This window comes from Bosea vestrisii (assembly GCF_030144325.1).
Classification (GTDB): Bacteria; Pseudomonadota; Alphaproteobacteria; order Rhizobiales; family Beijerinckiaceae; genus Allobosea; species Allobosea vestrisii_A.
This window is the reverse complement of sequence record NZ_CP126307.1, coordinates 958,216-1,072,061: the sequence shown is the minus strand read 5'-3', so window position 1 is coordinate 1,072,061 and position 113,846 is coordinate 958,216. Positions and strand designations below refer to the sequence as shown.

The following is a 113,846-nucleotide window of genomic DNA, read 5'->3' as shown; positions in this document are numbered from 1 at the left end:
CTGGCCGAAATTCCTGCGCGGCTGCCTGCATTATCGCGAGGCCTGGAGCGGCAGCGTCCGGGCGCTGCCGTGTTCGACCGTGAGTATAGCGAAGGCGACCGGCAGGCCGCCGCGCCTCAGAGCGCCGGCCGATCGCTCTCGCCGAGATCCCAATAGAGCCCGGCCATCAGGCCGAGCGCCTCGCGCGGGATTGCGACCGGGACATGCTCGTTGGGGGCGTGCTGCGAGCAGCCGGGATAGGAATGCGGCACCCAGATCGTGCGCATGCCGACGATGTCCGCGAAGATATCGTTGGGCAGCCCGCCGCCGAGATTGGGCAGCAAAGCGGGCTTCTTGTTGGTGCTCTTCTGGAGCGAGGCCAGCGCCCATTCGACCCACGGATCATCGGGATCGAGCCGCGTCGCGTTGAAGACCGCATCGCGCGCCTTGGTGATCTCGACCATACCGAAGCCATGGCGGTCGAAATGGCGGCGCAATGCCGGCATGACGTCGTCGGGATCGATGCCGACGACGAAGCGCAGGGCGCAGCGGGCCCAGGCACTCGGCGGCACGGCGTTGACCGGGGTCTCCGGTACGCCGGACTTCATCGCCAGCACGTCGAAGGAGCACCAGCCGAAGACCTGCTCGGCCGGCGACAGGCCGGGCTCGCCCCATTCGCGATCGATGGTCGGGCCGTCGGGCCCGCCGTCGATCTCGCAATCTGCGAGGGCCTTGCGCACGGCCGCCGGTAGTTCCTTCGGTACCCATTCATGGATGCGGATCTGGCCGGTCGGCGAGGTGATCGAGGCGATGGCATGTGCGAGCTGGATCGCCGGGTCGGACAGGATGCCGCCCCAGTTGCCGGAATGGTGGCCGCCCTCGCGAGCGTTGATGGTGAGATCGAAGGTCACGCCGCCGCGGGCGCCCAGGAAGATGGTCGGGCGCTCTGCATTGAGGCGCGGCCCGTCGGAGGCGATCAGCACGTCCGACTTGAACAGCTCCTTCTGCTCGGTGCAGAGCTCGCGCAATCCGGGCGAGCCGCATTCCTCGCCCATCTCGATCAGGTATTTGACGTTGAAGCCGAGTGTGCCGCCGCGCGTCTCAAGCACGGATTTCAGCGCGCTGATGTTGATCAGGTGCTGACCCTTGTTGTCGACGACGCCGCGGCCATACCAGCGGTCACCGCGCTCGGTGAGGGTCCAGGGCGAAAGGCCTTCGGCCCATTGCGCGTCGAGCCCGCGAATGACGTCGCCATGGCCGTAGCCGAAGATAGTCGGCAGGCCTTCGCCCTCGATGCGCTGCGCGAAGAGGAAGGGGCCCTTGGCCTTGGGATGGTTCAGCGTCTGGCAGGAGAAGCCGAGGCTCTCCAGCAGCGGCTGCATTTCCGTCTCCAGATACTCGGTCAGCACCGGGGCACGCTCGGGATTCTGGCTCTCGGTCGGCATGGCGATCAGCCGCGACAGGTCGCTCTTGAAGCTGCCGGAGTCGAAATAGTCGAGCGCATGGGAGATGGCCTTGGCGCGAGTCATGGGGTGTTCTCCATCTGGATTCGAGTAGCCTGACTCTCAGCCCTCATCCTGAGGAGCAATCTGTAGGATCGCGTCTCGAAGGATGCTCCAGGAGGTTCCGGAACCTCCTGGAGCATCCTTCGAGACGCCGCTGCGCGGCTCCTCAGGATGAGGGCTGTGGGTAAGAGCCGGCCGGAGTGCATCAGTTGCGCTTTTCGGGCGAGATCACGTCGCGCAGACCGTCGCCGGCGAGGTTAATCGCGAAGATCAGCAAGGCGAGCGCCGTGCCGGGCAAAGCGATCAGCCAGAATGAGAAGAACATGTAGGCCTTGGCTTCCGAGACCATCAGGCCCCAGGACGGCAGCGGCGGCTGTACCCCGAGGCCGAGGAAGGAGAGGGCGGCTTCGAGAAGGATGGCGCTCGCCGCTTCCAACGTCGCCACCACGATCAGATGTGGGGCGATGTTGGGCAGGACCTCGCGCAGGATGATGCGCGTCGTGCTCGCGCCGGAGGCCTGCGCCGCCGTGATGTAGTCGAGCGAGCGGACCTGCTGCGTCGCGCTGCGCATCACCACGGCGAAGCGGTCCCATTTCAGCAGGCCGAGCACCAGGATGACGATCCAGAGCGAGGAGCCGATGATGGCGACGACGGCGAGCGCCACCAGGATCACCGGCATGGCGAGGCGCGTCGTCACCATGAAGGTCACGGCCATGTCGATGCGACCACCGAAATAGCCGGCGAGCAGGCCCATGGTCGTGCCGATCAGTCCGGCGATGGCGACGACGCTGATGCCGATGATCAGCGAGATGCGGGCGCCGTAGAGCAGGCGCGAGAGATAGTCACGCCCGAGCGGGTCGGTGCCGAGCGGGTGGAGCCAGTTGCCCTTGTCGTACCAGAACGGCGGGACATTCCGCGCCGTCAGGTTCTGCAGATAGGGATCGTGCGGTACCAGCAGCGGGGCGAGCAGAGCGAGCACCACGAACAGCAGCAGCAGCCCGAAGCCGAACAGGAAGGATTTCTGGGCCAGCGCCCGACGCAGCAGGCGGCGCCCACCGGTGACGTCGCTCGCAGCTAGGGGGAGGGAGGTCGCGTCGCTCATGTCAGGATACCCGGATGCGCGGATCGAGCCAGGCATTGGCGATGTCGGCCAGCAGCGTCAGCAGGACGTAGACGACCGAGAGCAGCAGGACGATGACCTGCATGACCGGGAAATCCTTGTAGGTGATGCTCTGATAGGCGAGGTAGCCGAGCCCATCGAGCGCGAAGATCGTCTCGATCACCACCGAGCCGCCTAGCAGGAAGCCGAGCTGCACAGCCGTCAGCGCCACGACCGGCACGGCGGCGTTGCGCAGCGCATGGGTGATGACGACGGCATAGGGAGAGAGGCCCTTGGCGCGGGCGGTGCGGATATAATCGGCCGAGAGCACCTCGATCATGCCGGCGCGGATCAATCGCATGAAGGCCGGCGCCGTATAGTAGCCGAGCGCGATCGTCGGCATGACGTAGTGCAGCCAGCTGCCTGAGCCGGAGACCGGCAGCCAGCGCAGGGTGATCGAGAACAGCATCACCAGGATCAGCGCGAAGAAGAAGTTCGGCATCGCCTGGCCGAAGACGGCGATGGCGAGGGCCAGCCGATCGATCCAGCTGTTGGAATAGATCGCGGCGAGCACGCCGAGCGGGATCGAGATCGCCAGCGCGAAGGCGAGCGATGAGACACCGAGGATCAGCGTCACCGGCAGCTTGGCGAAGACCAGCGTGGCGACGTCGGTCTTGAAATAGATCGAGGTGCCGAAATCGCCAGAGAGCGTCTTCAGCAGCCAGTCGAGATACTGGACGACGAGCGGCCGGTCGAGCCCGTAGGTCTTGCGGATGACGTCGAGATCGGCCTGCTGCGCGCCCTCGCCGGCGATCGCGACCGCGATGTCGCCGGACAGGCGCAGCAGGAAGAAGGCGATGGCCGAGACCGCGAGCGCGACGAGCAGCGCCAGGCCGAGCCGTTTGACGATGAAGCCTAACACAAGGTGCGTCCGGGGCTGGTCATGATGCAGAGTTTCCAGCGATCCCATTGTCGAGCGAGGAACCGCGACGCGAACCCCTCCCCCTTGTGGGGAGGGGGCAGGGGTGGGGGCGAGTGACTGGGTGAGCGGTCGAACGCTCGGGCGGCGGGCTTCGGCTTTAGTACGACAAGCGAATGTCGCATCCTGGCTTTCCGCCCCCACCCCTAGCCCCTCCCCACGAGGGGGAGGGGAACGCGCCTCTGCGTCACTTCCAGCCCATCTCCCAGAAGCGGACGAGCTCGTCCGGATAGGCCTTGAAGTTCAGGTCCTTGTTGGCGACGTAGTAGACCGGCAGCGAATAGAGCGGCACGGCATAGGCCTTGTCGGCGATGATCTTCAGGCCGGCCTTGTAGGCCTCCTTGCGCACTGCCGGATCGACCGAGTTGTTGCCCTTCTCCAGCAGGTCGCGCACGGCGGCGTCGCGGGTGATGTCCTCGCTGCGGAAGGCGAAGTAGTTCGGCGTCGCGGCCGAGACGTCATTGACCGAGAACGAGCCCCAGGTCTGGTGCGTCAGCATCGCCTTGTTGGTGGCGATCTGCTCGCGCATCGCGGCGTATTGCAGGAAGCGCAGATTGGTCTTGATGCCGACGGCCTGGAGATAGCCGATCAGCGCCTCGGTCTGGTTGCGCTCGCGATAAGCGACGATGTCCATGGTCAGGCTGGGATGGCCGGCTTCAGCCAGCAGCGCCTTGGCCTTGGCCGGGTCGTAAGCGTAGCGCGCCGCGCCCTCGTCGGTGCAGCCGAACTGCGAGGGGAAGCAGATCGTGTTGATGACGCGCGAGCCAGTGCCGACGATGTTCTTGACCATCGCCTCGCGGTCGATGGCGTGGATGATCGCCTTGCGGACGCGCTCGTCCTTGAGGGCGGGAGCGGGCGTGCCATCCTGGATGTTCATCTGCATGAAGACGATGCGCATGGTCTCGCCGGAGACGACCTGCAGCGTCGGGACCGTCTGCAACTGGTCGGCCTGGTCCTTCGGAACGTGCATGATCAGGTCGGCGCCGCCCGAGAGCATCTCGGCCATCTGGGTCTGGCGATCGGGGATGAAGCGGATCTCGAACTTGCCGACCTTGGGCTGCGGCTTCGGCGAATCCTTGAAATAGTCCTTGTTCAGCTCGAGCGAGATCGACTTGCCCGGGACGTAGTTCGTGACCTTGTAGGGGCCGGAGCCGACTGGCTTCTCGTTCTGGCCCTTGGGCCCGACCTTCTCGTAATACTCGTTCGGGTGGATCACGACCGGGCCGGCGAGATACTCGATCGCGGCCGGGAAGATCTCCTTGGTCGTGAGCCGGACCTTGTACTTGTCGAGCTTCTCGGCCTTGGCGATCCAGTTGACGTTGCCCTGGGTGACGACCTTGTTCTCGGTCTTGGAGATGAAGTTCAGCGTGTAGACGACGTCGTCGGCGTCGAACTCCTCGCCATTGTGGAACTTCACGCCCTGGCGCAGCTCGAACTCGATGGTCTTGTCGTCGACCTGCTTCCAGCTCTTGGCGAGCTGGCCCTTGTACTCGTTGGTGGCCGGATCGCGGTAGATGAGCGTGTCCCAGACATTGGCGCCGATGATCACGCCGATGCGGACATTGTTGAAGAACGGATCGACGCTTTCCGGCGCCTGATCATAGGCGAAGCGGACGGTGTTGGCCGCCTTCTGGGCCAAGGCTGGCGTCGCAAGAGCGGTCGCAGCCAAAATGGTAGCGGCCAGGGCCGTTGAGGCCTTGTCGAAGAAGCGCATGTTTTCCCCTCGCAGCGTTGTCGCTTGTCTCGTTCGGCGGGCAGCACGAAGCCACCGTCACGCCGACGACACAAACTCTGCACAGCTTCGTGCTTGCCGCCATAAGAATGAATCGAAAGGATCGTTGCCGAGACGGCAAGGGGCGGCTACTGCACGCTCATGCAGACCCCGGCCTTGCGGTATTTCCTGTCGGTAGTGCGGACCGGCTCGGTCAGCGCCGCGGCGCAGCGCCTGCGCGTCGCGGCCTCGGCGGTCAGCCGCCAGATCGCCAATCTCGAGAAGGAACTGGACGCCGCCCTGTTCGAGCGGCGCTCGCATGGCATGATCCTGACCCAGGCGGGTCAGACGCTGGCGGCCTATGCCCAGCGGCTTGAGCTGGAGAGCGAGCAGGTCGTCAGCGAGATCCGCGAATTGCGCGGCGCCAGCAAGGGCCTGATCAGGCTCGGCGTTACCGAGGGCTTCGCGGTGAGCTTCATCCCCGAGGTGATCTATGCCTTCCGCGAGGAGCATCCGGACGTCGCCTTCGACGTCAAGGTGATGTCGCCGCAGGTCGTCACCGAGCATGTCCGCACCGGCACGATCGATCTCGGGCTGACCTTCGTGCTGCAGCAGGAGCGCGGTGTCACCATCAACTGGCAATGCGCGGCACGGACCTACGCCTTCGTCGCGCCGCACCACCCGCTGGCGGCAAAGGAATCGATCAGGATCGAGGACATCTTCGTCCATCCGGTCGGGGTGCTCGACACCGAGGCGACGGTGCGCAAGATCGTCGACATCTATTTCTCGGCGCGCGGGCTGACCGTCGACGCCGTCCTGACCTCGACCAATGTCGCGAGCCTGCGCCATTTCTGCAAACTCGGCGGCGCGGTGATGTTCGCAAGCTCGATCACCTTCGGCGCCTCGATCCGCGACGGCTCGGTCGTGGCGCTGCCGTTGAGAGATGGCGACCTGCCGCCGCGCAGCCTGCAGATCCAGACCATGTCGGGCCGGGCGCTGCCCAAGGTGGTGACCAATTTCCTCGGCGTGCTGATCGAGGAATTGCAGCGCGCCGATGTGCTGGCGGCGATGGCGACCGAGCCGGCCGCGGCGTCCGAGGTCCGGCAGGCATGAGCGTTCCAATGAAGGTCGCTGCGCCCGAGATCATGGTGCCGCATCCGCACCAGCTCGTGGCACGCGATGCGATCCTGGCGGCGCGTGCTGCCGGCAAGCCCGGCTTCCTGCTTGGCGACCTGACCGGGCTCGGCAAGACGCTCTCGGCCTGGCTCGCGATCTCGGCGATGCCGGAGCAGGAAGTTCTGGTGATCTGCCCGAAAGGCGCGATCCCGCAATGGCGGCGTACCATCGCCCATGCCGGCTTGCCGGCGAAAAAGTTGACCTTGATGAATTTCGAGCGGACCAAGTCGCTGCTCGCGCCGCCGCCGGCCAGCAGCAAGCGCTCGACCCGGGCGAAGAACAACGAGCTCGCCAAGCACGGCACGCCGAAGCGGGTCTGGCCGCTGGTCGTGATCGACGAGGCCCACCGCATCCGCAACCCGAACTCGCAGCAGGGGCTGGTCTGCCGGCAGATGGCCGCGGCGGCTGAGTTCACGATCTATATGAGCGCGACGGCCGGGCAGGCACCGCATGAACTGTCCTATCTCGCGAGATTGCTCAGCGATGCGACGGGCGCGCCCGGCGCCGATCTCGACGGCTTCCGGGCACTGATGAAACGCCTGAAGATGGGCCGGGCCAAGGGGCGCTGGAAGAACTGGAGCTGGGAGCCGAACGAGAGCGACCGGAAGGTGATGGCGGACCTGCTCTATCGCGGTGCCAATGCCATCGGGCTCAGGCGCCGGCCGGAGGAGATCGCCGGCTGGCCGGAGGTTCAGCGCGAGCTTGCGCCGGTTGCGCTCGATGCTGCCGAGCGCAAGCTCTACGACGCGACCTGGCGCGAGTTCCGGCGCGAGCTCGGTCTTGCCGGCGGTTCGACCCGCAAGCCCGCCGGCTGGGCCGCTGATCTGCGCTTCCGCCAGAAGGCGAGCCTGCTGCGCACCGCCGGCACGGCCGAGTTCTGCCAGGACCTGCTCGAAAATGACGAGCAGGTCGCGATCTCCGTCGCTTTCCTGGAGACCGGCGCGATGCTGGTCGAGAAGCTCTCGGGCAAGGGCTGGCGCGTGGGTTCCATCACCGGCGAGTACTCAGGCGAGGCCAACGAGGCGACGCGCATCGCCTTCCAGACCGGCAAGCTCGACGCCGTCATCTTCACCGTGACCGAGTCGATCTCGCTGCATAAGGCTGAGATGCCCGGCGGCGAGCGCGAACGGGCGCTCGTCGTCCATGATCTGCGCCACAGCGCGATCCAGCTGCAGCAGATCGAGGGCCGCTGCCATCGCGACGGCCAGCATGCGACGATCTTCTACACCTATGCCGAGGACACGGTGGAGGAGAAGGTCGCCGCGACCGTGCTCGCCCGCATGGCGGCGATGGAGGGGCTTGCCGGCGACGAGACGGCGCTGCTCGACGCGATAGCCGGAGAGGTCGAGCGGGCGGCGCTGGCAAGGGAAGCGGCGTAGACACTGCCCTTTCCGTCATGGTCGGGCTTGTCCCGACCATCCACGTCTTACTTCGGGCAAGGCGGTGTTCAAGACGTGGATGCTCGCCACAAGGGCGAGCATGACGGCGAAGCTCAATTCGTCTGCGAGCGCGGCGGCTCGTCGGGCTTGCGCTCGCCGACCCGCTTGGCCTCGTCGACGACGCGCTCGGTCGCGCCGACCGCCTTGTACCAGAGGTCGCGCGTGTAGGCGCCCTGATGGACGATGGCGTCATAGCCGATCGCGATGACTGCGATCACCAGCAGAATGCGAAACATGGGACATCCCCCGTCCGAATTGGTCCTCGGCAGAGAACGCGGCGGAGGAAGGCCGGTTCCGGTTCTTCGCGTTTCACGGGTGCGACGATCGCGCGCCCTGGAACTTCTGGCGGCTGGCTCGCGTTTGGCTCATTATAGAACATATAGTGAACATGGAGGCTGGCTTGGCGCAGCTCACGACGCTCCAGAAGCTGGAGATCCTCAGCGATGCGGCGAAATATGACGCCTCCTGCGCTTCCTCCGGCACGACCAAGCGCGATTCGGTTGGCGGCAAAGGCGTCGGCTCGACCACGAGCTCGGGCATCTGCCACTCCTATGCGCCGGACGGGCGCTGCATCTCGCTGCTGAAGATCCTTTTGACCAATTTCTGCAGCTATGACTGCGTCTTCTGCATCAACCGCAGTTCGAGCAATGTTAGGCGGGCGCGCTTCTCGGTCGAGGAGGTCGTCGCGCTGACGCTGAACTTCTACAAGCGCAACTACATCGAGGGCCTGTTTCTCTCCTCCGGCATCATCCGCTCGCCGGACTACACCATGGGCGAGCTGGTCCGCGTCGCCGAGGCCCTGCGGCTCGATCACGATTTCCGCGGCTATATCCACCTCAAGCTGATCCCGAGCGCGAGCCAGGATTTGATCGACCGCGCGGCGCTGTTCGCCGACCGGGTCTCGATCAATGTCGAACTGCCGAGCGAGACCTCGCTCAAGCGCTTCGCGCCCGAGAAGCAGCCGCTCGATATCCGCAGCGCGATGGGCGGCCTCAAGCTGAAGATCGACGAATCTGTCGCCGAACGCGAGCGCTCGAAGCGGGCGCCGGCCTTCTCGCCGGCTGGGCAGAGCACGCAGATGATCGTCGGCGCCGACGAAGCCAGCGACGCGACCATCCTGCAGCGCAGTGCCCATCTCTACGGCGCCTATGGCCTGCGCCGGGTCTATTATTCCGCGTTCAGCCCCATTCCCGACTCCTCCAAGCAATTGCCTTTGTCGGAGCCGCCCTTGATGCGCGAGCACCGGCTCTACCAGGCCGACTGGCTGACGCGCTTCTACGGCTTCGAGGTCGACGAGATCCTCGATGCGGCGCCGGGCGGCATGCTCGACCTTGCCGTCGATCCCAAGCTCGCCTGGGCCTTGCGCCATCGCGGGCGCTTCCCGGTCGATGTCAACCGCGCCGACCGCGAGATGCTGCTGCGGGTGCCGGGGCTTGGTACCCGCAGCGTCGATCGCATCCTCGCCATGCGCCGGTTCCGGAGTCTGAGGCTGGAGGATGTCGGGCGGCTGGTGCGTTCTTTGCGCGTGCTCAGGCAGTTCATCGTCACCACGGACTGGCGGCCGGGCGCCGCGCTCGACGGCGACAGGCTGAAGGCGCAACTGGCGCCAAAGCCGCAGCAACTGGCGCTGCTCTGATGTTCGTCGCGCGCCTTGCTCATCCCACCGATTTCGAGGGCTGGCGCAGCTTTTGCCCGACGCTTCGCGCAAGCGTCCGCAGCGCCTTCGGCGATCGACTGGCGCATCGGCGACGGTGAGACCGGCCTGTTCGGCGAAGACGTGGTCGCGGGTGGCGAGGGCAGGGCCTTGAGTGTGCCACGCGCCTTTATCGCGCTGGCGCAGCAGGTGATCTGCCACAGCGATCCCGCGCGCTTCGACCTGCTCTATCGCCTGCTCTGGCGATTGCAGGAGGAACGCGAATTGCTCCAGATCGCCTCCGACCACGACGTCCACCGCGCCGAGGCGCTGGCGCGTTCGATCCGGCGCGACATGCACAAGATGACTGCCTTCGTGCGCTTCCGCGAGGTTGATGACGGGGAGGGCGGCGAGGCCTTCGTCGCCTGGTTCGAGCCCGAGCACCATATCCTGGAGAGGGTCGCGCCCTTCTTCGTCGAGCGCTTCACCACGATGCACTGGACGATCCTGACCCCGAGGGGGACGCTGCTCTGGGACGGGCGCGAGCTTCGGCTCGGCAAGGCGGCGACGCGGGCGCAGGCGCCGACCAGCGACGCGATGGAGGAATGGTGGCGGACCTATTACGCCAGCATCTTCAATCCGGCCCGGCTGAAGCCCAAGGCGATGAAGGCGGAGATGCCGGTGAAATACTGGCGGAACCTGCCGGAGGCCGAACTGATTTCTCCCCTGATCGCCGACGCCGCCAGGCGAACGCAGGAGATGATCATGAGCGCTCCGACCTCACCGCAGAGGCGACGGCCCGCGACGGCTGCGTCCGATCCGGCCGTTTCCGACCTTTCTGCGATCGAGAGCTGGGAGGAGGCTGCTTCCGCTGCGCGCTCCTGCCGGCGCTGCGATCTCTGGTGCGATGCGACGCAGACCGTCTTCGGCGAAGGCCCACGTAGCGCGCGGGTCGCCTTCGTCGGGGAGCAGCCGGGCGATCAGGAGGACCTCGCCGGCAAGCCCTTTATCGGCCCGGCGGGCAAGGTTTTCGACCGCGCCATGGCCGATGCCGGGCTCGACCGCAGCCGTGCCTACGTCACCAATGCCGTGAAGCACTTCAAATTTCAGCTGCGCGGCAAGCGGCGTATCCACGAGAAGCCGAATGCGGGCGAGGTCAAGGCCTGCCGCTTCTGGCTCGATCTTGAGCTCGGCTTCGTCAAGCCGCAATTGGTGGTGGCGCTGGGTGCGACCGCGCTCAAGGCGCTGAGCGGCCATGCCGGTTCGCTCACCGCGGCACGCGGGCGCGAACTCGCCCTGCCGGATGGGACGCCATTGCTGGCGACCGTCCACCCATCCTATCTGCTGCGCCTGCCAGAAGAGGAGGCGAAGGAAGCCGAGACCAGGCGCTTCATCGCCGATCTCAAGCAGATCGGCAGCCTTGTGCCGGGCTTGCGCTTGCCGAAGGCGGCTTGACCGTCACTGGCTCGCAGTGTCCGCTGCCGCCGTTCGCGATAGGCAGGCCAATGTTCGACGATCTCAACGGCAAGCGCATCCTGGTGACGGGCGCATCCTCGGGGCTTGGCGCGCATTTCGCCCGGCTGCTTGCGGGCAAAGGCGCGCTGGTCGCCGCCGCGGCGCGCCGGACCGAGCGGCTTCAGGAACTGGCGCGTGAATGCGCGGGATTGCCCGGCCGGGTCGTGCCGCTCGCGCTCGATGTGAGCTCAGTCGCAGCGATCGAGGCGGGCATCGGCGAGGCCGCCGGGCTGCTCGGCGGGCTCGACGTGCTGGTCAACAATGCCGGGGTCGGCGAGACGGAAGCTGCACTTTCGGTCAGCGAGGCGCAATGGGATCATCAGCTCGACGTCAATCTGAAGGGCTGCTTCTTCGCGGCGCAGGCGGCGGCGAAGATCATGGCCGAGCAGGCGGGAGGCGGCGCGATCGTCAACATCGCCTCGATCCTGGGCGAGCGTGTCGCCGGTCGGGTCGCGCCCTATGCGATCTCCAAGGCGGGCTTGATCCAGATGACCAAGGCGCTGGCCCTGGAATGGGCGCGGCATAGCATCAGGGTCAACGCACTGGCGCCGGGCTACATCGTCACCGACATCAACCGCGAGTTCTTCGCGAGCGAGGCAGGCGAGGCGCTGAAGAAGCGCATTCCGATGCGCCGACCCGGCGAACTCGACGATCTCGACGGGCCCCTCTTGCTGCTCTGCTCGAATGCCGGGCGCTACATGACCGGCGCGGTCGTCGCGGTCGATGGCGGGCATCTGGTCAGCGGGCTGTAGGAATCCGATCGCGCTCTTCCGTCATTGCGAGCGAAGCGAAGCAATCTAGAGGCGAAAGAGCTGTACGGCCTCCCGGATTGCTTCGTCGCTTCGTTCCTCGCAATGACGAGTAACCTTCTTCAAGCGCCCGGCAGCAGGTCCTTCAGCCGGATCAGCGCGATCTTCTCGACCTCCGCGAGCGCCGTCTCGAACTCCTGCTCAGGCGTGCTCTTCAGCCGCTCCTCGAAGGAGGCGAGGATCGCGTCCTTGCTCAAGCCCTTCACCGCCAGGATGAAGGGGATACCGAATCTGGCCTTGTAGGCCTCGTTCAGCGCGGTGAAGCGGGCGCGATCGTCCGAGGTCAGCCGGTCGAGCCCGGCCGAGCCCTGCTCATTGGCCGATTCCGGCGTCAGCTCGCCGGCGGCGGCGATCTTGCCGGCGAGGTCGGGATGGGCGTCGATCAGCGCCTTCTGCCGCTCGCGCGAGGCCTTGCGCATCACGGCGACCATCGCCTGATGCAGGCCTTCGGCATCGTCCTGCTTGGCCGAGAGGCCGGCGGCATGCGTCTCCTCAGCGATCCAGGGCGAGTGCTCCCAGACGCGGCCATAGACTTCGGTGAACAGCGCCTGCGGCAGGCGCGATGGCCTGTAGCCGCCGGCCGGCGGCTGCGTCCTCACCCAATGGCGGGCGATGTCGAGCCGGGTCGCGACCCAGACCTTGTCGTGGCTCTGGACATAATCGAGGAAGCGGGCGAGCGCGGCGGCGCGGCCGGGCCGGCCGACGAGCCGGCAATGCAGGCCGATCGACATCATCTTCGGCGCGGTCTCACCCTCGGCATAGAGCGTGTCGAACGAGTCCTTCAGGTAGGCGAAGAACTGCTCGCCGCTGTTGAAGCCCTGCGGCGTCGCGAAGCGCATGTCGTTGGCGTCGAGCGTATAGGGCACGGCAAGCTGCGGGCCGTGCGGGCCTTCGAGCCAGTAGGGCAATTCATCGGCATAGACGTCGGCGGTGTAGAGGAAGCCGCCTTCCTCCATGGTCAGGGGGATGGTGTTCTGCGAGGTGCGGCCCTGGTAGCAGCCGAGCGGGCGCTCCCCGGCGATCTCGCTCTGGATGCGGATCGCCTCGGCGATGTGGGCGCGCTCGGTCTCGGCCGGGAGGTCGCGATAATCGATCCATTTCAGGCCGTGAGTGGCGATCTCCCAGCCGGCCTCCTGCATCGAGGCGACGATCTCCGGATAGCGCTGCAGCGCCGAGGCGACGGCGAAGACCGTGACCGGCAGCTTGCGCTCAGTGAACATGCGCCAGAGCCGCCAATAGCCGGCGCGCGAGCCGTATTCGTAGATCGACTCCATGTTCATGTGGCGCTGGCCCGGCCAAGGCGCCGCGCCGACGATCTCGGAAAGGAAAGCCTCCGAGGCGGCATCGCCATGCAGGATGCAGTTCTCGCCGCCTTCCTCGTAGTTCACCACGAACTGCACGGCGATGCGGGCCTCACCGGGCCAGTGCGGATGCGGCGGGGTGCGGCCATAGCCGACGAGGTCGCGCGGGTAGGGGGAGGTGTTCATCGATCGATTCAAGTCCATGCGGCGGTGATTCAAGCGCGGCTTGCAAGCCGTTGGCGACAGAGTCGTTTTTCAGCTGCCGCGATAGGTCGAGTAGCTCCAGGGCGAAGCGAGCAGGGGGACGTGATAATGCCCCTGCGGCTCGGCGATGGCGAAGCGGATCGGCACGAGATCGAGAAAGGCAGGCTCGGGCAGTTTCGTGCCGAGATGGCGGAAATAGTCGCCGATCGCGAAGGTCAGCTCATAGCTGCCGACCGGCAGCGTGCCGGTGAGCAGTGGTGCATCGGTGCGGCCATCGGCATTGGTGACGGTGTCGACCACCCGCTCGCGGCTGCCATCCGGCAGCAGTGCATCGAGCGCGATCGCGACGCCAGCGGCCGGCTTGCCGCGGACCGTATCGAGCACATGCGTCGACAGGCGCCCCATGCCTTAAAACCTCTCGTTGAAGCCGCGCCGCGCGGCCGGAATGCCGCTTGCCTTCCAAGGCTGCGAACCTAGTCTTGAAGGCGATGCAAGTTCCATCCCGGATTCGGCCCTGTCAATTCGCTCGCATGCGGCTCTGCCTGGAGCAGGTCCGTGCTTGAGGCCTATCTGATGGAATGGGGCAGTCAGCTGCTGCGCTGGCTGCACGTCATCGCGGCGATCGCCTGGATCGGCTCGTCCTTCTTCTTCATCCATCTCGACGCCTCGCTCCGGGCAGCGCCCGACGCGCCCAGGACCGAGGCCGGCCAGCCGACGCAGTTCCTCGCCTGGCAGGTCCATGGCGGCGGATTCTATGCGATGCGCAAATACCTGGTCGCGCCGGAGGTGCTGCCGAAGGAGCTGACCTGGCACAAATGGCAGGCCTACTGGACCTGGATCTCCGGCTTCTTCCTGCTGGTCTGGGTCTATTACGCCCAGTCGGAGCTTTATCTGATCGACCCGGCGGTGATGGCGCTGTCACCGGTCGCGGCGGGCGCGATCGGCATCGCGGCGTTGGCCGGCGGCTGGTTGTTCTACGACCTGCTTTGCCGGTCGCCGCTCGGCAAGAACGACGTCGTGCTCGGCCTGCTCGGCTTCGGCTATGTCATCGCGGCGAGCTGGGCCTTCGCCTCGGTCTTCTCGGGACGCGGCGCGCTGATCCATACCGGCGCGTTGATGGCAACGATCATGTCGGCCAACGTCTTCTTCGTGATCATGCCGGGCCAGCGCAAGACCATCGCTGCGATGGTCGCCGGCGAGGTGCCCGATCCGAAATACGGCAAGCAGGCCAAGCAGCGCTCGCTGCACAACAATTACATCACCCTCCCGGTGCTGTTCCTGATGCTGGCGAACCACTACCCGGTGACCTACGCCAATTCGGCGGTGATCCCGGTGCTGGTCGCGCTGATCATCGTCGCCGGTGCGCTGATCCGGCATTTCTACAATGTCCGCCATGCCGACCATGCCAAATCGCCGTGGTGGACCTGGGCGGTGGCGGCGCTGGCGCTCTGGCTCGCCTTCTGGGTGGCGATGGCATCCTCGCCCGGTGGGCGTGAACGGCTCGGTCTGAAGCCACTCGACCCGGTGAAACCGGTGATGCTTGCCGGCCTCGTGCCGCCTTCGCCCGAGGTCGCAAACATCGTCACCGGGCGCTGTGCCATGTGCCATGCGCCAGAGCCGTCCTGGCCCGGCATCGGGATCGCGCCCAAGGGCGTCTATCTGCACGAGCCCGAGCTGATCGCCCGCCAGCGCCGCGCTATCGGCGTGCAGGCGGTGCTGACCCACGCCATGCCGCCGAACAACCTCTCCGGCATGACTGCAGACGAGCGGCGAGTGCTCGCCGCCTGGGTGGCGCAGAAGCGCTGAAGCCGCGCTGCCGGCAGCGGCATGGTGACGCTACCGGGCCACAGTCTGGCGCCTGATCCGCGCCGTTCAGTTTCATTCAGTTTCGGTTCATCGCGGAACCATCATCGTCGACCGTGATCACATCGGCGTGATCGGCGCGTGATCATGCGCGATCGGGAGCGCCAGGGGGCCTTGGGGGTCCAGTTGAAAGCGGTTTGGAGATCGGGCTCCAGCTACTGGCTGGCGGCCGCGCTGTTCTGTTGCGCCTGGGTGGCGCTGTGCTGGCCCTGGCTGTCGGGGGGGTGACGATTCCGTTCGACGCCAAGGCGCATTTCCAGGCGCAGATCCAGTTCCTGGCGCAGGCGCTGCATTCCGGGCAATCGCCGTTCTGGACGCACAACGTCTTCGCCGGCTCGCCCCAGGTCGCCGACCCGCAATCGCTGATCTTCTCGCCCGCGATCTTGCTGGCGCTGTTCAATCCTTCGCCGAGCTTCCGCGCGGTCGATGCCTATGTGCTGGCGCATCTGCTGGTCGGCGGGCTCGCCATGCTGATGTTCTTCCGCGATCGCGGCTGGCATCCGGCCGGCGCGCTGCTGGCGGCACTGGTCTTCGCCTTCGGCGCCTCGGCCGCCTGGCGCGTCCAGCATGTCGGACAGATCGCGAGCTTCGCCTTCTTCGGCCTCGCCTTCTGGATGACGGCGCGGATGCTGCAGCGCGCCTCGCTGCGTTACGGCCTGCTCGCGGGCTTCGCTGCCGGCATGATGGTGCTCGAGCCGGACCAGGTGGCGCTGCTCGGCGCCTATATCCTGATCGGCATGGTCGTGGCGTACTGGCTCTCGGAGGGCTGGGCCGGCTTCCGCGCCAGCATCGCGCCGATCGCGGCCGCTTGCTTTGCCGGCATCGTCACCATCGCCGTGCCGCTGCTCTGGACCTGGCTCTTCGCCGAGGCGACGACGCGGCCGGCTATCGATCTCGTCGAGGCGGGCAGGGGGTCGCTGCACCCCGCCTCGCTGCTGACCGCCTTCGTCGGCGACCTGTTCGGCGCGCGCGATCCGGCTGTCGATTTCTGGGGGCCGTACAGTCCGCAATGGGACGCCAAGGAGCTGTTTCTGTCGCAGAACATGGGGCAGGTCTATGTCGGGGCGCTGCCGTTCCTGCTGCTGATCGTGCCGGGCCTGTCGCGCGGCTGGCTCTGGGACAAGGCGATCCGGCCTTTCACCATCCTGTTCGTGCTGATGGTGCTGTTCGCGCTCGGGCGTTACACGCCCTTCTTCCACCTAGCCTACGACTATCTGCCGGGCGTCAAAGTCTTTCGCCGGCCGGCCGATGCGACCTTCCTGATCGGCGGGCTCGGGGCGGTGCTCTCGGGCTATCTGCTGCACCGTATCCTCAGCGAGGAGAAGCCCGGTCCGATCTGGCGCGATCTCGGCATCGGCGCCGTGGTGATCGCAGCGCTCATCGGGCTGGCGCTGCTGGTCTCGAAACAGGCGGGCCATCTCGGCGACGCTTTCTTGCCGAGCGCGACGGCGGCGGCCTGGTTCGCGACGGCACTGGCGCTCCTCGTCGTGCTGACACGCTGGCGCGGCGCTGCGGCTCCCCCTGGTCGCGAGCCTGATCGTGACCGGCGTCGTCGCCGCCGACCTTGCCGCCAATAACGGCCCGAACGAGTCGACGGCGCTCGCGCCGGAACTCTACGACGTGCTGCGGCCGGAGACCAAGAACGAGACCGTCGCCGTGCTGAAGATGCTCACGGTGCAGCCGCCGGATTCGCCGCGGCGTGACCGGGTCGAGCTGCTCGGCATGGGCTTCGAATGGCCCAATGCCGGCATGATCCACGGCTTCGACCATACGCTGGGCTACAACCCGCTGCGGCTCGCCGATTTCTCCGATGCGGTCGGCACGCGCGATTCGATCGCGGCGCCGAGCGAGCGCGTGTTCACGCCGCTGTTCCCATCCTATCGCTGCCGCCTCGCCGACTTCCTCGGCCTGCGCTACATCGCGACGCGGGTGCCGATCGGCGAGGTCGATCGCTCGCTGCGTGCGGGCGATCTCAAGCTCGTCGCCTATACCAAGGACGGCTACATCTACGAGAATCCGCGGGCACTGCCGCGCGCCATGTTCGTCGGCGGCTGGCAGCTCGCCGATTTCGAGGGGATGAAGTCGGCCGGGCAATGGCCGGAGGCCGATCCGCAGCGGGTCGTCCTGCTCGAGCAGGAGCCCGAGCCCGGCGTGCCGGAAGGACCGGTCGCGACCAATGCCGAGGTCAAGCTCAAGCGCTACCGCAATACGGTGGTCGAGATCGAAGTCACGACCGCCCAGCCCGGTTTCGTCGTGCTGAACGACATCTGGCATCCCTGGTGGCGGGCTGAGCTCGACGGGCAGGAGGTCGAGATCCTCAAGGCCAATGTCCTGTTCCGGGCGGTGCAGGTCCCGGCCGGCACGCATAAGGTCCGCTTCAGCTTCCACCCGCTCGACGGCGCGCTCGCCGAATTGCGGGACCGCGTGACGCCGCCGGAGGAAGAGGGCGTGGTCGCCGAGGCGCCGACGCATAGCGGTCCATCGGGTTCGCTGGCGACACGGCTTCAGCCTGTTCTGCCCGAGCCGGTTGCGCGCCCGGCGCGCGATCTGGCCGCGCATGACATGCAGACATCGTCGGTCATGTCGGTGGTGCGGTAGGGACAGGTCGCGACCTCCCTTCTCCCCTTGCGGGAGAAGGTGGCCCGAAGGGCCGGATGAGGGGTCGCTCAGGTCTGGAAAGTTTCGAGAAATGTCGCGTCGGGCCAACGATCAGCGTCGCACGACCCCTCACCCTAACCCTCTCCCGCAAGGGGAGAGGGGATAGGTCACACCCTCTCAAGCCACGCCGAGCTTCTTCTGCAAAGCGGTCGACGAGGTCGTGTACTGGAAGGTCAGCCGCTTCTCCGGATAGACGTAGCGGTGGACTTTCTGGGCGGCGAGTGCTGCCTCGTGGAAGCCCGACAGGATCAGCTTCAGCTTGCCCGGATAGGTGTTGATGTCGCCGATGGCGAAGATGCCGGGCACATTGGTCTCGAACTTCTCGGTGTCGGCCGGGATCAGGTTCTCGTGGAGGTTCAGGCCCCAGTCGGCGATCGGTCCGAGCTTCATCGTCAGGCCGAAGAAGGGCAGCATCGTATTGCAGGCGACCTCGAACTCGGCGCCGGCATTGTCGCGGCAGACTGCCCCCTGCAGATCGTTGCCTTCGCCCTTGAGCCCCAGCACCTGGCCGAGCTTCAGATCCATTGCGCCGGAGGCGACGAGGGCGCGCATCTGCTCGACCGAGTGGGGAGCGGCGCGGAAATCGTCGCGCCGGTGCATCAGCGTCACACGCTTGGCGATCGGCTGCAGGCTCAGTGTCCAGTCGAGCGCCGAATCGCCACCGCCGACGATCAGGATCTCGCGGCCGCGGAAGGCCTCCATCTTGCGTACGGCATAGTGCACGCCGCCGCCGTCATGGCGGCCCTCATAAGCCTCGATGCCGGGGATCGGCGGCTTCTTCGGCTGGAACGAGCCGCCACCGGCCGCGATCAGGATCGCTTTCGTTTCGAAAACCGTGTCGGCATCGGTACGCAGGCGGAAGCGCGGCGCTTCCGCGGTACCGAGCACCTCGACCTGCTCGATCATCTGGTTGAGATGGAAAGTCGCGCCGAATGGCTTGATCTGCTCCATCAGATTGTCGACCAGCCCCTGGCCGGTGACGAGCGGGAAGCCGGGAATGTCGTAGATCGGCTTCTCCGGATAGAGCTCGGCGCATTGGCCGCCGACCTTGGGCAGGATGTCGACGAGATGGGCCTTGATGTCGAGGAGGCCGAGCTCGAACACGGCGAACAGGCCGCACGGGCCGGCGCCGATGATCAGCACGTCGGTCTGGACGGTTTCGCCCTCGATGGCGGTGGCGATGTTCATGGTCGCAGTTCCTAAAGACGGCTTCAAGGGCCGCCGGTCACGCACCCGTTGCCGGAAATCCGCCGGCCTTGCAATGCGACATGGCGCAGGGCCGGACCGGCAGGGTCGCATGCGACGATAGCAGAGTTCAGCCGCCGGTTTCAGCCACCAGTCCGGCTGCGGCGATGCCGGCGAGCGCCGCCGCCTCGTCATTGTCGGAGGTGTCGCCGGAAATGCCGACGACGCCGATGAGGTCGCCATCGGCATTGCGAACCAGCGCCCCACCGGGGACAGGCACCACCGGCCCGCCGACCGAGAGCGCGACGCCGTTGATGAAGTGCGGGCGCTCGAGCGCCATCTTGTTGAGGGTGCGCGGGCCGACGCCGAGCGCGATCGCGCCATTGGCCTTGCCGAGCGCGATCTCGCCGCGCTTCAGACTGGTGCCGTCCTGCGCGAGGAAGAATTTCTGCGCGCCGCGCGCGTCCAGCACCGCGATGGCGAGCGGCTTCAGGGCATTGTCGCGCGCATATTTCAGGGCGCCGTCGATGATCACGCTGGCCTGTTCGAGGGTGAGTGCGGTCATGGCTGGCCTTTCACGGTATCGATGACGGGCGTTCTTTGGTTCGGCCCCGTTCTGCCAGTGCCGACGACGCGAGGGAAGGGCGACGACGCGGTTTCGTCTTGCAGTTGTCGTTCCGAATGGGCTTGATGGATTGCCCGTCCGGGAACGTGTTCCGCAAGGTGACGCCACTTTTGCGACCAGAACATGCTCCAAGGCTGTCGGGTTGCGTGAAGTCCTAGCGTTCGACCAATCCTGGTCGAACGGAAGGCGCGCCAGGAGAGCATGCTATGGGTCTGTTCAGTTTCATCAAGGAAGCCGGCGCCAAGATCTTCGGGTCGAGCTCCGCCAATGCGGCGACGGCAGATCAGTTGCAGAAGGAACTGGCCGGCCACGGCCTGCCGTCCGACGTCAAGATCGACGTTACGGGTGACAAGGTGAAGGTCTCCGGCAAGGCGCTGAGCACCGAGGAGGCCGAGAAGATCATCCTGGCGATCGGCAACACCGCCGGCGTCGGTTCGGTCGAATCGGAGCTGATCGTCAACAAGGAAGCGGCTGCCGCGGTGTTCTACACGGTGAAGAAGGGCGACACGCTCTGGAAGATCGCCGAGGAGAATTACGGCAAGGGCAAGGGCGCCAAGTACACAGAGATCGTCAAGGCCAACACGCCGCCGGTGAAGGATCCCGATCTGATCCAGCCGGGCTGGGTGCTGCGTATTCCGCCGCTGGCCTGATCACGCTCGCGAGAGCGGCCCGCCGGGCAAGTTCCGTCGGGCTTGCGAATTAGTTACGAATGAAACTATAAGGCCGGGAAGGCGTGAGACTTCCGGCCAGTTTGCATCGGGGCCGGTTTGATCCATCTTGCGTCTTCGCGAGACGGGCCAGCCGGCCTTTTGCTGGCAAGGCCCGCGGCAGGGTGAACGCAACAACGCAGAATTCCCGGGGAGGGGACCCAAATGAGCTTTGATCGCCGCAAGTTCCTGACGCTCGCCGGCTCGGCCGTGGCCGCTCCCGCGGTGCTGCGCGCCAGCCGCGCCAATGCGCAGGAAGTGACGCTGCGCATGCACCACTTCCTGCCGCCAGTGGCCAACGGACACTCCAAGTTCCTGAAGCCCTGGGCCGACAAGGTCGGGGCCGAATCGAACGGCCGGATCAAGATCGACATCTTCCCGTCGATGCAGCTCGGCGGCACCCCGCCCCAGCTCTACGATCAGGCACGCGACGGCGTCGTCGACATCGTCTGGACGCTGCCCGGCAACACGCCCGGCCGCTTCACCGGCATCGAGGCGTTCGAGCTGCCCTTCGTGGCGAACAAGCGGGCGCTGGTGAATTCGCTGGCCCTGACCGACTATGCCAGCGAGCACCTCAAGGACGAGTTCAAGGACATCCATCCGATCTGCTTCTGGGCGCATGACCACGGCCTGATCCACGCCAACAAGCCGGTGAAGACGATGGAGGACCTGAAGGGTCTGAAGCTGCGCTTCCCGACCCGGCTCGCCGGCGAAGCGCTGCGCGCGCTCGGCGTCAACGCCATCGGCATGCCGATCCCGCAGGTGCCGGAATCGCTGGCGCAGCGCGTGATCGACGGCTGTGTCGTGCCCTGGGAGGTCGTGCCCTCGATCAAGGTGCAGGAATTGGTCAAGAACCACACCGAGATCCCGGGTTCGCCGACCTTCTATGTCGCGACCTTCGTGCTCGCGATGAACAAGGCGAAGTACGAGGGGCTTGCGCCCGATCTCAAGGCGATCCTCGACAAGAACTCGGGCGCCGTGGCGTCGGCCATGGCCGGCAAGGTCTGGGACGAGCAGGCGATCGTCGTTTCCGAGATGGTCAAGAAGCGCGGCAACAGCATCACCACCATCGACGAAGCGGAAGCGGCGCGCTGGCGCAAGACGACCGAGCCGGTGATCGAGGGCTGGCTCAAGACCGCCAAGGACAAGGGCCTCGATGGCGAGAAGCTGCTCGCTGCCGCCCGCGCTGCGCTGACCAAGCACCAGAACGCTGCCTGATCGCCGCGATGACCGGGGACATGGGGGAAAGGCCGCCATCGCGCATCGACGCGGTGGCGGAGGCGGTCGCGCTCATCGGTGGAGTGCTGCTGATCGCGCTCGCGACCATGGTCGTGGTCAGCGTGACCTTGCGCAGCGATCTCGTCGGCGCGGCCGGTGTGCCGGGCGATTTCGAGCTGGTGCAGATGGCGACGGCTGTCGCCGCCTTCTGCTTCCTGCCGCTCTGCCAATTGAAGCGCGGCAACATCTTCGTCGACACCTTTACGCTGAAGCTGCCGCAGCGCTGGCGCGACGGGCTCGATGCGCTCTGGGACGTGGTCTACGGCCTCGCCATGGCGCTGATCGCCTGGCGGCTCGGCGTCGGGGCGCGCTCGGCGCTCGCCAGTGGCGAGAACACCATGGTGCTGCAGCTGCCGAGCTATCTGCCGATCGCGCTCTGCGCGGTGCTCGCCGGCTTCGTCGCGCTTGCGGCCTTCGTCAGCGCCAGCCGCCTGCTGAGGCAGCCCCAATGAGCGGTTTTTCCCTCGCGACCGCCGGCTTTGCCGTCATGCTGGCGCTGATGGCGCTGCGCCTGCCGATCGGCCTCGCCATGCTGGTCGTCGGCAGCGCCGGCTATATCCAGCTCAACGGGCTCGAGCCCTTCCTCAACTATATCCGCACCACGCCCTACCAGATCTTCGCCAATTACACTCTGTCGGTGATCCCGCTCTTCGTGCTGATGGGCGCCTTCGCCGAGCGCTCGGGGCTGGCGGGTGACCTGTTCAAGGCGGCCTCGGCCTTTGTCGGCCATCGCCGCGGCGGCCTCGGCATGGCGATGATCGGCGCCTGCACCGGCTTCGGCGCGATCTGCGGCTCCTCGGTGGCGACCACCGCGACCTTCGCCCGTGCCGCGCTGCCGCAATTGCGCAGCTACCGCTACGATCCCGGCTTCGCCTGCGGCGTCACCGCCGTCGGCGGCACGCTCGGCATCCTGATCCCGCCCTCGGTCATCCTCGTCGTCTATGCGATCTCGACCGAGCAGAACATCGCCAAGCTGTTCCAGGCGGCGCTGATCCCGGGGCTGATGGCCGCGGCGTTCTACTGCATCACCATCGCCATCATGACCCGGCTCGACGGCACGCTCGGCCCGGCGCATGCGCGCACGCCCTGGCGCGAGCGCTGGCCGCTGCTCGTCGGAGTCATCCCGGCGATGGCGGTCGCGGTGATCGTGGTCGGCGGCATCTATGGTGGCATCTTCACCCCGACCGAGGGAGCCTCGGTCGGCGCCTTCATCATGCTGGCGATCGGCCTGTTCCGACGCACGCTCGGCCTCGCGGAGATCAAGCAGGCGATCCTGCAGACGGCCGAGACCTCGGCCATGATCTTCGCGATCCTGCTCGGGGCGGAGGTGTTCAACGCGTTCCTGGCGCTGACGCAGGTGCCGACGGCGGCGGCCGAGATGATCGCGGCGTCCGGCTGGGCGCCTTACACCGTGCTGGTCGGCCTTCTGCTGTTCTACATCGTGCTCGGCGGCGTGATGGACGAGCTCGCCATGATCCTTCTGACGCTGCCGGTGTTCTTCCCGATCGTGACCGCGCTCGATTTCGGCATGCCGAGCGACGACATCGCGATCTGGTTCGGCATCCTCGTCCTGGTCGTGGTCGGCATCGGCATGACCTGCCCGCCGATCGGGCTCAATGTCTTCGTCGTCGCCTCGCTGGCGCGCGACGTGCCGGTGACGCGGATCTATCGCGGCGTGCTGCCCTTTGTCGCCGCCGACGTGATACGGCTTTGTATCCTCGTGGCATTTCCGGCGATCGCACTCTATCTGGTTAAGCTCCTGAACTGAGCGACACCCGAGAGCGACAGCATGATCGTAAACGACCTCGACATCGACGCCGTCAAGGCAGGGCTCGCCGACGGCTCGATCCTGATCGTCGACGTGCGCGAGCCGCATGAGTTCGCGGCGGGGCGCATTCCCGGCTCGGTCTCGCGGCCACTCTCGCAGTTCGATCCCGCCGACCTGCCGGACGAGCCCGGCAAGCGCATCGTTCTCTCCTGCGCCGCCGGCGTGCGTTCGCTGCGGGCGCTGGAATTTGCGCAGGCGGCCGGGCTCGACATCGACAGCCACTATATCGGCGGCTTCAAGGATTGGGCGATGCGCGGCGAGCCGGTGGAATACTGAAATGTCGCCTTTTGGTTGCGGTTCGGGGCTCCAGCGCCGATAAGACGACGCGGCCTGAAATCCGGCCGTGGTCGATCCAAGGTGCACTGATGAAGGCCTCCCGCCTGCTGAGCCTCTCCCTCGCAGCCCTGCTTTGCACTGCTTCCGCAATTCCGCTCGCCTTCGCACAAGCGGCTCCGCAGACCGCAGCGAAGCGGCCGGCGCAGGATCCGGAGCTGCAGGCTGCGATCGCTAAGTCGAACGCCTATACCTCGCTCGCCAACCGGACGCTCAGGGCGATCGAATCCTGGGATCGCTACAAGAGCTGGGTCGATTTGAAGAAGGGCCCGACCGGCAAGGAGCGCTACATCGATTACGGGCTCTACAGTCTCTATGACGTCAAGGACGAGATCGCCAAGGCCGAGGCGGCGACGGGCCAGGCGCCGGCCCAGCCGGAGCTCGACGGCGCGGTCAAGCGCTTCATCGCTGCCTATCAGGAGCTGGCGCCGCTGATCACCCGGGCCGAGCGCTATTACGAGCGCAAGGACTATCGCGGCGACAATGTCGCCGAGGGCCGGGAGCTGCACGCCAAGATGGTGCCGGCGGCGGAGGCTTTCCTGCGCGAGCGAGCCCAGTTCGACGTGCAGCTCAACGCCTACAAGAAGGGCATCGACGCCCGCGAGCTTGCGGCGATCGAGGCGAGCGAAGGCCGCCTTGCCCGCTGGCAGCTGCGCAACATCATGATCAACGCCCGCGCCGTGATGGATTTGATGCCGAGCAATGAGCGACCGATCGTCGATCTCGCCGCCTTCGACACGGCGCTGGCCGGCTATTCCGGGGCGATCAAGGAGATGGACCGCTTCAAGGACAACAACCCGTCCGGCGTGCCGATGATCGATTCCTCGGCGAGCACCTGGCTCGGCTCGCTGCGCGATTTCCGCGAGAAGCTCGGCAAGTCGAAGGGCGATGTCCGCAAGGGCGCGGCGAACGATGCCAACCGGATCGTCTCCAGCTACAATATGATGGTGAGCATGGCGGACAGCGCCGCGCGCATGATCCGCTGAGTTTTCAAGGTCCGCCTGCCTGCGCTCGGCGCATCCCGGTCCCTATATGTGGACCGGGGTGACGGCGCGGCGATCCTGCGCCAGTCTTTCTCATTCGAGTGATCCGAAGGAAGTTTGCCGATGCGTCCGATGAAGTTCGGGATGGGCCAGCCGGTGCGGCGGGTCGAGGATCAGCGTCTGACCACCGGCACCGGCCGCTATACCGACGACACCGCGGTCGAAGGCGCACTGCACGCTTATGTTCTGCGCTCGCCGCATGCGCACGCGACCTTCAAGATTATCGACAAGGAGACGGCCAGGAAGCGCAAGGGCGTCAAGCTGATCCTGACCGGAGAGGACGTCGCCCATCTCGGCGACATCCCCTGCAAGGGGCTGATCAAGGACATTTCCGGCGAGGACGTGAAACCGAATCCGGTGCCGGTGCTGCCCACCGATACGGTGCGGCATGTCGGCGAAGCCATCGCCTTCATCGTCGCCGAGACGCTCGACCAGGCGCGCGACGCCGCCGAGGCGATCGAGATCGAGTTCGAGACGCTACCGTCGATCACCGGCATCGCCGAGGCGCTCGACGGGACGGCGCCGCAGGTCTGGCCGGACCGGGCCGGCAATGTCGCCTTCGAGGCGGAGCAGGGCAACGCCAGGAAGACCGAAGACGCCTTCGCCAAGGCTGATCGCACGGTCTCGGTCACCATCGTCAACAACCGTCTCGCCTCCAACTACATGGAGACGCGTGCCTGTATCGCCGAGTACGACAAGGCGACCAGGCGCTGGACCCTGACGCTCGGCAGTCAGGGCAGCCATGGCACGCGCGAGATCCTCGCCGACTACATCCTCAAGGTCGATCAGTCCCGCATCCGGGTGATCACGCCGGATGTCGGCGGCGGCTTCGGCACCAAGATCTTCATGTACCGCGAATACCCGCTGACCATGGTGGCGGCCGAGATGCTGAAGCGGCCGGTGCGCTGGGTCGCCGATCGCACCGAGCACTTCCTTGCCGACACCCATGGCCGCGCCAATCTCAGCACCGCGACGATGGCGCTCGACAAGCGCGGCAAGTTCATCGGCCTCAAGGTCGATCTCGCCGCCGATATGGGCGCCTATCTCTCGCAATATGGGCCCTTCATCCCCTGGGTCGGCACGACGATGACGCCGGGCTGCTACAACATCCCGGCCGTGCATGTCCGCTTCCGCGGCGTCTTCACCAACACCACGCCGGTGGATGCCTATCGCGGCGCCGGGCGGCCCGAGGCGGCCTATCTGATCGAGCGGCTGGTCGATGCGATCGCACGCGAGACCGGCAAGACGCCGGATGCGGTGCGGGCGCAGAACTTCGTCAAGCCGAGCGAGATGCCGCACAGAACGCAGACCGGCCCGGTCTACGATTCCGGCGAGTTCGAGGGTCATATGCGCCGCGCCATGGAGGTGGCGGACTGGTCGGGCTTCAAGAGCCGCCTGAAAACCTCGCAGAAGGCCGGCAAGATCCGCGGCATCGGGCTCGCCTGCTATATCGAGGCCTGCGGCGGTGGCGGGCCGGAGAGTTCGACCGTGATCCTGGAGAAGGACGGCACCGTCACCGTGCTGATCGGCACCCAGTCGAACGGGCAGGGCCACGAGACCGCCTATTCGCAACTCGTCTCGCAGCATCTCGATATCCCGATGGACCGCATCAAGGTCATCCAGGGCGACACCGACCGGGTCGCGACCGGCGCCGGCACGGGCGGATCGCGCTCGATCCCCGTCGGTGGCGCGGCGCTGAACGCGGCGACCGGCATCCTTGCCGACAATCTCAAGAGCCTCGCCTCTGATGCGCTCGAAGCCAGTCCCGGCGATCTCGAGATCGTCGACGGCGCCGTACGCATCGTCGGCACCGACAAGAAGCTCGATCTCCAGGCGATCGCCAATCTGCCGGGCGCCAAGGCCGAGCAGCTCAGCGTCCACCAGAGCTGGACTCCGCCGGAGGCGACCTATCCGAACGGCACCCATGTGGTTGAATTGGAAGTCGACCCTGCCACCGGCGGCACCGAGATTCAGAACTATGTCGTGGTCGACGATTTCGGCGTGACGCTGAACCCGATCATGCTGCAGGGCCAGGTCCATGGCGGCGCGGCGCAGGGCATCGGCCAGGCGCTGATGGAGGAGATCCGCTTCGACGATTCCGGCCAGATGCTGACTGCGACCTTCATGGACTACGCCCTGCCGCGTGCGATCGACATCCCGAACTTCCATTTCGAGACCCGCAACGTGCCTTGCGTCACCAATGCCCTCGGCGTGAAGGGCGCAGGCGAGGCCGGCGCGATCGGCGCCTGTCCGGCGGTGATGAACGCCATGGTCGATGCGCTCAGCCGCGCCGCCGGCATCAAGGCGATCGACATGCCGGCGACCCCGGCCAAGGTGTTTGGGGCGCTGAAGGAAGCGGGGTATCCGCTTTAATGCAAGGCGCTGATTGCGTTTCTGCAATGATATTCACGACAATGCGACTTGGCGCTGTCGTGACCCTGCGCTGATCTGGAAGAGTTCAAAACAGCGCCTGTTCAGGCGCATGTCTTCCGGAGGACTCCCGCGCATGCTTCGTTCTGCTTTCGTCGCCCTCGGTCTCGCCGTCGGTGTCTCCGCCGTTCTGGCCCAGGCCAACCCGATCTCCGAGCGGCGCGACACGATGAAGGGCGTCGGCGCCGCGACGCGCGATGGCGCGGCGATCGCCAAGGGCGAGGCGCCGTTCGATGCAGCGAAGGTGCAGGCGATCTTCAAGACCTATGGCGATGCCGCCAAGAAGATGCCCGGCCTCTATCCGGACACCGCCAAGACTGGCGGCGAGACCACGGCGGCGCCGAAGATCTGGGAGGACCAGGTGGGCTTCAAGGCCGCCTTCGCCAAGTTCGAGGCCGATGCCGGCAAGGGTGCTGCCGTGACTGATCTCGCTGGCTTCCGCACCGCCTTCGGCGACGCCACCAAGAATTGCGGCGGCTGCCACGAGACCTATCGCATCAAGAAGTGACCGGCGGCCGCCGCCGCCAGATTTGACCTGCAGATTTGACCTGATCGAAGGAGCGGGCTTCCTTAGAGCCCGTTCCGATCGGCTTGCGCTGCAAGCTGATCGGAAAAACGGTCTCTAACTCAAAGTGAGAGACGGATTCACCGATCAGATTGATCCAATCTGATCGGATCCGACTCTAAGAGGCCCGCTCCTTTCGTGTCGGCGGCATCCGGAGCGAACCGTGTCGCGACACGGGCGTTGTTTGCCAGAGACAACTTGACGAGGAATCGATGCGCCGCCTGCTGATCACGCTTCTGGTCTTCATCGCTCTCGGCGCTGCCGGCTTCTTCGTCTTCACCGATCCACGGGTGGTCTCGCCTGGTCCCGAGGTCGGCACGCTGCCGGCACCCGACATCGAGAACGGCAAGCTGCTGTTCGCGGCTGGTGGCTGCGCCTCCTGCCATGCCACGCCGGGGCAGGAGGACAAGACGCGGCTCGGCGGCGGGCTGGTGCTGGGCTCGCCCTTCGGCAAGTTCCATGTGCCGAACATCTCGCCGCATACGCGCGACGGCATCGGCAACTGGGGCACGGCCGACTTCATCCAGGCGATGACGGCTGGCGTCTCGCCCTCGGGCCAGCACTATTATCCGGCTTTCCCCTACACCTCATATCGGTTGATGCCGCCCAAGGCCGTCGCCGATCTCCTCGCCTATATCCGGACGCTGCCGTCGGTCGAGGGCAGGGCGCCTGCGCATGAGCTCGGCTTCCCTTACAATATCCGCCGCGCCGTCGGCGCCTGGAAGCTGCTGTTCTTCGACGGAACGCCCTTCAAGGCCGATCCGGCCAAGAGCGAGGAGTGGAACCGCGGCGCCTATCTGGTGAACGGTCCGGGCCATTGCGCCGAATGCCATTCCAGCCGCAACCAGTTCGGCGCCATCGTCCAGGCGACGCGCTTTGCCGGCGGTCCCGACCCCGAGGGCAAGGGCTGGGTGCCGAACATCACCCAGGCCGAGGACGGCCTCGGCAAATGGTCGAAGGCCGAGATCGCCGAATTGCTCAAGAGCGGCTTCACGCCAAGCTTCGACAGCGTCGGCGGTTTGATGGCGGCGGTGGTGCGCAACATGGCGCAGCTATCGGATGCCGACCGGCTGGCGATGGCCGAATACCTGAAGTCGCTGCCGGCGGTGCAGGGACCACCACGACCGCCGAAGGCGGCCGGTGGCTAAGGAGACGAAGCTGGGGCTGCTAGCGGCCCTCAGTCCATCACTGCCGCTTTGAGGATGCAGACCATCAAGGCTGTGCCCGGCTGGCCGCTGACGCAGCGGACGACATGCTGGCGGTCACAGCGGTAGCGCAGGGTCTCGCCGGCCTTGGCGCGCTGGGTGATGCCGCCGACCTCGACCTCGAATTCACCGGCGCTGACCGAGAGCGATTCGATCGAGCCGCGCTGGTGGCCTTCTGAATCGAGCTCGCCGCCCGGCTCGGCGCTGACCTCGTACCATTGCAGCCATTCGACGGTCTTGATCCAGCCGATGATGGCGAGGCGCAGCTTGCCGTCCTCGGAGACCAGGATCGGTGTGTCAGATCGGGCGATCTTCTCGATGAAAGCCTCTTCCTCATTGGTCGAGAGGACGCGCTCGATCGAGACGTCGAGTGCCTGCGACAGCCGCCAGATCGTCGCCAGGGTCGGATTGGTCTCGTTGCGCTCGATCTGGCTGATGATCGACTTGGCGACGCCGGACTGTTCGGCGAGCTCCGAGAGCGAGAGATTATAGGCCTTGCGCAGGCGCTGGATCGTCTTGCCGAGCTGGCCCGAAATCACCTGCGCGCCGGATGCGAGCTCGCGGCCGCCACGTTCCTTGGTTTCGATGCCCATTGCGCTCTTGCCTGCCGCCGCCCGCTATCCGTTTGGGAAAGAGAACGATTGTTTGTCTTAGCGGACAATGCCTCGGATCGCTCCAAGCGGCAAGTCGAGCGGGTTCAGACCGAGCGGGACGGGCCGACCTCGCGGGTTTCCTTCTTGAGCAGGCCGAGCTGCTGTTCGCGCAGGATGACGTAGATGCCCGACGCGATCACGATCAGCGAGCCGATGAGCACGGCCATCACCGGCCATTCGCCGAAGACGAACCAGCCGAGCGCCGTCGCCCAGATCATCGTCGAATATTCGAAGGGCGCGATCAGCGAGGCGTCGCCATAGCGATAGGCCTGGACCAGCAGCATCTGGCCGAGGCCGCCGAGCACGCCGATCGTAACGAGCAGGATGAAGTCTTTCAGGTCGGGCACTGTCCAGCCGAGCGCGAGCGTCAGCAGGCCAAGCAGCGAGGTCAGCGACATGAAATAGAAGACGATGGCGCCGGTCTTCTCGGTATGGGTCAGGAGCCGGACCTCGATCGAGGCGAAGGCCGAGCAGAACGCGCCGGCAAGGGCGAGCAGGGCGCCGATGGCGGGGCCACCCGAGAGCCCATGGCCGAAGGCCTGCGCGCCCATATGCGGCGAGAGCATCAGCAAGACGCCGACGAAGCCCACGGCAACCGCGGTCCAGCGATAGATGCGGACACGCTCCTTCAGGATCAACGCCGCCAGCACCACGACGATCAGCGGCGCGGCGTAGCCGATCGCGACCGCATCAGAGAGCGGCAACAGATGCAGGGCGGCGAAGCCGAGGAACATGCCGGTCGAGCCGATGACGCCGCGCTTGAGATGGCCACGCAGATTGCTCGTCTTGAGCGCCTCGGGGAATTCATGGCGCCAGGCCAGCCAGATCATCAGCGGGATCAGCGCGAAGAACGAGCGGAAGAAGACGAGCTCTCCCGTCGGATAGCGCGAGGCCAGCGTCTTGATGCCGGCCGACATCAGCGTGAACGACAGGGCCGAAAGCAGCTTGAGGCTGATGCCGAGGAGCGGTGACAAGGCTAAAAGGTCGGGCAGGAGGAATGGAAGTCTTATGCAAGACCTCCATTCCTTAGACCACGAGCGTGGACCCGTTCCAAGCCTTGATGTTGCAAAACGGACCGGCGCGGTGCGGGGGGCGATCGACCCCGGCTCAGGTCAGGCGATATTCGAGTATCTCGTCATCACGGTGGTCGAACGTGCCGGTCGAGGACCAGCCGAGATGCCGATAGAAGCCGTAGGAGCGCACGGCTGGGTCGGACGAGCAGCTGAGGAACAGCCTGGCGAAGCCGAGCGCCCTGAGCTCGTCGACGACCAGATTCAGCAGCGTCTTTCCGATGCCCTGTCCCTCGTGTTCCGGCAGCAGCGCCAGCACGACGATCTCGCCGGTCTCACGCTCGCCGAAGCAATAGCCAATGATCTCGCCGCCATCGGTCGCGACATGGCCCGGCAGGCTGCCATCGGCGATGGCGGAGCGCCAACCTTCCGGCGTGACGCCCGCTTCCGCGAGGCGCTCGAGCGAGAAGGCATTCTCCCGCGTCTTCCCGCGCAGGACGACGCAGGCGGGCGTGTCCTCGGGGACGGCTCGTCGATAGGCGATGGTCATCGGCCTCAGTTTGGTTCTGGAGGTGAGAGCCGGGACGCCTGACGCGCCCCGGCCGGCCGGCGTCAGAAGTTCGTCCGGAACGAGCCGCCGTCGATCAGGAAATTCTGGCCGGTGATATAGCCGGCATGGGCGCTGGAAATGAAGGCGCAGAGCTTGCCGAACTCGTCGGGCGTACCGAGGCGGCCGGCCGGGACAGCAGCAAGCCGCCGCTTCGTCGCTTCCTCGATGCTAATGCCCTGCATCTCGGCAACCTTGTTTGTCGCGGTCTTGATCCGGTCCGTGTCGAATACGCCCGGCAGGATGTTGTTGATGGTGACGTTGGCATGGGCGATCTCGCGCGCCACGCCGGCGAGGAAGGCGGTGAGGCCGGCGCGGGCCGCGGAGGAGACATCGAGCCCGGTCAGCGGCGTCAGCACGCTCGCCGAGGTGATGTTGATAATGCGGCCGAAGCGCCGCTCGATCATGCCGTCGACGACGCGCTGCACCAGTTCGAGCGGCGTCGCCATGTTCTGCGCGACGCCTTCGAGCAGGCCCTCGCGCGTCACCTCACGGAAGGGCTTCGGTGGCGGGCCGCCATTGTTGTTGACGAGGATGTCGGGATTCGGCGCAGCGCTGAGCAACGCGTCCTGTCCCGCCTTGGTCGAGACATCGGCGGCGACGGCGATCACGGTGGCGCCGGTGCTGGCCCGAATCGCACTAGCGGTTTCCTCCAGCGTCTTGGCGTCGCGGCCGTTGACGACGACGGTGCAGCCAGCCTCGGCCAGCGCCAGTGCGCAACCACGGCCCAGCCCCTTGCTCGAGGCGCAAACGATGGCCGTGCGGCCGGCGATACCCAGATCCATCTTCGTCTCCTGGAAAGGTCTCGTTCCTGTCAGGGGAGGCAAAGCACGGTTTCGCCGCCGCGTCATCAAAGCGTAGTGCAAATCAGACACACGCCGGAGGCATCGCAATAGATAGGCCAGCGAGCATGAGCGACGACAGCGACGCCAAGCAGGTTCGCAGCATCTTCATCTCCGATCTGCATCTCGGCACGCGCGGAGCGCAGGCTGATCTCGTGCTGGAGTTCCTGCGCGCCTACGACGCGCCGAAAATCTACCTGGTCGGCGACATCATCGACGGCTGGCGCCTGAAGAGCGGCTGGTATTTCCCGCAGTCACACAACGACGTCGTCCAGAAGCTGCTGCGCAAGGTGCGCAAGGGCTCGACGCTGATCTACGTGACCGGCAACCACGACGACTTCCTGCGCGACTACACCGGCCTGCAATTCGGCGGCATCACGCTGGTCGACGACATCGTCCACGAGACGGCCGACGGCAAGCGCATGCTGGTCATCCATGGCGACCTGTTCGACCTCGTGGTGCGCAACGCCAAATGGCTCGCTCTGCTCGGCGACTGGGCCTACACGGTCGCGCTCGTGCTCAACCACGGCATCAACCGGGTGCGCCGCGTCTTGCGCCTGCCGCACTGGTCGCTCTCGGCCTGGGCCAAGCACAAGGTCAAGAACGCGGTGAACTATATCGGCGAGTTCGAGCAGTGCCTCGCCGACGAGGCGCGCCGGCATAAGGCCGATGGCGTGATCTGTGGGCACATCCACCACGCTGCCCAGCGCGACATCAACGGGCTGACCTATATCAACACAGGCGACTGGGTCGAAAGCTGCACGGCGGTGATCGAGCACGACGACGGCCGCTTCGAGATCATCCGCTGGCCGCAGCACCGGCTGACGGGCGAGAAGCCGGCGCTGCCGGCGCCCATGACACGCGCGACCCCTGTGCCGAGCCTCGTCGAGGCCGCGTGATGCGCGTCCTGATCGCGACGGACGCCTGGCGCCCGCAGATCAATGGCGTGGTGCGCTCGCTGGAACGCATGGTCGAGGCGGCGCCGGAGTTCGGCGTCACCCCGCACATGCTGACGCCCGAAGGCTTCTGGCAGGTCGGCCTGCCGTCCTATCCCGACATCCGCATCGCGCTGGCGACGCGCCGGCATGTCGCCCGGCGTATCGCCGAGTTCGGCCCGGACCATATCCATATCGCGACCGAAGGGCCGATCGGCTGGCTGACGCGGGCCGTCTGCCTCGCCCAGAAACGCACCTTCACCACGAGTTACCACACCCGCTTTCCGCAATATGTCGCGGCACGCTGGCCCATTCCGGAAAGCTGGAGCTATCGTTTCCTGCGCCGCTTCCACGGGCCGGCAGCCGGGGTGATGGTCTCGACAGCGACCGTCGAGGCGGAGCTGCGCGCCAATGGTTTCGAGCACATTCTGCGCTGGGGGCGGGGGGTCGACCTCTCCCTGTTCCATCCGCGGGCCGAGAGCGTGCTCGACCTCCCACGGCCGATCTTCCTCAGCGTCGGCCGGGTCGCGGTCGAGAAGAACCTCGAAGCCTTCCTGTCGCTGCGCCTGCCGGGCAGCAAGGTCGTGGTCGGCGACGGGCCTGCTCGTGGCGACCTCAAGCGCGCCTTCCCGGATGCGCATTTCCTGGGCGCGCGCGAGGGCGAGGACCTCGCTGCGATCTATGCCTCCTCCGACGTCTTCGTCTTCCCGAGCCTGACCGACACCTTCGGCATCGTCCTGCTGGAGGCGGCGGCGAGCGGGCTTCCCGTCGCAGCCTTCCCGGTGCAGGGGCCGAGCGATGTCTTCGCCGGCAGCCAGGCGGCGGTGCTGCATGAGGATCTGCGCAGTGCCGCACTCGCGGCGCTCCGTCTGCCGCGCGAGGCGGGGCTTGAACTCGCCGCCCATCATAGCTGGCGCAGCAGTGCCGAGCAGTTCTACGGCCATATGCGCCGGGCGATGCAGGCTGCAGCGGCCGGCACGCCGGTCCGCACCGAGCTGGCGCCGACTACGCTGTCGGTGCGGCTCGAGCCGAGCGAGCGGAAAGAGTTCGCGTAGGTCAGGCGCGCAGCCTCAGAGCCTGCGTGAACGGGCATGGCGCGGCAAAGCGGGCTGCGGTGCGCTTGCCGGCTTGAGTTCGCTGCGGAAATCATCGCGGCGCTGGTGCACGGAAGCGATGACGAGGCCCATCGGCACGCCGAGGCCGACCAGCGCCGCTTCCGACAATTGCAGGCTGGCCTCGATGGTCTCCGGCACGGCGTCGTTCACGCCGATCTCATAGAGATGCCTGGCATGCTTGGCGTCGCGGGCGCGGGCGACGATGACGAGATCGGGCCGCATGCTGCGCGCAGCTGTTACGACATCGTCGACGGCGCGGGTATTGTCGATCGTGACGATCAAGGCAGTCGCTTCCTCGACGCCGCAGAGCCGCAGGAAATCCGGCTTGGTGGCGTTGCCATAGAAGGCTGGTCGCCCGGCACGGCGCTGCGTCGCTACCAGCGCGGCGTCAGCATCGATGGTGATATAGGGCACCTTGTGCTGTTCGAGCATCTCGCCCACGAGCCGGCCGACGCGGCCGAGGCCGACGACGATGGCGCGTGGCGCGCGGTCATCCGGCGGCAGGATGCTCGCCTCCGCTGGGAGATTCGCCACCCGGAACGAAGCGGGCCGACAGCGTCCGCGCCATGCGGGCGGCGAGCGGCAGGAAGATCATGGTCAGCGAGACCGCGGCGAGCACGAGCGCGGCGGCATGCTGGTCGACCAGCTTGGCGGCGACGGAGGCGGTCAGCAGCACGAAGGCGAACTCGCCGCCGGGGCCAATCATGATCGCGGTTTCGAGCGCGGTCGACCGCGACAGCTTGAAGTAGCGGGCAAACAGGAAGGTGATCGCCACCTTGGCGAGAAAGAGCCCGGCGGCGATGCTCAGGATCGCAACCGGCTGAGCGGCGAGCGCTGCCGGGTTCACGCTCATGCCGACGGTCAGGAAGAAGACGCCGATCAGCAGCGATTTGAACGGCTCGATCGTCACTTCGATGGCGCGGCGATACTCGGTCTCGGCCAGCAGCAGCCCGGCGATGAAGGCACCCAGCCCCATGGAGAGCCCGGCCCCGGCCGCGATCAGCCCCGTGCCGAGTGCGACCAGGAGGGTCGCCGCCATGAAGCTTTCGGATGAATCGGTTGAGGCGACCAGGCGGAACAGCGGGCGCATGGCGACGCGGCCGATGACGACGATGGCGGCGATGGCAGCGGCCGCCTGCAGCAGTGCCTGGGTCAGGCCCGCGAGCAGCGAGCCATGCTCCTGCGCGCCGAGCACGCTGACCAGGAAGAGCAGCGGAATCACCGCGAGGTCCTGGCAGAGCAGGATGGCAAAGCTGGCGCGTCCCGCAGAGGAGGTCATGCGGCGGTGCGCCGAGAGCAGCTCGACCACCATCGCGGTCGAGGACAGTGCGAGCGCCGTGCCGATCAGCAGGGCCGCGGCCGCGGGCTGGCCGAAAGCATAGGCGATGGCGCTGATCGCGGTTGCCGAGAAGGCGACCTGGCCGAGGCCGAGCCCGAAGACCAGCCGGCGCATGGTCATCAGGCGCTCATAGGAGAGCTCGAGGCCGATGACGAAGAGCAGGAAGGCGACGCCGAGCTCGGCAGGGCCGGCAAGCGCCTCCGCATTCGAGACGGTGATCGCGCCGAGGAAGGGAATCTTGGCGGCGAGGCTGCCGAGACCATAGGGGCCGAGCAGGGCGCCGCAGGCCATGAAGGCGACGACCGAATTGACCCGGAACCGCTTGGCGAAGGGCACGATCACGCCGGCCGTGGCGAGCACGACCACGGCATCGCGATAGGCGGAAGGATCGATCGTCCCGGCCACGTCACCCTCGAAGAATCAAGCGAAGCTGCTGATCTCGAAGCTTTGCTTGGTAAAGCCTTGCAACACAAACCAAATCACGCGCCGGTCTGACGAAAACTTGCCCCGCCGCGGGCTGACCTCTAAGCACGATGCTATTCGCGGCGGCAGCATGGCCGCGGAGCAGCCATATGAAGGGCCTCGCATGCGCTTTACCGGCACCGCCTCCTACGTCGCCACCGAGGACCTGACCGTCGCGGTCAATGCCGCGATCCGGCTGGAGCGGCCGCTCCTGGTCAAGGGTGAGCCCGGCACCGGCAAGACCGTGCTCGCCGAGGAGATCGCCGCCGCGCTCGGCGCGCCGCTGCTCACCTGGCACGTCAAGTCGACCACCAAGGCGCAGCAGGGGCTCTACGAGTACGACGCCGTCAGCCGCCTGCGCGACAGCCAGCTCGGTGATGCCCGCGTCTCCGACATCGGCAACTACATCAAGCGCGGCAAGCTCTGGGAGGCCTTCGTCTCGCCAGTGCGCCCGGTGCTGCTGATCGACGAGATCGACAAGGCCGATATCGAGTTTCCGAACGACCTCCTGCTCGAGCTCGACCGCATGGAATTCCATGTCTACGAGACCGGCGAGACGATCAGGGCGGCGCAGCGGCCGGTGATGATCATCACCTCGAACAACGAGAAGGAGCTGCCGGACGCTTTCCTGCGCCGCTGCTTCTTCCATTACATCCGTTTCCCCGATGCCGAGACGATGCAGAGAATCGTCGAGGTCCATTTCCCGGCATCAAGAAGCGATTGATGGAGGAGGCGCTGCGCCTGTTCTTCGAAGTGCGCGAGGTGCCCGGCATCAAGAAGAAGCCCTCGACCTCCGAGCTGCTCGACTGGCTGAAGCTGCTCGTCGCCGACGATATCGGCCCCGAGGTGCTGCGCGAGCGTGATCCGCGCAAGCTGATCCCGCCGCTGCATGGCGCCTTGCTCAAGAACGAGCAGGATGTCTCGCTGTTCGAGAAGCTCGCCTTCATGGTGCGGCGGGAGAGCCGCTGACCTTCACCCCCGGCACCGCGTCGCAAGGCGGGATCGCGGTGGCGAGATCGACCTTGGGATCGATCTCGCGGACGGCCTCCTTGAGGTCGAAGTCGCGCATCAGCAGGACGTAGTCTTGCGTTTCCGACGTCCTGAGATAGCCGCTCATCGTGATCGGCTTGCCCGAGAGCTCGCCGAGGCGGCAGGCCTTGTCGGCGCCGAGCGCCAGGCTGCCGCGATTGCCGCTGTTCTGCGGGCCGGCGAACATCTCCTCGCGGAAGGCGCCGAGCCGTGCGGCGTCGCTCGGGCTCAACCTGAACACGGTGAAGCGGCGTCCCGGTGAAGCCATGGCCGGCAGCTTTGCCAGCTCGGCCGCGTCGCGTACCTCATCCAGCACGACCTTGCGCTCATGCCGGCCGCCATCCTTCGGGAGAGCGACGAGCGTCATGGTGGCGCCGCCGGGAAGCGTGCGGATATCGGCCGGCAGGCTGATACCGGCGCGCAGCTGCGCGAGATCGGTGGTCTTCATGTCGATCTTCGACAGCTTTGGAAGCGAGGTCAGCGGGATGTGGCCGCAGCCGGCGAGCAGGCCGCAAAGCAGGAGACTGATGGGTAAGGAGACGCGCATTGGACACTCGTTCAAATGACTTTGACATTTATAAATTCATCTATTACTTTAATTTTGTCAATCACGGAGTGAAATGAGATGGCGTCCGTTGCAAACCCGACCCAGGGCCGGCCCGCCATGGCGCGGCTGCGCCGCGTGAGTACGGTCGCGCGCATCCTGTGCATCACGGCGGCTGCGTTGATGGCGTTCGGCGCGGTCTGGCTCTGGCGCGATCCTGAGCAACTCGCCGCCTATGCCCGCAGCACGATCGGGGTCAGCGCTCCGGTCGGTCCGCTCTCGGAACGCGGTTACTGGGCCGCTCTCGCGATCGGCCTCGTACCTGCGGGCCTCTTCATTGCCGCGATGTTGCGGCTCTCAAACCTGTTTGGCCGGTTCGGCCGCGGCCAGGTGCTGGAGGAGGAGAACGCGCAGCGCCTGGTGCGGATCGGCTGGCTCCTGACGGCGATGGGCGTGGCGACGCCGCTGACACGTGCGGCGCAAAGCGTGGCACTGACCTTCGACAACCCGTCAGGCCAGAAGCAGGTGGCGATCACGCTCGATCCCGGCATGTTCGGTGCACTGGCGGCTGGGGCTGCGCTGGTCGCATTCGGGCTGGTGCTCAAGGAGGCGGTCCGGCTCGCGGACGAGAATCAGAGTTTCGTATAGGAGTTGGGCGATGCCGATCATCGTCGAACTGGATGTCATGCTGGCGCGTCGCAAGATGCGTTCGAAGGAACTGGCCCAGCGCATCGGGCTGACCGAGCAGCAGGTCTCGCAGCTGAAGTCCGGCAAGGTCCGTGGCATGCGCTTCGACACGCTCACCCGGATCTGCGCCGTGCTCGACTGTCAGCCCGGGGATCTGTTGCGCTATGAGCCCGGCGCCGAGGACCTTGCGCCCGGCTCCGACGGCGATGATGCGTCGTAATTGTCAGCCGAGTCCGAGCAGCGGGCGCGCCTGCAGCGCCGCGACGAGCGCCGCCGTGGTGATGCCGGCGTAGGCGGTAGAGACCGTACCGAGTGCTACGAGGCCAGTTCTGCTCTGGCGCGTCGCCAGCCAGAGCAGCACACCGACCACCGGGATGATCTGCAAAGCGTGCAGGCCAAGGAAGTGCGCGATGCGCAGGTCTCCGATCGCGAGCGACCAGCCGAAGATGGGAAGCGTCCGGTGATCGACCGGGACGGCGCCGACATAGTGGCCGGTCGGGCTCGAGCCGAGGAGGGCACCACTCAGGAGCCCGAAGACGCAGGTGAGGGCAAGGCCGACGACCAGCGACCAGCGCACGACGTCCGGCATTGGCGCGGCGTCGCGACGGGCGAGCCCATAGGCGAGGAAGCCGGGCGCGATCGTGAACATCACCGCGCCGATGCCCATCAGACTGTAGAGCGCGATGCCGAGCGCGCTGTCGCTGTTGTAGTGCGAAGCTTCGACGCGCGAGGCGCGCCAGGCGATATAGAGCACTTCGAGGACGATCGGCACGATCACCGGCCAGACGATGTAGCGTCCGGCCCAGGAGGCGCGGAAGCGTTCGCCGGCGAGCGGCAGAAACAGCGCCAGCGTCAGCAGGTAGAAAGCGACCGATATCTCGAATTTCAGCGGCTTGATCCAGGTGTCGACGCCCTGGAACTGCCTGACGTCGACCAGCCAGGCGAACAGGGTCGGCACTGCCAGGGCGAACATGGCCAAGGCTGCCGCGGTGAGGCGCGGCTCGAGCTCGAGATCGGGCAGCCAGGACGGCAAGCGGGCCTGGAGGCGGGCGATGCGATCCTCTCGCGCCAGGCGGAAGCAGGCTTCCAGCAGGAGATAGGCGATGAAGCCGAACGGGCCGAACAGGAAGGTCATCAGCAGCACCGGCAGCATCAGCCAGTGCGGGATGCCTTCTGCTTGCGAGCGGCGGAGGATCCAGTTGCCGACGAAGAGGTCGAAGGCGAGATAATGGACCCAGCCGGCGAGCAGCAACGGCTTCGAGGCGAACAGGGCCGCAACCGAATCGAGCGTGGAAAAACTGCCCTTTGCGTCGTGCCAATGGACGGCGATCAGCACCGAATAACCGAGCGAGAGCAGGGCGGGGATGATCCAGCCGGCGAGCGCAGCCGAGATACCGCGCCAGCGCGGCAGCAGGATCAGCGCGAGCCAGCCGAGCATCGCAAGCTGGCCCGCCCGGGTGAAGGCATCGTCCAAGTTGAGAGGCATCATGCACTCCTATCTTGACGCTGTTCAGTTGCGATGCCGTCCTATTGCGATATCTTGACGGCGTCAAGTTTGATTTTGACAAGCGTAGGCAGGGCGTTGCGATGGCGGCAGGCGGCGTGATCAAGCGGGGCGGGTATCATCACGGCGATCTGCGCCAGGCGATGATCGATGCAGCCGAGGCGGTGCTGGCGGAAAAGGGCGTTGGCGGCTTCACTCTGCGCGAATGCGCCCGCCGGGCCGGCGTCTCGCCGGCGGCTCCAGCGCATCATTTCGGCAATCTCGTCGGCCTTCTGACCGCGATCGCCACACTCGGCTTCGACGATCTGTCGGAGACGATGGAGGCGGCTGTCGCGAAAGCCGAGGCGTCCGGCGGCGATCGACTGGCGGCGATCTGCGAGGGCTATCTCGAGGTCGCGCTGACGCGGCCCGGCCGCTTCCGCGTCGTCTTCGGACGGTTAGGCCTGAAGAGCGGCGACGACGATTTGCGCCGTGCCGCGGTCCGGGCCTTCGGCATCCTGGTCCGGGAAACCAAGCTGGCTCTGGGACGGCAGGTCGATGGCGCGGAGGTGCTGACGCGCCTGCCGTCGAGTTATGCCGACGATGCCGATCTCGCCGAAATCCTGTTCGTCTGGTCGATCACCCACGGTTTCTCGACCATGCTGATCGATGGCCAGCTCGCGCCGCTTGAAATGCAGCCGGGCGGACGAGAGCGCCTGCTGACGCTGTATTCGGGCCAACTCATGGACATGCTGCTCGCTGCAATGCGAACGGCGCCTGCCGAACCACTCGCAAATCCCGCCAGCCATGGTTAGATGGCGGCCATGCGCCGCCTGATGCTTCTGCGCCACGCCAAATCGGCCTGGCCCGCCAACACCGCCGACCGCGATCGCCCGCTCGCCATGCGCGGGCGCGAAGCCGCCCCGGTCATGGGCCGCTATCTCGCCGAGGAGCTTTTGCTGCCGGACCTCGTCCTGATCTCGCCGGCCAAGCGCACGGCCGAGACCTGGGAGCTGGTCAAGCCGATGCTGCCGGAAAAGCCGCCGACGCATTACGAGCCACGCATCTACGAGGCCAGGCCGGAACGCCTGCTCAACGTCGTTCAGGAGACCGAGCCCGAAGTCCGCACGCTGCTGATGATCGGCCATAATCCCGGTTTCGAGGAGCTCGCCGCCAAGCTCGCCGGGCATGGCGATCGCTACGCGGCGGCGCGGATGGCGGAGAAGTATCCGACCTGCGGGCTCGCCGTGATCGATTTTTCCATCGAGGACTGGCGCGATCTCGCCCTCCGTGGCGGCCGTCTCGACCGCTTCGTCACGCCGGCCTCGCTCGGCGAAGGCCCCGACGAATGATGCGGACCGCCTAATGGCGTCCGGCTCCTATCTCGACGAGGCGCGCAATGCCGCGCTCGCCTTTGGCGACAGTCTGCTCGGGCTGGCGCGACCGCGACTGCGCATCGGCGTCACCGGCCTGTCGCGCTCGGGCAAGACGGTCTTCACCACCGCGCTGATCCAGAATCTGGTCGAGAGCGCGAAGCTGCCGGTGCTGAAGGCGTCGGCTGAGGGACGGATCGCGCGCGTCAGGCTGGTGCCGCAGCCCGATCCTGAGATTCCACGCTTTCCCTATGAGGCGCATCGCGCCGCGCTTTCAGGCGTAGATCGGCGCTGGCCGGACTCGACGCGGCGGATTTCGGAGCTCAGGCTCGAGATCGACCATGAGCGGGCGCAAGGCTGGTTCAAGGGCCCGGCGACGCTGACGCTCGATATCGTCGACTATCCCGGCGAATGGCTGCTCGACCTCGCGCTGATCGGGCAGGACTATGCCGACTGGTCGGCGCAGGCGGTCGCGGATGCGCGCAAGGCGCATCGGCTCGCGATTGCCGCGCCCTGGCTTGAGGATCTCAGGCAGCGCGATCCGGCCGGACCGGCGGACGAGCTGGCCGCCGAGGCTGCGAGCGATGTCTTCAAGGTCTATCTCGCCGCCTTGCGGGCTGATCCCGAAGCGGTAGCGGTGACGCCGCCCGGCCGTTTCCTGATGCCGGGCGATCTCGAAGGCTCGCCCGCCCTGACCTTCGCGCCGCTCGACTTAAGCCCGGGGGCGCAGCCGCAGGCCGGCACGCTCGCCGCGCTGATGGCTGAACGCTTCGAGGCCTATAAGCGGGTCGTCGTCGGGCCGTTCTTCCGCGAGCATTTCGCCAGGCTCGACCGGCAGATCGTGCTGGTCGATGCGCTGGCGGCGCTCGATGCCGGCCCGGCCGCGCTCGCCGATCTCGAAACTGCGCTCGGACAGGCGTTGTCGGCCTTCGCGGTCGGGCGCAACAGCCTGTTGTCCAGCCTGTTCGCGCCGCGGATCGAGAAGGTCCTGTTCGCCGCGACCAAGGCCGACCATCTCCATCATACCAGCCATGACCGGCTCGCCGGGGTGATGTCGCATCTAGTCGCGCGGGCCACGGCGCGCGCACAAGGGGCGGGCGCCAAGGTCGAGGCGATGGCCTTCGCCGCGATCCGCGCCACGCGCGAAGTCCGTATCCGCGAGGGCCGCGAGGAATTGCCGGCGATCGCCGGCGTGCCCGAGGCGGGCGAGGTCGTCGATGGCGAGGTCTTCGACGGGCAGACGGAGGCTGCGATCTTCCCCGGCGACCTGCCGGAGCGGCCCGAGGCGATCTTCGATCCCGATGCGCCGCGCTGGCATGTGCGGGCGCCGCGCTTCCGGCCGCCGCTGGTCAAGCCGGACGCCGGTGGGCGGCTTGCGCCGCCGCCGCAGATCCGCCTCGACCGGGTGCTCGAATTCCTGATCGGCGATCGGCTGGCGTGAGGGAGGGGCGAGCATGAGCAAGGCACCGCGCGCCATCCGTCTCGATCCGCGGGAGGCATCCTCGGAGGACGCCGTCTTCAGCGGGCGTAGCGATGTCGCTGTTGTGCCGGAGGTCGAGCCGATCGAGCCCGAGGCCCTATCGGTGCCGGTGGCGGCACGCGGTCGCCGCTTCGGCTGGGGCAGCCTGTTCGTCGCGGCGCTGTCGGGCCTGTTGGCTCTGTCTGTCACGGTCTGGGCCGAACAGACGATCCGCTGGCTGCTTGCTCTCAATCCGGCCGTCGGCATCGCGGCGCTGGTCTGCGCCGGCGTTGCGGCGCTGGCGCTGCTCGTCATGCTGCTGCGCGTGCTGCGCGATATCCTGCGCGAGCGGCGGGTCGAGGCGCTGCGCGAGCGCGCCGTTGAGGCGCTGGCCGCGAGCGATCTTGCCAAGGCGCGAGGTGTCGCTGTCGATCTCGACAAGCTCTATGCCGGCCGGCCCGAGACGGCGAAGGGCAGGGCGGAACTCACCGCTCATACGCCGCAATTGCTCGCTGCGCGCGACCTCCTCACCGTCGCCGAGCGCAGCCTGCTCGCGCCGCTCGATGCGCTCGCACAGGCGCAGGTGGCGCAGGCGGCGCGGCGGGTCTCGCTGGTCACCGCGGTGAGCCCACGGGCGCTGGTCGATGTCGTCTTCGTGCTCGTCGCCTGCGCCCGGCTGCTGCGGGCAATCGCCACCGTCTATGCAGGCCGTCCGGGCACTCTCGGCCTGCTCCGGCTGGCGCGGCAGGTGCTCGGCCATCTCGTCGTCACCGGCGGCATTGCGGCGGGCGATGCCGTCATCCAGCAGGTGCTTGGCCAGGGGCTGGCGGCGCGGCTTTCGGCCAAGCTCGGCGAGGGCGTCCTCAACGGCTTGCTGACCGCCCGGATAGGGCTCGCCGCCATCGCGGTTTGCCGCCCGCTGCCCTTCGTCGAGGAGAAGCCGCCGGGACTGTCGGATGTCGCCGGCGATCTGTCCGGCTGGGGCGGCAAGGACCCCTGAGCCTCCGTAGTCATTCCGGGGCGACGCGGAGCGTCGAGCCCGGAATCCAGAGCCGATGTCGGTCCAGGATGGTCTCTCCAAAGCCGGCGGCTTCGTGACGAAGGTCATCGGTTCTGGGTTCCGGGCTCAGGCCTTTCGGCCTGCCCCGGAAAGACGCTGGCGCCCGGCAGAATTTGCCGGCGATGGACGAATCTGCCCGGTCGGAATCGTCTAGAAACCTTTCGAAAACCATCCAAGCCCTTGAAATAGCTTAAGCATGGCTCTGGCACAGGCCGTGCAAAACCAGCCTCGGTTCGACATGCCGCCCATGGGGGGCGCTGTCCGGTCGGATGACCAGGGTGAGGTTGCGATGGGTGTTTTCAGTGCGCTGACGACGGCGGTGACGGGCATGCAGGCCCAGTCCTATGCCCTCGAAAATATCTCCGGCAACATCGCGAACTCGCGCACCGCGGGCTTCAAGCGGGTCGATACCAGCTTCTCGGACCTGGTGCCGGATTCGGCGCTGAATCGGCAGATCGCCGGCTCGGTCGCTTCTTATAGCCGCGCCACCAACACGATCCAGGGCGACCTCAACGCCACCCGCATCGACACTAATGCGGCGATCAACGGCGACGGCTTCTTCGTGGTTGACCAGCGCCAGAGCGGCGTCGGTGCTTCGACCCAGTTCGCCAACACCAATCTCTACACCCGCCGTGGCGATTTCGACTTCGACGCCGACGGCTACCTCGTCAACGGCGCCGGCTACTACCTCAAGGGCCAGAAGATCGATCCCGTCACCGGCCAGATTATCGGCAGCCAGCCCGATGTGCTGCGCATCACCAAGGACCAGTTCCCGGCCAAGGCGACGACCCAGATCGAGTACAGCGCCAACATCCCGGCCTATCCGAAGACGAACAGCGCCGTTTCGACGACACCCGGCTCCGAGCTGCTGAATGCAGGTACGGGCTTCGGCACGAACCCTAGCGTCACGCCGGGCGGTACCGGCACCGTCGTGGGCAGCGACCTCACTCTCTTCCTCAACCGCTCGATTCCCGGCGGCTCGGTCACGGTCTACGATACGCTCGGCAAGGCGACGAGCGTCGAACTGCGCTGGGCCAAGATCTCCAATGCGACGACCACCCCGGCGCCGGGGACGCCCGACACTTGGAATCTGTTCATCGCCGAGAACACCGGCGCGACCGGTGCGGCCGTCGCCTATCGCAACGTCAATACCGACGTCACCTTCGATTCGACCGGCAAGATGACGTTGCCGGCCAACGGCAACATCACGATCCCGCCCATGACGATCGGCGGAAACGCCATCTCGCCCGCCACCGCGCCGATCAGCATCGTCACCAACGGCACCAGCCTGACCCAGAACGGCGACACCAGCGGCCAGATCGATGCCCGCAGCATCCGCCAGAACGGCTACACCGCCGGCACGCTCGACCGGGTCTCGATCTCGAACGAGGGCCAGGTGATCGGCACCTTCAGCAACGGCCAGGTCGTGGCGCTGGCGCAGATCGCGGTCGCCCGCTTCAACGCAGGCAATGCGCTGAAACGGCTCGATGGTGGCGCCTTCGAGGAGACAATCGAGTCGGGAGCTCCGATCGTCGGCCTCGGTACCGCGGCGCTGATCGGCGGCAATGTCGAACAGTCCAACACCGACATCGCCGACGAATTCTCGAAGATGATCGTCACCCAGCAGGCCTATTCGGCCAACACCAAGGTGATCTCCACGGCGCAGGAGATGCTGCGCGACGTCTTCAACATCATCCGCTGAGCGCAGCGCAGCCTGACGGCCCAGAAGGGCCGGGCCAGAACGACAGGAGTTGACGATGGGTCTCAGCACTTCGCTCGGCACCGCCATTTCGGGGCTGAACAGCGCGCAGATCGGCATCGGCGTCGTTTCGCAGAACGTCGCCAATGCCGGTACGCCCGGCTATGTCCGACGCAATGTCTCGAGCGTCGATTCGGTCTCTGGCGGAACGGTCGGGGTCAGCAATCCGAACGTCCAGCGTCTGCTCGACCGCATCGTCCAGCATCAGCTCCTGCAGGAGAGCTCGGGCGCGGCCTATACCTCGACCCGCGCCCAGGTTTTCGCCAATCTCGACCAGCTGTATGGCGCGCCGGGCAGCAAGACGGCGCTGGACTCGATGTACAGCAGCTTCACCAGCTCGCTGCAGGCGCTGCAGAACGACCCGTCCTCCTATACGAACCGCACAGCGGTGCTCGATGCGGCGAGCCAGCTCGCCAGCCGCCTGCGCGGCCTGTCGGAGGGGGTCCAGCAGGAGCGCAGCCAGGCCGAGGCCGGCATCGGCTCGGCGGTCACCCGCGTCAACGAGCTGCTCGACCAACTGACCAACGTCAATGCGCGCATCGTCAATGCCCAGCAGACCTCCGGCACGGCGGATCTGCGCGACCAGCGCGATCGGATCGTCTCCGAGCTGTCGCAATATGTCGAGATCCGCACCGATGAGCGACCGAACGGCTCGCTCAGCATCACCACTGCCTCGGGCACGCAGCTCTTCGACGGCCGGCCGACGGTCAAGTTCGAGTTCGATGCGCGCGCCAATATCGGGCCGCAATCGCAGTGGAGCAGCGATCCCGCGACGCGCGGCGTCGGCACGATCGTCGCCCGAGACCTGAACGGCAACGGCTTCGACGCCATCGCCAACAACACCTTCCGCTCCGGCGAGATCGGCGCGCTGGTCGAGCTGCGCGACAAGACGCTGGTGCAGGCGCAAAAGCAGCTCGACGAGATCGCCGCTCAGCTGTCGAGTGCGCTCTCCGACCGGGAGATCGCCGGCACGGCGGTGACCGCTGGTGCCGCCACGGGCTTCGATGTCGACCTTGCGGGGCTGCAGTCCGGCAATTCGGTGACGCTCGACTACAAGGTCACGCCCGGCGGGCAGACGCAGCGCTTCACCTTCGTCCGTGTCGAGTCGGCGGCATCGCTACCGCTGCCCGCCTCGGCCCAGGGCGATGCCAACAACCGCGTCATCGGCATCGACTTCTCCGGCGGGCCGGCTTCGGTCGCGGCGCAGATGCAGGCGGCTGTCGGCCCCGGCTTCACCGTCTCCAACACCGGCTCGGTGCTGCGCATCGTCGATGACGGCGCCGGCGCGACCCGTGATGTCGTCGGCCTGACCGCGCGGCCGACCCAGACCTCGCTGACCGGGGGCACGGGCGAGCTGCCCTTCTTCGTCGATGGCCGCAACAACGGCGTCTACACCGGCTCCTATGAGGGCGGAGCCCAGTCGGCAGGCTTCGCCTCGCGCATCACCGTCAATCCGGACCTGGTCGCCGATCGCTCCCGCCTGGTCGTCTTCAACACCAGCCCGGCGACGCCGCAGGGCGACACGACCCGGCCCAAATTTCTCTATGACCGCCTGACCTCGAGCCAGCGCAGCTTCACCAACGCCACCGGCTTCGACGGTTCGACAGCGACCTCGACCGGCACGGTGTCGAGCCTCGTCCAGCGCGTCGTCGCCGGCCAGGGCCAGGCGAGCGAGCAGGCCAAGCGCCTCGACGAGGGCCAACAGGTCGCCTTCTCTGCGGTGCAGAGCCGCTTCCTCGAGGACACCAAGGTCAATGTCGACCAGGAAATGTCGACCCTGATCGAACTGCAGAGCGCCTACGCCGCCAACGCACGCGTCATCTCCACGGTCAAGGAGTTGCTCGACGTGCTGATGAGACTGTGAGGAGATAGGTCATGACCATCACCCCCACCGGCACCGGCGCCTATCGCCTCGCCAACCCGAACCAGTTCGTCTCGATGCGCGGCCAGCTCGACGACCTGCAGCGCCAATTGGCGACGCAGAAGAAGTCGGAGACCTTTGCCGGCCTCGGCATGGATCGCGGCGTCAGTCTCGACCTCAACAACAAGCTCTCGACGCTCGACGGCTACCTGACCGGCATCCAGCGTGCCGACGTCAATCTCAAGCTGATGACGAAGGCGGTCGAGAACTTCGCCAAGCTCGCTGGCGAGACACGGGCCGATGCGCGCCCGGACAGCTATGTCGAGACCTCGACCGGCCGCACCTCGCCGCAGGTTCTCGCCGAGGAGAAGTTCAAGCAGACGCTTGATCTCCTGGGCACGCAGGTGAACGGCCGCTACCTGTTCTCCGGCCGGACCAGCGACGTCGAACCGGTCGAAGGCTTCTCGCTGATCATGGATGGCGACGCCACTCGCGCCGGCCTGAAGCAGCTGATCTCCGAGCGCAAGCAGGCCGATCTCGGTGCCGGTGGCCTTGGCCGGCTCGTCACCGGCGGTGCCGGCACGAACGCGACGATCGCCGAGGAGGCAGCTGGACTGCCCTATGGCTTCAAGCTGACCAACGCGTCGAGCAGCACGGCGGCCCTGACCACGGCCTATACGGCCGGGCCGCCGGCGGACATAGCCGTCAACGTGGCGGCGCAGCCGCAGGCGGGCGACACGCTGAAGATCGCGCTGTCTCTCCCGGACGGCACGACCAAAGAGATCACGCTGACGGCGCGGGCGGAAGGCACCACCGGCGCCGCCGCCGACGGCTTCGTCATCGGCGTCGACGCCAACGCCACAGCCACCAATCTGCGCGCATCGATCAACGCGGCACTGTCACGCGAGGCAAACACGTCACTCTCGGCCGCCTCGGCCCAGGTCGCGGCCAAGGACTTCTTCGCCGGCAGCCCGAGCAATCCACCGCTCAGGGTGCCCGGACCGCCCTTCAACACCGCGACGGCCGCGCCGGCGCCGGGCACCGCTGCCAATACGGTGATCTGGTACCAGGGCGACGATGCCGCCGGCTCGGCCAGGGCGACGGCGAGCGTTCAGGTCGATCAGGGCCAGCAGGTGGCGGCCGGTGCCCGTGCCAACGAGGAGGCGTTCCGGACCGGCCTGGCGCAGTTCGCGATCATGGCGGCCGAGACCTTCCCGGCAAGCGATCCGAACTCGAAGCTGCGCTACGAGGCGATGACCGAGCGGGTGCGCAACAATATCGGCTTTCCGACCGGAACACAGGCGCCCTCGGAGATCATCGTCGAACTCGGCTCGGCGCAGACCGCGATGACCCAGGCCAAGGAACGGCACACCGCGACGAAGGACTATCTGAGCACGACGCTCGCGGGGGTCGAGGACATCACCAAGGAGGAGGTGGCGATGCAGATCCTGGCGCTGCAGACCACCCTGCAGGCGAGCTACCAGACCACCTCGATGCTGCAGCAACTGCGCCTGACCAATTATCTCTGAGGCCGCCACGCTCCGCAGGCATGAATGAGAAAACGGCCCGGATCGCTCCGGGCCGTTTTCTCTTATACCAGATATCGTGGCGGGATCAGCGGCCGCGCAGGCCGGCGGCGATCTCGCGATTGATGTTGACGAGGGCAGCGAGTGCTTGCGGCTCCGGCGCTGCTGCGACCTGGAACGTTCGGTTGAAGATGAAGTTGGCCAACCCGAGGATGTTGCGCTTGATCTCGACCGGCAGCGGATTGTCCTCGGCGATCACCGCCGAGACCAGCAGGGTCCAGAGCTTGCGGTTATAGGCCAGGGCTGCGTCGAGCTCGCCGGAGCGAGCAACCCAGTCATCGACGATCATCTGGAGACGGGCGGCCGCCTTGAGCAGTAGGCCGGCTTCGAGTTCGCGCGGCGACTGGACGTTCAGCGCCGCCTTCGAGGCCGCGGCGTAGGCATTAAACCCGCTTTGCATGCTCGAGCAGTTCCGCCTCGTAGGAGATCAGCGTCTTGGCCGCCTTGAGTGCTTTGTAGAGCTCACCGCTTAAAATGCAGTTATTGATTTCCGAAATATGCGGCAAAGCACTTGGCGCCGCCTGCAGGAAGTCGCGCACCAGCTGGAAATAGACCTCGTGCTGCGTCGTCGGGTCGCCAGCCAGGTACATGAGCTGGATCGCGAGGTAGATCTTCTTGGCCGGCGTATCGGCGGTTGCGCCGGTGAGAATGTCCTTCTCGCGCAGGATCGGCGCCTCGCCCTCGATGAAGAAGCGGGTGCGCTGCTCGTCGTTGCGGATGACGACCGAGCCGATGATGATGCGCTCGTTCGGCTTGAGCTCGACCTTGAGGGCCATGGCTGTCCCGCCTTCTGGCTGGAGGAAAGAAGGATCAGCCGAACAGGCGCAGGACGCCCTGGTCGGCCTGGTTGGCGAGGGAGAGGGCGGTCTGCGAGAGCTGCTGGCGGGTGTTCAGCGCGAGCAGGCTGGCGCCTTCCTCGTTCGGATCGGCCAGGACGAGGTTGCCGGCGCCGGTGATCAGGACGTTGGAGAGCTCCTTGGTGAAGTCCTGCCGGGTCTGGGCGACCGAGAGGTTCGAGCCGAGCGTCGAGGCCAGTGACTTCAGCGAGGTCAGCGAGCCGGTCAGGGCGGTGGTCGCCTTCTCCAGATCGGCGTCGTTCTGGAAGTTGATGAAGCCGGCGAGCTGCGTGTTGATGGCGCGCGGAATGCCGAGGTTGTCGGCGGTGATGTTCGAGCCCTGGATGTCGAGCTTGGTCTGGTTCTTGCCGGTCTTCTCGTTGAAGACGATCGAGAGGCGATCGCCCGAGAGCAGGTTGATGCCGTTATAGCTCGAATCCTTGGCGAGATCGTCGATCTTGTTGCGCAGGTCGTTGAACTGATCGATCAGATTCGAGCGGACAGCCGAGGTGATGGCGGCGCCCTTGATCGTGGTCGTGCCGGCGGCGTTGTCGCCGAGCGCGAAGCCGATCGCAACGTTCTCGGACGCTGCGCTTTGTGCGTCGGTGACGGCGGGGATGCCCGCCGCGGCGAATTCCGCCGGCGTCGGGGCGCCTGCGGCAGCCGGGGTGAAGGTCGCCTGGCCGAGGCCGAACTCGACATCCTCCGAGCCGGTGCCCTTGACATTGAGCTGGCCCTTTTCGTCGACGAAGGCGCTCGCAATGCCGGATTTGTTGATCTCGTTGACGAGGTCGCGCACGGTGGTGTTGGCGGCGTTGAAAGACGCCGTGTAGGTGTTCGCGCCCGACTTCACCGAGATGGCGAGCACCTGGGAGTCGCCGGCGGCCGGGGCGGCAATGCCGAGATTGCCTGAATAGGTTGCGGTCGCGCCGTTGGCGACGGCGAGGTTGTCGTCGACCAGCTTTTTGTCGAGGGCGAGATCCTTCAGACTCTTGCTGGTCAGGACCACTTCGGCCTGAGTGGCCAACGCCCCGCCGGCCTTGGTCGGACGGTTCTGAGCCGCGTCGGCTTGAGCCTGCTTCACCGTCGATTGCAGCGACTGCACCAGCTTGGTGATGCCGTCGATGCCCTTGGACGCAGCCTGGATGGTCTGGATGCCGTTCGAGATGCCATCGAGCAGGCCGGTGAGCTGGCTCGAACGATCGTTCAACGAAACCGAGGTGAAGTAGTTCACCGGATTGTCGATCGCCGAGTTGACCTTCCTGCCGGTCGCCAGGCGATTCTGGATCACGCCCTGCTGGGCGGTGGTCTGCTGGAGGGTCAACAGGTTGTTGCGGACGCCGTTCGACAGGATCGTGTTGGCCATTTCAGGTCCCTCAGACAGCGCGGTTTGGCGCTCAACCAGCTTGCTCTGAGCCGACAATCCTTTGTTAAGGCTAATAAACGGTTAATGAGGCGGCTGGGCGCAAACGAAAAGCGGCGGAGCCTTGGCTCCGCCGCTCTTTTGCTTCGTCCCGCGTTCTGCGGGTTGATCCGCTTCTGCGGACCGAAGATCAGCCGAGGAGACGCAGGACGCCCTGGTCGGCCTGGTTGGCGAGGGAGAGCGCCTGCTGCGAGAGCTGCTGACGGGTCTGCAGCGCGAGCAGGGAGGCGGCTTCCTGGTTGAGGTCGGCGTTGACGAGGTTGTCGGCGCCGGTGGTCAGGACGTTCGACAGGTCCTTGGTGAAGTCCTGGCGGGTCTGGACGACCGAGAGGTTGGCGCCGAAGGTCGAGGAGAGCGACTTCAGCGAGGTCAGGGCGCCGGTGAGCGACTTGGTGGCGGCTTCCAGATCGGAGTCGTTCTGGAAGTTGACGCTGCCGGCGAGCTGGGTGTTGCCAGCCTTGGTGATGCCGAGGTTGTCGGAGCTCAGCTGGGTGCCCTGGACATCGAGCTTGGTCTGGTTCTTGCCGGTCTTCTCGTTGAAGACGACCGACAGGCGATCGCCGCCGAGCAGGTTGATGCCGTTGAAGCCGGAATCCTTGGCGAGATCGTCGATCTTGTTGCGCAGATCGTTGAACTGGTCGATCAGGTTGGAGCGAACCGCCGAGGTGACGGTCGGCCCCTTGATCGCAGTCGCCGCAACCGCGTCAGCGGGGAGGAAGTTGATAGCCGCGTTGGCGCCGCCGCCTTGCGCATTCGTGATGGCAGCGCCGCCGTTTGCACCGGCACCGACGCCGAACTCGAGGTCCTCGGAGCCGGTGCCCTTGACGTTGAGCTGGCCCTTCTCGTCGACGAAGGCGGTGGCGATGCCCGACTTGTTGATCTCGTTGACCAGGTCGCGCACCGTCGCGCCTACAGCAGAGAACGAGGCTTCATAGGTGGTCGAGCCCGCCGTCAGCGAAATACCGATATCGGTGTTTGCGACTGCGATGCCGAGGTCACCGGCGCTGGTCGCCGTTGCGGCGTCTACACCGACAGCACCGACAGCACTGTCGGCCAAGCGCTTGTCGAGGGCGATGTCCTTGAGGCTCTTGCTGGTGACGGCGACTTCCGCCTGGGTGGCGAGCGCCCCGCCGGCCTTGGTCGGGCGGTTCTGAGCCGCGTCGGCCTGGGCCTGCTTGATCGTCGACTGCAGCGAGCCGACCAGCTTGGTGATGCCGTCGATGCCCTTGGAGGCAGCCTGGATGGTCTGAATGCCGTTCGAGATGCCGTCGAGCAGGCCGGTGAGCTGGCTCGAACGATCATTCAGCGAAGCGGCAGTGAAGAAGTTGACCGGGCTGTCGATCGCGCTGTTGACCTTCTTGCCGGTGGCAAGGCGGTTCTGGATTTGCGAGGACTGGGCGGAGGTCGACTGCAGCGTCGTCAGGTTGTTGCGGACGCCGGCAGAGAGAGAAACGGCCATGATAGAATACCCTTCTGGTATGGTGCCTTCTGGCGCCGCAACCTTTCTGGCCGCGACCGATGGACCATGCCGCCGATCTCGTAACGAGGCGTAAATCCGAGCCCGCGAATTGCTCGAAATCCGGGCGAAGCCGCGGCATGGTTAACAGGGGTGAAACGGCTGCAGTCGGGAGAGGCCGTGCCTTACACCCCGGATCGACCCTCCGAACGAAACTGCCGCCCGCGAGCGTCGGCGATGCCAAAAGGGGAGAGCTGGCGCGCTCGGGCCTTAAACGGGCTTTGAAATGATGGGAGGAGTTTGGCGCGTGATCTTCAACGCTCCAGAGACGGAAAAAGCGGCGGAGCCTTGGCTCCGCCGCTCTTTTGCTTCGTCCCGCGTTCTGCGGGTTGATCCGCTTCTGCGGACCGAAGATCAGCCGAGGAGACGCAGGACGCCCTGGTCGGCCTGGTTGGCGAGGGAGAGCGCCTGCTGCGAGAGCTGCTGACGGGTCTGCAGCGCGAGCAGGGAGGCGGCTTCCTGGTTGAGGTCGGCGTTGACGAGGTTGTCGGCGCCGGTGGTCAGGACGTTCGACAGGTCCTTGGTGAAGTCCTGGCGGGTCTGGACGACCGAGAGGTTGGCGCCGAAGGTCGAGGAGAGCGACTTCAGCGAGGTCAGGGCGCCGGTGAGCGACTTGGTGGCGGCTTCCAGATCGGAGTCGTTCTGGAAGTTGACGCTGCCGGCGAGCTGGGTGTTGCCAGCCTTGGTGATGCCGAGGTTGTCGGAGCTCAGCTGGGTGCCCTGGACATCGAGCTTGGTCTGGTTCTTGCCGGTCTTCTCGTTGAAGACGACCGACAGGCGATCGCCGCCGAGCAGGTTGATGCCGTTGAAGCCGGAATCCTTGGCGAGATCGTCGATCTTGTTGCGCAGATCGTTGAACTGGTCGATCAGGTTGGAGCGAACCGCCGAGGTGACGGTCGGCCCCTTGATCGCGGTCGCCGCAACTGCGTCACCGGCGACGAAGCCGACTGCCGCGTTGGCGAGACCGGTCTGAGCATCGACGATCGCACTGCCCGCGCCGGAGGTAGCACCGGTCGTGCCGACGCCGACGCCGAACTCGAGGTCCTCGGAGCCGGTGCCCTTGACGTTGAGCTGGCCCTTCTCGTCGACGAAGGCGGTGGCGATGCCCGACTTGTTGATCTCGTTGACGAGGTCGCGCACTGTGGCGTTCACCGAGGAGAACGACGCCTCGTAGGTGGTGGAGCCCGCCGTCAGCGAAATGCCGATGAAAGTGTTTGTATCTATGATGCCGAGGTCGCCAGCGCTTGTCGCGGTCGCAGCGTCCGCAACCGCGTCCGCACCGACCAGTTTCTTGTCGAGGGCGATGTCCTTGAGGCTCTTGCTGGTGGCGGCGACTTCGGCCTGGGTGGCGCGCGCCGTGCCGGCCTTGGTCGGGCGGTTCTGAGCCGCATCGGCCTGGGCCTGCTTGATCGTCGACTGCAGCGAGCCGACCAGCTTGGTGATGCCGTCGATGCCCTTGGAGGCAGCCTGGATCGTCTGGATGCCGTTCGAGATGCCGTCGAGCAGGCCGGTGAGCTGGCTCGAGCGATCATTCAGCGAGGCGGCGGTGAAGAAGTTGACCGGGCTGTCGATCGCGCTGTTGACCTTCTTGCCGGTGGCAAGGCGGTTCTGGATTTGCGAGGACTGGGCGGAGGTCGACTGCAGCGTCGTCAGGTTGTTGCGGACGCCGGCAGAGAGAGAAACGGCCATGATAGAATACCCTTCTGGTATGGTGCCTTCTGGCGCCGCAACCATTCTGGCCGCGACCGATGGACCATGCCGCCGATCTCGTAACGAGGCGTAAATCCGAGCCCGCGAATTGCTCGAAATCCGGGCGAAGCCGCGGCATGGTTAACAGGGGTGAAACGGCCCGGTCGGCCAAAGCCTGCGCATGCCGGGGATCGGCATACGAACGAAAACGCCGCCGGCGAGTGCCAGCGGCGCTAAATTGAGAAGAGATCGGCAAGCTCAGGCGAGGCGCTCGACCTCATGGTTGCGGGGCGCTTCCGCCTCGCGGCTGCGCTCGAGAATCTCGCGCGACCAGATGCGCATCTTCAGCAGAGTCTCGTCAGGCAATTGCTCGACGACCTCGCCGGTGTCGCGATTGGTCTTGCGCAGGATGATGCTGCGCGTCTTCGGATCGATATCGAGACGTCGCTCGATCACGTCGCGCAGATCCTGCTGGCGACGCTGTTCGTCGAAGCGGCGCTGCTGCGTCGCCTCATCCTGCGTGCTCTGCTGGCGCTGCGCATCGGAGCGACGCTCTTCGGCACGGGCACGGATATCGAGCTGAACCGGTTCACCGGCGGCGATCGAACGGACGGTCTTCTCCGGTGGGAGCTCGACCGGCGTTGCGCCGTTCTGGACGGAAATATCGGTGCGGACCGTCGCCTGGACGGCACCGGTCGCGAACGTCTTTGGTGTCGCGCCGAAATCCATTCTGGACTCCTCTCGCAAGGGCGGACTTCTTCCAAGCATGAGAAGATGCGGCAGAGAGTTGAATCTGCCGTTAGGGAAATTGGTAAATTGCAATGCATCCGGCGCATTTTCTGCGCGCGGAAAGGGTTAATTCTCGCTTCGTCGAGTCGTTGCTCAGATTAACCATGAAATGGCTCGCTCTCGACATGCCTTGAGTTGGCTATGCCGCAGCTGTCGCGATGCTCTTCTTGCCTGCGTAGCTCTTACAGGCTCTTCGAAAGCACCAGGGGGCCAGCATTGGGCCGGGCGAAGACTCCAGCACCCACGGTCGCAGTCGGCCCGTAGCCCGGCGCCCGGTTCTGGCGGTTGGTGTCGGTCGCGAGGTCGCGCATGATCGATTCCGAGATCGCCCGCGCCGTCGCCAGCACGGTCTGGTTGAGGTCGATCAGCTCCTGGAAGGCGAGATGGGCGTTCTTCAGGCGCTTGACCTTCTCCGGCGCAAAACGGGCGAGAGCGACGGCGTTCAGCTTGATCTGCTCGACGCCCTTCATGTAGACGCCGGCGAGCTCGGCCTTGCGCGTCTCGCGCTCCATCGCGTCCTTGAGGCGGCCCGCCTTGACCAGGCCGGTCTCCTCGCCGACGACATGGGAGAGGGCGCCGAGCGTCTCCATGACGGCTCCGATCAGCGCTTCGGCCTCGACGGCGTTCGAGACGCGCGGGCGCTCGTCGACGACGCGCAGGCGCTCAACCATTGCCGGCTCCCGCCGGTCCGGTGGCCGACGCGCCCGCCTGGACCTGGATCAGGTCGCGCATGATCTGGTCGGAGAGGCCGACACCGCCGGCCCGCTGCATCTGCTTGGCGTATTCCTGCGTCAGCATCGAGCGCCAGACGTCGCCGCCGACGCCGTTCTCGCCGAGCGGGCCTTCGGTCCCGCTCGAGCTCATCATCGTCTGGGTGAAGTTCTCGAGGAAGACGGTCTCGAAATCGGCGGCGGTCTTTTTCGCCTTGGAGTTCTGCGAGCTCAGGGCGTCGGCGATGCCGCCGGCGAGATTGACGGCGGCGCCGATGGCCAGCTTGGCTGCGGGGGCGGCGAGGATGGCAGTCATTACATCACCTCGATGTCGGCTTGCAGCGCGCCGGCTGCCTTGATGGCTTGCAGGATGGACAGCAGGTCGCGCGGGCCGAGGCCGAGCGCGTTGAGCCCGTCGACCAGCTCGCGCAGGGTCACGCTTTCCTTGACCAGAGCGAGCTTGTTGGTGCCCTCGGTGTCGACCTTGACGTTGCTGCGCGGGACGACGACCGTCCGGCCTTGGCCGAACTCGTTCGGCTGACTGACCTGGGGCTCCTCGGAGATCGTCACAGTCAGGTTGCCCTGAGCCACGGCGACGGTCGAGACGCGCACGTCCTTGCCCATCACGATGATGCCGGAGCGCTCGTCGATGACGACGCGGGCGCCCTGGTCGGGCTCGACCCTGAGCTGCTCGATATCGGTGAGCATCCGGATCATGTTGCCCTGGAAACGCGCCGGGATCTGCAACACCACTGTCGAGGGGTCGGTCGGCTCGGCCGCGTCGCCGCCGATGAAGTCGTTGATCGCGGCGGCGATGCGGCGCGCGGTCGTGAGGTCGGGATTGCGCAGCGACAGGCGCAGCGTCTTGAGCTTGTTGAGGGCAAAATCGATCTCGCGCTCGATCAGGCCGCCATTGGCGATGCGGCCGACGGTCGGGACGCCGCGAGTGATCTTGGCGGCTTCGGCTTCGGCCGAAAAGCCGGAGATCGCGACGGGGCCCTGCGAGACGGCGTAGACCTCGCCATCGGCGCCGAGCAGGGGGGTGGCGAGCAAGGTGCCGCCCTGCAGCGACTTGGCGTCGCCCAGCGCCGAGACGGTGACGTCGAGCCGCGTACCCTGGACGGCGAAGGGCGGCAGATTGGCGGTGATCATCACCGCTGCGACGTTCGCCGTGCGCATGCTGGCGCCGCGGGTGTTGACGCCGAGGCGCTCCAGCATCGCGGTCAGCGACTGCTTGGTGAAGGGGGCGTTGTTGAGCGTGTCGCCGGTGCCGTTGAGGCCGACGACGATGCCGTAGCCAAGGATCTGGTTGCTGCGCACGCCCTCGATCGAGGCGAGATCCTTGATGCGTGAGAGCGCGGTTCCCATGCCGCCGCTGCCGGCGAACGCGGTGCGCGTGGCGCCGGCCTCGGCCGCGCCGCTGCGTGCCGGGCCGTTATTGGCGGGGCTGCCGCCGCGACCCGCCGGGCCCACAGGTCCCGCCGGGGCGAGATCGGCCGCCATGGCCGCGCCGGCGAGCAGCAGGGCTGCAAGCGGCGTCAGCAGATGGCGGAGGCGAAAGAGGCGAGGCATGAGGCACCGGGGTGATCTGATATCGCCAGCCCGTTGCGAGGAGCGTGCCAATTCGGGAGAAAACGAAAACGCTTTTTAATCAGGCTTTTAGAGATGCGTGGCCTGATCGTGCTGGGAGCGGGCGCAGGGGCAAAGCTGCCGCCTCGGCAAATCCTGCCGGGTGATTTACCGATCGTTAACCACGTTGCCGGCACAAGGAAGTGGGTCAGGCAGCGCCCTTTCCAGCGCCTTTGCCGACCTTGCGAGAGCGTCATGATCCGCATCGACCAGCGCAACCCCGTCACGTCGACCAGCCCGACCAGTCGCAGCGGCTCGACCAGCGGGTCGAGCTTCCGCCTGCCGGCGCGCGAGAGCACGGCGACGGCGCAAGGCACATCCGTCAGCCATGCCGGGTCGCTCGACGGGCTGCTCGCGGTCCAGGCCGATGAGGACGGGCAGGAGCGCAAGCGCCGTCAGGCCCGCCGCGGCCACGATCTGCTCGACGGGCTCGATCAGCTCAAGGCCGCGCTGCTGACGGGACGGGTGCAGGTCTCGGAGCTTGAACGTCTCAAGGCAATGTTGTCGGCGCGGCGCGAGACGACCGACGACCCGCGCCTCGACGAGGTGCTTGCGCATATCGAGCTGCGCGCCGCGGTCGAGCTGGCGAAGCTCGGACGCTGAGTTTCAACGCGGCGGTCTGATCTCGGGCAGAGGCGCGCGGGCCAGCCGTCCAACCTCGCCCGAGCGGCTGCTCTTGAGCTCCCCGAGAAAGCTGCGGATCGCGTCGTCGCCATAGGCGCGGCGGCTGATCGCGAACAGAAGCACGGCGTCACGCCCGCCAGCGCCCTTGCGCGGGACATAGCGATAGGCGTTCCATTCGGCGATCGTCTGGCCGCGCTCATGGGCGCTGATCAGGAAATCCAGCATCACCTCGCCGGTCTGCTTATTCTCCATGATCGCCATGTTGAACAGCGGGTCCTTGCCCTTGCGCTGATTGAGCGAGCGCACCTGTGCAGCCAGCGCTTCGCGCGGGCCAATCCCGGTATCGAGGAACTCGACCAGGAGCATGCGGGTGTGCCGGCCGAGCGCTTCGCCAGTCGGCAGATATTCCTGCTTGTCGTAACCGGGGCCTGGCTGTGAACTCCATGCCAGTCGATAGCTGGTCCCGCCGAAGCTGAGCGGACCGGGAACGCCCAACCGGTCGACCGGTTGGGCGAAAGCAAGGGAGGGGATACCTGCCATCAGGGCGGACAAGGCCAGAGCCCCAATGTCGCGCCTGCCCGGCACGCGCGAGCTGTCCGATCGTCGCATGGTCATCCACTCTCCATCCGCCGGGAGTTTCCCGGCTGGATGCTCTTGTCGGCGTCAGCGAATGAACTGATCGGCGTAGTCGGCCCCGAGCCCGTTGGTCGCGTAATGTGCCCGGCATTTGTCGAGCCGGGTGAAGACGTCGTCATAGCCGAGGCACTTGCCGTCCGGGTCGACATAGATCATCGCGCCATTGACCTGGAACATGGTGATCATCTCCTCGACGTCGGGATCGACCACCAGCGTATGGGTTTCGCCGGGCGCCTCGTAGACGTAGGAGCCTTCCGTCGCGACCCAGTCATGTTCGAGGTAGCGCCACTTGCCCTTCAGCACATAGCCGTGCACGGGCTGGGGGTGGCGGTGGCGCGAAAGTACGCCGGCGCGGCGTACGCGCAGCAGGTTCATCCAGTAGCCGCGCGTCACCGAGAGGCATAAGGGGCGGAACCAGACATTGTCGTCGACCGGCACCCAGACGCGCTCGTCCTCCGGGATGACGTTGGGGACGATCAATTCGGGGGCGAATCCTTCGGCTGCGGGTGCCGATAGGGGGTCCAGCGCTCTTCGGTGCTGACCTGGACGGGAACCGGGCTGATCTTGTTCATCGCTATTTCTCCGGTTGAATTCCTGATTCAGCTGGCTGGGCAACTGAATCAGGAAACGCGGCCATGCCGCTGGTGTTTCGAATCTTTTCTGCGTGCCCCTAGACAGCGAGATAGCCGCCGTCGACCGGCAGGATCGCGCCGGTCACGAAACGGGCGGCGTCGGATAGCAGAAAGAGGACGGCGCCGCCGACATCGCTCGGATCTCCCCAGCGGTTCATCGGGGTGCGCGACAGGATTGGCGCGGAGCGCGCCGCATCCTCGACGAGGGGCCGAGTCAGCTCGGTCGCAATCCAGCCGGGGGCAACCGCGTTGACGCGGATACCGTCCTGCGCCCAGGCGGCGGCGAGCGACTTGGTCAATTGCCCGACGCCGCCCTTCGAGGCGGAATAGCCCGGCGCATAGGCCGAGCCGTGGAAGGTCAGCATCGAGGCGGTGTTGACGATCGCGCCCTTGGCGACAGCCAGCTTCTCCTTGGCCGCCAGGCACATCCGCATCGTGCCGGTGAGGTTGACCTCGATCGTCAGCCGGAAGGCTTCGATCTCGAACTCCTTGCCGCCGCGCTGGATCATGCCGGCGCAATTGACGAGAGCATCGATGCGCTCGCAAGCAGCGACGATCGCCGCAACCTCGGCATCGCTGGTGACGTCGAGCCTGGCATGGCGGATCGCGGCATGGGCGGGCGCGGCTGCGACCTCGTCGTCAGTGAGGCCGGTGGCGAGGACCTGGTAGCCGGCCTGTGCGAGCGCGAGCGCGGCGCCGGCGCCGATGCCGCGGGTGCCACCGGTGACGAGGGCGAAGGGGGAGGAGGAGACTGTCATGTCTCCAATCTAAATCGGTTCGCAGCATTGCCAACTGCGCCGGAAGACGGGGCGCCCTGCGTTGGCGCGGCCGGCGGCGTTGCTTGCTCGCGGGCCGTTGCCCAAAAGGCCGGCTTCCCCCTGCGCTTCGAACCCGCTAGGAAGCGCGCGGGCTGGCAACGGCGGTTATGCTGTTGCCTGCAATCGTTCCAGACTGGCCAGAGCAGGGGTCGTATCACATGAGCAAGATCAAGGTCGCCAACCCGGTCGTCGACATGGACGGCGACGAGATGACCCGCATCATCTGGCAGAAGATCAAGGACACGCTGATCTTCCCCTATCTCGACCTCGAACTCGATTATTACGACCTCTCGGTCGAGAACCGCGACGCGACCGACGACCAGGTCACGATCGACGCGGCCAACGCCACCAAGAAGCACGGCGTTGCCGTGAAGTGCGCGACGATCACGCCGGACGAAGCGCGCGTGAAGGAGTTCAACCTCAAGTCGATGTGGAAGTCGCCGAACGGCACGATCCGCAACATCCTCGGCGGCGTGATCTTCCGCGAGCCGATCATCTGCAAGAACGTGCCGCGCCTGGTGCCGGGCTGGACCCAGCCGATCGTCATCGGCCGCCATGCTTATGGCGACCAGTACCGCGCCACCGACTTCAAGTTTCCCGGCAAGGGCACGCTCTCGATCAAGTTCGTCGGCGAAGACGGCAACGTCATCGAGAAGGAGGTCTTCAAGGCTCCGGACGCCGGCGTCGCGATGGCGATGTACAATCTCGACGACTCGATCCGCGACTTCGCCCGGGCATCGCTGAACTACGGCCTGCTGCGCAAATACCCGGTCTACCTCTCGACCAAGAACACCATCCTCAAGACCTATGACGGGCGCTTCAAGGACATCTTCCAGGAGATCTACGAGGCGGAGTTCAAGGCGGAGTTCGACAAGCTCGGCATCACCTACGAGCACCGTCTGATCGACGACATGGTCGCGTCGGCGATGAAGTGGTCGGGCGGCTATGTCTGGGCCTGCAAGAACTACGATGGCGACGTGCAGTCGGACACGGTGGCGCAGGGCTTCGGCTCGCTCGGCCTGATGACCTCGGTGCTGATGACGCCGGACGGCAAGACCGTCGAGGCCGAGGCCGCCCACGGCACGGTGACCCGCCACTATCGCGAGCACCAGAAGGGCAAGGAGACCTCGACCAACTCGATCGCCTCGATCTTCGCCTGGTCGCGCGGCCTCAGCCATCGCGCCAAGCTCGACAACAATGCCGAGCTCGCCAAGTTCGCCAGCTTGCTGGAGAAGGTCACGGTCGACACCGTCGAAGCCGGCGACATGACCAAGGACCTGGCGCTGCTGGTCGGCCCCGACCAGAAGTTCCTTTCGACCACCGGCTTCCTCGACAAGGTCAGCGAGAACCTGCGCAAGGCGATGGCTGCGTAAGCAGCGACAGTCTCGTCCGCAAAGAGAAGCCCGGCCGCTCTGGCCGGGCTTTTTTGTTGCGTAGCGGGTGCCGAACGCCTGGATCGACAGGCTCTCCTCCGGAGGAGGAGCTGAGCTTGGCCGGTCCGCTTTCAGAACTTCATCTCGACCCTGCCCTTGAGGGCGTGGTCCCTGGCGCGTTCGCCGATGGCGGCGGAGTAGGTCAGGCCGAGCGCGGTGGCGGATGAGATGCGCCAGTCGAGGCCGGCCTCGGCGACGAGCGCCTCGCGGTCGATCGGAGCGGCGAAGACTTGCGCCGGCGTGGTGCCGAGCGCGAAGGCGGTCTTGGCCTGCGGGGTGAGCTCGCCGAAGCCGTGGCGCCAGCCGAGCATGGCGCGGGCGAACAGCGGGGCTGCGCCGAGCTGGGCCTCGGCGCGCAGGCCGAGCGTGCTGAAGCCGAGCGTCTGCTCGGAAGACAGCACCCGCAGCGCCGCGGCGGCGCCCTGCTCGGTGCCAGCATCGGTGCTGACGCGGACCAGCGCCAGTTGCGCGAACGGTTCGAGCGCAAAACCGCTGAAGGCAAAGCCGTAGCCGAGCTCGGTGAAGCCTTGCGCCACCGCGCCCGGACGCTGCAGGCGCAAGCTGTCGCCAAAGCCGCGGATCGCGACCTGACGGCGGATGTCGCTCTCGGACCAGGAATAGGCCAGGCCGGCATCGAGCCTTAGGTTGCCGAAGCGGGCGCCGGCGTAGAGCGCCGCATGGCCGCTATCGAGCTTGCCGGAGGAGCGTCGCGCGTCGAGATCGAAGCGCGACTGGCTGTAGCCGCCGGCGACACCGACCCGCAGCGACGAGCCGGGATTGTCGTAGAGCAGCAGGTCAGCCCCGAGCAGCGCACCGCCGCTGCGGCGGCTGAGGCCCGCGGCGTTGCCGTCGGCATTGGTGTTGCCGGCGCCGCCGAAAGCCTCGCCCCAGAGGGCGTAGCGCGGCTGCGGGGCCGGGGCGGGCATGGCGACCGCGCCCTTGCGGCCAGGCAGGTCGGCACTGAAGGCCGCTGCAACCTGGCCGCCGGGCTGGGTCAGCAGCGGCCCGCGCAGGCGGTTGAGGATGGTCTCACGCACCAGCCGGCTCTCGTCGATCATCACGGAAACGGCCTGCGCATGCGCCTCGCCGGAGAGCAGGTCGAAGCCCGCGCGAGCCTCGGCCGCGGTGCCCGAGAGCAGCGTGTCGTAAATCGGATTGCCGACGCCGAGACGCTCAGCCGCATACCCGATCGAGGCCTGATTGCGGGTCCCCGCAACCTCAGGGAAGGTCGTGGCCGTCCGACTCATGCTCAGGACGACGTTGTTGCTGCCATAAGCCAGCGACGGCGTCAGGAAGACGAGGTTCGAGGTCACGTTACTGAACCGGCCAGTGACGCCGCCGGAAGCGGTCAGAATGGTGTAGTTCGTACTCGCCGCGTAGTTGCCAGTCTCGGCCAGGACCTGGACCGTGCCGCCCGAAAGCGTTGCGATCCCGGACGCCACGATCTTGTCGCTCTGGCCAGCGGCGTTGATCTCGACCTGATAGGTCGAGCCGCTCGCGAAGGCGACATTGCCGTTGATGGTGAGCGTCCCGATCGAATTGCCGGGCGCAACCGTGCCGCCGCTCGCGACGCTCATCCCGCCGATCGTGCCGGAACCGCCGAGCGAACCGCCATTGAGCGCCACGCTGCTGGCGAGCGAGCCGTTGACCACCAGCTTGCCGCCGGAGACCCTGGTCGAACCGGAGTAGGTGTTCGTGCCAGACAGGGTCAGCGTGCCGGTGCCCGCCTTGGTCAGGCCGCCTGTGCCGCTGATCGTGCCGGAGAAGCTGGTCGAACTGTTGTTCGCGCCCGCCGTCAGCGTGCCGCTGCCCAGCGTGACCGTGCCGGCGCCGGCGAGCGAGCCGATGCTCTGATTGAGGTTGGCGAGGTCGAGTGTCGTGCCGCTCGCGACCGTGAAGGTCGAATTGCTCGAGAACGCATTGGCGGCGCCGGCACGCAGCGTTCCCTCGGACACCGTGGTCGTACCGGAATAGCTGCTGGCGCCCTTCAGCACCAATGTGCCGGCGCCGGTTTTCGACAGCGAGCCCGCGCCCGTGAGGGACTGGTTCACGATGAAGCTGTTGCCGGCCTCGACGATATCGAAGCCGCCGCCATTGCTGCCGAGGATGATGTTGCGGGTCAGCCCGTTCAGCGTCGTCCCGGTCACCTGCAGCACGCCGCCATCCAGCGTCAGCGCCCCCGAGGTGCTGCCGAGATTGCTATCCTTGGAGATACTGATCGCGCCGCCCGCGATCGTCGTGCCGCCGGAATAAGTGTTTTCCTGCGTCAGCGTCAGCGTGCCCGTGCCGACCTTCCTGATGCTGCCAGCATCGTAGATCATGCCGGTGAAGGTGGTCGAGGCGTTGGTCGCGCCGGTCTCGAGCGTCGAGTCGGCCTCGATCCGGATCTGGCCGGCGCCAGCGATCGAGCCGGCGGTGACCGTGCCGAGCGTATCGTTGATATTGAGGAGTCCGCCGATCGCGATCGTATAGTCAGACGCCGCCGACATCGCGCCGGAGCCGTTGATGTAGAGCGTCCCGGCCGATACCGTCGTTGCGCCCGAATAGGTGCTCGTGCCCGACAGGGTAAGTATGCCCGTGCCGGTCTTGGTCAGGCCGCCCGTGCCCGAGATCGTGCCCAAAAACGTGGTCGAGGCATTGTTGCCGCCCGCGGTCAGCGTGCCGGCGCCGAGCGTGACTGCGCCGGCCCCGGCGAGCGAGCCGATCGTCTGGTCGAAGCCGGCGAGGTCGAGCGTTGCGCCCGACATGATCGTGACCGTGGAGCCTGCCGAGAAGGCGCCTGCCTGTCCGGCCCGCAGGACGCCGTTAGAGACCGTCGTCACGCCGGTATAGGTGTTGGCGCCGGTCAGGACGAGGATGCCCGCGCCGGCCTTGGTGAATCCGCCCAAGCCGGAGAAGGATTGCGTCACCGTGAAGGTATTGCCGGCGTCGGCAATATCGAAGCCGCCGCCATTGCTGCCGAGGACGATGTTGCGCGTCAGCCCGGTCAGCGTCGTGCCGGTCACCTGCAGCATGCCGCCGTCCAGCGTCAGCGTGCCGGAGGTCGCGCCGAGATTGCCCTCGGCGCTGATGCTGATCGCCCCGCCCGAGATCGTCGTCCCGCCGGTATAGGTGTTTTCGCCGGCCAAGGTCAGCGTGCCCGCGCCCTCCTTGACCACGTTGCCGGCGCCACTGACCACGCTGCTGATCGTCGCAGCGATCGTCTGGTCGAAGGTCAGCGTGCCGGTGTCGATGACGATGCCGCCATTGATCGTCGCCGAGGCGTTGCCGATAGTCAGTCGATTGTTGCCGCCGGTGAAATGGAGCGCCGCGGCGCGTGCCGTGCCGTCGCCCGAGAGGCCGCCCTCGATCGTGCCGTTATTGGTGATGATCAGGTCGGCGCCGACGATGGCCGCGCCGCCGGCAGCGCCGACGCCCATGGATTCCGCGCCGGGGGCAGGGGTACAACAATAGGAAGTCGGCAAATTCGAGCCGCCGCGCCCGCCATCGCCACCACGGATCGTACCATTAACGGTCAGCGTCGTGGTCGCGCCGCCATTGGTGAAGACCAGGCCAGCGCCGCCGACGCCGCCGGCACCGGCTCCGCCCGCGTCCGCGACATGCGAGCCGCCGTTTCCGCCCTTGCCGCCCTGGATCGTGCCGTCGATGGTCAGGGTTTGCGCCGCGCTGCCATCGGTGAAGAGCAGACCGGTGCCGCCGGAGCCGCCATAGCCGCCGAAACCATGAAAGGTGCCACCGCCATGGCCGCCATTGCCGCCGGTGACGGTGTCGGTGTTGGAAATCGTCCCCGTGGTACCCGCGCCCGTGACCACAGCGCCATAGCCGCCGGCGCCGCCGCCACCGCCGGAGAAGATGTAGCCGGAGGTGCCGTTGCCGCCATCGCTGCCGGTGCTGGTTCCGGCCGGCAAGCCAACACCGACGATTCCATGCACGCCGCCATCGCCGCCTCGGCCCTCGCTGGGGTTGCCGTTACCGGCTAGCCCGCCAGCTCCGCCGGTGGCAGCGCCGGCGCCACCGCCGCCACCGCCCGCGTTGCCTCCTGGCATTATTTGACCCCTGACGCCCGCACCACCGGCACCCGTCGGGTTGTCGACGCCGCCCGCGCCACCGGAGCCAGGTTCCACGCTGCTTCGGTCGCCGCCGCGGCCGCCATTTGCGAGCGCCTGGCCAGCGGACAGGAAGAGCACGAGTGCCGTGCCTGCGAGCAGGCGCGAGGCGAGTCGCATACGAGATGGTCCGCTGTTCGCAGGAGTGATGACGGATATCATGAGAGTGCCCAGCCCAATCGTGGACGCAGGCTTAGGCGGGCGCAGGCGGGAGGCAATGAACGGCCATTCACAACTCGCCAAATCGATAAACTGTGGCAGATTTGCCTAGGTCTGCCTGGTGGACTCGATGGCAACTATTGGTCTGGAGCTGAGATGAGCGAGACGATGACTCTCACCGGCGGCTGCCAATGCGGCGCGGTGCGTTACCGCCTGCTGAAGCCGCCCCACAAGATCTCGGTCTGCTTCTGCCGGATGTGCCAGAAGGCGGTGGGCAATTATTTCGGCGCCTTCGCCTCTTCGCGCATCGCCGATGTCGTTTGGACGCGCGGAACGCCGTCCGTCTTCCGCTCATCGGAGGTCGCCGAGCGCGGCTTCTGTCGTGAGTGCGGCACGCCGCTGAGCTTCAGTTATCCCGGCATGGGCACGCTCTCGCTCGCAGTCGGCAGCCTCGACGACACTACCGCCTTTGCTCCGACCCATGCTTATGGCGTCGAGGGCAGGGCGCCTGGTTCGACGCGCTCTGCCGGCTCCGGGGTACGCGGACCGAGGACGATATCCCGGCCGAGGAGTTGTCGGCCTATCGCTCGCGCCAGTATCCGGACCATGACTAGCGCGTGCTGGTCTTGCTCGAAACCGTTCCGTCTTTCCGGGGCTTCGCGCAGCGAAGAGTCCGGAATCCATGAACACCGAGCTTCGGCGAAAGGGCGCACTGCTCGCCCCGGAATGACGACATATGGGGTGGTCATTCCACTATCACTTCCCGCCGGGCCAGCACGCGCGGGCCCGTCAGCGGTGCGTCCATCACATAGCGTAACTCGTACGTGCCGGGTTCGTCCGGTGCTTCCAGCGTGTTCTCGACATTCTCGGCCGGGAAGAAATTCGGCCCCTGGGCTTCGGGCGGCGCGTCGGGCTTGGTGAGAACGACGCGATCGCGGTCGCCATTGGGGCCGATGCCGCGCACCGGCAGGGGATTGCCACGGGAGAGACGAGCGGGAGCGGCGAGTGTCGCGCTCGGCGTCGTCGTCACCAGCGGCTGGTGCAGCAGGATGACGGGCTTGCCATCGCTTTCGCCGAGCAGGCGCAGTTCGAAGGTGCCGACCTCGCCCGGGGCGGGCAGCGACAGGACCGAGACCTGGCCCAGCGGCGCGGCGACGATGGCTGATTCCGCGGGGTCGGTGGGCCTGGCGATGGCGAGACGGGCATTGGCCGGGGCGCGGCTGACGAAGGCGGCCGCCATGGCGCCGGCCATCAACGTGCGCGGCGCCGACAGGCTCGGCCCCTGCGGCGGGCGCTGCGGGCGCGCCTGCTGGGCTAGCGCGGGGCTGCCTGCGCAGAGGAGCAGGCCAAGGGTCATACGGCGGGTCGGCATCATGCTGCTGCGAGTCGGTGGAGATGGGCGGCCAGTTCCGGGTGGCGCAGCATGAGCAGGCGAAAATCGGCAGGATCAAGGACAAGGAGCTTGGTCGCGACGGTGGCGCGCACTGCGATCCCGCCTTCGGCGACCGCGAGCTCGGTGAGACTGAGCTCGCCGAAATAGCAGCCTTCGTCGAGCTGACGGCTGCCATCGGCCGCGATGATCTCGACCTCGCCGCTGGCGACGAAATAAAGCGAGTGGGCCGGCTCGTGCGGGCGCAGCACGATGCCACCGCCGCGCACGGTCTGGGCGCGCAGCGCATGCATGATCTCGGCGATTTCGGCAGCGTTGAGCCCGCTGAACAGTGGCACGCGCGCCAGCATGCTCCAGGTGACGACGAATTCGCGGCGGTGGATTTCCTGGGCGAAAGCGGTGGCGATGATGCCGACCGGCAGCGCCAGCATGACGAGGCCCATCACCGCGGTCAGCGAAGCGACGAGCTTGCCGAGCGGGCTGATCGGGAAGGCGTCGCCGTAGCCGACCGTGGTCAGCGTCACGATCGCCCACCACATCGCGTCGGGGATGGTGCCGAACTTCTCCGGCTGGACGTCGTGCTCGACGAAATGCATCGCCGTGGCGGAGAGCAGCATGACGCCGATCAGAATGACGATGCAGGCGACGAGCGCCTTGCGTTCGGCCGTGAGCGCGGCGTCAAGCGAGGCCATGCCGGGGGAATAGCGGCCGAGCTTGAAGAAACGCAGCAGGCGAAAGAGCAGCAGGATCTTGAGATCGCCATAGCCGAGCAGGGCGCTGTAGAGCGGCACGGTCGCGAGGAAGTCGAGCAGTGCCGGCGGCGAGAGCGCATAGATGCGCCGCGCCGCTCCGTCGCTCAGGTCGCGATAGCGCGCATGCTCCGGCGCGACCCAGAGCCGGACCGCATATTCGAGCGTGAACAGCGCGGCTGAGACGAGCTCGATCCAGTAGAACAGCCGCCCGTGGGCGTTAGCGAGGCTCGGGACCGATTCCAGTACGAGCGCCGCGATGTTGATGATGATCAGCGCGACCAGGGTGCCATGGACGAGCCTGGCCGAAAGATCGTCGCCGGCGCCGCGGTCGATGATCAGATGCGCCCGCCGCCGCCAGCTCGTGCCAGGCTGCGGGGCGGGCGTCATGACATTCTCACGCCAACGGCCAGTGACGCTGACGCGTCAGGCCGTTGGTCCAATGCGGATGTCTCACATGCAGCCTTCGGCTTGAGACATCCGCATGTTGAAGAGCAAGGGCCATCTGCAATGTCCCTCGCTCTCAGCCCATCGCGTCGGCGATGGCATCGAGCGCCGCCTGCGCCTGGGCGCCGTCCGGCCCGCCGGCCTGGGCCATGTCGCGGCGGCCGCCGCCACCCTTGCCGCCGAGGCGCTCGGAGGCGGCGCGCACCAGCGCGACCGCATCGAAGCGCTCGGTCAGGTCGGGCGTGACGCCGACGACGACGCCGGCCTTGCCGTCCTCGGCGACGCCGACGATGGCGACGACGCCGGAGCCGACGCGGGTCTTGGCCTCATCGACCAGGCTCTTCAGGTCCTTCATCTCGACGCCGGTGACGGCGCGCGCCAGGAGCTTGGCGCCGGCGACCTCGCGGATCGGGTCGCTCGCCTCGCCGCCGCCACCCATGGCGAGCTTCTTGCGGGCCTCGCTCAGCTCACGCTCGAGCTTGCGGCGCTCTTCGACCAGCGTTGCGACGCGCGCCGGCAATTCGGCAATCGGCGCCTTCAGCACACCGGCCATCTCGTCGAGCGCAACGCTCTCCTCGCGCAGATGACGGCGTGCCGCCTCGCCGGTGAGCGCCTCGAGGCGGCGCACGCCGGCGGCGACGCCGGCCTCGGACAGGACCGAGACGAGCCCGATGTCACCGGTCCGGCTGGCATGGGTGCCGCCGCAGAGTTCGACCGAGAAGGTCTTCTGCGTATCGGCATCGCGATCCGTGCCCATCGAGACGACACGGACCTCGTCGCCGTATTTTTCGCCGAACAGTGCCCGTGCGCCCGAAGCGATCGCGTCATCGACAGACATCAGCTTGGTGACGACCGGCTCGTTCTGCAGCACCAGGCGGTTTGCGATCTCCTCGACCTTAGCCAACTCCTCGCGGCTGATCGGCTTGGGGTGGCTGAAATCGAAGCGCAGGCGCTCGGGCTGCACCAGTGAACCCTTCTGCGCGACATGGTCGCCGAGCACGCGCCGCAGCGCCTCATGCAGCAGATGGGTGGCCGAATGGTTGGCGCGGATGCCGCCGCGCCGGCCATGGTCGACCGTCAGCTCGGCCGGCTTGCCGATCCCGATCTCGCCGGAGACGACCTTGACCTGATGGGCGAAGACATCGCCGAGCTTCTTCTGGACGTCGGTCACCTCGGCCTTGAAGCCATTGCCCACAAGGGTGCCGCTGTCGCCGACCTGGCCGCCGGACTCCCCATAGAACGGTGTCTGGTTGAGGATGACGATACCGCTCTCGCCTTCCTTCAGCGTCTCGACTTCGGCATTGTCCTTGACCAAAGCGGTGACCACGCCCTCGGCGCTCTCGGTATCGTAGCCGAGGAATTCGGTCGCGCCGACGCGCTCGCGCAGCGGGAACCAGAGCTTTTCGGTCGCGGCCTCGCCGGTGCCGGCCCAGGCGGCGCGCGCCTTGGCCTTCTGCTGCGCCATCGCCGCATCGAAGCCCTCGATGTCGACGCCGACGCCGCGGGCGCGCAGCGCATCCTGCGTCAGGTCGAGCGGGAAGCCATAGGTGTCATAGAGGGTGAAGGCGACGTCGCCCTTGAGCTTGTCGCCGGAACCCAGCGCCTGCGTTTCCTGGTCGAGAATGGACAGCCCGCGCGCCAGCGTGGTGCGGAAGCGGCTCTCCTCAAGCTTCAGCGTCTCGCTGATCAGTGCCTCGGCCCGGATCAGCTCAGGATAGGCCTGGCCCATTTCGCGCACCAGCGCCGGCACCAGCTTGTGCATCAACGGGTCCTTGGCGCCGAGCAACTGCGCATGACGCATGCCGCGGCGCATGATCCGGCGCAGCACATAGCCGCGGCCTTCATTCGAGGGCAGCACGCCGTCGGCGATCAGGAAGGCGGAGCAGCGCAGATGGTCGGCGATGACGCGGTGGCTCGCACTCATCGGCCCCTCAGAGGACACTGAGGTGAGGTCGGCGATGGTACGGATCAGCGTCGCGAACAGGTCGATGCCGTAATTGTCATGCGTGCCCTGGAGCACGGCGGCGACGCGCTCGAGGCCCATGCCGGTGTCGATCGAGGGCCGGGGCAGGTTGGTCCTGATGCCACCCGCAGCCTCTTCGTACTGCATGAACACGAGATTCCAGATCTCGATGAAGCGGTCGCCATCCTCGTCGGGCGAGCCCGGAGGCCCACCGGGGATATGGTCGCCATGATCGTAGAAGATCTCGGAGCAGGGGCCGCACGGGCCGATGTCGCCCATGCGCCAGAAATTGTCGGAGGTCGCGATCCGGATGATGCGCGAATCCGGCAGGCCGGCGATCTTCTTCCAGAGCGCATGCGCCTCGTCGTCCTCGGAGTAGACGGTGACCGTCAGTTTCTCCTTGGGCAGGCCGAACTCGCGGGTGACCAGGGTCCAGGCATGGGTGATCGCCTGTTCCTTGAAATAGTCGCCGAAGGAGAAGTTCCCCAGCATCTCGAAGAAGGTGTGATGGCGCGCGGTGTAGCCGACATTGTCGAGATCGTTGTGCTTGCCACCGGCGCGCACGCATTTCTGCGCCGTGGTGGCGCGCGAATAGGGCCGCTTCTCCTGGCCGGTGAAGACGTTCTTGAACTGCACCATGCCGGAATTGGCGAACATCAGCGTCGGATCGTTGCGCGGCACGAGCGGGCTCGACGGCACCACCTCGTGGCCGTTCTTCTTGAAGTAGTCGAGGAAGGTCGACCTGATCTCGTTGACGCCGCTCATCGCAATCTTGGCTCTGCTCATGCTGGGGCCGGCCGGCCCGGCGCAGTGGTTCTAGTCAGCGCGCTTACGCCTGTCCAGAAAGCGCCCGCAAGGACGCAGTACCGGCAAGCTGCTGACCACAAAACGGAAACGGGCGGCCCAAAGGCCGCCCGTCGACTTAACAACTCAGTGCCTTGATTTGAAGGCTTAGGCCTCACCCTCGTCCAGGTCCTCTGCGCTCGGGTCGGCATTGTCGAGGATGCGCTCGGCGACGAGACCGGAATTCTGCCGGATCGTCGCTTCGATCTTTGCTGCGACGTCGGGGTTGGCCTTGAGGAAGGCCTTGGCGTTCTCGCGGCCCTGGCCAAGGCGCTGGCTGTCGAAGGAGAACCAGGAGCCCGATTTCTCGACCATGCCGGCCTTGACGCCGAGATCGATCAATTCGCCGGATTTCGAGATGCCCTCGCCGAACATGATGTCGAACTCGACCTGTTTGAAGGGCGGCGCGACCTTGTTCTTGACGACCTTGACGCGGACCTGGTTGCCGGTCGCCTCGTCGCGCTCCTTCAGTGTCGAGACGCGGCGGATGTCGAGGCGCACCGAGGCGTAGAACTTCAACGCATTGCCGCCGGTGGTGGTCTCGGGTGAGCCGTACATCACGCCGATCTTCATGCGGATTTGGTTGATGAAGATGACCATGCAGTTCGAGCGCGAGATCGAGGCGGTGAGCTTGCGCAGCGCCTGGCTCATCAGGCGGGCCTGCAGGCCGGGCTGGACGTCGCCCATCTCACCCTCGATCTCGGCGCGCGGCGTCAGCGCAGCGACCGAGTCGATGACGAGCACGTCGATAGCGCCAGAGCGGACCAGCGTGTCGGTGATCTCGAGCGCCTGCTCGCCGGTGTCTGGCTGGGAGATCAGAAGATCATCGAGATTGACGCCGAGCTTGCGGGCATAGACCGGGTCGAGCGCATGCTCGGCATCGACGAAGGCGCAGACGCCGCCCTTCTTCTGTGCTTCCGCGATGGTGTGGAGTGCAAGCGTGGTCTTGCCGGAGGATTCAGGCCCATAGATCTCGATGACGCGGCCCCGGGGCAGGCCGCCGACGCCGAGCGCGATATCGAGGCCGAGCGAACCGGTCGAGACCGTCTCGATCTCGATCGCCTGCTGGTTCTTGCCCAGGCGCATGATCGAGCCCTTGCCGAAAGCCCGTTCGATCTGCGAGAGCGCTGCGTCGAGCGCCTTGGCCTTATCCATCGAAGAGCCTTCCACGAGCCTGAGATTCGCCTGATTCACGACGTGCGCTCCTTATGGCAGGGGCGCGACCACATCTCAATCCGCGCCATGGAGACGACTATGGTCATGGTTTGTTCTCTCTCGCAAGTTCTTTTTTGTTCTCGTTTGAGTGCGCGCTGGTTGTGGATCAGGGAAGCGAATACGATCGGCCCGAGGAGCGTGAGGCTTGATGCGCAAATCCCTGATCCGCCTGCTTCTCATCCCGCTCGACATCGTCGTCGGGCTCGTCATCCTGCTCGACGAGTTGCTGTGGCCGCTCTACCGGCCGCTGATCGCCCGGTTCGCCTCGCTGCGGCTGGTGGCGCGGCTCGAGGCGGCGATCGGACGGCTGCCGCCCTATGGCGCGCTCATCGCTCTCGCGATTCCCTTCGCCATCGTCGAGCCGCTGAAGCTGCTCGGCCTGCTGTTCCTGGCGCGCGGAGCGTTCACGGCCGGCATCGTCACGACGGTGATCGGCCATCTCGCCGGTTTCCTCCTGGTCGAGCGCGTCTACCATGCCGGGCGGGCGCAACTCCTCACCATTCCCTGGTTCGCCCGGATCATGGGCTGGATCGACGCGATCCGGCAGGTGGTGATCGGCCGGATCAAGGCGAGCGCAGCCTGGCGGCGGGCAGTTGCATTAGGGCAGGCGGCGCGGGAGCGCTTGCGTGGCTTGAAGCTCTGGTTCGCTCGCCGACGTGCCTGAGGGACCGACTTCAACCTCCGGCTCGGCCTGCCAGGCGGCGGCGAGCCGCTCCAGTTCCAGCGTGTAGCAGTAGACGGCGAACACGATCGCGAGGAGCAGGCTGGAGCGCCAGGCCAGGGTGAAGCTGTCAGAGAGTTTCGTCAGCTCCGGCAGATGGCGCAGGAAGTAGATCGAGGCGAGTGCGCCGCCGACGATCGCCCCGAGACGGGCGGCGAACGCCAGGACATGTCCAAGAGGCAGGCTGCGGAAGCCTTGCGGCACCGGCAGCAGATAAAGCCGCGTCCAGTAACAGCATTGGCCGAGCAGCGCCGCCACACAGACCTGCGCCAGAATCTCACTCGGCAGCGTCTGCTGCTGGCCGATCCGCTCAACCAGGATGCGGAAGGCGGTGTGGATATGGAAGAGGATCACCAGCGCGCAGAGGGTCTGCACGATCAGCAGCAACGTGTAGGCGAGGACGGGCCGTCGCGTCATGGGCGCACGATAAATCGCAGCCCGGTGCTGATCAACGCGCTAGCCTCGAAACGAGCCTGCGGCGAGAGCAGCGGCGGCGCGCCCGGCGGCCTCGACATAGGCGGGGTCGCGGTGGACGAGCATGACCGAGAAGGCGCCGTCCATCAGCAGCACGACCTGGCGGGCGAGCTCGTCTGGCGCGGCGGCGCCGTGGTCGGCACATGCGGCGGCGAGCCACCGCTCGAAGCCGGCCTTGTGGCGCGCGCCGATCTTGATGGCGGGATGGCCGGGCAGGTTGGCGAGCTCGGCGGCGGTGCGCAGGAAACCGCAGCCTTTCCAGCGGGGATGCCGGGCCGAGCGCGCGAGGTTCTGGAAGATCGCCTCGATCTTCTGCGGCAGCCCGCCTTCGGCCTTGTCGAACCAGCCGGCCATCAGCTTGAGATTGGGCTGGTCGCGCGCCTCGAGATAGGCGGCGACGAGCTCGTCCTTGCTTTCGAAATGATAATAGAGCGTGCGCTTGGTGACGCCTGCCTTCTCGGCGACGGCGTCGACGCTGACGGCGCGGATGCCCTCGCCATAGAAGAGCTTGCTGGCGGCCTCGATGATGCGGGTGCGCGTCGGCTTGTCGGGTTCGGCCATGCTTCATGTATACCGTACAGGTAGTATACATCGTCAAGCTCGGAGCGCAGCTTCGACCGGTCGAAACCGGAAGAAGGCCAAGGCGATGCCCGAGAATGATCCCGTCCTGATTCAACAGCGCGAGGCGATCGCGACGCTGACGCTGAACCGCCCCGAGAAGCTCAATGCACTGAGCTACGGGCTGATCGACCGCATGCTCGAACTGCTCGATGCGATCGAGGTCGATCCGTCCATCCGCGCGGTGATCCTGACTGGCGCCGGCGAGCGCGCCTTCTCGGCCGGTGGCGACATCCACGAATTCTCGCAGAGCGTTGCGGCCGGGCCGGAGCAGGCGGTGCGCGATTTCGTTCGCCGCGGCCAGGCCCTGACGGCGCGGCTGGAAGCCTTCGGCAAGCCGGTGATCGCGGCAGTGAACGGGCTTGCCTATGGCGGTGGCTGCGAGGTCACTGAGGCGGTGCCGCTCGCCATCGCCAGCGAGCGGGCGATGTTCGCCAAGCCGGAGATCAATCTCGGCATGCCGCCGACCTTCGGCGGGACGCAGCGCCTGCCACGGCTGGCCCGCCGCAAGCGCGCGCTGGAATTGCTCCTGACCGGCGATCCGTTCACGCCGCAGCGGGCGCTCGAGCTGGGGCTGATCAATGCGGTCGTGCCGCATGAGGAGTTGCTGCCGGCGGCGCATGCGCTGGCGGCGCGTATCCTGCGGCACTCATCGTTGGCTGCGGCGAGCATCCTCACCGCGGTGACGCGCGGCATCAACGCCAGCATCGCCGAGGGGCTGCTGATCGAGAGCGAGCAGTTCGCCCGCGTCGTGCCGACGGCCGATCTGCGCGAGGGGCTCGACGCCTGGATGGCGCGGCGCCAGCCGATCTATTCCGGCGATTGGTCGCTGGTCGCCAAAGCCAGCTGAGGGGGTGGGGATGAGCGATCATACGAGCTTCAGCCGCGAGACCTTCGCCGCCTTCCGTGCCGACAACCGACCGGGCCCGGTGCAGATGCTGAACCTGATCCGGCTCAATGCCGAGGCGCAGTATCCGGACGGCCCGCATGGCGGAGGCCGGGAGGCCTTCGCGGCCTATGGCCGGATCAGCGCGCCGGTGCTGGCCCGGCTCGGCGGGCGCATTCTCTGGCGCGGCAGCTTCGAGCAGATGCTGATCGGTCCGAGGGGAGAGCGCTGGGACATCTGCTTCATCGCCGAATATCCCAGCGTCGAGGCCTTCGCCGCCCTGTTCCGCGACCCGATCTATCGCGAGGCGATGGTGCACCGGCAGGCGGCGGTGAAGGATTGCCGATTGATCCGGCTGGAATCGCGGGAGGCGGGCGTAACCTTCGCCGGATAGGGCAGGGTCGCTCAGCCCTGCTTCAGGCGCCCGATCAGGCCATGGATGTCGCCGAGCACGAAGAGGTCGCGGACGCGGCCGTCCTCGAAGGTGAAGGCCGGTGCGCCATGCCACCAGACATGGCGGCCGCTCGGCGGCACCCCGAACATCTCGCGACGATGGAAGCCGTGGAAGCGCAGCCGGCCGAAGACGCGGTTGCCTTCCTCGACCAGCGCGAGAATGTCGGAGGTGTACTCGCCGAGCGAGTCGGTGACCCAGTCGACATAACCCGCGAATTCGCGATGACCGCGCAGGACCGGGCCGAGCGAGCCGCGGAAGGTGAAGTCCTCATGGAAGATCCGCGGGATCAGCGACTTGTCGGCATGGTCCCACATCTCCTTGTAGAAGACCCTGACGATCTCCTTCTGCGGCGAGAGCGCTACGCCATCGAAGGCGAACGCGGGTTCGTCCTGCGGTGCGTCTCGTCCTTCCGGCATCTGCGTCATGCTCGGCTCTCCTTCGATGTCGCAAGCTCCGCTGAAAACGCGGCGGACGAGACGTCAAATATCGCAAACCGCCATTGGGAAACCGCGCATGCCGGGCAGGTGTTGGAACCTCCGCCCACTGCGGCCAGCGTCTGATCAACCTGCTGCGCGCGGTGGTTCCACCATGGCGGGCGCGGCCGTTTTCGAGCCGCCGAGCCGACGCGAGAGGCCCTCCATGGCCAGGAAAATCACCGGGGTAATGAACAGGGTTAGCACCTGCGAGACGATCAGCCCTCCGACCACGGCGAGGCCGAGCGGCTGGCGCAGTTCGGCGCTGGCGCCGGCCCCGATCGCGATCGGCAAGGCGCCGAGGATCGCCGCCAGCGTCGTCATGATGATCGGCCGGAAGCGGCGCAGGCACGCCTCGCGGATCGCGGTTTCAGGTGGCTCGCCGGCGCGCTGCAATTCGAGCGCGACGTCGATCATCATGATCGCGTTCTTCTTGACGATGCCGATCAGCATCAAAAGCCCGATCACGGCGATGACCGATAGGTCGAGGCCGAAGAGCTTCAGCGTCAGAAGCGCGCCGAGCGCCGCTGCCGGCAGGCCGGTCAGGATGGTCAGCGGGTGGATGAAACTCTCATAGAGAATGCCGAGCACGATGTAGATCGTCAGCACGGCGCCGGCGATCAGCAGGCCCTGGTTGCCGAGCGACTGCTCGAAGGTCTTGGCGACGCCGGCGAAGCTGGTGCCGATCTGTGGCGGCAGGTTAAGTCCGGCCTTGATCGTGTCGATGCGCTGGACGGCTTCGCCGAGCGCGCGGCCGGCGGGCAGATTGAAGGAGAGGGTGACGGCCGGGAGCTGGCCCAGCTGGTTGACGGTCAGGGGGCCGGCCTTGCGCTCGATCCTGGCGAAGGTGCCGAGCGGGATGAGTGCGCCGGAGGCGGAGCGGAATCGGACCTGATCGAGCCGGTCGTTCGACCATTCGATGTCGGGATTGAACTCGATGATCACCTCATAGCTGTCGCTGGTCGTATAGATCGTCGAGATCTGGCGCACGCCGAAGCCGGAATAGAGGCTGGAGCGCAGCACGTCGGCGCTGATGCCCAGCGACTGCGCCTTGGACCGGTCGACGACGAGGTTGGCGAGCAGGGCCTTGTTCTGCAGGTCGGTGGTGACGTCGACGAAGAGCGGGTCGTGCTGCAGTGCCTCCAGCATCTTGCCCGACCAGTCGGAGAGTGCTGCCTGGTCGATCGCCTGCATCACGAACTGGTACTGGCTCTTCGAGGAGCGCGCGCCGATGTTCAGGTTCTGCACAGGCGACATGTAGGCCGCGATGCCGGGAATGGCCGCGAGCTCGCGGCGCAGGTCGGCGAGCATCTGCTGCAAGGGCGGGCGCTGCGCCTTCGGCTTCAGCTCGACGAAGAGCCGCCCGGCATTGAGGCTGCCGGACGAGCCGCCTGAGCCGATGGTCGAGGCGACATGGGCGACATAGGGCGAGCGCCGGAAGACCTCCTCGACCTTCTGCTGCAGCGCCGACATGGCGTCGAAGGAGATATCCTGGCGCGCCTCGGTCGCGACCTGCAACTGGCCGATATCCTCCTGCGGGAAGAAGCCCTTGGGGATGGTCATCACCAGCCAGGCGCTGGCGGCGACGCTGGCGACGAAGATCATCAGCACGACGCGCCGGTATTTCAGGCTGAGGTCGAGGCCGGCGCGGTAGGCGCCGAGCACGGCGTCGAAGCCGCGTTCGAGGAAGGCGAGCCGGTCCTTACCCTCGCCGTGGCCGGCCGCGCTGGCGCCGAGCCGCGCGCACATCATCGGCGTCAGCGTCAGCGAGACGAAGGCCGAGGCGAGGATGGCGACGGTGACCACGACGGCGAACTCGTTGAAGACGCGCCCGATCACGCCGCCCATCAGCAGCACCGGGATGAAGACGGCGACCAACGAGAGCGAGATCGAGATGATGGTGAAGCCGATCTCGCTCGAGCCCTTCAGCGCCGCGTCGAAGGCCGAGAGCCCGTCCTCCTCCATATGCCGGACGATGTTTTCGAGCATGACGATGGCGTCGTCGACGACGAGGCCGACCGCGAGCGTCAGGCCGAGCAGCGAGATGTTGTCGATCGAGAAGTCGAACAGGTACATCGCGCCCAGCGTCGCGATCAGCGAGATCGGTACGGCGACGGCCGGGATCAGCGTCGCGGTGAAGCGGCGCAGGAAGAGGAAGATCACCGCGACGACCAGCACGATCGTCAGCCCGAGCGTGAACTGCACATCCTCGACCGCCTGGCGGATCGAGGCGGAACGGTCATTGAGCAAACCGAGCGTGGTCGCCGGCGGCAGCAGCGACTGCATCTGGCCGATCGCTGTCCTGACGCGGTCGACGACCTGGACGGTATTGGCATCGGGCTGGCGGAAAACCGCGACGACGAGGGCGCGCGAACCATCATACCAGCTGGCGAGCTGGAGGTTCTCGACTGAGTCGATCACCTTGGCGACGTCGCCGAGCCGGACCGGGCGACCGTCGCGGGTGGCGATGATGATGTCGGCAAAGTGCGCGGCGTTGGCAAGCTGGGTCTCGGCTTCGATCGTCAACTGCTGCGGGCCGGACTGCATGGTGCCGACCGGGGTATTGACGTTGGCGGCGGTGATCGCCGTCTGCAGATCGTTGATGCCGATGCCGCGGGCGGCGAGCGCGGTCGGGTCGACCTGGATGCGCACCGCGTATTTCTGGCTGCCGAAGATCTGGACCTGGGCCACGCCCTCGACCGTGGAGAGCGTCGGTGAGAGCACCTGCTGGACGAAGGCGTCGATCTTGGAGAGCGGGGTGACCTCGCTCTTTAGCGCCAGCAGCAGGATCGGGGCGTCGGCGGGGTTGAACTTGCGGTAGCTCGGCGGCGTCGTCATGTCGACGGGGAGCTGGCGCTGGGTCCGGGCGATGGCGGCCTGGACGTCGGCGGCCGCGGCGTCGATGTCACGGTCGAGCGCGAACTGGATCGCGATCGAGGTCGTGCCGAGCGCGTTGGTGGTCGCGATCGAGTCGATGCCGGCGATAGTGGCGAACTGCTTGATCAATGGCGTCGCCACCGAGGTCGCCATGATCTCGGGCGAGGCGCCGGGCAATTGCGCGGAGACGTTGACGACCGGGAACTCAGCCCGCGGCAGCGCCGCGACCGGCAGCGAGCGCCAGGCGAACAGGCCGCCGAGGATAAGCGCGCACGACATCAGGATCGTCGCGACCGGATGGCGGATGCAGAAGGCGGAGACCGACATGGCGCGCCCTCAAGGATTGCTGGTTGGCGGGGCGGCCAGCCTGATCTTGGCGCCGGGCGCCAGCCGCGACTGGCCCTCGGTGACGATTTTCTCGTCCTGCGACAGCCCCGATGCGAGCGCTGCGACGCCGTTCTCGTTGGAGGCGACCTTGACCGGCCTCGCCTCGACCGTGTCGTCGGATTTAGCGACGTAGACGAAGGGGCCTTTCTGCCCCTCCTGCAGCGCGACCGAGGGCACGGTGACGGCGCCGGGCAGCATGCCGAGCTGGACGACAACATCGACATATTGCCCCGGCCAGAGCCGGTGCGGCTCGTTCGTGAACAGCGCCTTCACGCTGACCGTGCCCGAGGGGATGTCGACCGCGGAATCGATGAAGGAGAGATCGCCGGTGGCAAGTTCCTCGCGCGTGCCGGAGGCGAAGGCGGTGACTTTCGCCGGCGTTTGCGCCTTCGCCGCGGCCTGCACCAGGGTCAGGTCGCGCTCGGGCAGGGTGAAGGTGACGCGGATCGGGGCGAGCTGCGTCACCGTCACGAGATTGCTGTTGGCGTCGTTGACCCGCACCGCGTTGCCCGGCGTTGCCGTGATGGCGCCGAGCCGGCCGGAGATCGGCGCGGTGATCGTGGTGTAACCGAGCCGGACGCGGTCGAGCGCCAATGTCGCCTCGTCAGCCTTGACGGCGGCGTTGGCGACCGCCTCGTCGGCGGTCGCCTGGTCGAGGGCCTGCTGCGTGCCGGCCCCCTTGTCGACCAGGCTCTTCTGGCGGGCGAGATCGGCGCGCTTTTGTGCCACCGTGGCCTTGTCGCGCTCGACATTGGCCTCGTCGCGGGCGACCTGCGCCTTGAGTTCGCGATCGTCGAGGGTGAAGAGCAGGTCGCCCTGCTTGACCTCCTGGCCTTCCTTGACGTGCTGGTCAGCGATGACGCCATCGAGACGGGACTTGACCGCGACGATCGCGACCGGCTCGGCGAAACCGATCGAGCGGCGTGTCACGGGCACATCGGCGCGCCCGGCGGGCACGGTTGTGACCGGCGTCGCCAGCGGCCCCGCCCGACGCTCCGCATGAGCCTGCTCCGGACCGTCCTGCGGCCTGATTACGCGATAGGCGGCGAAGGCGGCGACAGCCACCAGAAGGGCTATGATCGCGTAACGTTTCATCGAAGGTCCCGGCGCAGCGCTGTCGACGACGAGCCACCTTACAGCCAACCGCCCGAGAGCGCCTGTCCGCAGGATGAACTCTTGGTAATGCTGATCGATGGCGGAGAGACGTCGTGCCTTCGTTGCGGCCAGGAAGGGCTCAGGCCAGGGGCCGGGCCAACGTGCCTGATAAGGAGGCAAAAGCGTTGATCGGATGAGCGCCAATTCTACGAAGCCGGATGCAATTATTTAAGGTGTCAGCGTTATTGGCTTGACGGTAATTGCTCAGAAGGTCGCTCTGCATGAGTGCGCTGTCGCCGAACGAATTCAGATCGTCAATCGATCTCGAAAAACGCAAATTCCACATGAAGTCCTATTTCGAGAGCAGTTTCTATCGGCAGTATCGCGCGGCGAACATGGCTCTGGGCAGTCTGGGGCAGAATCCTCGTATCCTGTCACTTGGGGCTGGCGGAGCTTTCGTCGAGGAGGTCGTTCAGAAACATCTCGATGCTTCGGTCTTCGTCGTCGATTTCGCCGAAACCCTCAAGATCGAGGGCGAACTCTACGGGAATTTTGCCGGCATGTTCGCCGGCGACATCTCCGCTCCGGAATGGGTTTCTCCGCTCGATGCCGTCGATGCTGTCTTCTGGTTCGACAATATCGAGCATCTGCGCACGGACCCGACAGGGATCCTGCGCAAGCTGCGTGCAGCTCTGTCGGACACAGGGCAGATCTTCATAACCACCGATAATTTCGCGCGCCTGAGGAACATCCTGAAGCTGATCTTCAACCGCTCGATCGTCGCCTTGCCGCCCGATCTCTTCGCCGATGTCGATTTCGAGCACGAATATGTCCACCGGCGCGAATATACCCGGCCGGAGCTGGAAACCTGCCTCGCCAATGCAGGTTTGAGGCTCATGGAAGTCGAGATGCTCTGGCAGAGCCCGTCGGAAAGCCTGAAGAAACTGCCGTTCCGGACTTTCGAGTATCTCTTCCCGCGCTTTCGTCCGCATATGCTGATCCGGGCGCAGAAGGCCTAGGGCCTTCCGATCAGGCTGGCCGTCATTCCGGGGCAGGCCGAAGGCCTGAGCCCGGAACCCAGAGCCGATGCCATCCCTAGAAAAGCGCGTCGATCGCCGCGCCATCATACCAACCGGCATCGGTTCTGGGTTCCGGGCCCTTCGCTGCGCGAAGTCCCGGAAAGACGGCGTAGTCCTGCGCGAACTCAGCCGTTCAGCTCATCGCCGCCTTCACCGTCTCGACGAGCTGCTTCATTGTGAACGGCTTGGGTAGGAAAAGGAACTCCTCGCCCTCCGGCAGATTCTTGCGGAAGGCTTCCTCGGCATAGCCGGAGACGAAGACGACCTTGGTGGTGGGGCTGCGCTTGCGCAACTCGCCGAGCAGGGTCGGGCCGTCCATTTCGGGCATGACGACGTCGGAGATGACGAGGTCGATCTTGCCTTCGTGCTGTATGAACAATTCGAGCGCCTCGACACCGGAAGCGGCCTCGTGGACGGTGTAGCCGCGCGAGACCAGCATGCGGGCGTTGAGAGCGCGCACGGCGTCCTCGTCCTCGACCAGCAGGATCATGCCGGCGCCGGTATGGTCGGCGGCGACCTTCTTCGGCGCCTCCCTGGCGGCCGCCTCGGCTGCGATGTCCTCCTCGGTCGGGATGTAGCGCGGCAAGAAGATGCGGAAATTGGTGCCGCGCCCCACGACGGAATCGCAGAAGACGAAGCCGCCGGTCTGCTTGACGATGCCGTAGACCATTGAGAGGCCAAGGCCCGTGCCCTTGCCGACCTCCTTGGTGGTGAAAAAGGGCTCGAAGATCTTTTCCAGATGCTCCTGCGCGATACCGGTGCCGCTATCCTCGACCTCGAGCAGGACGTAGTCGGTGGCGGGGAGGGCCTCGTAGCCGAGCTCGCCGACCTCGGCCACCGGCACGTTGCGGGTGCGCACCTGGAGCTTGCCGCCGCTCGCCATGGCATCGCGGGCGTTGACGGCGAGGTTGACCACGACCTGCTCAAGCTGGCCGAGGTCGGCCTTGACCGGCCAGAGGTCACGACCCTGGCGGACATCGAGCGAGATCTTGTCGGCGACCACGCGCTTCAGCATCAGCGAGAGGTCGGAGAGCACGTCGCCGAGCGCCAGCACCTGCGGCCGCAAGGTCTGCCGGCGCGAGAAGGCGAGCAGCTGCCTGACCAGCGAGGCCGCTCGGTAGGCGTTCTGCTTGATCTGCATGATGTCCGGGAAGGACGGGTCGGTCGGCTTGTGGCTGGCGAGCAGGAATTCCGAGGCGTTGATGATGACCTGCAGGACGTTGTTGAAGTCGTGCGCGATGCCGCCGGCGAGCTGGCCGACTGCCTGCATCTTGCCGGCCTGGTCCATATTGTCCTTGAGCTTGCGCTCGGCGGTGGTCTCCAGCGCATAGACGATGGCGCGTTCGCCATCGGTGTCCTCGCTTGCCGGAACGGGCGAGAGATAGAGCCTGGCGGAGCGGCCTTCCTCGCCGATGAGCGCGACGTCGAGCGGGGCGATCTCGCCCTTGCCGGCGAGCGCTGCGTCGAAGGCCTGGGCGAGGGCGCCATTGCCGTTGACCAGCTCCTGGATCGTCGCCGGCTGGGCTCCGCCTTGGGTCAAGCGGGCGAAGGAGGCGTTCGAGCGCAGGATCGCGCCGGTGCGGTCGACGGTCGCGATCGCCATCGGCGTTGCGTGGAAGAAGCGGGCGAAGCGCGCCTCGGCGTCGGTGTGACGGTCGGCCCCGGCTTCGCCGGCGGCGCGGTTCAGGACCAGCGTGCGCGAGGCGCCGGCGCGCCCGTCCTGGCCGAAGGCGACCTGATGGTGCAGGCGCACCGGCAGGGACTGGCCGTTGCGGCGGCGCAGGTCGACGTCGAGCACCTCGATGCGAACATCGCCGGGCTGGCCGCGAATGGCCTGGATCAGCGCTGCGGCGTTGGGCGAGGCGATGTCGTCGAGCTGCAGGCCGCCTGAACCGAAGCGGGCGAGGTCATAGTCGAGCCAACCGGCCAGCGTGGCGTTGAGATAGGGCACCTCGCTGTCGGCATCGATCGAGAGGAAGCCGGCCGGGGCATGGTCGAGATAGTCGATCGCGTGCTGCAATTCCTGGAAGGCGTTCTCCTGGCGCTCCCGCTCGGGGGTGACGTCGGCGACGCTCCACAAGCAGGCGGGCCGGCCGGCACGGGTGATCGGCGAGACGCGCACGCGATACCAGCCGACGGCGCCGCGTTCGTTCAGGGCCGGCTCTAGCCGGATTTCCTCGGAGAGCCGACGGCCGGCGCGCGCGGCGGTGGCGAGGCGATAGATCGCCTCGGAGACCTCGGCGCGGCCCTTGAACAGGCGCTCGACCGGCGCGATCTCGCTGGCGTTGCGGGCGCCAGCGAAGGCGAGATAGGCCTCGTTGGCGTAAACGATGCGATTGTCGCCCTCGGTAACGACGACACCGTCGTCGGCACTGTCGACGATCGCCTTGGTCAGGTCGTTGCGGGCCGAGCGGCCGGCGAACTGGATCAACCCGATCGCGAAAGCGAACAGGCAGAACACGCCGACGACCGAAAGCAAGGCGAGGAGGCCGAGGATCAGCGGCTGCGCCCATTCATTGGCGATGAAGCCGAGCGCGATCGCGGCGCCGACCAGGAGCCCCGCGATCAGCAGGATGATCCCGACATGGCCGGGCCGGTCGGACCGGTCGATCGCGGTCGATGCCGTGCTTGCGCTCATTGCAGCGGGTCCGTTTTCCTTCAGTCGCCCGTCGGTGATTAACTCAGGGCAGGGCGCCAGGATATTGTCGCCTGCCCGGCCAGCGAGTTAGGCGCGGCGACGCTTCAGGCGCAAGACGTATCCGATGACTTCCGCCACTGCCTGATAGTGTTCGACAGGAATTTCGTCATCGATCTCGACGGTGGCGTAGAGCGCGCGGGCCAGAGGCGGGTTCTCCACAATCGGAATGCTGTGCTCGCCGGCGACCTCGCGGATCTTCAGCGCAATGGCATCGACGCCCTTGGCAAGGCAGATCGGTGCGCCCTGGCCTTGATCATAGAGCAGGGCGATGGCGTAGTGGGTCGGATTGGTGATGATCACTGTCGCCTTGGGCACCTGCGCCATCATGCGCGAGCGGGCGCGCTGGGCGCGCAGCTGTCGGAGCTTGGCCTTAACCTCGGGATTGCCCTCGCTGTTCTTGTACTCGTCCTTGAGTTCCTGCTTGGTCATGCGCTGGCGCTGGTACCAGGTGAAGCGCTGGTAACCGAAATCGCCGATGGCGATGACGGCGAAGATCGCGAGCACGCCGGCCATCAGCTTGATCGTCAGCACGAGCACGGCCGGCAGCAAAGCGTGCACATCCATCTGGGCGAAGCCCTGCAGGCGGTCGCGCTCGCCCCAGAGCACGATCCAGACGCCGACGCCGACCACCAGGATCTTGGCGAGGCCCTTGGCGAAATTGACCCAGGCCTCCTTGCCGAAGATGCGCTTGGCCCCAGCCATCGGCGAAATCCGGTCGAATTTCGGCATCATCGGCTCGGTGGTCCAGAGCGGCTTGTGCTGGATCAGGGCGCCGGCGAGAGCGGCGACGAGGATGAAGCCGAGTGGCAAGGCGAGCGCGGCGAACCCGGTCATCACCCCCTGGCTGGTGACATGGAAGAGGGCGGTCGGATCGTCCGAGACCTGATGGGCGTTCATCAGGAAGGAGCGCAGCGAGAGCGCCGCATCGCGGGCGGCCGAGCCCGCGGCGACCATGAGCGCCAGCGTGAAGCCGCAGAGCACGAAGAAGGTGCCGATCTCCTGCGATCTTGCAACATCGCCCTTTTCGATCGCCTGCTCGAGCTTTCGCTGGGTCGGTTCTTCTGTGCGGTCTTCGTTTTCGACGTCACCGGCCATGCCTGCGCCTCCTCACAGACCGATGAACTGGCGCAGGAAAGCGCCGAGATCGTCGAGGAAGACGCCCATCATCACGCCGACCGTGGCGAGGAGCACCAGCATGCCGCCGAGGATGGAAGCCGGTACGGCGAGGAAGAAGACCTGCATCTGCGGCATCAATCGCGCCAGCACGCCGAGGCCGAGATTGAACAGCAGGCCGAAGACGATGAAAGGCGCCGAGATCTGCACGGCGAGCGAAAAGCCCTGCGCCATCGCCTTGACCGCGAGCGTCATCACGTCGCCGATCTCGGGAAAGCCGCCGGGAGGCAGCAGCCGGTAGCTCTCATGGATGGCGGCGAGCGCGATATGGTGCAGGTCGGCCGCCAGGATCAGCGTGATCCCGAGCATGGCGAGGAAGTTGGCGAGCGAGGGGTTCTGCAGACCGCCGGTCGGGTCGACGGTGACGGCAAAGCCGAGGCCGAGGGTCTGCGCGATGATGAAGCCGGCGGTCTGCAGGGCGCCCATTAAAAGGCGCACGGTCGCGCCGATGACGAGCCCGACCAGGATCTCGCTGATCAGCAGCCCACCGAGCCCGGCCGGGTCCTGCGGTATGGTGATCGTGCTGCGCGCCATCGGCAGGATGACGAGGGAGACGAAGAAGGCGAGCGAAAGCCGGCCGCGCGCCAGAATCAAACGCTCGCCGATGCCCGGCATCAGCATCACGAGTGTGCCGACGCGCGCAAAGACCAGCACGAACAGTGCGCTGAGCTCGGGCAGGATGGCGATCTGCATCGGGCGGACCCGGCTCCCACGCCAGTGAGACGCGCCGACCGGAGCCCACCGTAAGGAGACGGTGGCGCTGGCAGGCGTGAAGCTCATTCGCCCGTGGCGATTCGGACGGCGACCCTGCCCATATAACCCGCCAGGGCATCGCCCATGAACGGCAAAAACAGCAACATGGCCGCGAAGACCGCGATGATCTTCGGGACGTAGACCAGGGTCTGCTCCTGGATCTGGGTCAGTGCCTGGATCAGCGAGACGACGAGGCCGACCACGAGCGCGATCAGCATCAGCGGAGCGCCGGCCTTGAGGAAGACGACGATGCCGTCGCGGGCGACGTCGAGGATGGCTGCGGAGGTCATGGGCTCGGATCCGGTCGGCGTTGGATGGGATAGGACGATCGTCAGACCGGCATCCGCATGATTTCCTCATAGGCGGCGATGACGCGGTCGCGCACCGCCACCAGCGTCTCGATTGCCGCTTCGCTCTCGGCGACCGCGGTGACGACGTCGACCACATTGGAGCGGCCGGCGGCGACATTTGCCGGCCTGGATATCGGCCTGACGAGCGCTCTGCGCCGTCGATTCCAGTGCCTTGCCAACGAGGGACGAGAAGTCCGGCAGGCCGGCACCGGCTCCATCGAGGCCGCCGACCGAGGCCGGCTTCTTCAGCAGGGCGCTCGTGCCCATGCCTTGCATCGAGGCGTAGGCGCCGGCGGCGAAACTCGATGTGGTCATGAGAGTAGCTCCGCTTCAGCCGGTCGCGTCAGGCGCGCAGGATGTCGATGGTGCGCTGGATCATCCGGCGCGTGGACGAGATGACGTTGAGGTTGGCCTCGTAGCTGCGCTGGGCCTCGCGCATGTCCATCGTCTCGATCAGCGAATTGACGTTGGGCATCTTGACCTGGCCGTTGGCGTCGGCGGCGGGATGGCCGGGGTCGTACTTCGTCTTGAAGTCGCTGCGGTCGCGGTTGACCCGGCCTAATTCGACGACCTGGGCGTCGAGCTCTCGGTCGAGCTTGCCCTGGAAGCTCACGATCTTGCGGCGATAGGGGTCGACGCCGGCGCGCTCGGGTGAGGAATCGGCGTTGGCCAGGTTCTCGGCGATGACGCGCATACGGCCGGCCTGACCCTTCAGGCCGGATGCGGCGACGGCGAGGCTCTTGAGCAGATCCATGACGTGGCTCCTTAGCGGCCTTTGCCGATCGCGATCTTCATCAGCCCGAGGCTCTTGCTGTAGAGCGAGGCTGCGAGCTGATAGTCGGACTGGTTTTGCGCGACCTTCATCATCTCGTCCTCGAGATTGACGCTGTTGGCGCTCGGCGTCGTTTCGAAGCGCTTGGGATCGCGCGGGTCGAAGCCGCCTTGCTGGCCGGAGAGGCCAAGATGCATCGGCGAGGTCTGCAACAGAGTCGTGCCGCCGCCAGCCGGGGAGGGCGCGCGCAGGTCATGCGGCTTGAATTTGGGGGTATCGGCATTGGAGACGTTCTCGGCGAGCAGCTTCTGGCGCGCCTGGTGCCACTGCATGCGTGTCTTCAGTGCTCCCATCAGGCCAAGGCCATTATTCGCCATGCTGCCAATCTCCCGCCGGCTCTTGCCGCAGTAGGAAATTATTGCCGGGTGCATGGTTAACGCCGGGTTAACCCGGCGCGATCTGCAAGTTCATGTTAACCATCTGCTAACCATGTTTCTCGAACTGGCGGCGCTTATGGTATAGCCAACTCCGTCTATCCGTCTGATCGCCCTTACAAAGAGCGGTCGGCGGCTGTCGCGTCGCTTCATGAGGCAGACCTTGCAGACTTTGTTTGGCTTCGAACTTTCCTCCGGACTGCGTTGGATCATCGCCTTCGCAGTGGTGCTGCTCCTGGTCGCGCTGCTCGGCTTCTTCCTGCGGCGGATGAGCGGCGGCCGGCTGAAGTTCAAGGGGCAGGGCGGGGGACGAGCCCGCCAGCCGCGCCTTGGCGTAGTCGATGTCTACGATCTGGACCGGCAGCGCCAGTTGATCCTGGTGCGGCGCGACAATGTCGAGCACCTCGTGATGATCGGCGGCGCGTCCGATGTCGTAGTCGAGACCAATATCGTGCGCAGCGGTGGGCGCGCCGCAATGCCGGCGCCGACCGAAGGTCTGGCCGAGCGGCCGCTTGCCTTGGAGCCCGAGTCACGCCCGCACGCTGCCGAGGAGCTGCGTCCGCTGCCGCCTTCGCCGGTCCCGGCCCTGGCCGTTCCTATCGACCCCGTTCCGCCGCCGCGTCCACAGCCTCCGGCAGCTCCGGTTCCCGTCGCACGCCCAGCCGCCCAGCCTCAGCCGCCGCGGCCTGCGCCGGCTCCGGTTTCTCCGGCTGTCGCCGCCGGGGCTGCCGGCATCAGCGCCACCCTGGCTCGCGATCCGGCTCCAGCCGCCAGCGCCAGCGAGCTCGGCGACATGGCCCGCCAGCTCGAAGAGGCCTTGAAGCGTCCGTTCTCCGCCGTGCGGCCTGGTGCGGCTGCTCCGCGCGCTGAGCCCGAGGCGCCTGCGCCGAAGCCAGCCGCTCCGCCGCCGGCGCCCCCCGTGCCGCAGGCTCCGCCAGTCGCTGCCAAGCCGCCGGCTCCGACGCCTGCGCCCGCTCGGCCGGCGTTGGATATGGAGGCCGAGCTCGAAATGGCGCTGGGGCTGAAGCCTGCACCGGCCCGACCGGCCGCGTCCGAAGCCCCAATGGTCGCCCCGCCGGTCTTCGCCCCGCCGAAGCCGCCGGCCATCGAGCCGGTCAAGGTTGAGGAGAAGAAGCCTGCCCCGGCAAAGGAGCAGGCGTCGCCGGTTCCGGCTGCGGATCAGGACAAACCCACCAAGTTCGCGCCGGTCTTCGATGACGTGCTCGACGACGAGCTGGATTCGACCAAGGCAGATGCGCACGAGGCTCAGGCCAAGAGCGAGGGTAAACCCAGCGAGGCCAAGCCGACCGAGGCGAAGTCCGTTGAGCCCAAGCCCGCTGAAACCAAGCCCGCTGAAACCAAGCCGGAAGCGGGGGCCAAGCCGGTCGAACCGAAACCGGCCGCCAAGCCGTCTGAGGACGACCCGTTCTCGGTCGATGCGATCGAAGCGGAATTCGCCCGGCTGCTCGGGCGCGATCCCAAGCCGAAAGGCTGAGCCACCTCCCGGCCGCGAAGGCGGCAGGGGATAGCGACGCAAACCCCCTTCGCCCGCCCCAGAGCCTTGCTCTAGCGTTCCCCGAACCCGCGCCTTGATTCGGGTGGGGACGGATGATGGGCAGGCGGATACCCACGGGACGGAGATTGCGCTGGCCGGCGGTGTTCGCCGTCGTGCTGGGGGCGCTGGGAACCATCGCCGCGGCGCAGGCCCAGACGCTCTCGCTCGACCTCGGCCAAGGCGGCGTCACCGAGCGGGCGCTGCAGGTGATCGCCGCGATCACGGTGCTGTCGCTGGCGCCGTCGATCCTGATCATGGTGACCTCGTTCACCCGAATCGCGGTGGTGCTGTCGCTGCTGCGCTCGGCGATCGGTACCCAGACCGCGCCGCCCAACGCCGTGATCATCGGGCTTTCGCTGTTCCTGACCGGCTTCGTGATGGCGCCGACCCTGAAGGAGGCCTACCGCGTCGCCGGCGCGCCTTTGATCGCCGGGCAGATGCAGCCGCAGGAGGCGTTCGAGCGCGGCATCGTGCCATTCCGCGAGTTCATGCTGAAGCATGTGCGCGAAAAGGATCTGGCGCTGTTCATGGAGATGTCGCGCGAGCCCCCACCCGAGCGTCCCGATCAGGTTCAGATCCAGGTGCTGGTGCCGGCCTTCATGATCTCGGAGCTGCGACGCGCCTTCGAGATCGGCTTCCTGCTGTTCGTACCGTTCCTGATCATCGACCTCGTGGTCGCCTCGATCCCTGATGTCGGTCGGCATGATGATGCTGCCGCCGGTGACGGTGGCGCTGCCGTTCAAGCTGATCTTCTTCGTGCTGGTCGACGGCTGGGGACTGGTCGCCGGCTCGCTGGTCAAGAGCTATGGCAGTTGACGCGACGGCTCAGCCCTGGCCCGGCCGCGGGCCGGCATTGGCGGCGTCCGCTTCGCCGGCCTTGCGCCTTTCGCGCACGGAGCTGGAATAGGCCGGGTAGCGCTTGCGGTATTCCTTGAGGAAGTCGGTCATGGTGTCGGAGCCGGAGGCAGAACGCGCGGCCTCGCGGATATCAGCGGCGTTGGCGCGGCTCGCGCCGGTGACGAAGCCGAACAGGCGCGCATCGGCACCCTGCGCCATCTTGCCAGCGAACTTGGTGCGCAGGCGGTCGAGCGAAAGTGCCTCGTCCGACATGACATAGCCGATTGCGGCGCGCATCACGTCGCCGCGCTCGCCGTCGCTGAGGGGTGCCTGTCCGCGCCAGCTCTCGCCGAGGATGCGTTCGAGCGCTTCGCCGGCCTCGCGCCAGCGCCGCCCGCTCCATAGGATGTCGGCGTTGAGCCGATCGACCTCGGGTCCGCTTTCGCCCTCCATCAGGTCGAGCGCCTGGTCGGTGCGTGAGAGGTCGGACAGCGCCTTGGCCTCGAGCAGCAGGCGGGCGCGCTTGACGTCGGCCGGCAGCTCGGCGAGCCGGGTCGAGACGATCGCCTGCAGGGCCTCGGCCGGCTTGCCGTTCATCAATCGAATCATGGCGAGCCGCGTCGCCACGGTGGAGCGCGCCGCGCCGGTCAAGCGCCGATCCATCTGGTACTGCAGGATGTCGCTGGCCTGGTCGAGCAGGTCGAGCTCGACCAGGCGGTCAGCGAGCAGGCGGGTGATCTCGTCGCCGCGCCGGCCGATCGGCAGGAACTCCTTGAAGTCGTAGAACAGCGCGAGCGCGTCGAGCCGGGGCAGCTTTTCGAGATTGGGATCGCTGAACAGCGCTTCGAAGCGCTGGGCGGTCTCGTCGTGCAGGAGCCGCGTCGCCGGATGCTCCGGGAAGACCTCGTTGGCGCGCCGCGCCGTCTGGAAGGCGTCGCGCCAGCGCTGCTGCTCGGCATAGAGGCGGCCGAGCTCGGCCAGCGTCTCGATCTCGACCTCACCACCGCGCCAGATCGCCGAGACGGTCTCCAGCCGGGCGATGGCCTCGCCGACTGGCAGGTCGGTGCGCTTCTCGGCCCGAGCGAGCTTGACGGCGCGCAACTGCGCCTCGGCTGAAACGGGCCGGGTTTTCGCCTCGAAGAGCGGACGATAGCCGTTGAGCGCGGCCTCCGGCCGACCGCTGACATCGTCAAGCCTGGCGCGCAGCAGCGCCAGCTCTTCGGGATTCACCAGTTCCTCGGACATCTCGGCGAGACGCGCAATCTGCTTTTCCGCCACCGTCGCCTCGCCGGACGCAAGCGCGGCTCGCGCCATCGCCGGACGGAACTCGGCCTGGAGATCGGGAGGGTAGCGGTCGAGGCTGCCTTCGGCCCGGCGGAAGCCGGCGAGCGCCTGGGCGTTGCGGCCGAGCCGCTGCTCGGCGAGGGCACGCCAGAGGCCGGTTTCGGCCTCGTCGCGGATCGGTGCGGCCTCGAAAGCCTTCAGTGCCTCGGCACTGCGGTGCATGCGGGAGGCGATGACGCCGCGCAGGAAGAGCGCGTCGCGGTTGCCGCGCATCGCGGCATCGTCGGCCAGGAGCGCATTCAGCGGCCCGGCGGCTTCCGATATCATGCCGTTGGCCGCCAGGAAGCGGGCCAGCGCCAGCCGGGTCTCGGATTTGCGTCCACGCGAGGCGCCAGCGACCTCGCGCAGCAAGGCTGCGGCGCGATCGCGGACATCGGCCGTATGCAAGGCGGACCAGACCTCGCTGTCGAGCAATGGCAGGGCGGCAGCCGCAGCGTTCTTCTTCTCCGCCTCGCTCGGCTTTTCGGCGTCGAGGCTGATGATCAGCCCGTTGCGGCGACCGATCCGCACCTCGTCGGTGTCGGCGCGCACCGCGAGATCGTCGGCGATAGCGCTGACGACGACGCCGTGAGCGCTCTGCGGCAGACCGAATTCGACGAAGCGATAAGGCTTCGAGACGGCCCGCGTCGGCCCCATCGCGGTCGCGACCGCGATCGTCGGGCCGCCCTCGCTGTTATCGAGCCAGTGCACGCCGGTCAGGCCTGGCACCGGCACGTTGACGATGGTCTGGCCGCGCTCGTCGGCATCACGGCGAGGGCTGAGCGCACCGGCGGGCTTACCGGCCTTGTCGCCGAAGGTCAGGGACCATTGCGGGCCGTCATCAGAGAGCCGCACGATCTGCTGGCGGCGCATCTTCAGCCTGACGATCGTGACCTTGGCCTCGCGCGTGACGGTGACGTCCTGGACCAGCGCGGGCAGCACGCCCTTGAGCTTGTCAGGGTCGAGCGTGTCGCGCGTGTCGAAGACCAGCGTGACCCGGCCGGGCTCGGCGAAGGCGGCGGCGCCCGTCGGCCGCGAGAAGCGGAAATCGATGCGGCCGCCATCGCCGTCGGCGGCGGAGGCGATCTCGATATCGCGGGGCGGGACGTCGGCGGCGGCTGAGGCAGCCACCGGCTTGGGCTGGGCCTGTGGTGTATCGGCCTTCGGGGCAGGGGGCGGCGATGCTGCGGCCGTTTTCTGCTCGGGCGCCTTGGCGTCCACCGGCCTGCTCCCGCCTGGCGGGGCAGCCTGCAGATCGGCCAGCGAGAGCGGGATGGCGGCGCCGGGGTGCGGCAGATCCACGGTCCAGCCGGCGTCGTCGCGGAAGCTGCGAAGCTGGCGATCCTTCGGCACAGTAAAGACGAGCTGTGTCTGATCGTCCTGGATCGTCGCCTGCTCGAGCGTGAAGTCGGCCGGCAGGAGGCTGCGGATCTGCGACGGCGTCACCGCCAGCGGCTGGTCGAAACTCAGCGTCAGCTTGCCGTCGCCCAGAACGGGCGTGAGCATGGTCTCCGGCGGCGTCGAGAACATCAGGCGATCGAGCGTCGGGAGGCGGGCGCTGCGGAAGCCGAGCGGCTTCGGCGGGATCGCCGGAGCGCGGGCGATCTCGCGGGCGCGCGCCTCGGCGAGACGCAGGCGCTGGGTGAGTTCGGCGAGAATCTCGGGTGGCAGGCCCGGCAGCTGGCCGGTCCAGTTCTCGGGCAGCAGGTCGACAAAGGCCCTGTCGCCCGCTTCGAGCAGGTTGGCGCGATAGGGACGGGCGAGCGCAAGGCGCAGGCCGCGGCCGTCGGGATCGATCCGAACGACCGAAACATAATTCGGCAGTTCGGCGGCAAGCCGGCCCGGATCGAGCTTCACCGGCTGGCTGAAGCCGATGACGACGACGCCGTTCGAGACCCGCACGCGCGTGGTCACCGGTTCGTCGAAGGTGAAGGCGAGGCGGCCGAAGCCGGCGCGCATGGCTTCGCCGCGCAAGGTCGCGGTGGCCGCTGCCACCGGCGCGACGAAGCCGGCAGCGAGGCTCAGCGCCGCCAGGCCAATGCCGAAGCTCAGGGACCGCAGGATACGCACGACCGCTACTCAACTCGACGCGATGGCGGAGCGGCGACAGGCCGCTCCAACCTGCGCGGAGGCTAGCCCGTCAAGGATAACGGCGGGTTAAGCTCTGACGAAGTTGGGCCACGGATTCATGTCGCCAATAAGCGCGCTCTATGCATGTTTGGCAGCATAGGCGCGGGCGCTGCGGGCGAGATGCTGCGCGAGCGCTCGTGCTGCAGGGGACAGGGTTCGGCCGTTCCTGACGCAGATCTTGACGCAGGCCTTGCGCAGATTGCGCCCGCGTATCGGCACCGCGACGAGGCGGCCCTCTGAGACGTCCCGCCTTGTCGCGCACCGCGTCAGGATGCTGACGCCCATGCCTGCCCGCGCAAAGGAGCGCAGCGATTCGATCGAGTTCGTGACGAGGGCCGGCTTGAGCGCGATGCCGGTCGCCGCCGCGACGTCATCGACCAGGCGCCGCAGGCCGAAAGTCCGGTCGGGGAGGGCCAGGCGCGCCTCACCGATTTCGGCGATGGTCGTCGACTGACGCTGCGCGAACGCGTCGTCGGGGTGCGCGGCGGCGACGAGCGGGTCGGCGATCTCGGCGAGCGACAGGACGCTCCGGTGCAGGATCGGGTTGAACGCGGCCACCACATCGGCCTCGTCGTCGAGCAGACGCTGCACGAGCTGGTCGGAACTCGCGACCATGACCTCGAAACTCACGGACGGATGCGCGGTCGAGAACGCGGCAAGGGCAGGGTAGAGAAAATCATCGAGCGCACCTTCGACTGCCCAGACGCGCACGTGGCCGCGCTTCATGCCCTGGAGCTCATCGATGGCGGAGCGGGCTGTCTGGACGCTGTCGAGGATGGTGCGAGCCGTCTCGAGGACCGCCGTTCCCGCCGTGGTCAGCCGCATGCCGCGCGCCCGGCGCTCGAACAGGGCCGTGCCGTACTCCTCTTCGAGGCTGGCGACCTGGCGGCTGATCGCCGACGGGGCGACGCGCAGCGCATCAGCAGCTTCGCGGACGGAGCCGTGATCGGCGACGAGCGCGAAATACCGATAGCGGGTGAGCGACATGCAAGGAGCCTTTCGGCGCAAGCGAACCTGTTGGCTAAACAGTAAGAAACTGTTGCCGGAACGGCAACGATCTCTTCGCGATTCCAGTCTGGCTGGCCGATCTTCGCTCCCTCTAGAAATGATCAGAACATTGTGGGGGAGCCGATCTGATGTATTCGACGCAACCGAGCCAGGACGGCAGCTACCGGTTCATCCCTGCTGTTTTCCAATACTCCGGTGGCGTTGCGGCGCAGCCCGGCTTCCGGATCGAGCGGGCGCAACTGGCGACCCCGGTCGCGCTGGACCAGGGCCTTGCTATCATCGAGGCGCATCTGAAGCGGGTCGGCAGGCCGCTGACGGCGTTCTGCGCCTGCGAGCTGCGCTCGCCCGAGCCCTTCTCGGAGGGTGGGTTCGACGCCTTCAACCGGCTCTATGCCTCCCGACTCGATCAATGGGGGGTCCTGCAGGGCAAGGTGAACCCGGTCGCCCGGACGAATATCTGCCCCGAACTCGGCAAGCCGGACACCGTATCGCTCCATGCCTTCAGCTATACCGTTCCCGATGCCTCGGCGCGGGCGAGCTTCGTGGTGGCCGGCAGCGGCGAGGGCACCGGAAGGCGGCGCGAGCTACGCGCAGGGTACGATCCGGCCGGGCGATGCCTCCCCCGAGGGCGTGCGCGCCAAGGCCGAATGGGTGATGGGCGAGATGGAGCACCGCCTGACGGGGCTCGGCCATAGCTGGCAGGATGCCACGGTCGCGAACATCTACACGGTTCGTGACATTCACCCGCTCCTGGCGGACGTGCTCCTGCCGATCACCAGTCTCGGTCGTGGCCTGACCTGGCACTTCTCGCGGCCTCCGGTGGCTGTCCTCGACTACGAGATGGATGTGAGAGGTCTGTCGCGAGAGATCGTGATCGAAGCGCAGTTCTGACCAGAAGCGACCTGGCTGCGCGTGTTGCCGGAACGGGAACGCAATGCAGCCGGCAACAGCTTTGACGATCTCATGCTTGGAGAGCCCCGATGTTGCTTGATCGACGCGCGTTGCTCCTGGCGGGATTGACCGCTCCGGCTCTCGCAAGAGCGGACCAGGCAAGAGCGCAAACCGAATGGCGACCGACGAGGCCGCTGCGGCTGATCCTGCCTTTCACGGCCGGGACGTCGATGGATCCGGTCGCCCGGCTGGCGCAGGAGAGCCTCAAGGACACGCTCGGCCAGACCGTCGTGGTCGAGAACATTGCCGGCGCCGCCACCGTCATCGCCGGGGCCGAGACGCTGAAGTCGCCGGCCGACGGGCACACCATGCTGATGATCGCCAACAGCTTCGCGGCGAACATCACGCTGCGGACGCGGACCGCGGATTGGCAGCGTGCCTTCGTCCCGGTGGTGCAGGCGACGGTGGTGCCCCACGTCCTCGTGGTCGAGCCGTCGCTGAAGACTGACTGGGCAGGCTTCGTCAAGCGCCTGCGCGAGAGCGGCGACTCGATGACTTACGGGAGCCCCGGGATCGGGACCTCGCCGCATCTCGGCTCCGAGCACTTCCTGCGCCTGATCGGCGGCAAAGCCGTCCATGCGCCCTATAACGGCACCGCGCAGCTCTTCGTCGACCTGTTCGCCGGCCGGATCGATTTTGCGCTCAGCAATCTTCCGGACGTCGTCCAGTCGATCGAGGAGGGCAAGCTCATCGCGCTGGCGGTCACCGCCGACAAGCGCGTACGGGAGCTGCCCAATGTCCCGACATTCACCGAGCTTGGCCTGCCGGATCTGCTCTCCGACAGCTGGTTCGGCATCATGGTGCGTCGTGATACGCCAGCTGCCGCCCGCAACGCACTGGAGCGCGCCTGGCTCGCGGCCCTGACGCGCCCGGATGTGCGCGAGCGTCTCCAGAATCTGAGCTTCACGGTACTGGCCCGATCGGGCGCGGAGTTCGAGACCGTGATCGATCGCTACGTTTCGACCTATGCGACGATCATCAAGGAGAGTGGCATCTCGGTTCAGCAGTGACTGTCGAACCCATGACCTGATCGCAGTGCGGCCTGTCTGGGCAAAGCCAAACCGGCCGGGTGGTCAGCGGCGCGGGGCGGGCTCGATCGCCGGCAGCTCATTGCCTGCCGGCATGGCGGCTGGCGCGCGTTCGGTGGCGACAGCAGGACGTCCACGCACTGAGAGCGCGACGGTGAGCCGCTCTGCCGCCTCCGGCGACATGGCGGCCAGCACATCCGACATCTTGCGCGGGCTCATCTGCTGGACGACGGGAACTAGGATGTCGAGCGCCAGCCGGTCGAAGACACGGGCGGCGTCCTTCGGCTTCATCGTCTCGTACATGATCACCAGGTTCTTGACGGCCTGGTTGGCCTCGGCCTCCTGCTTGCGCGGACCTTCAACCTTCTCTTCCAGCGCCTTGAGATCGTCGACGCGGCCGCCGAGTTTCTTCTCGGCCGAATCGAGCAGCTTCTCGCGCATGTCGAGCTCGCGCATGCGGGCGTCGATCTCCTCGCGGCGCTGGCCGAGGCGTTCGAGCAAGGCCTTTTCCGCCGGCGAAACCGGCTGAGCCGTGCCGTTCATCAGGCCGGCCTTGTTGTTCGGGCTGGCGTCGCGCTTGGCCTGCTCCTCCGGCACAACCTTGGGGGACGGCGGGTCGATGGTGCCGGTGGTCTCGGGATCCATGAAGACGTCGGGCTGATGGGCTTTGGCAATGATCTTGGCCAGGCCCCAGACCTCCTTCTCAGGCTTTGCGGCGACGACCTGGGCGCTGGGTGGTACCTTGCTCGGAGAGGGTTCCGCCGACCAGGCAAGCAGCTTCAGCGCCAGGAGACCCATGGCGCCGAGGATGACGGCCGGGATCAGGCGGGGCGACTGGATCACGCAGCCTGGCCTTCGAGCCTGCGGGCGGCGCGGGCGCGGATCGCGGCGGCGGCGTCGGCGGCGCTCGCCATGCGTGAGACGACCGGCTTCTCGGAGACGGGCTCGGGCTTGGCGGCGACCATGCTGGCGGCGCTGACGATCTGGCCGATGCGCTCCATCACGCCCTGGCCGGCCTCGATCTGCTGGGCGAGGTCGGCGGCGTAACGCTCGGCGGTGCGCAGGCGTTCGCCGAGGGTGCGGTCGCAGTCGCCGAGCGTCAGCTTCAGGCCGGCGATGGCGCGCTCGGCCGTGTCCGTAGCGGAGATCAGGGCGCCGATGGTCTGGCGCATCGCGCTCTCATCGGCCTTCAGCCGCTCGATGCGCTTGGAGAGCACGAAGCAGGTGATGATGGTCGCGACCAGCAGGCAGCCCACCAGCACATCGGCGATCAGGGTGATGGTCATGGTGCAGGAACTCCCTGGTCAGGACGCCGGATTGAGATGGCTGGTGTCGAAGGCGGCCATGGTCGTCTTCGAGCGCCGCAGGGGGCTGACGACCTGGACGGCGATCTTGTCGTCGACGCGCCCGATCCGGCCCTCGCTGACGATGAACTCGCCGCAGCGCAGCGAAGCGACGGAGTCGGGGCGCGCGTCGAACATCAGCGTGTCGCCGATCTCGAGCTTCATCACCCGCTTGAGCGGCATGGTGCATTCGTGCAGCACGCATTTCACCGCGACATCGGCCTGCCAGACCTCGGTGGCGAGGTGATTCTCCCAGATCGGGTCGCGCCCGAGCTTCTCGCCCATGAAGCTTTCGAGCAGCAATTCCCGGATCGGCTCGATGGTGGCGTAGGGCAGGAGCAAATGGAGCGAGCCGCCGCGGCCCTCCATGTCGAAGCGCAATTCGACGCGGATGGCGGCGTTGGCCGGGCGCGAGATCGAGACGAAGCGTGGATTGGATTCGATCCGGTCGATCTTGAAGTTCACCGGCGAGAGCGGCCTGAAGGCGGCCTCGGCATCGCCGAGCACGACGCCGATGACGCGGCGCAGCAGGTTCATCTCGATCGAGGTGAAGGGGCGCCCGTCGACGCGCGCCGCCGACTGGCCGCGCTTGCCGCCAAGCATGGTGTCGAGCACCGAATAGGTGAGGGCGGACTCGATGGTGATGAGGCCGAAATTGTCCCATTCCTCGGCCTTGAACACCGCGAGCATCGCCGGCAGCGAGATCGAGTTCATGTAGTCGCCGAAGCGCACCGAGCGGATGCCCTCCAGCGTCACCTCGACATTGTCGCTGAACAGGTTGCGCAGGCTGGTGGAGAGAAGGCGGACCAGGCGCTCGAAGATGATTTCGAGCATCGGCAGGCGTTCATAGGTGACCGAGCCGGAATCGACGATCGCCTGGATGCCGTTGCGGCCGCCCTTGCCGTCGTCTCCGGCCGAGAAGCCGAGCATCGTATCGATCTCGTCCTGATTCATCAGGCGATCGATATTGGCTTCCGTCTCGCCACCGTCCTCGTCGACGATGTCGGGCATGGCAGCCCACTCCGCCGCCATGCCTTCCGGCGTCAGCGGCAGCTTGTCCTTGTCCTGGGCTTCGAGGTCGCTGCTGGCCATGTGGTCTGCTCGAACGAGTTAGGCCGCCGCTATTGCAGCAGCAGTTCCTTGAAGAGGACGGCGTCGACCTTGGCCGGGTAGACGGTGACGTTGACCCGGCGCAGCAGCTCTTCCTTCAGCCGGTACATGCCGGCCGAGCCGTCGAGGTCGGAAGGGCGCAGCTCGCGCATGAAGACCTGGAAGGCGTCCTCGACACGCGGCAGCAGCGGCTTGACCTGGTCCGCGGTCTTGGGATCGGCGATCTCGAGCGCGACCTTGATCTTGACGATCGGCTGGCGGTCCTGCTGCGGCCCAGCGGAGATGCCGATCATCATGTCCTTCATCTCGACGAAGGTAATCTGCTTCTTGGCTGCTGCGGCAGCCGCCTCGGCGCTGATCTCCTCGACAGGCTTCTTCTTCAGGAAGAAGAACCAGCCGCCGCCGAGCACGGCGACGAGCGCCAAGGCGCCGCCGATCATGACGAGCTTCTTCTTGCCGGGCTTCGACGCCGCGTCGGCGCCGTCCTCGGCGGTCTCGTCGTCCTTGCCCGTCTTTTTCGCCATCTCGGCTTGCCCGCCCGGGACGGGTGCCGCCCTGGCCCGTCTCTCTGTCGCTGACCCTGCCCAATTACGGTTAACGGGCCGTTAAGGAGGGCAATTTTTGCCGGGTCGTTTCTGCCGCGCGGGCGGGTTCGAACCAGCGCGATTGGGGGCGCCTTTTAGTATAATAGTTAGTTATATCAATTACTTGTGTAAATTAACCATGTTGGCACGTCGTTTGCGACCCTGTTGGTGTGGTCACCGCGCTGGGGAGCGTCGGGGCGATCACGGGACAGATCGGGAGCAGGAGCCGTGGAAAACGCGCTTCTCGTCAGCCTGTCGCGCCAGATGGCTCTGGCGCGTGAGCTCGACGTCATTGCTAACAACGTCGCGAATGTCGGCACGAACGGCTTCAAGGCGCGCTCGGCGCGCTTTGCGGAGTACGTCTCGCCGACAGCGCGCGCCGACACCTTCCAAACGCAGGACCGCCGGCTCTCCTATGTCATCGACAAGGGCACGCCGATCGATCTCTCGCTGGGGGCGATCGAGCGCACTGGCAACCCGCTCGATGTCGCGGTTCAGGGCGACAACTATCTCGTCGTCCAGACCCCCCAGGGCGAGCGCTACACCCGCGCCGGCTCACTCGATATCAATGGCCGCGGCCAGCTCGTGACCCAGGCCGGCCAGCCGGTGATGGGCGATGGGGGGCCGATCGTCTTCGGTTCGACCGAGAGCAATCCGCGGATCGCCGCCGACGGCACGGTCACGTCCGACCAGGGCCAGCGCGGCAAGCTCCGGATCGTCCGCTTCGACAACCCCGCCGCGCTCGCCAGCGATGGCAGCAACCTGTTCTCCTCGACCACCGCAGCCCAGGCCGCAGGCCCGCAGGCACGGCTCGAGACCGGGGCGATCGAGCGCTCCAACGTCAAGGCCGTGGTCGAGATGACGCGGCTGGTCGAGGTCCAGCGCGCTTATCAGACGCTCTCGGCGATGATGGCCAAGACCGACGAACTACGTGCCAAGGCGATCACCCGCCTGGCCGATCAGCAAGCCTGACGCGGAAAGGAGCCAAACGATGCGCGCGCTTTACACTGCCGCCACCGGCATGATGGCCCAGGAACTCAACGTCCAGGTCATCTCGAACAACATCGCGAACGTCCGCACCACCGGCTACAAGCGCCAGCGCGTGCATTTCAGGACCTGCTCTACGAGCACTTCCGCCGCGCCGGCACGCAGACCTCGGACCAGAACACGCAGGTTCCAGCCGGCACCTTCGTCGGCTCGGGCGTCAAGACCGCGTCGACCGGGCGGGTGATGAGCCAGGGCAACCTGACGCCGACGGAGAAGCAGTACGATATCGCGATCCGCGGCGAGGGCTTCTTCCGGATCCAGATGCCGGACGGCCGCACCGCCTATTCGCGTGACGGCTCCTTCGACCTCGATAGCCAAGGTCGGCTGGTGACGCGCGACGGCTACCAGGTCCAGCCGGGCATCACCGTCCCGAACAACGCGACCAGCGTCAACATCAACGCGCAGGGCACGGTCGAGGTCAATCTTCCCGGCCAGACCGCTCCGCAGCAGCTCGGCCAGATCCAGCTCACCCGCTTCATCAACAAGGTTGGCCTCGAATCGATCGGCGACAACCTGTTCATCGAAACGGCTGGCTCCGGCCCGGCGATCGACGGGCTCGGCGGCGAAGAGGGCTTCGGCACGCTGCAGCAGAACTACCTGGAAGAAGGCAACGTCCAGGCGGTGACCGAGCTCTCCTCGCTGATCGCGGCGCAGCGCGCCTACGAGATGAACTCCAAGGTGATCTCGGCCGCCGACCAGATGATGCAGTCCACCACGCAGATCATGCGCTGAGAGGGATGAGCCAGATGATCCGCTCCATTCTCCTGATCGCGACCATGACCGCGATTCCCGTCATGGTGCTTGCGCAAGCAGCGGCTCCGGCCGGCGAGCGCGCGCCCGCAGCCGCACCCGCGGCAGCCGCCAAGCTCAAGCTGAAGACGGACCTCACGCTCTCGCGCGATATCGTTGGCTTCGGCGATCTGATCGCGGGTTTGTCGCCGCAGGATGCGGCACTGCCCGCCTTCCGGGCGCCGGCGCTCGGCGAGACCGGCACCATCCAGGTCAGCCGGATCGTCGAAGCCGCGGTGAAGCACGGCCTCCTGCGCGATGCGCAGGAACTCGACAGCCAGGGTGTCGCCCAGGTGGTGGTGACCCGGGCGGCGCGCCGGATCACCGGGCTTGATGTCGAGGCCGCCGTGAAGTCGGCGCTGCTCGAACGCTTCGGCTTCGACGGACGCGCCTTCGCGCTGTTGCTCGATGGTGGCGCGCCTTCCGTCGTGGTCGAGCCGGAGCTGACAGGCGACCTTGCAGCGCTCGACCTGAATTACGACGCGCGCAGCCGCCGCATCACAGGCCGCCTGACCATGCCGGGCAGCGCCGCGACGCGGCTGAAGCCGGTGCGCGTCTCAGGCCAGCTGGTCGAGACGACGGAAGCCGTGGTGTCGCTGCGCACGATCGCCCGTGGCGAGACGCTCAAGGCATCCGACGTCACCATCGAGCGCCGGCCGCGCGATGCGCAGTTCAACGACGTGATCGGCGAGGCGAAGGCGGCGGTCGGCAAGGTCGCCAAGCGGATGCTGGTGGCGGGGTCGGTACTGCGCAGCGGCGATGTCCAGCGCGAGGAGATCATCGGGCGTGGCGACGTCGTCACTCTCTTCTACGAGGGGCGCGGCATCGCGATCAGCATGCGCGGCCGCGCCAACGAGGCCGGCGCGATCGGCGACGTCATCTCGATCACCAATCCACAGTCGAAGCGCGTGCTGCAGGGAACGGTCACCGGTCCCGGGCGCGTCAATGTCAGCCCGCAGGGCGGCGGCCAGATCGCCGCTGCCCGCTGATGCCGACCCCATTGCTCCAGTTGCGGACCGTTACCATGACCCGGACCAAGCCATTCGCCATCCCCGCCACTCTCGGCCTCAGCCTCATGCTGGGCGCTTGCGGTGCCGCAGACAGGCTCGCCAATGTCGGCCAGGCGCCGGCCCTCTCGCCGATCGAGGATCCGACCGCCGCCAAGGGCTACAAGCCCGTGCAGATGCCGATGCCGCCGATCGAGCACGCCTCCTTCGCGCCGAACTCGCTCTGGCGTACAGGCTCGCGCGCCTTCTTCAAGGACCAGCGCGCCCGCCAGGTCGGCGACCTCGTCACCGTCAAGGTCAAAGTCACCGACCGGGCGCAGCTCGACAACACCACCAAGCGCAGCCGCAAGAACGGCGAGGATTTCGGCGCCGAGAATGCCTTCGGCGCCGAGAGCAAGTGGAGCAAGAAAGCGGATCCCAGCTCACTGCTGAAGCTCGACTCGGATTCGTCGAGCGAGGGCAGTGGCTCGGTGCGCCGGGCCGAGCAGCTCGCCACCAATGTCGCCGCCGCCGTCACCCAGACCCTGCCGAACGGCAATCTAGTGATCGAGGGCAAGCAGGAAATCCGGGTGAACTTCGAGGTGCGCGAATTGATCGTCGCGGGTGTGATCCGACCGGAGGACATCGAATCCGACAACACGATCGAGTCGGCCAAGATCGCCCAGGCCCGCATCGCCTATGGCGGCCGCGGCCAGATCACCGACGTGCAGCAGCCACGCTACGGCCAGCAGGTGATGGACATCCTGCTGCCGTTCTGAGGCCACCAATCCCGAGTTTCCGGCGCGACGGCAACGCTCCCCACGTTTCATGCCTTCGCGCCGGGCCGGCGGTCTCTCCCGAGCCGCCTTTTCTCCCGGCCGCCCGCCACGCTCCCCAGCTATCCACGGCTGGCGGCCAGAAGCCCCGCGCCTCCCGCGCGGGGCTTTGCTTTCACGAGGCTGCAACGGCCGCTATTGCCCTAGAGCACGCTGATTTTACCCGGAGCCACGCCGTCATCCTGGACAAGCGGCGAAGCCGCGCAGCTCCGGGATCCATCGTAAGGCTCCGGAGCTCTACGATGGATCCCGGGCCGAGCTTCGCTCGCCCAGGATGACGATGGTGGGTGAAGTCAGCTCACTCTAGGGTGAGAACCGGACGAAGAGGCGTCGCGGGTCTGCCGCAGCACGCCGGCCGACTGGCGGACCATGTCGGATATCTCGAGCAATTGCCTGGCCAGCGGGCTGGTCTTGCGCCAGACCATGCCGATGGTTCGCGAAGGCTCAGGCTGCCCGAAGCGCACGACCGAGACTGAGGCGGAGCGCGTCTCGACCGCCACCGCCATTTCCGGGATCAGGGTGACGCCTAGTCCCGCATCGACCATCTGGACCAGTGTCGACAGCGAGCTCGCGTCCAGGAGGTCGCGCGGCTGCATGGTACGCGCCTTGGTGCTGCAGAAGGAGAGGGCCTGATCGCGAAAGCAGTGGCCCTCTTCGAGCAGCAGCAACCGCATCTCCCGCAAAGCCTCGCGATCCGGGGGAGGCTTTCCTTCATCCGCGCGCGGCCGGACGAGGACGAAGCTTTCGGTAAAGAGGGCGACCTCGGTGAGCGATGGTTCCGACACCGGCAAGGCGACGATCGCCAGGTCGAGCCTGCCCTCGTTCAGCTCCTGGACCAGCCTCGGCGTCAGCGTCTCGCGCACATGCAGGTCGAGGCCGCCATGCAGGCGGGTGAGATCGCCGATGAGGCTCGGCAGCAAATAGGGCGCAACCGTCGGGATCACGCCGATGCGCAGCTTGGCGACGAGGCCGCTCCGGGAGGCGCGCGCATAGCCTTCCAGTTCGTCGAGCGCGCGCAGGATGTCCTTGCCCCGCTGGGCAATCTCCTCGCCGAAGCTGGTCAGGCGCACCTGGCGCCTGTCCCGCTCGAACAGCCCGGCGCCGAGCTCTTCCTCGAGCGTCTTGATCTGCATGGACAACGCCGGCTGCGAGATGCCGCAAGCTTCTGCGGCACGCCCGAAATGGCCATGCCGTGCCAGCGCCTCCAGATAGCGAAGCTGCTTGAAGGTCAGGTTTGTCATAATTTCAGCTTATCGTCGTGATCAGAAAATCGGAATTAAAATAATGAAATCCTTTTGCTAAGACGCAACCCAGCAGCCAGCTGAACTCGGAGAATGACATGAACGCGAAGACTGAGGACAGCACGGGCAAATGCCCCGTCGCCCATGGCGGCGGCGCCCGGCAGAACCATGACTGGTGGCCGAACCGGCTGCCTGTCGAGCTGCTGAGCCAGCATTCGGCGAAATCGGATCCGCTGGGTGCGGCCTTCGACTATCGCGAGGCTTTCGCGAAACTCGATTACGCCGCGCTGAAGAACGACCTGCGCAAGCTGATGACCGACTCGCAGGATTGGTGGCCAGCGGATTTCGGCCATTACGGCCCCCTGTTCATCCGCATGGCCTGGCATAGCGCCGGCACCTATCGCCTCGCGGACGGGCGCGGCGGCGGCGGCCGCGGCCAGCAGCGCTTCGCTCCGCTCAACAGCTGGCCGGACAATGTCAGCCTCGACAAGGCGCGCCGCCTGCTCTGGCCGATCAAGCAGAAGTACGGCCAGGCGATTTCCTGGGCCGACCTCTTGATCCTGACCGGCAATGTCGCGCTGGAAACGATGGGCTTCCGTACCTTCGGCTTCGCCGCCGGACGCGCCGACACCTGGGAACCGGATCAGGACGTCTACTGGGGTCGCGAGACCACCTGGCTCGGCGGTGATCTGCGCTATGCTCATGGTTCGGAGGGCGTGAAAAAGCCTGCCGGCGAAGCCGTGCTCGTCTCCGACGACGATGCCGACGGCAAGGTGCATTCACGCAACCTCGAAAACCCCCTCGCTGCGGCGCAGATGGGCCTGATCTACGTGAATCCGGAAGGTCCGGACGGCAATCCCGACCCGCTGCTGGCCGCAAGGGACATCCGCGACACCTTCGCCCGCATGGCGATGAACGACGAGGAGACCGTCGCTCTCATCGCCGGCGGCCACACTTTCGGCAAGACGCATGGCGCCGGCCCGACCGACAATGTCGGCGCCGATCCCGAGGCCGACGGCCTCGAGGCGCAGGGCCTTGGCTGGCGCAACAGCTTTGGTTCCGGCAAGGGCGACGACACTATCACGAGCGGCCTCGAGGTCACCTGGACCCAGACGCCGGCGCAGTGGAGCAATTTCTTCTTCGAGAACCTCTTCGGCTTCGAATGGGAACTGGAGAAGTCGCCGGCCGGCGCTCATCAGTGGGTCGCCAAGAATGCCGACGCGATCATCCCTGACGCCCATGACCGGTCGAAGAAGCGCAAGCCGACCATGCTGACGACCGATCTGTCGCTGCGCGTCGACCCGGCCTACGAGAAAATCTCCCGCCGCTTTCTCGAGAACCCGCAGGCCTTCGCCGAGGCCTTCGCCCGCGCCTGGTTCAAGCTGACCCATCGCGATCTTGGCCCGCGCTCACGCTATCTTGGGCCCGAAGTGCCGAAGGAAGAGCTGATCTGGCAGGATGTGGTGCCGGCGGCCGACCATCCGCTGGTCAACGCGGTGGATATCGCTGCGCTCAAGGAGAAGATCAGGGCTTCCAGCCTCAGCGTCTCCGAACTGGTCGGGACCGCTTGGGCCTCCGCCTCGACCTTCCGCGGCGGCGACAAGCGCGGCGGTGCCAATGGCGCGCGCATCCGCCTCGCACCTCAGAAGGACTGGGAGGTCAACCAGCCGGCGCAGCTCGCCAGGGTGATCGAGGTGCTGGATGGCATCCGGCGCCAGTTCAACAAAGAGGCGGATGGCGACCAGAAGGTCTCGCTGGCCGATCTCATCGTGCTGGCCGGCAATGTCGGCGTCGAGCAGGCGGCCAAGGCGGCCGGTCATGAGGTGAGCGTGCTGTTCACCCCGGGCCGCACCGACGCCAGGCAGGAGCAGACCGATACGCACTCCTTCGATGTCATGGAGCCGGCAGCCGACGGCTTCCGCAACTACCAGAAGGCCGGGGCCAAGGTGCCGGCCGAGGTGGCGCTGATCGACAAGGCGCAGCTGCTGACGCTGACCGCGCCCGAGCTGACGGTGCTGATCGGCGGCCTGCGCGCGATCGACATCAATGCCGATGGGACCAAGCACGGCATCCTGACCGACCGGCTGGGCGTGCTGACGAACGACTATTTCGTCAACCTGCTCGACATGGGCACGCAGTGGAAGGCAGCTTCCGAGGCCAAGGACGTGTTCGAGGGCACGGATCGCAAGACCGGCGCGGCGAAGTGGACCGGCACCCGCACCGATCTCGTCTTCGGCTCGAACTCGATCCTGCGCGCGCTCGCGGAGGTCTATGCCAGCTCGGATGCTCGGGCGAAGTTCGTGAACGACTTCGTCGCGGCTTGGACCAAGGTGATGAACCTCGATCGCTTCGACATCGCCTGAGCGTTGATGAGATGACGCCCGGCTACCGCCTCCAGCGGGGCCGGGCTGATAACCTTGCTATTCGATGCAAAAAGGCCCCGCAGCAAAACTGCGGGGCCTTTTTCTTGAAAGGACGATGTTGTCTACCGCATCTCAATCGTCGCGGAAGACGCGCTCATTGCGCTCATGGCGCTCCTGGGCTTCGAGCGAGAGCGTCGCGATCGGGCGCGCTTCCAGACGCTTCAGCGAGATCGGCTCGCCGGTTTCCTCGCAATAGCCGTAGGAACCGTCCTCGATGCGGGCGAGCGCGCTGTCGATTTTGGAGATCAGCTTGCGCTGGCGATCGCGGGCGCGCAGCTCGATGGCGCGGTCGGTTTCCGAGGAGGCGCGGTCGGCGATGTCGGGGTGGTTCTCGCTCTCGCTCTGCAAGGTGACCAGGGTCTCCTTGGCCTCCTTCAGAATCTCCTCCTTCCAGGCGAGCAGCTTGCCGCGAAAGTACTCGCGCTGCCGCTCATTCATGAACGGCTCCTTGTCGGAGGGTTTGTAGTCAGGCTCGAGACTGATCTGCTTCGACATGAGAGGCCTTCTGCATGAACGTCCGCTCGAAGGCCCCGCCGGCTTTGCCGTGTCGAGGCCGCCGATTTGGCGCCCTTATAGCGACTGGTCACATTAGGAACAATCGCTTTCGCGCAGCCGTGAACAAGCTGGCAAAGTGCTGGAAAATCAACGCAATCCGATGATCGCCTCGGCGATGTCGGCCCCGAGCGGCCCGGCGATCTTCTGCCGGTAGTGGGTATGGTCGAAATAGTTGTCCGGCGCGCGATTCTCCGGGCGGTCGATGCGCCAGTCGATCAGCGCGGTTTTCGGGCGGCTTGCGACGAGGGCGGCATAGGCGTCGCGGCAGGCGGCGTCGGCGCCGGCGCCGGCGCTGCCGGGCACGGGCAGGGCGGAGACGAAGTTGGGCGGCCGCACCAGGACGACGGGCACATCCGGCGCCATCCGGCCAAGCACCTCGCGCAGCGCCGTGGCGGCGGGGAAGGGGCCGGTGATGTTGCCCCCGCTGGTGTCGAGCGGCTCGAGCAGCCTGGCGCGGCGGACGGGGTCGCTGTGGAAGCCCTGAACCTCGTAGCCGGCCTCGTAGTCCCAATAGCCGTCCGGCCGGGCGCGCTCGGGCGCCTTGGCCGAAAGATAGCGCAGCCGGCGCAGCGTCTCCTCGATCACGTCGAAGCGCATCAGCCCGGCGAGGTAGCGCAGGGTCGAGCGCTCGAACAGCCAGAAGGGAAAAGGCTTTTCGATTGCGAGCGTCGGGTCGGGCGTGCACCAGCGTACATCGATGCCGATCACCAGCGCCCGGGCCGGCTCTTTGCGATGGCGCAGGAACCAGTCGAGCAGGATAAGCGTCTCGCGCGGGCCAGTCGCCGGGGCGATCAGCGAGACGAAGGGGATGCCGGTTTTCTGCGCGAGGAGTTCCGGCGAGACGAGCTGGATATGCGAGTTGCCGAAGATCGCGCCGGAGAAGTGCGGGTCGCGACCGCGGCTGGCTGCGGCGGTGCGCGGCCCTTGCGGACTGACGCCGGCCTTGAATTTGAGCGGCGAGCGGCCGCTGTCATAGGGGTCGACCAGAAAGGCGAGCGCCAGCAGCGCGGCGACGAGGAACGTCGCCGCGAGCAGGAAGGTGCGGCCGAAACCGCCCCAGCGCGGGTCAGAACTGGAAGTAGATGAACTCATAATTGGCGTCGTCGCCGATCTTGAACAGGACCAGCACGAAGAGGATGGCGGTGAGCACGGCGAGCCAGCGTGCCGGGGGCGCCTTGTGTACGGCTGCCCAGGCGGTCGGGCCGATCATCGCGACTGCGGCGGCCGGCAGCAAAGCGCGCCATTTGAAGCCGGTGCCGACGGGCGAAAAGCCGAACAGTCCCTTGTAGATCGCGAGCGCCGCATCGAAGGAGCTGGCACGGAACAGCACCCAGCAGAGGGCGACGAAGAGGAAAGTCAGGGCCCAGCCGAGCAGCTTCGGCATCGGCAGGCCGGCGCGACGCCAGAGCACGCCGATGGCGAGCACGACGCCGTGTGCCACGCCCCAGGCGACGAAGTTGAGGCCGGCGCCGTGCCAGAGGCCGCCGAGTGCCATGGTGGCGAACAGAGCCCAGAGCTGCAGCGGCAGGCCGTGCCGCGAGCCGCCGAGCGGGATGTAGAGATAGTCGCGCAGGAAGCGCGACAGCGTCATGTGCCAGCGCCGCCAGAAATCCTGCAGGCTGACGGCGCGATAGGGCACGTCGAAGTTCTGTGGCAGCACGATGCCGAACAACAGGGCGAGGCCGAGCGCCATGTCGGTGTAGCCGGAGAAGTCGAAATAGATCTGGAAGGTGAAGGCCAGCGTCCCCTGCCAGGCCTGCGCCATGGTCACGACGTCGCCGGCGGCGGCCGCGGCGAAGACCGGATTGGCGTATTCGGCGAGGGGATCGCCGAGCAGCACCTTCTTCGCCAGGCCGAGCGTCAGCAGCATGATGCCGCGGGCGATGCGCTCGGCCGCGTCGGGCCGCAAATAAGGCCGCTCCTCGAGCTGGTGCATGATCTCGCGCCAGCGCACCAGCGGCCCGGCCAGCACCTGCGGGAAAAAGGCGATGTAGAGCGCGTAGCGGACGAGATCGTAGCGCGGCGCTTCGCCTCGGCGCAGATCGGTCAGGTACATCACATGGTGGAAGGTGAAGAAGGAGATGCCGAGCGGCAGCGCCAGATCGAGCTTCGCCGTCGGCAATCCCGGAATCACCGCAGCGAGATCGGCGAAGAAGTTGAAGTATTTGAACAGCGCCAGGATCGCGAGATTGATCGCGATGGCGAGCGTGATCAGCGCGCTGCGCTTGGTCTTGAGGAAGGCTTCCGCGATCAGCCAGTTGAGCAGGATCGAGAAGGCGAGCAGCGGCACGAAGCGCCAGTCCCACCAGCCATAGAAGGCGAAGGAGAGCACCGCGAGCAGCGGCAGCCGCCAGGCCGGTGCGAAGCGCTCGACCAGCCAGTGCAGGGCGAGGGCAAGCGGCAGGAAGCCGAGCAGGAAGGCGAAGGAGTTGAACAGCATCGGGCGGGTGAGGGCGGCAGGAGAGGGCCGCCTTAGACGATTACGCGCCCGATGTCATGGGCGTTGGTCCTTGGGCCTCATCCTTCGGGCCAATGATGATCATCGCCACGAGATTGATTTCCAAAGCCTGTCCGATCAGCTTGCGGCAGGCTGCGGCGGTCGCAGCATCGGCGTCAGGACTGGCGACGATCCGATCTGGATGGTTCCGAGAACTTCGAACCCGTGTCTCTGATAAAGCGGGATATTCCGCGGGTTCGACGATTCCAGATAAGCTGCGACGCCCTCGCGGTCGCAGCGTGCGAGCGCATGACGCATGAGCGCGCTGCCAATCCCCTGGCCCTGCCGCGCTGGGTCGGTGCCGATCAGCGGCAGATACCAGTGCGGGCCCTTTGGATGATATCGCTCCATTGCTTCGAATATCGCATCGACATCGGATATGATCGCTGGATCGGCGTTCTTTCGAATAAGGCGTCCCAGCGTCTCGATGTCGGGCTCCACGCCGGGCGGCAGCCACAGCGCTGCGCCGCCGAAATCGTCGCTCACATAAGCGCTGTCGCTATCGTAGGCGGCGGCGCCGAACGCCCGGATCAGGTCGGGCATCACCGCAAGATAGGTGTGTGCCTCCCCCAATGACCAGCGCGTCATCGGATCAGTGGCAAAGGCGAGGACGATGACCGCCGAAACGGCGCCCTCTTCGTTGCGGGATGCGGAACGTACAACGCTGGACGTCATGGCATGGTCCGGATGTTTGCAGTCGGCACCAGGATATATGGGATAGTCGCTTCGCCCGCGCCATCACGCCGCATACGTTGGAAGCGGGTGCACTCATCACCGATCTGGTCGCGCGCGGAACGGGGACCCACATGACCCAGGTAATGCGCTATGCAAATCACGAGGCGCGGGCCGCCGCGATTGCTAACGGCTTCACCGATGGCCTGGACGAAGTCTATGAGAAGCTTGAGGTGCTGCTGACCGCTGAATGAAGTGGCGGTGGGTGAGGCAGACCTGAAGAAGCTGATCGGCAGCTAAGCGGGTAAAGTCTGCAGAGGGTCGGGACCTGACGTCCGGCGCCCTAGCCGCTAACGTCCGCTTCCGGGCAGATCGCGAACGTCGCTGTTCGGCGAGCTCGAGCACGAACCGAGCAACAGCGATCGAGGCCGCATGCGGTGCTCGCTCAAAAGCAGTGTCGCCACATTCGACTTTGACGGTCACCAGTCTGAGCTCAATCCCTGCTAAGCTCGCATGTTGCACACGATGGGCAAAGGCAAGCGCCTGCTGATAGGCGCGCTCGGCTAACCGCGTCGGCGGTTATCAGACCGCCGGAATTTCAGGTCTCTTCTATGAGAGCAGCCTTCCGGTTTCGCATGATCGTCGGCGACAGCATTGCAAGCAGCATAACTGCGACGATGCCCAGCAGCACCGCGCTGATCGGGCGCTGCAGGAAGACCGAGAAATCCCCCTCGGACAACAGCATCGCGCGGCGGAAGTTCTCCTCGAGCTGCGGACCGAGCACCAGGCCGAGCAGCAAGGGCGCCGGCTCGACCCCGACCTTGATGAAGAAGTAGCCGATCGCGGCGCAACCGAGCATCAGCCAGACATTGAACAGGCTGTTGGCGATGCCATAGGTGCCGATGCAGCAGAACAGCACGATCGCAGGAAAAAGCAGGCGGTAGGGAATCTTCAACATCGAGACCCAGAGCCCGATCAACGGCAGGTTGATCACCAGCAGCATCAGATTGCCGACCCACATCGAGGCGATCACGCCCCAGACGAGCTTCGGTTGCTCCGTCATGATCTGCGGGCCGGGCTGGATGCCCTGCATCATCAGCGCGCCGATCATCAGCGCCATCAGCGCATTGGCCGGGATGCCGAGCGTCAGCAACGGGATGAAGCTCGTCTGCGCGCCGGCATTGTTGGCGGCCTCGGGGCCGGCCACACCCTCGATCGCGCCTTTGCCGAAGCGGGAGGGATCCCTGGCGAGCTTCTTCTCCAGCGCATAGGAGGAGAAGGGCGGCAGCGCCGCCCCGCCGCCCGGCAGGACGCCGAGCACCGAGCCGAGCGCCGTACCGCGGACCATCGCCGGAAAGGCCGCCCGCAGATCGGCCCGGCTCGGGATCAGGCTGCGGATCGACTGGCTGACGACGCGCCGCTCCGCTGGCCGCTCCAGATTGGCGATGATCTCGCCCAGGCCGAACAGGCCCATGGCGACCGGAACGAAGTCGAGCCCGTCGGAGAGCTCGGCGACGCCGAACGTCATGCGCGCCGCGCCCGAGCTGACATCGATCCCGATAAGGCCGAGGAGGAGGCCGAGCAGCACCATCGCCAGGGATTTGGCGACCGAGCCATGCGCCAGGACGACGGCGGCGATCAGGCCGAGCACGAGCAGGCTGAAATACTCGACCGCCGTGAACTTCAGCGCCAGCACCGACAGCGGCACGCTCATCACGGCGATGACGACAGTCGCCACCGTGCCGGCAAAGAACGAGGCGAGTGCCGCGATCGCCAGGGCCGTGCCGGCCTTGCCCTGCTTGGCCATTTCATGACCATCGATGCAGGTGACCACCGAGGAGGTTTCGCCCGGCACGTTGACGAGGATGGCGGTGGTAGAGCCGCCATATTGCGCGCCGTAGAAGATGCCGGCGAGCATGATCATGGCGCCGGGCGGCGACAGGCCGAAGGTGAAGGGTAAAAGCAGCGCCACTGTCGGGATCGGCCCGATGCCGGGCAAGACGCCGATGGCCGTGCCGATCACGACGCCGAGCAGGCACAGGCCGAGATTGTTCAGCTCGAGCGCGGTCGAGAGCCCGAGCAGCAGATTGTCGAAGAGTTCCATCGGCGGCTGGAGCCTTCAGCGCGGCCAGAGGGGCACCGGCAACGCCAGAACCTTGATGAAGAGGACGACCGCCGCGCCCGACAGGAGCAGCGCGAAGCGAACGGTCTCGCGCAGCCGGCCCTCGCGGGTGGCGAACCCGGCCAGGATGACCGTGACGACAGAGGTGATGGCCAGCCCCAGCCGCTCCGCCGTCAGCGCAAAGACACCGACCGCGCCGAGCACGGCCAGCAGCGGGCGCATCTGTACGGCTTCGATCGCGGGGCCCGCCCGCCTGAGGCCGCGACCGCAGAAGAACAGGCCGAAAGCCAGCAACGCGAGGGAGACGACCCGGGGCATGTAGCCTGCGCCCATATCGGCGGCGTTGCCGACAGTGAGGTTGCGGGTCGCGACGAGTGTGCCCGCCGCGACCGCCATGAGAAACAGGCCGAAGAGCAAATCCTGCCAGTCGATCGTGGAACGCGTCATCGGCCCGGCTCCGCTCAGCTGCCCTTGATGCCGGCTTCCTTGATGATGCCGCCCCAGCGCGTGGTCGCATCGCTCAGCCAAGTCGCGAACTCGGCCGGGGTGCCGGCGCGGACGACGCCGCCCTGCTCGGCGATCTTGGCCTTGATGTCGGGCATCTCCAGGATTTTGCCGATCTCGGCATTGAGGCGCGTGACCATCGCCGGCGGCGTGCCGGCGCGGGTCAGGATGCCCTGCCAAGTGCCCGCGTCGCCGCCCGGCAAGCCGACTTCCTTGAAGGTCGGGAGCCCCGCAACCCGCTCCTCGCCAGTGACGGCGAGACCGACGAGCTGCTTGTTCGAGACGAAGGGCAGCGTCGCGGTCGAACCGTTGATGATGACGCCGCTTTCACCGGAGACCACGGCTCGCGAGGCTGCCGCGCCGCCCTTGTAGGGCACGTTCTTCCACTGGATGCCGAGTTCCTTCGCCATCTGCACCGCGGTGATGTGATTGGCTGCGCCGACGCCGGAATTTGCGACCGCGAGCTTGTTTGGATTGGCCTTGGCGTAAGTGACCAGCTCCTGCGCCGTCTTGGCCGGAATGGATTCATGCACCGCCAGCACATAGGGGCCGAACATCACCATCGAGACCGGCGCCAGAT

General features: G+C 66.5%; 100 protein-coding genes and 7 pseudogenes (2 of these 107 only partly in view). 47 read left to right on the top strand and 60 right to left on the bottom strand.

The window, feature by feature from the left end; genetic code table 11:
- Positions 1–156, top strand: a pseudogene (locus tag QO058_RS05205) (hypothetical protein) (it extends 173 nt beyond the left edge of the window).
- On the opposite strand, the gene QO058_RS05200 reads toward QO058_RS05205, so the two are convergent.
- The 4 genes from QO058_RS05200 to QO058_RS05185 form a co-directional block, all read right to left on the bottom strand.
- Positions 117–1,508, bottom strand: coding sequence for a M20 family metallopeptidase (locus tag QO058_RS05200; protein ID WP_284170812.1), 1,392 nt, complete (start codon positions 1,506–1,508; stop codon positions 117–119). The pseudogene QO058_RS05205 and the gene QO058_RS05200 sit on opposite strands and share 40 nt — an antisense overlap.
- A gap of 181 nt (positions 1,509–1,689) precedes the next feature.
- Positions 1,690–2,586, bottom strand: a complete 897-nt coding sequence (locus QO058_RS05195) for an ABC transporter permease (protein WP_284170810.1) — start codon at positions 2,584–2,586, stop codon at positions 1,690–1,692.
- A 1-nt stretch (position 2,587) separates the two neighbouring features.
- Complete coding sequence (locus QO058_RS05190) at positions 2,588–3,505, bottom strand: ABC transporter permease (RefSeq protein WP_284170808.1); 918 nt, start codon at positions 3,503–3,505, stop codon at positions 2,588–2,590.
- 244 nt (positions 3,506–3,749) lie between these two features.
- Positions 3,750–5,276, bottom strand: a complete 1,527-nt coding sequence (locus QO058_RS05185; protein WP_284170807.1) for an ABC transporter substrate-binding protein — start codon at positions 5,274–5,276, stop codon at positions 3,750–3,752.
- A 159-nt stretch (positions 5,277–5,435) separates the two neighbouring features.
- On the opposite strand from QO058_RS05185, the gene QO058_RS05180 reads away from it, so the two are divergent.
- Together QO058_RS05180 and QO058_RS05175 are read left to right on the top strand one after the other, a co-directional pair.
- Positions 5,436–6,386: a LysR family transcriptional regulator gene (locus QO058_RS05180; protein WP_284170805.1), complete on the top strand. Its 951-nt coding sequence runs from the start codon at positions 5,436–5,438 to the stop codon at positions 6,384–6,386.
- Positions 6,383–7,828, top strand: coding sequence for an SNF2-related protein (locus tag QO058_RS05175; RefSeq protein WP_284170804.1), 1,446 nt, complete (start codon positions 6,383–6,385; stop codon positions 7,826–7,828). The genes QO058_RS05180 and QO058_RS05175 overlap by 4 nt, the downstream gene beginning before the upstream one ends.
- A gap of 113 nt (positions 7,829–7,941) precedes the next feature.
- Here QO058_RS05175 and QO058_RS05170 read toward each other — a convergent pair whose 3' ends face one another.
- A complete protein-coding gene (locus QO058_RS05170) occupies positions 7,942–8,124 on the bottom strand; it encodes a hypothetical protein (protein WP_057191034.1) in 183 nt (60 codons plus the stop codon).
- A gap of 152 nt (positions 8,125–8,276) precedes the next feature.
- Here QO058_RS05170 and QO058_RS05165 point away from each other — a divergent pair, with 152 nt between their 5' ends.
- From QO058_RS05165 to QO058_RS05155, 3 genes are read left to right on the top strand one after another with little or no spacing between them, the layout of a single operon-like run.
- Positions 8,277–9,524, top strand: a complete 1,248-nt coding sequence (locus QO058_RS05165) for a putative DNA modification/repair radical SAM protein (protein WP_284170801.1) — start codon at positions 8,277–8,279, stop codon at positions 9,522–9,524.
- A 15-nt stretch (positions 9,525–9,539) separates the two neighbouring features.
- Positions 9,540–10,976 (top strand): UdgX family uracil-DNA binding protein, encoded by a 1,437-nt coding sequence (locus QO058_RS05160; RefSeq protein ID WP_347975918.1) that lies wholly within the window; start codon positions 9,540–9,542, stop codon positions 10,974–10,976.
- Positions 10,977–11,026: 50 nt separating this feature from the next.
- Positions 11,027–11,788 carry an SDR family NAD(P)-dependent oxidoreductase gene (locus tag QO058_RS05155; protein ID WP_284170799.1) on the top strand — a complete coding sequence of 254 codons (762 nt, stop codon included), beginning with the start codon at positions 11,027–11,029 and terminating at the stop codon, positions 11,786–11,788.
- A 119-nt stretch (positions 11,789–11,907) separates the two neighbouring features.
- Here the strand turns inward: QO058_RS05155 and puuE are convergent, their stop codons facing one another.
- Together puuE and uraH are read right to left on the bottom strand one after the other, a co-directional pair.
- Positions 11,908–13,332, bottom strand: coding sequence for an allantoinase PuuE (gene puuE, locus QO058_RS05150; protein ID WP_284170797.1), 1,425 nt, complete (start codon positions 13,330–13,332; stop codon positions 11,908–11,910).
- 69 nt (positions 13,333–13,401) lie between these two features.
- A complete protein-coding gene (uraH, locus tag QO058_RS05145) occupies positions 13,402–13,755 on the bottom strand; it encodes a hydroxyisourate hydrolase (protein ID WP_284170795.1) in 354 nt (117 codons plus the stop codon).
- A 168-nt stretch (positions 13,756–13,923) separates the two neighbouring features.
- Here uraH and QO058_RS05140 point away from each other — a divergent pair, with 168 nt between their 5' ends.
- From QO058_RS05140 to QO058_RS05130, 3 genes are all read left to right on the top strand, one after another.
- Positions 13,924–15,156, top strand: coding sequence for a urate hydroxylase PuuD (locus tag QO058_RS05140; protein WP_284172820.1), 1,233 nt, complete (start codon positions 13,924–13,926; stop codon positions 15,154–15,156).
- A gap of 281 nt (positions 15,157–15,437) precedes the next feature.
- The gene (locus QO058_RS05135) at positions 15,438–16,790 is read left to right on the top strand and encodes a hypothetical protein (protein WP_284170793.1); all 1,353 of its coding nucleotides are present in this window, start codon (positions 15,438–15,440) and stop codon (positions 16,788–16,790) included.
- Positions 16,753–17,811 (top strand): hypothetical protein, encoded by a 1,059-nt coding sequence (locus tag QO058_RS05130; protein ID WP_284170792.1) that lies wholly within the window; start codon positions 16,753–16,755, stop codon positions 17,809–17,811. The genes QO058_RS05135 and QO058_RS05130 overlap by 38 nt, the downstream gene beginning before the upstream one ends.
- A 177-nt stretch (positions 17,812–17,988) precedes the next feature.
- Here QO058_RS05130 and QO058_RS05125 read toward each other — a convergent pair whose 3' ends face one another.
- Both QO058_RS05125 and QO058_RS05120 read right to left on the bottom strand, forming a co-directional pair.
- On the bottom strand, positions 17,989–19,059 hold the full coding sequence (locus QO058_RS05125) for an NAD(P)/FAD-dependent oxidoreductase (protein WP_284170791.1): 1,071 nt from the start codon (positions 19,057–19,059) through the stop codon (positions 17,989–17,991).
- A gap of 127 nt (positions 19,060–19,186) precedes the next feature.
- A complete protein-coding gene (locus tag QO058_RS05120) occupies positions 19,187–19,621 on the bottom strand; it encodes a GlcG/HbpS family heme-binding protein (RefSeq protein WP_126109944.1) in 435 nt (144 codons plus the stop codon).
- Positions 19,622–19,887: 266 nt separating this feature from the next.
- Here QO058_RS05120 and lysM point away from each other — a divergent pair, with 266 nt between their 5' ends.
- From lysM to QO058_RS05075, 9 genes are all read left to right on the top strand, one after another.
- Positions 19,888–20,331 (top strand): peptidoglycan-binding protein LysM, encoded by a 444-nt coding sequence (lysM, locus tag QO058_RS05115; protein ID WP_057191042.1) that lies wholly within the window; start codon positions 19,888–19,890, stop codon positions 20,329–20,331.
- 222 nt (positions 20,332–20,553) lie between these two features.
- Positions 20,554–21,606 (top strand): TRAP transporter substrate-binding protein, encoded by a 1,053-nt coding sequence (locus QO058_RS05110; RefSeq protein ID WP_284170787.1) that lies wholly within the window; start codon positions 20,554–20,556, stop codon positions 21,604–21,606.
- An 8-nt stretch (positions 21,607–21,614) separates the two neighbouring features.
- The gene (locus QO058_RS05105; RefSeq protein ID WP_284170785.1) at positions 21,615–22,118 is read left to right on the top strand and encodes a TRAP transporter small permease; all 504 of its coding nucleotides are present in this window, start codon (positions 21,615–21,617) and stop codon (positions 22,116–22,118) included.
- Positions 22,115–23,434 (top strand): TRAP transporter large permease, encoded by a 1,320-nt coding sequence (locus QO058_RS05100; protein ID WP_284170784.1) that lies wholly within the window; start codon positions 22,115–22,117, stop codon positions 23,432–23,434. The genes QO058_RS05105 and QO058_RS05100 overlap by 4 nt, the downstream gene beginning before the upstream one ends.
- A gap of 21 nt (positions 23,435–23,455) precedes the next feature.
- Complete coding sequence (locus QO058_RS05095; protein ID WP_284170782.1) at positions 23,456–23,770, top strand: rhodanese-like domain-containing protein; 315 nt, start codon at positions 23,456–23,458, stop codon at positions 23,768–23,770.
- A gap of 89 nt (positions 23,771–23,859) precedes the next feature.
- Positions 23,860–24,813 carry a YiiG family protein gene (locus QO058_RS05090; RefSeq protein WP_284170781.1) on the top strand — a complete coding sequence of 318 codons (954 nt, stop codon included), beginning with the start codon at positions 23,860–23,862 and terminating at the stop codon, positions 24,811–24,813.
- 120 nt (positions 24,814–24,933) lie between these two features.
- Complete coding sequence (locus QO058_RS05085) at positions 24,934–27,243, top strand: xanthine dehydrogenase family protein molybdopterin-binding subunit (protein WP_284170779.1); 2,310 nt, start codon at positions 24,934–24,936, stop codon at positions 27,241–27,243.
- Positions 27,244–27,376: 133 nt separating this feature from the next.
- Positions 27,377–27,808, top strand: coding sequence for a c-type cytochrome (locus QO058_RS05080; protein WP_284170778.1), 432 nt, complete (start codon positions 27,377–27,379; stop codon positions 27,806–27,808).
- Positions 27,809–28,077: 269 nt separating this feature from the next.
- A complete protein-coding gene (locus tag QO058_RS05075; protein ID WP_284170776.1) occupies positions 28,078–29,013 on the top strand; it encodes a cytochrome c in 936 nt (311 codons plus the stop codon).
- A gap of 29 nt (positions 29,014–29,042) precedes the next feature.
- On the opposite strand, the gene QO058_RS05070 is transcribed toward QO058_RS05075, so the two are convergent.
- The 4 genes from QO058_RS05070 to QO058_RS05055 form a co-directional block, all read right to left on the bottom strand.
- The gene (locus QO058_RS05070) at positions 29,043–29,663 is read right to left on the bottom strand and encodes a helix-turn-helix domain-containing protein (protein ID WP_284170774.1); all 621 of its coding nucleotides are present in this window, start codon (positions 29,661–29,663) and stop codon (positions 29,043–29,045) included.
- Positions 29,664–29,767: 104 nt separating this feature from the next.
- Positions 29,768–30,697, bottom strand: a complete 930-nt coding sequence (locus QO058_RS05065) for a DMT family transporter (protein ID WP_284170773.1) — start codon at positions 30,695–30,697, stop codon at positions 29,768–29,770.
- Positions 30,698–30,830: 133 nt separating this feature from the next.
- A complete protein-coding gene (locus QO058_RS05060) occupies positions 30,831–31,283 on the bottom strand; it encodes a GNAT family N-acetyltransferase (protein WP_284170771.1) in 453 nt (150 codons plus the stop codon).
- Positions 31,284–31,345: 62 nt separating this feature from the next.
- Positions 31,346–32,125: an SDR family oxidoreductase gene (locus QO058_RS05055; protein WP_284170768.1), complete on the bottom strand. Its 780-nt coding sequence runs from the start codon at positions 32,123–32,125 to the stop codon at positions 31,346–31,348.
- Between the two features lie 125 nt (positions 32,126–32,250).
- Here QO058_RS05055 and QO058_RS05050 point away from each other — a divergent pair, with 125 nt between their 5' ends.
- Together QO058_RS05050 and QO058_RS05045 are read left to right on the top strand one after the other, a co-directional pair.
- Positions 32,251–33,081, top strand: coding sequence for a UDP-2,3-diacylglucosamine diphosphatase (locus QO058_RS05050; RefSeq protein ID WP_284170767.1), 831 nt, complete (start codon positions 32,251–32,253; stop codon positions 33,079–33,081).
- A complete protein-coding gene (locus QO058_RS05045; protein ID WP_284170766.1) occupies positions 33,081–34,172 on the top strand; it encodes a glycosyltransferase family 4 protein in 1,092 nt (363 codons plus the stop codon). The genes QO058_RS05050 and QO058_RS05045 overlap by 1 nt, the downstream gene beginning before the upstream one ends.
- Before the next feature lie 15 nt (positions 34,173–34,187).
- On the opposite strand, the gene QO058_RS05040 is transcribed toward QO058_RS05045, so the two are convergent.
- Both QO058_RS05040 and QO058_RS05035 read right to left on the bottom strand, forming a co-directional pair.
- Entirely contained in the window at positions 34,188–34,766 is a 579-nt protein-coding gene (locus tag QO058_RS05040; RefSeq protein WP_284170765.1) for an NAD-binding protein, read from the bottom strand.
- On the bottom strand, positions 34,723–35,976 hold the full coding sequence (locus tag QO058_RS05035; protein WP_284170764.1) for a cation:proton antiporter domain-containing protein: 1,254 nt from the start codon (positions 35,974–35,976) through the stop codon (positions 34,723–34,725). Before QO058_RS05035 ends, QO058_RS05040 begins: the two co-directional genes overlap by 44 nt.
- A 181-nt stretch (positions 35,977–36,157) precedes the next feature.
- On the opposite strand from QO058_RS05035, the pseudogene QO058_RS05030 reads away from it, so the two are divergent.
- Positions 36,158–37,002: pseudogene (locus QO058_RS05030) on the top strand (AAA family ATPase).
- Here the strand turns inward: QO058_RS05030 and QO058_RS05025 are convergent.
- The gene (locus QO058_RS05025; RefSeq protein ID WP_284170762.1) at positions 36,977–37,609 is read right to left on the bottom strand and encodes a hypothetical protein; all 633 of its coding nucleotides are present in this window, start codon (positions 37,607–37,609) and stop codon (positions 36,977–36,979) included. The pseudogene QO058_RS05030 and the gene QO058_RS05025 overlap by 26 nt on opposite strands.
- Before the next feature lie 78 nt (positions 37,610–37,687).
- Between QO058_RS05025 and QO058_RS05020 the strand changes: the two genes are divergently transcribed.
- Both QO058_RS05020 and QO058_RS05015 read left to right on the top strand, forming a co-directional pair.
- Entirely contained in the window at positions 37,688–38,254 is a 567-nt protein-coding gene (locus QO058_RS05020) for a DUF2975 domain-containing protein (protein WP_284170761.1), read from the top strand.
- Between the two features lie 10 nt (positions 38,255–38,264).
- Positions 38,265–38,513 (top strand): helix-turn-helix domain-containing protein, encoded by a 249-nt coding sequence (locus QO058_RS05015; RefSeq protein WP_284170759.1) that lies wholly within the window; start codon positions 38,265–38,267, stop codon positions 38,511–38,513.
- A 3-nt stretch (positions 38,514–38,516) separates the two neighbouring features.
- On the opposite strand, the gene QO058_RS05010 is transcribed toward QO058_RS05015, so the two are convergent.
- Positions 38,517–39,779, bottom strand: a complete 1,263-nt coding sequence (locus QO058_RS05010) for an ABA4-like family protein (RefSeq protein ID WP_284170758.1) — start codon at positions 39,777–39,779, stop codon at positions 38,517–38,519.
- Positions 39,780–39,880: 101 nt separating this feature from the next.
- On the opposite strand from QO058_RS05010, the gene QO058_RS05005 reads away from it, so the two are divergent.
- The 7 genes from QO058_RS05005 (at position 39,881) to QO058_RS04975 (ending at position 48,817) form a co-directional block, all read left to right on the top strand.
- Complete coding sequence (locus tag QO058_RS05005) at positions 39,881–40,591, top strand: TetR/AcrR family transcriptional regulator (RefSeq protein WP_284170756.1); 711 nt, start codon at positions 39,881–39,883, stop codon at positions 40,589–40,591.
- Between the two features lie 9 nt (positions 40,592–40,600).
- Entirely contained in the window at positions 40,601–41,128 is a 528-nt protein-coding gene (locus QO058_RS05000; protein WP_284170754.1) for a SixA phosphatase family protein, read from the top strand.
- 13 nt (positions 41,129–41,141) lie between these two features.
- Positions 41,142–42,590, top strand: coding sequence for a YcjX family GTP-binding protein (locus QO058_RS04995; protein WP_284170752.1), 1,449 nt, complete (start codon positions 41,142–41,144; stop codon positions 42,588–42,590).
- A 13-nt stretch (positions 42,591–42,603) separates the two neighbouring features.
- Entirely contained in the window at positions 42,604–43,608 is a 1,005-nt protein-coding gene (locus QO058_RS04990) for a YcjF family protein (RefSeq protein WP_284170751.1), read from the top strand.
- A gap of 349 nt (positions 43,609–43,957) precedes the next feature.
- Positions 43,958–45,370: a flagellar hook protein FlgE gene (locus tag QO058_RS04985; protein ID WP_284170749.1), complete on the top strand. Its 1,413-nt coding sequence runs from the start codon at positions 43,958–43,960 to the stop codon at positions 45,368–45,370.
- Between the two features lie 55 nt (positions 45,371–45,425).
- The gene (flgK, locus tag QO058_RS04980; RefSeq protein ID WP_284170748.1) at positions 45,426–47,291 is read left to right on the top strand and encodes a flagellar hook-associated protein FlgK; all 1,866 of its coding nucleotides are present in this window, start codon (positions 45,426–45,428) and stop codon (positions 47,289–47,291) included.
- Between the two features lie 11 nt (positions 47,292–47,302).
- Complete coding sequence (locus QO058_RS04975; protein WP_284170747.1) at positions 47,303–48,817, top strand: flagellar biosynthesis protein FlgL; 1,515 nt, start codon at positions 47,303–47,305, stop codon at positions 48,815–48,817.
- Positions 48,818–48,902: 85 nt separating this feature from the next.
- Here the strand turns inward: QO058_RS04975 and flaF are convergent, their stop codons facing one another.
- The 9 genes from flaF to QO058_RS04930 all read right to left on the bottom strand — a co-directional run bounded on the left by flaF (position 48,903) and on the right by QO058_RS04930 (position 57,205).
- Positions 48,903–49,274 carry a flagellar biosynthesis regulator FlaF gene (gene flaF / locus QO058_RS04970; RefSeq protein WP_284170745.1) on the bottom strand — a complete coding sequence of 124 codons (372 nt, stop codon included), beginning with the start codon at positions 49,272–49,274 and terminating at the stop codon, positions 48,903–48,905.
- Complete coding sequence (gene flbT, locus QO058_RS04965) at positions 49,258–49,650, bottom strand: flagellar biosynthesis repressor FlbT (protein ID WP_284170743.1); 393 nt, start codon at positions 49,648–49,650, stop codon at positions 49,258–49,260. Before flbT ends, flaF begins: the two co-directional genes overlap by 17 nt.
- Positions 49,651–49,684: 34 nt before the next feature.
- On the bottom strand, positions 49,685–51,076 hold the full coding sequence (locus QO058_RS04960; protein ID WP_284170741.1) for a flagellin N-terminal helical domain-containing protein: 1,392 nt from the start codon (positions 51,074–51,076) through the stop codon (positions 49,685–49,687).
- A 187-nt stretch (positions 51,077–51,263) separates the two neighbouring features.
- Complete coding sequence (locus QO058_RS04955) at positions 51,264–52,592, bottom strand: flagellin N-terminal helical domain-containing protein (RefSeq protein WP_284170739.1); 1,329 nt, start codon at positions 52,590–52,592, stop codon at positions 51,264–51,266.
- Positions 52,593–53,003: 411 nt separating this feature from the next.
- Positions 53,004–54,338, bottom strand: a complete 1,335-nt coding sequence (locus tag QO058_RS04950) for a flagellin N-terminal helical domain-containing protein (protein WP_284170738.1) — start codon at positions 54,336–54,338, stop codon at positions 53,004–53,006.
- Between the two features lie 258 nt (positions 54,339–54,596).
- Complete coding sequence (locus QO058_RS04945) at positions 54,597–55,067, bottom strand: hypothetical protein (RefSeq protein WP_284170736.1); 471 nt, start codon at positions 55,065–55,067, stop codon at positions 54,597–54,599.
- Between the two features lie 242 nt (positions 55,068–55,309).
- The gene (locus QO058_RS04940; RefSeq protein ID WP_284170734.1) at positions 55,310–55,798 is read right to left on the bottom strand and encodes a hypothetical protein; all 489 of its coding nucleotides are present in this window, start codon (positions 55,796–55,798) and stop codon (positions 55,310–55,312) included.
- Positions 55,791–56,153 (bottom strand): rod-binding protein, encoded by a 363-nt coding sequence (locus QO058_RS04935; protein WP_284170732.1) that lies wholly within the window; start codon positions 56,151–56,153, stop codon positions 55,791–55,793. The genes QO058_RS04940 and QO058_RS04935 overlap by 8 nt, the downstream gene beginning before the upstream one ends.
- Positions 56,153–57,205, bottom strand: a complete 1,053-nt coding sequence (locus QO058_RS04930) for a flagellar basal body P-ring protein FlgI (protein WP_284172819.1) — start codon at positions 57,203–57,205, stop codon at positions 56,153–56,155. Before QO058_RS04930 ends, QO058_RS04935 begins: the two co-directional genes overlap by 1 nt.
- A 456-nt stretch (positions 57,206–57,661) precedes the next feature.
- On the opposite strand from QO058_RS04930, the gene QO058_RS04925 reads away from it, so the two are divergent.
- Entirely contained in the window at positions 57,662–58,069 is a 408-nt protein-coding gene (locus QO058_RS04925) for a flagellar assembly protein FliX (protein ID WP_284170730.1), read from the top strand.
- Between the two features lie 3 nt (positions 58,070–58,072).
- Here the strand turns inward: QO058_RS04925 and QO058_RS04920 are convergent, their stop codons facing one another.
- From QO058_RS04920 to QO058_RS04910, 3 genes and pseudogenes are all read right to left on the bottom strand, one after another.
- Positions 58,073–58,705, bottom strand: a complete 633-nt coding sequence (locus QO058_RS04920) for a hypothetical protein (protein ID WP_284170729.1) — start codon at positions 58,703–58,705, stop codon at positions 58,073–58,075.
- 48 nt (positions 58,706–58,753) lie between these two features.
- Positions 58,754–59,298 (bottom strand): annotated as a pseudogene (locus QO058_RS04915) (2,4'-dihydroxyacetophenone dioxygenase family protein).
- A gap of 98 nt (positions 59,299–59,396) precedes the next feature.
- Complete coding sequence (locus tag QO058_RS04910) at positions 59,397–60,116, bottom strand: SDR family NAD(P)-dependent oxidoreductase (RefSeq protein ID WP_284170727.1); 720 nt, start codon at positions 60,114–60,116, stop codon at positions 59,397–59,399.
- A gap of 218 nt (positions 60,117–60,334) precedes the next feature.
- Between QO058_RS04910 and QO058_RS04905 the strand changes: the two genes are divergently transcribed.
- The gene (locus tag QO058_RS04905; protein WP_284170725.1) at positions 60,335–61,549 is read left to right on the top strand and encodes an NADP-dependent isocitrate dehydrogenase; all 1,215 of its coding nucleotides are present in this window, start codon (positions 60,335–60,337) and stop codon (positions 61,547–61,549) included.
- A gap of 131 nt (positions 61,550–61,680) precedes the next feature.
- Here the strand turns inward: QO058_RS04905 and QO058_RS04900 are convergent, their stop codons facing one another.
- Positions 61,681–65,835 carry an autotransporter domain-containing protein gene (locus QO058_RS04900; RefSeq protein ID WP_284170723.1) on the bottom strand — a complete coding sequence of 1,385 codons (4,155 nt, stop codon included), beginning with the start codon at positions 65,833–65,835 and terminating at the stop codon, positions 61,681–61,683.
- 195 nt (positions 65,836–66,030) lie between these two features.
- On the opposite strand from QO058_RS04900, the pseudogene QO058_RS31010 reads away from it, so the two are divergent.
- Positions 66,031–66,297: pseudogene (locus QO058_RS31010) on the top strand (GFA family protein); the annotation flags it as partial.
- 322 nt (positions 66,298–66,619) lie between these two features.
- Here QO058_RS31010 and QO058_RS04890 read toward each other — a convergent pair.
- From QO058_RS04890 to recA, 4 genes are all read right to left on the bottom strand, one after another.
- The gene (locus tag QO058_RS04890) at positions 66,620–67,246 is read right to left on the bottom strand and encodes a hypothetical protein (RefSeq protein ID WP_284170721.1); all 627 of its coding nucleotides are present in this window, start codon (positions 67,244–67,246) and stop codon (positions 66,620–66,622) included.
- The gene (locus tag QO058_RS04885; protein ID WP_284170719.1) at positions 67,246–68,403 is read right to left on the bottom strand and encodes a cyclic nucleotide-gated ion channel; all 1,158 of its coding nucleotides are present in this window, start codon (positions 68,401–68,403) and stop codon (positions 67,246–67,248) included. The genes QO058_RS04890 and QO058_RS04885 overlap by 1 nt, the downstream gene beginning before the upstream one ends.
- Before the next feature lie 133 nt (positions 68,404–68,536).
- On the bottom strand, positions 68,537–71,188 hold the full coding sequence (gene alaS / locus QO058_RS04880) for an alanine--tRNA ligase (protein ID WP_284172818.1): 2,652 nt from the start codon (positions 71,186–71,188) through the stop codon (positions 68,537–68,539).
- Between the two features lie 186 nt (positions 71,189–71,374).
- A complete protein-coding gene (gene recA, locus QO058_RS04875) occupies positions 71,375–72,421 on the bottom strand; it encodes a recombinase RecA (RefSeq protein WP_284170718.1) in 1,047 nt (348 codons plus the stop codon).
- A 205-nt stretch (positions 72,422–72,626) separates the two neighbouring features.
- On the opposite strand from recA, the gene QO058_RS04870 reads away from it, so the two are divergent.
- Positions 72,627–73,145 carry a hypothetical protein gene (locus tag QO058_RS04870; protein ID WP_284170716.1) on the top strand — a complete coding sequence of 173 codons (519 nt, stop codon included), beginning with the start codon at positions 72,627–72,629 and terminating at the stop codon, positions 73,143–73,145.
- Here the strand turns inward: QO058_RS04870 and QO058_RS04865 are convergent.
- Together QO058_RS04865 and QO058_RS04860 are read right to left on the bottom strand one after the other, a co-directional pair.
- On the bottom strand, positions 73,080–73,619 hold the full coding sequence (locus QO058_RS04865; RefSeq protein ID WP_284170714.1) for a hypothetical protein: 540 nt from the start codon (positions 73,617–73,619) through the stop codon (positions 73,080–73,082). The genes QO058_RS04870 and QO058_RS04865 overlap by 66 nt on opposite strands.
- A gap of 39 nt (positions 73,620–73,658) precedes the next feature.
- Positions 73,659–74,237 carry a TetR/AcrR family transcriptional regulator gene (locus tag QO058_RS04860; protein WP_284170712.1) on the bottom strand — a complete coding sequence of 193 codons (579 nt, stop codon included), beginning with the start codon at positions 74,235–74,237 and terminating at the stop codon, positions 73,659–73,661.
- Positions 74,238–74,322: 85 nt separating this feature from the next.
- Between QO058_RS04860 and QO058_RS04855 the strand changes: the two genes are divergently transcribed.
- Entirely contained in the window at positions 74,323–75,144 is an 822-nt protein-coding gene (locus QO058_RS04855) for a crotonase/enoyl-CoA hydratase family protein (RefSeq protein ID WP_284170711.1), read from the top strand.
- Positions 75,145–75,154: 10 nt separating this feature from the next.
- Positions 75,155–75,574: a DUF1330 domain-containing protein gene (locus QO058_RS04850; RefSeq protein WP_284170709.1), complete on the top strand. Its 420-nt coding sequence runs from the start codon at positions 75,155–75,157 to the stop codon at positions 75,572–75,574.
- 11 nt (positions 75,575–75,585) lie between these two features.
- On the opposite strand, the gene QO058_RS04845 is transcribed toward QO058_RS04850, so the two are convergent.
- The 3 genes from QO058_RS04845 to QO058_RS04835 form a co-directional block, all read right to left on the bottom strand.
- The gene (locus QO058_RS04845) at positions 75,586–76,059 is read right to left on the bottom strand and encodes an ester cyclase (RefSeq protein ID WP_284170707.1); all 474 of its coding nucleotides are present in this window, start codon (positions 76,057–76,059) and stop codon (positions 75,586–75,588) included.
- A gap of 135 nt (positions 76,060–76,194) precedes the next feature.
- Positions 76,195–79,311 carry an efflux RND transporter permease subunit gene (locus tag QO058_RS04840; protein ID WP_284170705.1) on the bottom strand — a complete coding sequence of 1,039 codons (3,117 nt, stop codon included), beginning with the start codon at positions 79,309–79,311 and terminating at the stop codon, positions 76,195–76,197.
- 9 nt (positions 79,312–79,320) lie between these two features.
- Positions 79,321–80,466, bottom strand: coding sequence for an efflux RND transporter periplasmic adaptor subunit (locus QO058_RS04835; protein ID WP_284170704.1), 1,146 nt, complete (start codon positions 80,464–80,466; stop codon positions 79,321–79,323).
- Between the two features lie 281 nt (positions 80,467–80,747).
- Here QO058_RS04835 and QO058_RS04830 point away from each other — a divergent pair, with 281 nt between their 5' ends.
- Positions 80,748–81,485 carry a methyltransferase domain-containing protein gene (locus tag QO058_RS04830; RefSeq protein WP_284170702.1) on the top strand — a complete coding sequence of 246 codons (738 nt, stop codon included), beginning with the start codon at positions 80,748–80,750 and terminating at the stop codon, positions 81,483–81,485.
- 193 nt (positions 81,486–81,678) lie between these two features.
- Here QO058_RS04830 and cckA read toward each other — a convergent pair whose 3' ends face one another.
- From cckA to flgB, 7 genes and pseudogenes are all read right to left on the bottom strand, one after another.
- Complete coding sequence (gene cckA / locus QO058_RS04825) at positions 81,679–84,183, bottom strand: cell cycle histidine kinase CckA (protein ID WP_284170700.1); 2,505 nt, start codon at positions 84,181–84,183, stop codon at positions 81,679–81,681.
- A gap of 87 nt (positions 84,184–84,270) precedes the next feature.
- A complete protein-coding gene (gene flhB / locus QO058_RS04820; protein WP_284170698.1) occupies positions 84,271–85,338 on the bottom strand; it encodes a flagellar biosynthesis protein FlhB in 1,068 nt (355 codons plus the stop codon).
- Between the two features lie 12 nt (positions 85,339–85,350).
- Positions 85,351–86,109 (bottom strand): flagellar biosynthetic protein FliR, encoded by a 759-nt coding sequence (fliR, locus tag QO058_RS04815; protein ID WP_284170696.1) that lies wholly within the window; start codon positions 86,107–86,109, stop codon positions 85,351–85,353.
- A gap of 83 nt (positions 86,110–86,192) precedes the next feature.
- Positions 86,193–86,459, bottom strand: coding sequence for a flagellar biosynthesis protein FliQ (gene fliQ, locus QO058_RS04810; protein ID WP_092162364.1), 267 nt, complete (start codon positions 86,457–86,459; stop codon positions 86,193–86,195).
- 41 nt (positions 86,460–86,500) lie between these two features.
- Positions 86,501–86,834, bottom strand: a pseudogene (fliE, locus tag QO058_RS04805) (flagellar hook-basal body complex protein FliE).
- A 28-nt stretch (positions 86,835–86,862) separates the two neighbouring features.
- Positions 86,863–87,273, bottom strand: a complete 411-nt coding sequence (gene flgC, locus QO058_RS04800; RefSeq protein ID WP_284170692.1) for a flagellar basal body rod protein FlgC — start codon at positions 87,271–87,273, stop codon at positions 86,863–86,865.
- Between the two features lie 11 nt (positions 87,274–87,284).
- Entirely contained in the window at positions 87,285–87,668 is a 384-nt protein-coding gene (gene flgB, locus QO058_RS04795; RefSeq protein WP_284170691.1) for a flagellar basal body rod protein FlgB, read from the bottom strand.
- Positions 87,669–87,888: 220 nt separating this feature from the next.
- On the opposite strand from flgB, the gene QO058_RS04790 reads away from it, so the two are divergent.
- Both QO058_RS04790 and fliP read left to right on the top strand, forming a co-directional pair.
- On the top strand, positions 87,889–89,220 hold the full coding sequence (locus tag QO058_RS04790; protein ID WP_284170690.1) for a flagellar biosynthetic protein FliO: 1,332 nt from the start codon (positions 87,889–87,891) through the stop codon (positions 89,218–89,220).
- Positions 89,221–89,333: 113 nt separating this feature from the next.
- A pseudogene (gene fliP, locus QO058_RS04785) lies at positions 89,334–90,096 on the top strand (flagellar type III secretion system pore protein FliP).
- Between the two features lie 9 nt (positions 90,097–90,105).
- Here fliP and QO058_RS04780 read toward each other — a convergent pair.
- Complete coding sequence (locus QO058_RS04780; protein ID WP_284170689.1) at positions 90,106–93,510, bottom strand: tetratricopeptide repeat protein; 3,405 nt, start codon at positions 93,508–93,510, stop codon at positions 90,106–90,108.
- Between the two features lie 138 nt (positions 93,511–93,648).
- A complete protein-coding gene (locus tag QO058_RS04775) occupies positions 93,649–94,557 on the bottom strand; it encodes a LysR family transcriptional regulator (RefSeq protein ID WP_284170687.1) in 909 nt (302 codons plus the stop codon).
- Positions 94,558–94,706: 149 nt separating this feature from the next.
- Between QO058_RS04775 and cnbZ the strand changes: the two genes are divergently transcribed.
- The 3 genes from cnbZ to QO058_RS04765 all read left to right on the top strand — a co-directional run bounded on the left by cnbZ (position 94,707) and on the right by QO058_RS04765 (position 96,539).
- Positions 94,707–95,273, top strand: coding sequence for a 2-amino-5-chloromuconate deaminase CnbZ (gene cnbZ, locus QO058_RS04770; RefSeq protein WP_347975894.1), 567 nt, complete (start codon positions 94,707–94,709; stop codon positions 95,271–95,273).
- Positions 95,242–95,469, top strand: a complete 228-nt coding sequence (locus QO058_RS31005; protein WP_347975892.1) for a hypothetical protein — start codon at positions 95,242–95,244, stop codon at positions 95,467–95,469. The genes cnbZ and QO058_RS31005 overlap by 32 nt, the downstream gene beginning before the upstream one ends.
- A gap of 230 nt (positions 95,470–95,699) precedes the next feature.
- Positions 95,700–96,539: a Bug family tripartite tricarboxylate transporter substrate binding protein gene (locus QO058_RS04765; RefSeq protein ID WP_284170685.1), complete on the top strand. Its 840-nt coding sequence runs from the start codon at positions 95,700–95,702 to the stop codon at positions 96,537–96,539.
- A 63-nt stretch (positions 96,540–96,602) separates the two neighbouring features.
- Here the strand turns inward: QO058_RS04765 and QO058_RS04760 are convergent, their stop codons facing one another.
- From QO058_RS04760 to fliL, 4 genes are read right to left on the bottom strand one after another with little or no spacing between them, the layout of a single operon-like run.
- Positions 96,603–97,400: a MotE family protein gene (locus QO058_RS04760; protein ID WP_284170683.1), complete on the bottom strand. Its 798-nt coding sequence runs from the start codon at positions 97,398–97,400 to the stop codon at positions 96,603–96,605.
- Entirely contained in the window at positions 97,397–97,843 is a 447-nt protein-coding gene (locus tag QO058_RS04755) for a DUF6468 domain-containing protein (protein WP_284170682.1), read from the bottom strand. The genes QO058_RS04760 and QO058_RS04755 overlap by 4 nt, the downstream gene beginning before the upstream one ends.
- Positions 97,844–97,861: 18 nt before the next feature.
- Positions 97,862–98,992, bottom strand: coding sequence for a flagellar motor switch protein FliM (gene fliM, locus QO058_RS04750; protein WP_284170680.1), 1,131 nt, complete (start codon positions 98,990–98,992; stop codon positions 97,862–97,864).
- A 29-nt stretch (positions 98,993–99,021) separates the two neighbouring features.
- Complete coding sequence (fliL, locus tag QO058_RS04745) at positions 99,022–99,534, bottom strand: flagellar basal body-associated protein FliL (RefSeq protein ID WP_284170679.1); 513 nt, start codon at positions 99,532–99,534, stop codon at positions 99,022–99,024.
- 288 nt (positions 99,535–99,822) lie between these two features.
- Here fliL and flgF point away from each other — a divergent pair, with 288 nt between their 5' ends.
- The 4 genes and pseudogenes from flgF (at position 99,823) to flgH (ending at position 103,195) form a co-directional block, all read left to right on the top strand.
- Complete coding sequence (flgF, locus tag QO058_RS04740; RefSeq protein WP_284170677.1) at positions 99,823–100,566, top strand: flagellar basal-body rod protein FlgF; 744 nt, start codon at positions 99,823–99,825, stop codon at positions 100,564–100,566.
- Positions 100,567–100,585: 19 nt separating this feature from the next.
- Positions 100,586–101,373, top strand: a pseudogene (gene flgG / locus QO058_RS04735) (flagellar basal-body rod protein FlgG).
- Positions 101,374–101,387: 14 nt separating this feature from the next.
- Positions 101,388–102,419, top strand: a complete 1,032-nt coding sequence (gene flgA, locus QO058_RS04730) for a flagellar basal body P-ring formation chaperone FlgA (RefSeq protein ID WP_284170675.1) — start codon at positions 101,388–101,390, stop codon at positions 102,417–102,419.
- Positions 102,420–102,430: 11 nt separating this feature from the next.
- Positions 102,431–103,195, top strand: a complete 765-nt coding sequence (gene flgH / locus QO058_RS04725) for a flagellar basal body L-ring protein FlgH (RefSeq protein ID WP_432212053.1) — start codon at positions 102,431–102,433, stop codon at positions 103,193–103,195.
- A gap of 350 nt (positions 103,196–103,545) precedes the next feature.
- On the opposite strand, the gene QO058_RS04720 is transcribed toward flgH, so the two are convergent.
- Positions 103,546–104,493 (bottom strand): hydrogen peroxide-inducible genes activator, encoded by a 948-nt coding sequence (locus QO058_RS04720; protein ID WP_284170673.1) that lies wholly within the window; start codon positions 104,491–104,493, stop codon positions 103,546–103,548.
- A 98-nt stretch (positions 104,494–104,591) separates the two neighbouring features.
- Here QO058_RS04720 and katG point away from each other — a divergent pair, with 98 nt between their 5' ends.
- A complete protein-coding gene (gene katG / locus QO058_RS04715; protein ID WP_284170671.1) occupies positions 104,592–106,856 on the top strand; it encodes a catalase/peroxidase HPI in 2,265 nt (754 codons plus the stop codon).
- Positions 106,857–106,988: 132 nt separating this feature from the next.
- On the opposite strand, the gene dksA is transcribed toward katG, so the two are convergent.
- From dksA to QO058_RS04680, 7 genes are all read right to left on the bottom strand, one after another.
- Positions 106,989–107,411 (bottom strand): RNA polymerase-binding protein DksA, encoded by a 423-nt coding sequence (gene dksA, locus QO058_RS04710; protein WP_126110106.1) that lies wholly within the window; start codon positions 107,409–107,411, stop codon positions 106,989–106,991.
- A 147-nt stretch (positions 107,412–107,558) separates the two neighbouring features.
- Positions 107,559–108,563: a hypothetical protein gene (locus QO058_RS04705; RefSeq protein WP_284170670.1), complete on the bottom strand. Its 1,005-nt coding sequence runs from the start codon at positions 108,561–108,563 to the stop codon at positions 107,559–107,561.
- Positions 108,538–109,911, bottom strand: coding sequence for an MBOAT family O-acyltransferase (locus tag QO058_RS04700; protein ID WP_284170668.1), 1,374 nt, complete (start codon positions 109,909–109,911; stop codon positions 108,538–108,540). The genes QO058_RS04705 and QO058_RS04700 overlap by 26 nt, the downstream gene beginning before the upstream one ends.
- 135 nt (positions 109,912–110,046) lie before the next feature.
- A complete protein-coding gene (locus tag QO058_RS04695) occupies positions 110,047–110,643 on the bottom strand; it encodes a GNAT family N-acetyltransferase (RefSeq protein WP_284170666.1) in 597 nt (198 codons plus the stop codon).
- A 595-nt stretch (positions 110,644–111,238) separates the two neighbouring features.
- Entirely contained in the window at positions 111,239–112,744 is a 1,506-nt protein-coding gene (locus tag QO058_RS04690) for a tripartite tricarboxylate transporter permease (RefSeq protein ID WP_284170664.1), read from the bottom strand.
- A 15-nt stretch (positions 112,745–112,759) separates the two neighbouring features.
- Complete coding sequence (locus QO058_RS04685) at positions 112,760–113,209, bottom strand: tripartite tricarboxylate transporter TctB family protein (protein ID WP_284170662.1); 450 nt, start codon at positions 113,207–113,209, stop codon at positions 112,760–112,762.
- A 14-nt stretch (positions 113,210–113,223) separates the two neighbouring features.
- Positions 113,224–113,846, bottom strand: the 3' portion of a protein-coding gene (locus tag QO058_RS04680; RefSeq protein WP_284170660.1) for a Bug family tripartite tricarboxylate transporter substrate binding protein. The gene runs 367 nt beyond the window's last position; the window shows 623 of its 990 coding nt (coding positions 368–990); the start codon falls outside the window, past its right edge; the stop codon is at positions 113,224–113,226.

Bases quoted from the DNA above. Each gene is read 5' to 3' on its own strand.
- QO058_RS04995 (WP_284170752.1), top strand. From the start codon at position 41,142: ATGGCGTCCGGCTCCTATCTCGACGAGGCGCGCAATGCCGCGCTCGCC.
- QO058_RS04830 (WP_284170702.1), top strand. From the start codon at position 80,748: ATGAGTGCGCTGTCGCCGAACGAATTCAGATCGTCAATCGATCTCGAA.
- QO058_RS04925 (WP_284170730.1), top strand. From the start codon at position 57,662: ATGATCCGCATCGACCAGCGCAACCCCGTCACGTCGACCAGCCCGACC.
- katG (WP_284170671.1), top strand. From the start codon at position 104,592: ATGAACGCGAAGACTGAGGACAGCACGGGCAAATGCCCCGTCGCCCAT.
- QO058_RS04975 (WP_284170747.1), top strand. From the start codon at position 47,303: ATGACCATCACCCCCACCGGCACCGGCGCCTATCGCCTCGCCAACCCG.
- QO058_RS05010 (WP_284170758.1), bottom strand. From the start codon at position 39,779: ATGCCTCTCAACTTGGACGATGCCTTCACCCGGGCGGGCCAGCTTGCG.
- QO058_RS05165 (WP_284170801.1), top strand. From the start codon at position 8,277: ATGGAGGCTGGCTTGGCGCAGCTCACGACGCTCCAGAAGCTGGAGATC.
- cckA (WP_284170700.1), bottom strand. From the start codon at position 84,183: ATGAGCGCAAGCACGGCATCGACCGCGATCGACCGGTCCGACCGGCCC.
- QO058_RS05055 (WP_284170768.1), bottom strand. From the start codon at position 32,125: ATGGATCTGGGTATCGCCGGCCGCACGGCCATCGTTTGCGCCTCGAGC.
- QO058_RS04720 (WP_284170673.1), bottom strand. From the start codon at position 104,493: ATGACAAACCTGACCTTCAAGCAGCTTCGCTATCTGGAGGCGCTGGCA.
- QO058_RS05170 (WP_057191034.1), bottom strand. From the start codon at position 8,124: ATGTTTCGCATTCTGCTGGTGATCGCAGTCATCGCGATCGGCTATGAC.
- QO058_RS05025 (WP_284170762.1), bottom strand. From the start codon at position 37,609: ATGCGCGTCTCCTTACCCATCAGTCTCCTGCTTTGCGGCCTGCTCGCC.
- QO058_RS05000 (WP_284170754.1), top strand. From the start codon at position 40,601: ATGCGCCGCCTGATGCTTCTGCGCCACGCCAAATCGGCCTGGCCCGCC.
- QO058_RS04835 (WP_284170704.1), bottom strand. From the start codon at position 80,466: ATGAAACGTTACGCGATCATAGCCCTTCTGGTGGCTGTCGCCGCCTTC.
- QO058_RS04860 (WP_284170712.1), bottom strand. From the start codon at position 74,237: ATGGCCGAACCCGACAAGCCGACGCGCACCCGCATCATCGAGGCCGCC.
- QO058_RS05200 (WP_284170812.1), bottom strand. From the start codon at position 1,508: ATGACTCGCGCCAAGGCCATCTCCCATGCGCTCGACTATTTCGACTCC.
- QO058_RS04940 (WP_284170734.1), bottom strand. From the start codon at position 55,798: ATGGTTGAGCGCCTGCGCGTCGTCGACGAGCGCCCGCGCGTCTCGAAC.
- QO058_RS04990 (WP_284170751.1), top strand. From the start codon at position 42,604: ATGAGCAAGGCACCGCGCGCCATCCGTCTCGATCCGCGGGAGGCATCC.
- QO058_RS05105 (WP_284170785.1), top strand. From the start codon at position 21,615: ATGACCGGGGACATGGGGGAAAGGCCGCCATCGCGCATCGACGCGGTG.
- QO058_RS04765 (WP_284170685.1), top strand. From the start codon at position 95,700: ATGGATCCGGTCGCCCGGCTGGCGCAGGAGAGCCTCAAGGACACGCTC.
- fliM (WP_284170680.1), bottom strand. From the start codon at position 98,992: ATGGCCAGCAGCGACCTCGAAGCCCAGGACAAGGACAAGCTGCCGCTG.
- flbT (WP_284170743.1), bottom strand. From the start codon at position 49,650: ATGGCCCTCAAGGTCGAGCTCAAGCCGAACGAGCGCATCATCATCGGC.
- QO058_RS05120 (WP_126109944.1), bottom strand. From the start codon at position 19,621: ATGACCGCACTCACCCTCGAACAGGCCAGCGTGATCATCGACGGCGCC.
- QO058_RS05095 (WP_284170782.1), top strand. From the start codon at position 23,456: ATGATCGTAAACGACCTCGACATCGACGCCGTCAAGGCAGGGCTCGCC.
- QO058_RS05045 (WP_284170766.1), top strand. From the start codon at position 33,081: ATGCGCGTCCTGATCGCGACGGACGCCTGGCGCCCGCAGATCAATGGC.
- QO058_RS05185 (WP_284170807.1), bottom strand. From the start codon at position 5,276: ATGCGCTTCTTCGACAAGGCCTCAACGGCCCTGGCCGCTACCATTTTG.
- QO058_RS05100 (WP_284170784.1), top strand. From the start codon at position 22,115: ATGAGCGGTTTTTCCCTCGCGACCGCCGGCTTTGCCGTCATGCTGGCG.
- QO058_RS05020 (WP_284170761.1), top strand. From the start codon at position 37,688: ATGGCGTCCGTTGCAAACCCGACCCAGGGCCGGCCCGCCATGGCGCGG.
- QO058_RS04930 (WP_284172819.1), bottom strand. From the start codon at position 57,205: ATGGGAACCGCGCTCTCACGCATCAAGGATCTCGCCTCGATCGAGGGC.
- QO058_RS04775 (WP_284170687.1), bottom strand. From the start codon at position 94,557: ATGTCGCTCACCCGCTATCGGTATTTCGCGCTCGTCGCCGATCACGGC.
- fliR (WP_284170696.1), bottom strand. From the start codon at position 86,109: ATGCAGATCGCCATCCTGCCCGAGCTCAGCGCACTGTTCGTGCTGGTC.
- QO058_RS04960 (WP_284170741.1), bottom strand. From the start codon at position 51,076: ATGGCCAACACGATCCTGTCGAACGGCGTCCGCAACAACCTGTTGACC.
- QO058_RS04865 (WP_284170714.1), bottom strand. From the start codon at position 73,619: ATGACGCGACGGCCCGTCCTCGCCTACACGTTGCTGCTGATCGTGCAG.
- flgA (WP_284170675.1), top strand. From the start codon at position 101,388: ATGATCCGCTCCATTCTCCTGATCGCGACCATGACCGCGATTCCCGTC.
- QO058_RS04955 (WP_284170739.1), bottom strand. From the start codon at position 52,592: ATGGCCGTTTCTCTCTCTGCCGGCGTCCGCAACAACCTGACGACGCTG.
- alaS (WP_284172818.1), bottom strand. From the start codon at position 71,188: ATGAGCGGCGTCAACGAGATCAGGTCGACCTTCCTCGACTACTTCAAG.
- flhB (WP_284170698.1), bottom strand. From the start codon at position 85,338: ATGGCCGGTGACGTCGAAAACGAAGACCGCACAGAAGAACCGACCCAG.
- QO058_RS05075 (WP_284170776.1), top strand. From the start codon at position 28,078: ATGCGCCGCCTGCTGATCACGCTTCTGGTCTTCATCGCTCTCGGCGCT.
- QO058_RS05090 (WP_284170781.1), top strand. From the start codon at position 23,860: ATGAAGGCCTCCCGCCTGCTGAGCCTCTCCCTCGCAGCCCTGCTTTGC.
- QO058_RS04840 (WP_284170705.1), bottom strand. From the start codon at position 79,311: ATGTCGGTCTCCGCCTTCTGCATCCGCCATCCGGTCGCGACGATCCTG.
- QO058_RS05060 (WP_284170771.1), bottom strand. From the start codon at position 31,283: ATGACCATCGCCTATCGACGAGCCGTCCCCGAGGACACGCCCGCCTGC.
- QO058_RS04855 (WP_284170711.1), top strand. From the start codon at position 74,323: ATGCCCGAGAATGATCCCGTCCTGATTCAACAGCGCGAGGCGATCGCG.
- QO058_RS05180 (WP_284170805.1), top strand. From the start codon at position 5,436: ATGCAGACCCCGGCCTTGCGGTATTTCCTGTCGGTAGTGCGGACCGGC.
- flaF (WP_284170745.1), bottom strand. From the start codon at position 49,274: ATGCAAAGCGGGTTTAATGCCTACGCCGCGGCCTCGAAGGCGGCGCTG.
- QO058_RS04985 (WP_284170749.1), top strand. From the start codon at position 43,958: ATGGGTGTTTTCAGTGCGCTGACGACGGCGGTGACGGGCATGCAGGCC.
- QO058_RS04700 (WP_284170668.1), bottom strand. From the start codon at position 109,911: ATGCTGTTCAACTCCTTCGCCTTCCTGCTCGGCTTCCTGCCGCTTGCC.
- QO058_RS05080 (WP_284170778.1), top strand. From the start codon at position 27,377: ATGCTTCGTTCTGCTTTCGTCGCCCTCGGTCTCGCCGTCGGTGTCTCC.
- flgC (WP_284170692.1), bottom strand. From the start codon at position 87,273: ATGGATCTGCTCAAGAGCCTCGCCGTCGCCGCATCCGGCCTGAAGGGT.
- QO058_RS04690 (WP_284170664.1), bottom strand. From the start codon at position 112,744: ATGGAACTCTTCGACAATCTGCTGCTCGGGCTCTCGACCGCGCTCGAG.
- QO058_RS04945 (WP_284170736.1), bottom strand. From the start codon at position 55,067: ATGGATTTCGGCGCGACACCAAAGACGTTCGCGACCGGTGCCGTCCAG.
- QO058_RS04885 (WP_284170719.1), bottom strand. From the start codon at position 68,403: ATGACGCCCGCCCCGCAGCCTGGCACGAGCTGGCGGCGGCGGGCGCAT.
- QO058_RS04920 (WP_284170729.1), bottom strand. From the start codon at position 58,705: ATGACCATGCGACGATCGGACAGCTCGCGCGTGCCGGGCAGGCGCGAC.
- QO058_RS05110 (WP_284170787.1), top strand. From the start codon at position 20,554: ATGAGCTTTGATCGCCGCAAGTTCCTGACGCTCGCCGGCTCGGCCGTG.
- QO058_RS04850 (WP_284170709.1), top strand. From the start codon at position 75,155: ATGAGCGATCATACGAGCTTCAGCCGCGAGACCTTCGCCGCCTTCCGT.
- QO058_RS05125 (WP_284170791.1), bottom strand. From the start codon at position 19,059: ATGAACATCGCCACCGCCATCGAGGGCGAAACCGTCCAGACCGACGTG.
- QO058_RS04685 (WP_284170662.1), bottom strand. From the start codon at position 113,209: ATGACGCGTTCCACGATCGACTGGCAGGATTTGCTCTTCGGCCTGTTT.
- QO058_RS04705 (WP_284170670.1), bottom strand. From the start codon at position 108,563: ATGAGTTCATCTACTTCCAGTTCTGACCCGCGCTGGGGCGGTTTCGGC.
- cnbZ (WP_347975894.1), top strand. From the start codon at position 94,707: ATGTATTCGACGCAACCGAGCCAGGACGGCAGCTACCGGTTCATCCCT.
- QO058_RS04695 (WP_284170666.1), bottom strand. From the start codon at position 110,643: ATGACGTCCAGCGTTGTACGTTCCGCATCCCGCAACGAAGAGGGCGCC.
- fliQ (WP_092162364.1), bottom strand. From the start codon at position 86,459: ATGACCTCCGCAGCCATCCTCGACGTCGCCCGCGACGGCATCGTCGTC.
- QO058_RS05140 (WP_284172820.1), top strand. From the start codon at position 13,924: ATGGAATGGGGCAGTCAGCTGCTGCGCTGGCTGCACGTCATCGCGGCG.
- flgB (WP_284170691.1), bottom strand. From the start codon at position 87,668: ATGGCGAATAATGGCCTTGGCCTGATGGGAGCACTGAAGACACGCATG.
- QO058_RS05005 (WP_284170756.1), top strand. From the start codon at position 39,881: ATGGCGGCAGGCGGCGTGATCAAGCGGGGCGGGTATCATCACGGCGAT.
- QO058_RS05195 (WP_284170810.1), bottom strand. From the start codon at position 2,586: ATGAGCGACGCGACCTCCCTCCCCCTAGCTGCGAGCGACGTCACCGGT.
- puuE (WP_284170797.1), bottom strand. From the start codon at position 13,332: ATGAACACCTCCCCCTACCCGCGCGACCTCGTCGGCTATGGCCGCACC.
- QO058_RS04950 (WP_284170738.1), bottom strand. From the start codon at position 54,338: ATGGCCGTTTCTCTCTCTGCCGGCGTCCGCAACAACCTGACGACGCTG.
- fliL (WP_284170679.1), bottom strand. From the start codon at position 99,534: ATGGCGAAAAAGACGGGCAAGGACGACGAGACCGCCGAGGACGGCGCC.
- flgK (WP_284170748.1), top strand. From the start codon at position 45,426: ATGGGTCTCAGCACTTCGCTCGGCACCGCCATTTCGGGGCTGAACAGC.
- QO058_RS04890 (WP_284170721.1), bottom strand. From the start codon at position 67,246: ATGCCGACCCGCCGTATGACCCTTGGCCTGCTCCTCTGCGCAGGCAGC.
- QO058_RS05175 (WP_284170804.1), top strand. From the start codon at position 6,383: ATGAGCGTTCCAATGAAGGTCGCTGCGCCCGAGATCATGGTGCCGCAT.
- QO058_RS04905 (WP_284170725.1), top strand. From the start codon at position 60,335: ATGAGCAAGATCAAGGTCGCCAACCCGGTCGTCGACATGGACGGCGAC.
- QO058_RS05015 (WP_284170759.1), top strand. From the start codon at position 38,265: ATGCCGATCATCGTCGAACTGGATGTCATGCTGGCGCGTCGCAAGATG.
- QO058_RS05070 (WP_284170774.1), bottom strand. From the start codon at position 29,663: ATGGGCATCGAAACCAAGGAACGTGGCGGCCGCGAGCTCGCATCCGGC.
- QO058_RS05085 (WP_284170779.1), top strand. From the start codon at position 24,934: ATGCGTCCGATGAAGTTCGGGATGGGCCAGCCGGTGCGGCGGGTCGAG.
- QO058_RS04910 (WP_284170727.1), bottom strand. From the start codon at position 60,116: ATGACAGTCTCCTCCTCCCCCTTCGCCCTCGTCACCGGTGGCACCCGC.
- QO058_RS31005 (WP_347975892.1), top strand. From the start codon at position 95,242: ATGGAGCACCGCCTGACGGGGCTCGGCCATAGCTGGCAGGATGCCACG.
- QO058_RS04900 (WP_284170723.1), bottom strand. From the start codon at position 65,835: ATGCGACTCGCCTCGCGCCTGCTCGCAGGCACGGCACTCGTGCTCTTC.
- dksA (WP_126110106.1), bottom strand. From the start codon at position 107,411: ATGTCGAAGCAGATCAGTCTCGAGCCTGACTACAAACCCTCCGACAAG.
- QO058_RS04755 (WP_284170682.1), bottom strand. From the start codon at position 97,843: ATGACCATCACCCTGATCGCCGATGTGCTGGTGGGCTGCCTGCTGGTC.
- lysM (WP_057191042.1), top strand. From the start codon at position 19,888: ATGGGTCTGTTCAGTTTCATCAAGGAAGCCGGCGCCAAGATCTTCGGG.
- uraH (WP_284170795.1), bottom strand. From the start codon at position 13,755: ATGGGGCGCCTGTCGACGCATGTGCTCGATACGGTCCGCGGCAAGCCG.
- QO058_RS05050 (WP_284170767.1), top strand. From the start codon at position 32,251: ATGAGCGACGACAGCGACGCCAAGCAGGTTCGCAGCATCTTCATCTCC.
- QO058_RS04935 (WP_284170732.1), bottom strand. From the start codon at position 56,153: ATGACTGCCATCCTCGCCGCCCCCGCAGCCAAGCTGGCCATCGGCGCC.
- QO058_RS04845 (WP_284170707.1), bottom strand. From the start codon at position 76,059: ATGACGCAGATGCCGGAAGGACGAGACGCACCGCAGGACGAACCCGCG.
- QO058_RS05155 (WP_284170799.1), top strand. From the start codon at position 11,027: ATGTTCGACGATCTCAACGGCAAGCGCATCCTGGTGACGGGCGCATCC.
- recA (WP_284170718.1), bottom strand. From the start codon at position 72,421: ATGGATAAGGCCAAGGCGCTCGACGCAGCGCTCTCGCAGATCGAACGG.